The 114,637-nt window shown below is 64.2% G+C and carries 100 protein-coding genes and 3 pseudogenes (1 of these 103 only partly in view); 52 read left to right on the top strand and 51 right to left on the bottom strand.

What is annotated here, in order from left to right:
* Window positions 1–550 carry the 5' portion of a GTP cyclohydrolase I gene (gene folE, locus HH213_RS26915; RefSeq protein ID WP_371875686.1) on the bottom strand. 158 nt of this gene lie to the left of the window's left edge, so 550 of the gene's 708 nt are visible here — the first part of the coding sequence; its start codon is at window positions 548–550; its stop codon lies off the left edge, out of view.
* Between the two features lie 152 nt (window positions 551–702).
* Here folE and HH213_RS26910 point away from each other — a divergent pair, with 152 nt between their 5' ends.
* The 6 genes from HH213_RS26910 to HH213_RS26885 all read left to right on the top strand — a co-directional run bounded on the left by HH213_RS26910 (window position 703) and on the right by HH213_RS26885 (window position 7,183).
* Entirely contained in the window at window positions 703–1,947 is a 1,245-nt protein-coding gene (locus tag HH213_RS26910) for an AMP-binding enzyme (protein WP_169114311.1), read from the top strand.
* Window positions 1,948–2,020: 73 nt separating this feature from the next.
* Entirely contained in the window at window positions 2,021–2,401 is a 381-nt protein-coding gene (locus HH213_RS26905; RefSeq protein ID WP_110850088.1) for a phosphonate transporter, read from the top strand.
* Window positions 2,398–3,705, top strand: a complete 1,308-nt coding sequence (locus HH213_RS26900) for a sensor domain-containing diguanylate cyclase (RefSeq protein WP_169114310.1) — start codon at window positions 2,398–2,400, stop codon at window positions 3,703–3,705. The genes HH213_RS26905 and HH213_RS26900 overlap by 4 nt, the downstream gene beginning before the upstream one ends.
* On the top strand, window positions 3,702–5,468 hold the full coding sequence (locus HH213_RS26895) for a putative bifunctional diguanylate cyclase/phosphodiesterase (protein ID WP_169114309.1): 1,767 nt from the start codon (window positions 3,702–3,704) through the stop codon (window positions 5,466–5,468). The genes HH213_RS26900 and HH213_RS26895 overlap by 4 nt, the downstream gene beginning before the upstream one ends.
* Before the next feature lie 102 nt (window positions 5,469–5,570).
* Window positions 5,571–6,650, top strand: a complete 1,080-nt coding sequence (locus HH213_RS26890; protein ID WP_217363470.1) for a catalase family peroxidase — start codon at window positions 5,571–5,573, stop codon at window positions 6,648–6,650.
* The gene (locus HH213_RS26885) at window positions 6,647–7,183 is read left to right on the top strand and encodes a cytochrome b (RefSeq protein ID WP_110850092.1); all 537 of its coding nucleotides are present in this window, start codon (window positions 6,647–6,649) and stop codon (window positions 7,181–7,183) included. Before HH213_RS26890 ends, HH213_RS26885 begins: the two co-directional genes overlap by 4 nt.
* Window positions 7,184–7,224: 41 nt before the next feature.
* Here the strand turns inward: HH213_RS26885 and HH213_RS26880 are convergent, their stop codons facing one another.
* The 4 genes from HH213_RS26880 to HH213_RS26865 form a co-directional block, all read right to left on the bottom strand.
* Entirely contained in the window at window positions 7,225–7,983 is a 759-nt protein-coding gene (locus HH213_RS26880; protein ID WP_169114308.1) for a class I SAM-dependent methyltransferase, read from the bottom strand.
* 78 nt (window positions 7,984–8,061) lie between these two features.
* On the bottom strand, window positions 8,062–9,402 hold the full coding sequence (locus HH213_RS26875; RefSeq protein WP_169114307.1) for an MFS transporter: 1,341 nt from the start codon (window positions 9,400–9,402) through the stop codon (window positions 8,062–8,064).
* 65 nt (window positions 9,403–9,467) lie between these two features.
* Window positions 9,468–10,259, bottom strand: coding sequence for a substrate-binding domain-containing protein (locus HH213_RS26870; RefSeq protein ID WP_169114306.1), 792 nt, complete (start codon window positions 10,257–10,259; stop codon window positions 9,468–9,470).
* A gap of 17 nt (window positions 10,260–10,276) precedes the next feature.
* Window positions 10,277–11,365, bottom strand: coding sequence for a porin (locus tag HH213_RS26865; protein WP_169114305.1), 1,089 nt, complete (start codon window positions 11,363–11,365; stop codon window positions 10,277–10,279).
* A 108-nt stretch (window positions 11,366–11,473) separates the two neighbouring features.
* On the opposite strand from HH213_RS26865, the gene HH213_RS26860 reads away from it, so the two are divergent.
* Together HH213_RS26860 and HH213_RS26855 are read left to right on the top strand one after the other, a co-directional pair.
* A complete protein-coding gene (locus HH213_RS26860) occupies window positions 11,474–12,394 on the top strand; it encodes a LysR family transcriptional regulator (protein ID WP_169114304.1) in 921 nt (306 codons plus the stop codon).
* A gap of 117 nt (window positions 12,395–12,511) precedes the next feature.
* Window positions 12,512–12,763, top strand: coding sequence for a hypothetical protein (locus tag HH213_RS26855; RefSeq protein WP_110850098.1), 252 nt, complete (start codon window positions 12,512–12,514; stop codon window positions 12,761–12,763).
* Window positions 12,764–12,809: 46 nt separating this feature from the next.
* Here HH213_RS26855 and HH213_RS26850 read toward each other — a convergent pair whose 3' ends face one another.
* The 3 genes from HH213_RS26850 to HH213_RS26840 are packed head-to-tail and all read right to left on the bottom strand — an operon-like array spanning window position 12,810 to window position 15,967.
* A complete protein-coding gene (locus HH213_RS26850) occupies window positions 12,810–14,174 on the bottom strand; it encodes a Dyp-type peroxidase (protein ID WP_110850099.1) in 1,365 nt (454 codons plus the stop codon).
* A complete protein-coding gene (locus HH213_RS26845; RefSeq protein WP_110850100.1) occupies window positions 14,174–14,872 on the bottom strand; it encodes a hypothetical protein in 699 nt (232 codons plus the stop codon). Before HH213_RS26845 ends, HH213_RS26850 begins: the two co-directional genes overlap by 1 nt.
* A gap of 9 nt (window positions 14,873–14,881) precedes the next feature.
* Window positions 14,882–15,967, bottom strand: a complete 1,086-nt coding sequence (locus tag HH213_RS26840; RefSeq protein ID WP_174864438.1) for a catalase family protein — start codon at window positions 15,965–15,967, stop codon at window positions 14,882–14,884.
* A 155-nt stretch (window positions 15,968–16,122) separates the two neighbouring features.
* Here HH213_RS26840 and HH213_RS26835 point away from each other — a divergent pair, with 155 nt between their 5' ends.
* Window positions 16,123–16,296, top strand: coding sequence for a hypothetical protein (locus tag HH213_RS26835; protein ID WP_169114303.1), 174 nt, complete (start codon window positions 16,123–16,125; stop codon window positions 16,294–16,296).
* The gene (locus tag HH213_RS26830; protein WP_169114302.1) at window positions 16,293–17,252 is read left to right on the top strand and encodes an alpha/beta hydrolase; all 960 of its coding nucleotides are present in this window, start codon (window positions 16,293–16,295) and stop codon (window positions 17,250–17,252) included. Before HH213_RS26835 ends, HH213_RS26830 begins: the two co-directional genes overlap by 4 nt.
* On the opposite strand, the gene HH213_RS26825 is transcribed toward HH213_RS26830, so the two are convergent.
* The 4 genes from HH213_RS26825 to HH213_RS26810 all read right to left on the bottom strand — a co-directional run bounded on the left by HH213_RS26825 (window position 17,238) and on the right by HH213_RS26810 (window position 20,219).
* Window positions 17,238–17,957, bottom strand: a complete 720-nt coding sequence (locus tag HH213_RS26825; RefSeq protein ID WP_169114301.1) for a hypothetical protein — start codon at window positions 17,955–17,957, stop codon at window positions 17,238–17,240. The genes HH213_RS26830 and HH213_RS26825 overlap by 15 nt on opposite strands.
* 16 nt (window positions 17,958–17,973) lie before the next feature.
* A complete protein-coding gene (locus HH213_RS26820) occupies window positions 17,974–18,180 on the bottom strand; it encodes a DUF2783 domain-containing protein (protein WP_110850104.1) in 207 nt (68 codons plus the stop codon).
* Window positions 18,177–19,151, bottom strand: a complete 975-nt coding sequence (locus tag HH213_RS26815; protein WP_169114300.1) for an SLAC1 anion channel family protein — start codon at window positions 19,149–19,151, stop codon at window positions 18,177–18,179. The genes HH213_RS26820 and HH213_RS26815 overlap by 4 nt, the downstream gene beginning before the upstream one ends.
* A 99-nt stretch (window positions 19,152–19,250) precedes the next feature.
* On the bottom strand, window positions 19,251–20,219 hold the full coding sequence (locus tag HH213_RS26810) for a GlxA family transcriptional regulator (RefSeq protein WP_169114299.1): 969 nt from the start codon (window positions 20,217–20,219) through the stop codon (window positions 19,251–19,253).
* Window positions 20,220–20,517: 298 nt separating this feature from the next.
* Here HH213_RS26810 and proV point away from each other — a divergent pair, with 298 nt between their 5' ends.
* The 5 genes and pseudogenes from proV (at window position 20,518) to HH213_RS26785 (ending at window position 26,149) form a co-directional block, all read left to right on the top strand.
* Window positions 20,518–21,753: a glycine betaine/L-proline ABC transporter ATP-binding protein ProV gene (gene proV / locus HH213_RS26805; protein ID WP_169114298.1), complete on the top strand. Its 1,236-nt coding sequence runs from the start codon at window positions 20,518–20,520 to the stop codon at window positions 21,751–21,753.
* Window positions 21,750–22,790 (top strand): annotated as a pseudogene (proW, locus tag HH213_RS26800) (glycine betaine/L-proline ABC transporter permease ProW); the annotation flags it as partial. The gene proV and the pseudogene proW, both read left to right, overlap by 4 nt.
* A gap of 36 nt (window positions 22,791–22,826) precedes the next feature.
* Entirely contained in the window at window positions 22,827–23,804 is a 978-nt protein-coding gene (gene proX / locus HH213_RS26795) for a glycine betaine/L-proline ABC transporter substrate-binding protein ProX (RefSeq protein ID WP_169115442.1), read from the top strand.
* A 94-nt stretch (window positions 23,805–23,898) separates the two neighbouring features.
* Window positions 23,899–25,404, top strand: a complete 1,506-nt coding sequence (locus HH213_RS26790) for a DASS family sodium-coupled anion symporter (RefSeq protein ID WP_110850108.1) — start codon at window positions 23,899–23,901, stop codon at window positions 25,402–25,404.
* Window positions 25,405–25,408: 4 nt separating this feature from the next.
* A complete protein-coding gene (locus tag HH213_RS26785; RefSeq protein WP_110850109.1) occupies window positions 25,409–26,149 on the top strand; it encodes a CPBP family intramembrane glutamic endopeptidase in 741 nt (246 codons plus the stop codon).
* Here HH213_RS26785 and HH213_RS26780 read toward each other — a convergent pair.
* Complete coding sequence (locus HH213_RS26780) at window positions 26,114–27,703, bottom strand: aspartate:alanine exchanger family transporter (RefSeq protein WP_169114297.1); 1,590 nt, start codon at window positions 27,701–27,703, stop codon at window positions 26,114–26,116. The genes HH213_RS26785 and HH213_RS26780 overlap by 36 nt on opposite strands.
* Window positions 27,704–27,768: 65 nt before the next feature.
* Between HH213_RS26780 and HH213_RS26775 the strand changes: the two genes are divergently transcribed.
* Entirely contained in the window at window positions 27,769–28,764 is a 996-nt protein-coding gene (locus HH213_RS26775; RefSeq protein ID WP_169114296.1) for a 2-hydroxyacid dehydrogenase, read from the top strand.
* Window positions 28,765–28,866: 102 nt separating this feature from the next.
* Here HH213_RS26775 and HH213_RS26770 read toward each other — a convergent pair.
* Window positions 28,867–29,373 (bottom strand): annotated as a pseudogene (locus HH213_RS26770) (TonB-dependent receptor plug domain-containing protein); the annotation flags it as partial.
* A gap of 130 nt (window positions 29,374–29,503) precedes the next feature.
* Here HH213_RS26770 and HH213_RS26765 point away from each other — a divergent pair.
* Window positions 29,504–32,419, top strand: coding sequence for a sensor histidine kinase (locus HH213_RS26765; protein ID WP_169114295.1), 2,916 nt, complete (start codon window positions 29,504–29,506; stop codon window positions 32,417–32,419).
* A gap of 95 nt (window positions 32,420–32,514) precedes the next feature.
* Here HH213_RS26765 and HH213_RS26760 read toward each other — a convergent pair whose 3' ends face one another.
* Entirely contained in the window at window positions 32,515–34,137 is a 1,623-nt protein-coding gene (locus HH213_RS26760) for a hypothetical protein (RefSeq protein ID WP_169114294.1), read from the bottom strand.
* A gap of 91 nt (window positions 34,138–34,228) precedes the next feature.
* On the opposite strand from HH213_RS26760, the gene HH213_RS26755 reads away from it, so the two are divergent.
* The 3 genes from HH213_RS26755 (at window position 34,229) to HH213_RS26745 (ending at window position 37,889) form a co-directional block, all read left to right on the top strand.
* Window positions 34,229–34,891, top strand: coding sequence for a response regulator transcription factor (locus HH213_RS26755; RefSeq protein WP_169114293.1), 663 nt, complete (start codon window positions 34,229–34,231; stop codon window positions 34,889–34,891).
* On the top strand, window positions 34,888–36,171 hold the full coding sequence (locus HH213_RS26750; RefSeq protein ID WP_169114292.1) for an ATP-binding protein: 1,284 nt from the start codon (window positions 34,888–34,890) through the stop codon (window positions 36,169–36,171). The genes HH213_RS26755 and HH213_RS26750 overlap by 4 nt, the downstream gene beginning before the upstream one ends.
* Before the next feature lie 89 nt (window positions 36,172–36,260).
* The gene (locus tag HH213_RS26745; RefSeq protein ID WP_169114291.1) at window positions 36,261–37,889 is read left to right on the top strand and encodes a glycosyltransferase family 39 protein; all 1,629 of its coding nucleotides are present in this window, start codon (window positions 36,261–36,263) and stop codon (window positions 37,887–37,889) included.
* Here HH213_RS26745 and HH213_RS26740 read toward each other — a convergent pair.
* Window positions 37,886–38,566, bottom strand: coding sequence for a Fe2+-dependent dioxygenase (locus HH213_RS26740; protein WP_169114290.1), 681 nt, complete (start codon window positions 38,564–38,566; stop codon window positions 37,886–37,888). The genes HH213_RS26745 and HH213_RS26740 overlap by 4 nt on opposite strands.
* Before the next feature lie 109 nt (window positions 38,567–38,675).
* Here HH213_RS26740 and HH213_RS26735 point away from each other — a divergent pair, with 109 nt between their 5' ends.
* Window positions 38,676–39,716, top strand: coding sequence for a bifunctional UDP-4-keto-pentose/UDP-xylose synthase (locus HH213_RS26735; protein ID WP_169114289.1), 1,041 nt, complete (start codon window positions 38,676–38,678; stop codon window positions 39,714–39,716).
* 181 nt (window positions 39,717–39,897) lie between these two features.
* A complete protein-coding gene (locus tag HH213_RS26730; protein WP_169114288.1) occupies window positions 39,898–42,753 on the top strand; it encodes a sensor histidine kinase in 2,856 nt (951 codons plus the stop codon).
* Between the two features lie 62 nt (window positions 42,754–42,815).
* On the opposite strand, the gene HH213_RS26725 is transcribed toward HH213_RS26730, so the two are convergent.
* Window positions 42,816–43,388 carry an FxDxF family PEP-CTERM protein gene (locus tag HH213_RS26725; RefSeq protein ID WP_169114287.1) on the bottom strand — a complete coding sequence of 191 codons (573 nt, stop codon included), beginning with the start codon at window positions 43,386–43,388 and terminating at the stop codon, window positions 42,816–42,818.
* A gap of 288 nt (window positions 43,389–43,676) precedes the next feature.
* Between HH213_RS26725 and HH213_RS26720 the strand changes: the two genes are divergently transcribed.
* Both HH213_RS26720 and HH213_RS26715 read left to right on the top strand, forming a co-directional pair.
* Window positions 43,677–46,268 carry a bifunctional aconitate hydratase 2/2-methylisocitrate dehydratase gene (locus HH213_RS26720; protein WP_169114286.1) on the top strand — a complete coding sequence of 864 codons (2,592 nt, stop codon included), beginning with the start codon at window positions 43,677–43,679 and terminating at the stop codon, window positions 46,266–46,268.
* A gap of 135 nt (window positions 46,269–46,403) precedes the next feature.
* Entirely contained in the window at window positions 46,404–47,207 is an 804-nt protein-coding gene (locus HH213_RS26715) for a MipA/OmpV family protein (protein ID WP_229263494.1), read from the top strand.
* A gap of 3 nt (window positions 47,208–47,210) precedes the next feature.
* Here the strand turns inward: HH213_RS26715 and HH213_RS26710 are convergent, their stop codons facing one another.
* The gene (locus tag HH213_RS26710; RefSeq protein ID WP_169114285.1) at window positions 47,211–49,160 is read right to left on the bottom strand and encodes a TonB-dependent receptor plug domain-containing protein; all 1,950 of its coding nucleotides are present in this window, start codon (window positions 49,158–49,160) and stop codon (window positions 47,211–47,213) included.
* Between the two features lie 129 nt (window positions 49,161–49,289).
* Here HH213_RS26710 and HH213_RS26705 point away from each other — a divergent pair, with 129 nt between their 5' ends.
* Both HH213_RS26705 and HH213_RS26700 read left to right on the top strand, forming a co-directional pair.
* Window positions 49,290–50,537: a ligand-binding sensor domain-containing protein gene (locus tag HH213_RS26705; protein ID WP_169114284.1), complete on the top strand. Its 1,248-nt coding sequence runs from the start codon at window positions 49,290–49,292 to the stop codon at window positions 50,535–50,537.
* Window positions 50,495–52,285 (top strand): sensor histidine kinase, encoded by a 1,791-nt coding sequence (locus tag HH213_RS26700; protein WP_169114283.1) that lies wholly within the window; start codon window positions 50,495–50,497, stop codon window positions 52,283–52,285. Before HH213_RS26705 ends, HH213_RS26700 begins: the two co-directional genes overlap by 43 nt.
* Here the strand turns inward: HH213_RS26700 and HH213_RS26695 are convergent.
* Window positions 52,254–53,240 carry an AraC family transcriptional regulator gene (locus tag HH213_RS26695; RefSeq protein ID WP_169114282.1) on the bottom strand — a complete coding sequence of 329 codons (987 nt, stop codon included), beginning with the start codon at window positions 53,238–53,240 and terminating at the stop codon, window positions 52,254–52,256. The genes HH213_RS26700 and HH213_RS26695 overlap by 32 nt on opposite strands.
* A 112-nt stretch (window positions 53,241–53,352) precedes the next feature.
* Between HH213_RS26695 and HH213_RS26690 the strand changes: the two genes are divergently transcribed.
* Together HH213_RS26690 and HH213_RS26685 are read left to right on the top strand one after the other, a co-directional pair.
* Window positions 53,353–54,762, top strand: coding sequence for an amidase (locus HH213_RS26690; protein ID WP_169114281.1), 1,410 nt, complete (start codon window positions 53,353–53,355; stop codon window positions 54,760–54,762).
* 79 nt (window positions 54,763–54,841) lie between these two features.
* On the top strand, window positions 54,842–55,471 hold the full coding sequence (locus HH213_RS26685; protein ID WP_169114280.1) for a M17 family peptidase N-terminal domain-containing protein: 630 nt from the start codon (window positions 54,842–54,844) through the stop codon (window positions 55,469–55,471).
* Window positions 55,472–55,474: 3 nt separating this feature from the next.
* On the opposite strand, the gene HH213_RS26680 is transcribed toward HH213_RS26685, so the two are convergent.
* Window positions 55,475–56,773 (bottom strand): MFS family transporter, encoded by a 1,299-nt coding sequence (locus HH213_RS26680; protein ID WP_169114279.1) that lies wholly within the window; start codon window positions 56,771–56,773, stop codon window positions 55,475–55,477.
* A 154-nt stretch (window positions 56,774–56,927) separates the two neighbouring features.
* Here HH213_RS26680 and HH213_RS26675 point away from each other — a divergent pair, with 154 nt between their 5' ends.
* Entirely contained in the window at window positions 56,928–57,362 is a 435-nt protein-coding gene (locus HH213_RS26675; protein WP_217363469.1) for a DUF2177 family protein, read from the top strand.
* Here HH213_RS26675 and HH213_RS26670 read toward each other — a convergent pair.
* Genes HH213_RS26670 through HH213_RS26635 form a run of 8 tightly spaced genes read right to left on the bottom strand, consistent with a single transcriptional unit; the run spans window position 57,359 to window position 64,151 of the window.
* Window positions 57,359–57,781, bottom strand: a complete 423-nt coding sequence (locus HH213_RS26670) for a nuclear transport factor 2 family protein (RefSeq protein ID WP_169115436.1) — start codon at window positions 57,779–57,781, stop codon at window positions 57,359–57,361. The two genes, HH213_RS26675 and HH213_RS26670, sit on opposite strands and share 4 nt — an antisense overlap.
* Window positions 57,781–58,557 (bottom strand): SDR family NAD(P)-dependent oxidoreductase, encoded by a 777-nt coding sequence (locus HH213_RS26665; RefSeq protein ID WP_169114278.1) that lies wholly within the window; start codon window positions 58,555–58,557, stop codon window positions 57,781–57,783. Before HH213_RS26665 ends, HH213_RS26670 begins: the two co-directional genes overlap by 1 nt.
* Window positions 58,545–59,090 (bottom strand): DUF3833 domain-containing protein, encoded by a 546-nt coding sequence (locus tag HH213_RS26660; RefSeq protein WP_110848053.1) that lies wholly within the window; start codon window positions 59,088–59,090, stop codon window positions 58,545–58,547. The genes HH213_RS26665 and HH213_RS26660 overlap by 13 nt, the downstream gene beginning before the upstream one ends.
* Window positions 59,087–60,307: an MFS transporter gene (locus HH213_RS26655; RefSeq protein WP_169114277.1), complete on the bottom strand. Its 1,221-nt coding sequence runs from the start codon at window positions 60,305–60,307 to the stop codon at window positions 59,087–59,089. Before HH213_RS26655 ends, HH213_RS26660 begins: the two co-directional genes overlap by 4 nt.
* Entirely contained in the window at window positions 60,304–60,936 is a 633-nt protein-coding gene (locus HH213_RS26650; protein ID WP_229263180.1) for a chalcone isomerase family protein, read from the bottom strand. The genes HH213_RS26655 and HH213_RS26650 overlap by 4 nt, the downstream gene beginning before the upstream one ends.
* Window positions 60,905–62,110, bottom strand: coding sequence for an SAM-dependent methyltransferase (locus HH213_RS26645; RefSeq protein ID WP_169114276.1), 1,206 nt, complete (start codon window positions 62,108–62,110; stop codon window positions 60,905–60,907). The genes HH213_RS26650 and HH213_RS26645 overlap by 32 nt, the downstream gene beginning before the upstream one ends.
* Window positions 62,107–62,871: a DUF1365 domain-containing protein gene (locus HH213_RS26640; RefSeq protein ID WP_169114275.1), complete on the bottom strand. Its 765-nt coding sequence runs from the start codon at window positions 62,869–62,871 to the stop codon at window positions 62,107–62,109. The genes HH213_RS26645 and HH213_RS26640 overlap by 4 nt, the downstream gene beginning before the upstream one ends.
* Entirely contained in the window at window positions 62,868–64,151 is a 1,284-nt protein-coding gene (locus HH213_RS26635; RefSeq protein WP_169114274.1) for an NAD(P)/FAD-dependent oxidoreductase, read from the bottom strand. The genes HH213_RS26640 and HH213_RS26635 overlap by 4 nt, the downstream gene beginning before the upstream one ends.
* Window positions 64,152–64,248: 97 nt before the next feature.
* Between HH213_RS26635 and HH213_RS26630 the strand changes: the two genes are divergently transcribed.
* Window positions 64,249–64,851: a TetR/AcrR family transcriptional regulator gene (locus HH213_RS26630; RefSeq protein WP_169114273.1), complete on the top strand. Its 603-nt coding sequence runs from the start codon at window positions 64,249–64,251 to the stop codon at window positions 64,849–64,851.
* Window positions 64,852–64,935: 84 nt separating this feature from the next.
* Here HH213_RS26630 and HH213_RS26625 read toward each other — a convergent pair whose 3' ends face one another.
* Genes HH213_RS26625 through HH213_RS26605 form a run of 5 tightly spaced genes read right to left on the bottom strand, consistent with a single transcriptional unit; the run spans window position 64,936 to window position 69,441 of the window.
* Window positions 64,936–66,099 (bottom strand): ABC transporter substrate-binding protein, encoded by a 1,164-nt coding sequence (locus tag HH213_RS26625; RefSeq protein WP_169114272.1) that lies wholly within the window; start codon window positions 66,097–66,099, stop codon window positions 64,936–64,938.
* Window positions 66,100–66,134: 35 nt separating this feature from the next.
* Complete coding sequence (locus HH213_RS26620) at window positions 66,135–66,842, bottom strand: ABC transporter ATP-binding protein (RefSeq protein WP_110848046.1); 708 nt, start codon at window positions 66,840–66,842, stop codon at window positions 66,135–66,137.
* Window positions 66,829–67,593: an ABC transporter ATP-binding protein gene (locus HH213_RS26615; protein ID WP_169114271.1), complete on the bottom strand. Its 765-nt coding sequence runs from the start codon at window positions 67,591–67,593 to the stop codon at window positions 66,829–66,831. The genes HH213_RS26620 and HH213_RS26615 overlap by 14 nt, the downstream gene beginning before the upstream one ends.
* Window positions 67,586–68,578: a branched-chain amino acid ABC transporter permease gene (locus tag HH213_RS26610; RefSeq protein ID WP_169114270.1), complete on the bottom strand. Its 993-nt coding sequence runs from the start codon at window positions 68,576–68,578 to the stop codon at window positions 67,586–67,588. The genes HH213_RS26615 and HH213_RS26610 overlap by 8 nt, the downstream gene beginning before the upstream one ends.
* A complete protein-coding gene (locus HH213_RS26605; RefSeq protein ID WP_169114269.1) occupies window positions 68,578–69,441 on the bottom strand; it encodes a branched-chain amino acid ABC transporter permease in 864 nt (287 codons plus the stop codon). The genes HH213_RS26610 and HH213_RS26605 overlap by 1 nt, the downstream gene beginning before the upstream one ends.
* A 121-nt stretch (window positions 69,442–69,562) precedes the next feature.
* On the opposite strand from HH213_RS26605, the gene HH213_RS26600 reads away from it, so the two are divergent.
* Both HH213_RS26600 and HH213_RS26595 read left to right on the top strand, forming a co-directional pair.
* Window positions 69,563–70,321, top strand: coding sequence for an IclR family transcriptional regulator (locus tag HH213_RS26600; protein WP_229263179.1), 759 nt, complete (start codon window positions 69,563–69,565; stop codon window positions 70,319–70,321).
* 59 nt (window positions 70,322–70,380) lie between these two features.
* Window positions 70,381–71,478 (top strand): calcium:cation antiporter, encoded by a 1,098-nt coding sequence (locus tag HH213_RS26595; protein ID WP_169114268.1) that lies wholly within the window; start codon window positions 70,381–70,383, stop codon window positions 71,476–71,478.
* Here the strand turns inward: HH213_RS26595 and HH213_RS26590 are convergent.
* A pseudogene (locus HH213_RS26590) lies at window positions 71,479–71,846 on the bottom strand (cupin domain-containing protein). It lies immediately after the preceding gene.
* A gap of 73 nt (window positions 71,847–71,919) precedes the next feature.
* On the opposite strand from HH213_RS26590, the gene HH213_RS26585 reads away from it, so the two are divergent.
* The 3 genes from HH213_RS26585 (at window position 71,920) to HH213_RS26575 (ending at window position 77,326) form a co-directional block, all read left to right on the top strand.
* Window positions 71,920–72,114: a DUF1653 domain-containing protein gene (locus HH213_RS26585; protein ID WP_110848039.1), complete on the top strand. Its 195-nt coding sequence runs from the start codon at window positions 71,920–71,922 to the stop codon at window positions 72,112–72,114.
* Window positions 72,115–72,246: 132 nt separating this feature from the next.
* Window positions 72,247–76,374, top strand: a complete 4,128-nt coding sequence (locus HH213_RS26580) for an ATP-binding protein (protein WP_169114267.1) — start codon at window positions 72,247–72,249, stop codon at window positions 76,372–76,374.
* Between the two features lie 70 nt (window positions 76,375–76,444).
* Window positions 76,445–77,326, top strand: coding sequence for a substrate-binding domain-containing protein (locus tag HH213_RS26575; protein ID WP_169114266.1), 882 nt, complete (start codon window positions 76,445–76,447; stop codon window positions 77,324–77,326).
* A 10-nt stretch (window positions 77,327–77,336) separates the two neighbouring features.
* Here the strand turns inward: HH213_RS26575 and HH213_RS26570 are convergent, their stop codons facing one another.
* Window positions 77,337–78,017 carry a Fe2+-dependent dioxygenase gene (locus HH213_RS26570; RefSeq protein ID WP_169114265.1) on the bottom strand — a complete coding sequence of 227 codons (681 nt, stop codon included), beginning with the start codon at window positions 78,015–78,017 and terminating at the stop codon, window positions 77,337–77,339.
* Complete coding sequence (locus HH213_RS26565; RefSeq protein WP_169114264.1) at window positions 78,014–80,236, bottom strand: putative bifunctional diguanylate cyclase/phosphodiesterase; 2,223 nt, start codon at window positions 80,234–80,236, stop codon at window positions 78,014–78,016. The genes HH213_RS26570 and HH213_RS26565 overlap by 4 nt, the downstream gene beginning before the upstream one ends.
* Window positions 80,237–80,562: 326 nt before the next feature.
* Between HH213_RS26565 and HH213_RS26560 the strand changes: the two genes are divergently transcribed.
* From HH213_RS26560 to HH213_RS26545, 4 genes are read left to right on the top strand one after another with little or no spacing between them, the layout of a single operon-like run.
* The gene (locus tag HH213_RS26560; RefSeq protein WP_229263178.1) at window positions 80,563–81,690 is read left to right on the top strand and encodes a sialidase family protein; all 1,128 of its coding nucleotides are present in this window, start codon (window positions 80,563–80,565) and stop codon (window positions 81,688–81,690) included.
* Complete coding sequence (locus HH213_RS26555) at window positions 81,687–82,385, top strand: hypothetical protein (protein ID WP_110848033.1); 699 nt, start codon at window positions 81,687–81,689, stop codon at window positions 82,383–82,385. The genes HH213_RS26560 and HH213_RS26555 overlap by 4 nt, the downstream gene beginning before the upstream one ends.
* A gap of 29 nt (window positions 82,386–82,414) precedes the next feature.
* Window positions 82,415–83,248 (top strand): hypothetical protein, encoded by an 834-nt coding sequence (locus HH213_RS26550; RefSeq protein ID WP_110848032.1) that lies wholly within the window; start codon window positions 82,415–82,417, stop codon window positions 83,246–83,248.
* On the top strand, window positions 83,245–85,233 hold the full coding sequence (locus tag HH213_RS26545; RefSeq protein WP_229263177.1) for an LTA synthase family protein: 1,989 nt from the start codon (window positions 83,245–83,247) through the stop codon (window positions 85,231–85,233). Before HH213_RS26550 ends, HH213_RS26545 begins: the two co-directional genes overlap by 4 nt.
* Before the next feature lie 91 nt (window positions 85,234–85,324).
* Here HH213_RS26545 and HH213_RS26540 read toward each other — a convergent pair whose 3' ends face one another.
* Window positions 85,325–88,003 carry a bifunctional acetate--CoA ligase family protein/GNAT family N-acetyltransferase gene (locus tag HH213_RS26540; protein ID WP_169114262.1) on the bottom strand — a complete coding sequence of 893 codons (2,679 nt, stop codon included), beginning with the start codon at window positions 88,001–88,003 and terminating at the stop codon, window positions 85,325–85,327.
* Window positions 88,004–88,119: 116 nt separating this feature from the next.
* Between HH213_RS26540 and HH213_RS26535 the strand changes: the two genes are divergently transcribed.
* Window positions 88,120–88,545: a bacteriohemerythrin gene (locus tag HH213_RS26535; protein WP_229263176.1), complete on the top strand. Its 426-nt coding sequence runs from the start codon at window positions 88,120–88,122 to the stop codon at window positions 88,543–88,545.
* A 46-nt stretch (window positions 88,546–88,591) separates the two neighbouring features.
* Here HH213_RS26535 and HH213_RS26530 read toward each other — a convergent pair whose 3' ends face one another.
* From HH213_RS26530 to HH213_RS26495, 8 genes are all read right to left on the bottom strand, one after another.
* Complete coding sequence (locus tag HH213_RS26530; protein WP_169114261.1) at window positions 88,592–89,332, bottom strand: Crp/Fnr family transcriptional regulator; 741 nt, start codon at window positions 89,330–89,332, stop codon at window positions 88,592–88,594.
* On the bottom strand, window positions 89,329–90,033 hold the full coding sequence (locus HH213_RS26525; RefSeq protein WP_169114260.1) for a Crp/Fnr family transcriptional regulator: 705 nt from the start codon (window positions 90,031–90,033) through the stop codon (window positions 89,329–89,331). The genes HH213_RS26530 and HH213_RS26525 overlap by 4 nt, the downstream gene beginning before the upstream one ends.
* Window positions 90,034–90,046: 13 nt before the next feature.
* Complete coding sequence (locus HH213_RS26520; RefSeq protein ID WP_169114259.1) at window positions 90,047–90,892, bottom strand: universal stress protein; 846 nt, start codon at window positions 90,890–90,892, stop codon at window positions 90,047–90,049.
* 112 nt (window positions 90,893–91,004) lie between these two features.
* Window positions 91,005–92,321 carry an Nramp family divalent metal transporter gene (locus HH213_RS26515; protein ID WP_169114258.1) on the bottom strand — a complete coding sequence of 439 codons (1,317 nt, stop codon included), beginning with the start codon at window positions 92,319–92,321 and terminating at the stop codon, window positions 91,005–91,007.
* A gap of 132 nt (window positions 92,322–92,453) precedes the next feature.
* Window positions 92,454–93,167 carry a glycosyltransferase family 2 protein gene (locus tag HH213_RS26510; RefSeq protein ID WP_169114257.1) on the bottom strand — a complete coding sequence of 238 codons (714 nt, stop codon included), beginning with the start codon at window positions 93,165–93,167 and terminating at the stop codon, window positions 92,454–92,456.
* Window positions 93,164–93,766: an SAM-dependent methyltransferase gene (locus tag HH213_RS26505; RefSeq protein ID WP_110848024.1), complete on the bottom strand. Its 603-nt coding sequence runs from the start codon at window positions 93,764–93,766 to the stop codon at window positions 93,164–93,166. Before HH213_RS26505 ends, HH213_RS26510 begins: the two co-directional genes overlap by 4 nt.
* Entirely contained in the window at window positions 93,763–94,647 is an 885-nt protein-coding gene (locus tag HH213_RS26500) for a PIG-L deacetylase family protein (RefSeq protein ID WP_229263175.1), read from the bottom strand. The genes HH213_RS26505 and HH213_RS26500 overlap by 4 nt, the downstream gene beginning before the upstream one ends.
* On the bottom strand, window positions 94,635–95,663 hold the full coding sequence (locus HH213_RS26495; protein ID WP_217363468.1) for an acyl-CoA dehydrogenase family protein: 1,029 nt from the start codon (window positions 95,661–95,663) through the stop codon (window positions 94,635–94,637). Before HH213_RS26495 ends, HH213_RS26500 begins: the two co-directional genes overlap by 13 nt.
* A 191-nt stretch (window positions 95,664–95,854) precedes the next feature.
* Here HH213_RS26495 and HH213_RS26490 point away from each other — a divergent pair, with 191 nt between their 5' ends.
* Genes HH213_RS26490 through HH213_RS26475 form a run of 4 tightly spaced genes read left to right on the top strand, consistent with a single transcriptional unit; the run spans window position 95,855 to window position 99,867 of the window.
* Window positions 95,855–96,070, top strand: a complete 216-nt coding sequence (locus HH213_RS26490) for a hypothetical protein (RefSeq protein ID WP_308494515.1) — start codon at window positions 95,855–95,857, stop codon at window positions 96,068–96,070.
* A complete protein-coding gene (locus HH213_RS26485) occupies window positions 96,067–96,585 on the top strand; it encodes a (2Fe-2S)-binding protein (RefSeq protein ID WP_169114256.1) in 519 nt (172 codons plus the stop codon). Before HH213_RS26490 ends, HH213_RS26485 begins: the two co-directional genes overlap by 4 nt.
* Window positions 96,582–97,604, top strand: coding sequence for an FAD binding domain-containing protein (locus tag HH213_RS26480; protein WP_169114255.1), 1,023 nt, complete (start codon window positions 96,582–96,584; stop codon window positions 97,602–97,604). The genes HH213_RS26485 and HH213_RS26480 overlap by 4 nt, the downstream gene beginning before the upstream one ends.
* A complete protein-coding gene (locus HH213_RS26475) occupies window positions 97,567–99,867 on the top strand; it encodes a xanthine dehydrogenase family protein molybdopterin-binding subunit (protein ID WP_169114254.1) in 2,301 nt (766 codons plus the stop codon). Before HH213_RS26480 ends, HH213_RS26475 begins: the two co-directional genes overlap by 38 nt.
* A gap of 25 nt (window positions 99,868–99,892) precedes the next feature.
* On the opposite strand, the gene HH213_RS26470 is transcribed toward HH213_RS26475, so the two are convergent.
* Entirely contained in the window at window positions 99,893–100,789 is an 897-nt protein-coding gene (locus HH213_RS26470) for a LysR substrate-binding domain-containing protein (RefSeq protein ID WP_169114253.1), read from the bottom strand.
* A gap of 87 nt (window positions 100,790–100,876) precedes the next feature.
* Between HH213_RS26470 and HH213_RS26465 the strand changes: the two genes are divergently transcribed.
* Window positions 100,877–101,938: a tartrate dehydrogenase gene (locus HH213_RS26465; protein ID WP_169114252.1), complete on the top strand. Its 1,062-nt coding sequence runs from the start codon at window positions 100,877–100,879 to the stop codon at window positions 101,936–101,938.
* On the opposite strand, the gene HH213_RS26460 is transcribed toward HH213_RS26465, so the two are convergent.
* Both HH213_RS26460 and HH213_RS26455 read right to left on the bottom strand, forming a co-directional pair.
* On the bottom strand, window positions 101,931–103,229 hold the full coding sequence (locus tag HH213_RS26460; RefSeq protein WP_169114251.1) for a cation:proton antiporter: 1,299 nt from the start codon (window positions 103,227–103,229) through the stop codon (window positions 101,931–101,933). The genes HH213_RS26465 and HH213_RS26460 overlap by 8 nt on opposite strands.
* 27 nt (window positions 103,230–103,256) lie before the next feature.
* Complete coding sequence (locus HH213_RS26455; protein WP_169114250.1) at window positions 103,257–103,817, bottom strand: flavin reductase family protein; 561 nt, start codon at window positions 103,815–103,817, stop codon at window positions 103,257–103,259.
* Window positions 103,818–103,893: 76 nt separating this feature from the next.
* Here HH213_RS26455 and HH213_RS26450 point away from each other — a divergent pair, with 76 nt between their 5' ends.
* The 3 genes from HH213_RS26450 to HH213_RS26440 all read left to right on the top strand — a co-directional run bounded on the left by HH213_RS26450 (window position 103,894) and on the right by HH213_RS26440 (window position 106,593).
* Complete coding sequence (locus HH213_RS26450) at window positions 103,894–104,340, top strand: nuclear transport factor 2 family protein (protein ID WP_169114249.1); 447 nt, start codon at window positions 103,894–103,896, stop codon at window positions 104,338–104,340.
* Complete coding sequence (locus HH213_RS26445) at window positions 104,340–105,026, top strand: pentapeptide repeat-containing protein (protein WP_110848013.1); 687 nt, start codon at window positions 104,340–104,342, stop codon at window positions 105,024–105,026. The genes HH213_RS26450 and HH213_RS26445 overlap by 1 nt, the downstream gene beginning before the upstream one ends.
* 97 nt (window positions 105,027–105,123) lie before the next feature.
* Window positions 105,124–106,593, top strand: coding sequence for a pectate lyase family protein (locus tag HH213_RS26440; protein ID WP_169114248.1), 1,470 nt, complete (start codon window positions 105,124–105,126; stop codon window positions 106,591–106,593).
* Here HH213_RS26440 and HH213_RS26435 read toward each other — a convergent pair.
* The 3 genes from HH213_RS26435 to HH213_RS26425 form a co-directional block, all read right to left on the bottom strand.
* Window positions 106,580–107,101, bottom strand: coding sequence for a thioesterase family protein (locus HH213_RS26435; protein ID WP_217363467.1), 522 nt, complete (start codon window positions 107,099–107,101; stop codon window positions 106,580–106,582). The genes HH213_RS26440 and HH213_RS26435 overlap by 14 nt on opposite strands.
* 644 nt (window positions 107,102–107,745) lie before the next feature.
* Window positions 107,746–109,134 (bottom strand): branched-chain amino acid transporter BcaP, encoded by a 1,389-nt coding sequence (gene bcaP / locus HH213_RS26430; protein ID WP_110848009.1) that lies wholly within the window; start codon window positions 109,132–109,134, stop codon window positions 107,746–107,748.
* A 144-nt stretch (window positions 109,135–109,278) separates the two neighbouring features.
* On the bottom strand, window positions 109,279–110,376 hold the full coding sequence (locus HH213_RS26425; protein WP_169114246.1) for a sugar diacid recognition domain-containing protein: 1,098 nt from the start codon (window positions 110,374–110,376) through the stop codon (window positions 109,279–109,281).
* A gap of 129 nt (window positions 110,377–110,505) precedes the next feature.
* Between HH213_RS26425 and HH213_RS26420 the strand changes: the two genes are divergently transcribed.
* From HH213_RS26420 to HH213_RS26405, 4 genes are all read left to right on the top strand, one after another.
* Window positions 110,506–111,831, top strand: coding sequence for an MFS transporter (locus HH213_RS26420; RefSeq protein WP_110848007.1), 1,326 nt, complete (start codon window positions 110,506–110,508; stop codon window positions 111,829–111,831).
* Window positions 111,832–111,840: 9 nt separating this feature from the next.
* Entirely contained in the window at window positions 111,841–112,992 is a 1,152-nt protein-coding gene (locus HH213_RS26415; protein WP_169114245.1) for a glycerate kinase, read from the top strand.
* 103 nt (window positions 112,993–113,095) lie between these two features.
* Window positions 113,096–113,608 carry a sigma-70 family RNA polymerase sigma factor gene (locus HH213_RS26410; protein ID WP_169114244.1) on the top strand — a complete coding sequence of 171 codons (513 nt, stop codon included), beginning with the start codon at window positions 113,096–113,098 and terminating at the stop codon, window positions 113,606–113,608.
* Window positions 113,605–114,543 (top strand): FecR domain-containing protein, encoded by a 939-nt coding sequence (locus tag HH213_RS26405; protein ID WP_169114243.1) that lies wholly within the window; start codon window positions 113,605–113,607, stop codon window positions 114,541–114,543. Before HH213_RS26410 ends, HH213_RS26405 begins: the two co-directional genes overlap by 4 nt.
* Window positions 114,544–114,637 lie beyond the last annotated feature (94 nt).

The following is a 114,637-nucleotide window of genomic DNA, read 5'->3' as shown; positions in this document are numbered from 1 at the left end:
GCTGGACCTTTTCCTGCAGCAGCTCGGCCAGCTGGACCACGGCTTCTTCCTGGATCTGCGGCCGGCTCATGATCCAGCCGGCCAGCCGCGCGTACTTGGAAAGGCCGATCAGGTTGGAATGCTGGTTGGGCATGACGCCGATCCAGATCTTGCCCATGACCGGGCACAGGTGATGGGAGCAGGCGCTGCGCACGGTGATCGGGCCGATGATCATCAGCTCGTTCAGGTGGGCGACGTTGGGGAACTCGGTGACCGGCGGCGGCGGCGTGTAACGGCCGCCAAACACTTCCTGCAGGTACATCTTGGCCACGCGGCGCGCGGTATCCTGCGAATTGTGGTCGCTGACGGTATCGATCACCAGGCTGTCGAGCACGCCGCGCATGCGCTCGCTGACCTCGTCCAGCAGCTGCGCCATCTCGCCCGGCTCCAGGTGCGCGGCAATGTTGTCGTTGGCGTGAAAACGCACACCGCGCTGCATCAGCCGTTCGCGGATGCGCGCCGAAACGGGCGTGTGGTCGGCGCGATAAGGCGCTGGTTGCTGTTCCATCATGGTAGGTGTTCCTGTACGTAGAGCAGGGGTGTTCGAAAGGGTGACATTGCACGGCATTTCTACCGCTGTGTTAATATTACTACCGCAAAGAAATAAAAGCTACCGAGTAGTATCTGTTAATTACCAATGAGTATAATTTCGCGGCAGGCACCATGGATCATGTTGAAATAGCCGGACCTGGGGCGGCGCCCGCCTGGTGGCGCCAGCGCGCGTTGCTGCAGCGCTTCGTCGCCGATTTGATGTACACCGAGTTGTGTTTGATGCGTCACGGTAGCGCCGGCATGCCGGCGCTACCGTGGCCGGATGCGGTGCAGCTCGATGCCGAGCTCGGCGTCGACTCGCTTGAGCGCTATGCGCTGGCCAGCGCGCTGGCGGCGGCCTTGCATCTGCCGCCGGACGCCGACCTGCACCGGTTGTTGGGCGCGGTCACGCTGGGTGAATGGTGTGACGCGCTGGGCGCGGCAATCGGCAGCGGCAGCGGCTTGATCAGTTTTCGTAGTTCCGGCAGCAGCGGGGTGCCGACGCGCAACGAACACCGGCTCGACCTGTTGTGGCAGGAAGTGTGCTTTTTCGCCGCCCAGTTGCCGCAGGCGCGGCGCCTGTGGTTTGCGGTACCAGCGCACCACATCTACGGCTTCCTGTTCACGGTGCTGCTGCCGCTGGCGTACCGGCAGGCGCCGGCGCTGCTCGATATGCGGCGCACGCTGCCGGCGGCGCTGCAACAAGCCACGGACGGCGACGTGATCGTCGCCTATCCTGAGGTGTGGGCGGCGCTGGCGGCGGCCGTGCCGAACTGGCGCCCCGGTGTCAGCGGTGTGAGCTCGACCGCGCCCTGTCCGCCGGCGCTGGCGCGGCAACTGGCCGATGGCGGCCTGCGCCTGATCGAAGTCTACGGCAGCAGCGAGACCGCCGGGGTCGGCTGGCGCAGCGCGGCAGGCGCGCCGTATGCGCTGCTGCCATACTGGCAGCATGCGGACGGCAGCGACACCTTGCAACGCGCGGCCGGCGACGGTGAATGGCTGGAGGCGACCTGTCAGGATCGGATCGACTGGCAAGATGCGCGTCTTTTTGTGCCGGCCGGGCGACGCGACCACGCGGTGCAGGTGGCCGGCGTGAATGTCTACCCAGCCCAGGTGGCGGCGCTGCTGGCGCGCCATCCGGACGTGCAGGCGGCACAGGTGCGGCTGATGCGGCCCGATGAAGGCGCGCGGCTCAAGGCGTTTGTGGTGCCGCGCGAACCCGGCGCGAGCGCGACGCTGGCCGGGCAGCTGACCAACTGGGTGCGCGAACGGCTGGCGCCGCCGGCGCGGCCGGTGGCCTTCACCTTCGGCGTCGCGCTGCCGGTGGGACAGCAAGGCAAGCCGGCGGACTGGATCATCGATGCGCCCGCGCCCTGACGGCGGCGGCATCGGGTTAACCAAGTACACGCCGTCGCCCGATCGGGGCGCGGCAACACGCAAAGGAAACAGCATGCAGCAACTTGAATTTGACCAGCCCGGCATGGCCGCGCTGCTGGCAGCGCTGGATGACAGCACACTGGACAGTCTCGGCTTTGGCGTCATCGGCTTTGACGCGGACGGGAAGGTGCAGCGCTATAACCGCTTCGAATCGCAGGCTGCCGGCCTGGGCGTCGAGCGGGTGCTGCAGCAGGATTTATTCTTGGTGGTGGCGCCGTGCATGAACAATTTCCTGGTGGCGCAACGCTTCATCGAGGCGCGCGACGCCGGCGTGGCGCTGGACGAGACGATCCCGTATGTGCTGACGCTGCGCATGCGGCCGACCAAGGTGCGCCTGCGCCTGCTGTCGGCGCCGCAGGACGCGCTGGCGTATGTGCTGGTGCAGCGCTTATGAATCACCTGACCGACGTGGCGGACGCCCAGGAATACGAGGCGCTGCTGCAGTTTCTCTACATGGCGCCGGTGGGGCTGGTGCAACTGGCGGCCGATGGCACGATCCTGATGCTCAATCCCTTGTCGGCGCAATTGTTGCTGCCGCTGTGCCCGGACGGCGCGCTGACCAACCTGTTTGACGCGCTGGCGCCGGTGGCGCCCGACCTGCGCCTGCTGTGCCAGGACTTTGCGCCACCGCATGGGCAGATCTGCGACGCCACCCGGCTGTACCTGCGCGCCGACGCGGCCGGCAACGGGCCGCAGGTGCTGTCGCTGAATATGCTAAAGCTGGACCCGGCGCGCCTGATGGCGGTGCTCAGCGATATTACCCAGCAGGACCTGCGCGAGCGCCAGTTGCGCAAAACCGACGCGTGGCTGAACGCCATCATGACCAATATTACCGACTATGCGCTGGTCGGGCTCGATAGCCGCGGTTGCATCGACACCTGGAACGACAGCATCGGCCGGGTCACCGGCTTCTCGGCGGCGGCGGTCAAGGGGCAGCCGTATGCGCTGTTCTATCCGGACGGCGCCACCACCCCGGCACAGCAGCTGGAGCGCCTGCGGGACGCCGACCAGAACGGCTGGACGCTGGACGAGGGCTGGCGCCGGCGCGCCGATGGCAGCCAGTTCTGGGGCAGTTCGCTGATTTCGCCGTTGCCCGGCCGGATCGGCGAGGGCGGCGTCGAGGAGGCCGCCTATTGCATGATTATTCGCGACATTTCCGACAAGCGCGACATCAGCGAAAACCTGCGCCAGGCCACCTATTGCGACCATCTGACCGGGCTGGCCAACCGCCGCGCCTTCTTCGAGGCGGCGGAGCTGGAACTGGCGCGCCGCCAGCAGTCGCGCCGGCCGCTGGCGCTGCTGATGGTCGATGCCGATCATTTCAAGCGTATCAATGACGCCCACGGCCACCCGGCCGGCGACGCCGTGCTGCGCCAGCTGGCCGCCACCATGCTGCGCATCTGTCGCGAGGTCGACGTGGTGGCGCGCATCGGCGGCGAGGAGTTCGCGCTGCTGCTGCCGGGCGTCGATCATGACGCCGCGCTGGCGGTGGCGGAACGGCTGCGGGCCGAAGTGGCGCAGCCGCCGGCGGCGGAGCAGCAGGCCATCCCTTATACGGTGAGCATCGGCGTGGCGGCGATGGACGACAGTGTGGCCGGCATCGACGCGCTGATCAAGCAGGCCGATCAGGCGCTGTATGCGGCCAAGCGGCACGGCCGCAACCAGGTGGTCGGCTGGCGGGATATGGAGAGGCCATGAACAGCGATGCCGAAGCGGCGTATGAGGCGCTGATCCAGTTTCTGTACCGGGCGCCGGTGGCGCTGATCCAGCTGCAGCAGGAGGGCGCCATCGAGATGATGAATCCGATGGCCTCGCAGCTGCTGATGCCGCTGGCGCCGCACGGCGACCTGACCAATCTGTTCAGCGTGCTGGGACCGTATGCCGATGATTTGCAGCGGCTGTGTGCCGGCTTTGCCGCCAGCCATGGCGTGATCTGCGAAGGGCGGCGCTTCAACATCCCGGCGCCGCAGCCGCGCGCCGGTGCGCCGACGGTGCTGTCGCTCGGGCTGCTCAAGGTTGATGACGGGCGGCTGATGGCGGTACTGGCCGACGTCACGCAGGAAGTGGCGCGCGAGCAGCGGCAGCTGGCCAGCCGCCTGGCCAGCGCGGCCCGCGTTGACGGCCTGACCCAGTTGCCGAACCGTGCCGGCGCGCTGGCGCTGCTGCAACGGATCGGACAGCGGCCGCGCCACGCGGCGGATGATGCCGGCGCACTGTTATTCATCAATCTGGATCGCTTCAGGCACATCAACGACAGCTATGGCAACGAGGCCGGCGACCAGATGATGGTGCTGGTGGCCGAACGGCTGCGCAGCACGCTGCGCGCCAGCGGCCGGTCGCCGGGCGACGACACCGTGGGCGAGGTGGCGGCGCGGGTCGGCGGCGACGAGTTTGTCGTGCTGCTCGACCGGCTGGCGGCGCCCGCCGTGGCCGAACGCATCGCCGCGCGCCTGCTGGACCGGCTGAGCAAACCGTACCAGCTTGGCGGTCACGAGCTGGCGTGCAGTTTTAGCATGGGCATCGTGCTGGTGGACGCCGGCATGGGAGACGCCGACGCCGACGATTTGCTGCGCGACGCGGCGATCGCCATGACGGTGGCCAAGTCCGACGGCGGCGACCGCTACGTGGTGTTTCACCAGGCCATGCGCGACCAGGCGATCCAGCGCGGCGGGCTGGCGGCGGATCTGCGCAATGCCGTCGAGCGCGGTGAATTGTTCACCGTATATCAGCCGGTGGTCGGCTTGCAGGCGGACGGCCAGATCGACCGTGCGGCCGGGGTGGAGGCGCTGGTACGCTGGCGCCACCCGCTGCGCGGGCTGGTGGGACCGGTGGAATTCATCGGCGTGGCCGAGGAGTGCGGCTTGATCAGCGCGATTGGCGAGCAGGTGCTGGCGGTCGCCTGCGCCGACTTCGTCGGCTGGCAGCGACAGCTGGGTGCGCGGGCGCCGCGCCTGCTGGCCGTCAATTTGTCGCGTGCGCAGCTGGCGCAGCCGGGCTTGTGCGACCGGGTCAGCGCCATCCTGGCCGCGACCGGGATGTCGGCCGAGCGCCTGCAGCTGGAAATCACCGAAACGCTGGCGGCCCAGGGCAAGGATATCCAGCAGCAGTTGTTGGGCCTGAAGGCGCTGGGCATCAAATTGGCGCTCGATGATTTCGGCACCGGCTACTCGTCCCTGTCGAGTCTGCATCTGCTGCCGGTCGATACGGTCAAGATCGACCGCTCGTTCGTCAGCGCGGCCGATACCAGCCGCCATCACGAGGTGCTGATCGAAGCCACCGTCAAGGTGGCGCGCAGCCTGGGCATGAGCACGGTGGCGGAAGGCATCGAGACGGTGGCGCAGGCGGCGGTGGTGTGCCGTCAGGGCTGCGACAAGGGACAGGGCTATCTGTACAGCCGTCCGCTGGAGTCGGCGGCGCTGCTGGCATGGCTGACGGCGCCCGAGCCGGTGCGTACGCCGTAGACGCCGCCCTGCAATAAGACCGGTGTCCGGGACGCCACGCTGGCCGCTCGCCATGCGACAATCCTTGTTGCTAGCCATCTAACCATTGAAAGCCAGACTGACATGCCTACCCCCACTTCGCGCGGCTCGATGCTGCTGCTCCTGCCGATCGCCGTGATCCTGGCCCTGATCGCCGCGCTGTTCGCGTGGGTCGGCGGCTGGATCGGTCACCGCGGCCTGACGCCGCAACAGATGATGGACCTGGCCCAGGCATCGGGCAAACAACAACCGGGTTTCCGGCGCGCGCACAGCAAGGGTATCTGCTTTGCCGGCACCTTCGCGCCGACGGCGGAGGCGGCCAAGCTGTCGACGGCGCGCGCGTTCTCGCAGCGGTCGATCCCGGTCATCGGCCGTTTTTCCGCCTCGTCCAATAACCCGTACGCGCCCGATGGCGCGTCGCCGGTGCGCGGCATGGCGGTACAGATCAAAACAGATGACGGCCAGGAGTGGCGCATTGCGATGAACAGTTTCCCGTTCTTCGCCGCCTCGACGCCGCAGGGGTTCCAGCAAATGAACGAGGCGGGCGTGCCCGATCCCGCCACCGGCAAGCCCGACCCGAACAAGATGAAAGCCTTGCTGGTCGCGCATCCCGAGATCGCCGCCTTCATGGCGTGGGCGAAGACCGCGCCAAAGTCGGATAGTCTGGGCAGCACCCGCTTCAACGGCGTGAATGCGTTTCGCCTGACCGACGCGCACGGCGTCGAGCGCATGGTGCGCTGGTCGATGCGGCCGCGCACGCCGGTGGTGGCGATGACGCCCGAGCAGCTGAAAACGGCCGACGTCAATTTCCTCGCCGCCGACCTGGACAAGCGCCTGGCGGCCGGCCCGCTGGTGTGGGACATGGTGGTGCAAATCGCCGCGCCGGGTGACCCGATTACCGATCCATCCAAAGCCTGGCCGGAGAACCGGCAGGAAGCCACCATTGCCACACTGACCGTGGTACATGCCGAACCACAGGCCAACGGCCCATGCCGCGACCTGAATTTCGACCCGTTGATCCTACCGACCGGCATTGCCGCCAGCGACGATCCGGTGCTGCATGCGCGTTCGGCGGCGTACTCGGTGTCGTTCAACCGCCGTGAACGTGAAATCAGCCAAGGCAAGACCGCCCAACCCAACGTCCAGAACGGGAGCGCCCGATGAACCGCCCACACCACTTCAATCTGCTGGCGCGCGTGCTGCACTGGGCCATGGCGATCGCGATTCTGAGCATGCTGTTTGTCGGCGCCGGCATGGTCGTGTCGCTGCAATACCGTGACCAGTTGCTGGCCCTGCATCGCCCGCTGGGAATTGCCATCTTGCTGCTGGCCATCGTGCGGCTGGTGAATCGGCTGACGCGCCCGATCCCGGCGCTGCCGGCCGACCTGCCAGCCATCCAGAAGTTCGCCGCGCACGCGTCGCACTGGCTGTTGTACGGGTTGATGCTGGCCATGCCGCTGATCGGCTGGGCCATGCTGTCGGCCGGGGGCTATCCGATACCGATGGTCGGCGGCGTGCATCTGCCGGCCATCCTGCCGCACAGTCCGGTGATCTACGGCTGGCTGCGTCCGCTGCACGGCGTGCTGGCCTATGTACTGTTCTTCACCATTCTGGGCCACTTCGGCGCGGCGCTGTTCCATGCGTGGGTGCGGCGCGACGAGGTCTTTGGGCAGATGGCCAAGGGCGAGCCGAAATAGCCGCCCGGGCACATTCAGAAGCCAATGGCGAGGCGGGCCGGTTATAGACGGCCGATGCGCATATTGATGGGCCAGCAAATCATGCGTTCCAGCCGGAGATCGCCCCACGCCGCCCCGATGTCGTCCGCGAAGGCGGTCAGCAGTTCGGCGCGGCCGGCCTCGCGCGCACTGCGCACCGCCGACCACGTGGCCAGATAGCCGAGGAACTGCGGCAAGGACCAGGTGCAGCGGATCTGCATGGCCGGCGCCGCCAACTCGTCAAACGGAAAGTCGATCGTCGCGTAGCCGCTGTCCACCAGTTGGCGCTGCGGCGGCCAGTACGGGCCGATCTGGTCACGGTAAAAGGCCTGGAAGCGCGCGTCCAGTGCGCTGTCGAGCGTGAGCACGCCGTAGCTGACCAGCGCCAGTACGGCGCCGGGGCTGCCGATGCGGCGGGCCTCGCGGTAAAAGGCCGGCAGGTCGAACCAGTGGGCAGCCTGGGCGGCGGTGATGAGGCTGGCGGCGGCGTCGGCCACCGGGATCTGCTCCGCCGGTGCGCGACGATAGTCGATGCGCTCATCCGGCGCCACATTGGCCAGCTGGTCGGCGCTCGGATCGATGCCGACCACCTGCGCGAAATGCTGGGCCAGCAAGCCGGTGAGCTGGCCGTTGCCGCAGCCGACATCGACGGCGAGCCGGCGCTCCGGCGCCTGTGACGCCATGAACGCGGCCAGTTCCGGCGGATACTCGGGCCGGAAGCGGGCGTAGGCCGCGCCACCCTGGTCGAACCAGTTGCGTGCTGGTGCAGTCGATGTCGGCATGCGCATGTCTCCGTTTCCGTAGTGGCCTCCATCATACACGGCAGGGCGCTGCCGCGTCGTACCGGCTGGCCGCCTGGCTTAGCCCGGGACCGCCGTCCGCTCCTTGACGATGCCGCGATAGACCAGGAAGGTGGCGCTCAGGCTGATCACCGCCGCGCCCGCCATCCAGTAGCCGGGCGCCGCCTTGTCACCGGTGGCCTCGATCAGCCAGGTCGACAGCAGCGGCGTCATGCCGCCGAACAGCGCGGTCGCCAGACTGTAGGCCAGCGAAAAGCCGGTCGTGCGGATTTGCACCGGAATGATTTCTGTCAGGGCGACGATGGTCGCGCCGTTGTAGGCGCCATACAGGAACGACAGCCACAGCTCGACCATGACCATGTTGCCGAAGCTCGGATGCGCGATCAGCCACGACAGCGCCGGGTAGGCGGTCAGCGCCGTCAGCGCGGCGCACGCCGCCATGATCGGCCAGCGCCCGATGCGGTCCGACACGGCGCCCATGACCGGCAGCCAGAAGAAGTTGGATACGCCCACGCACAGGGTCACCAGCAGGCTTTCCTTGGTGCTGAGCTTGAGCACGCTTTTGCCGAAGGTCGGCGTGTACACGGTGATCAGGTAGAACGCCACCGTGGTCAGCACAATCAGCATGGCGCCGGCGGTCACCAGCGGCCAGTTGGCGGCGATGGTGCGCATCATCTGGCGGAAGGTCGGATGGGATTTTTGCGCCAGGTAAGCTTCCGTTTCCTGCAGCGATTTACGGATGTAGAACACCACCGGAATGATCGAGCAGCCGATAAAGAATGGAATCCGCCAGCCCCAGTCGGCAATGATCTCCCTGGGCAGGTTCTGGTTCAGTAGGTAACCCAGCGCGGCGGCGCAGATGACCGCCAGTTGCTGGCTGGCCGACTGCCAGCTGACATAAAATCCCTTGTTGCCGGGCGTGGCCATTTCGGACAGGTAGACTGACACGCCGCCCAGCTCGACCCCGGCCGAAAAGCCCTGCAGCAGGCGGCCGATCAGCACCAACAGCGGCGCCAGCAGGCCGATGGTGGCGTAGCCCGGCACGAACGCGATCAGCGCCGTGCCGCTGGCCATGATGGCCAGCGTCAGCACCAGGCCCTTGCGGCGGCCGATGCGGTCGATATAGCTGCCCAGCAGGATCGCTCCCAGCGGACGCATGAAGAAGCCGGCGCCGAAGGTTGCGAACGTCATCATCAGGGCCGCGTATTCGCTGGTGCTGGGGAAGAACGCGGCGGCGATGTAGGTTGCATAAAAGCCGAACAGGAAGAAATCGTACATTTCGATGAAGTTTCCGCTCGTCACGCGGATGACGGCGGACAGCCGGGAGTGGCTGCGCGCCGGCGCTGGCGCAGAGGCTGCAGGCGTCGGGCGCGCTGCCGTGGCAGGGGAGTGAAGGGACATGATGACCTCTAAAAGTGCGTGCCGGCGTGGCATGCCGGCGTGGCATGCCGGCGTGGTGAAATGGTTCAAGGTGCCGATGCGGCAGGCGCCAGGCCGGTCGCTTCGATCACGGGCGCATTGGCCGGTGCGGCGAGGAAGCCCAGCAGGGCACGGCCGGCTTCCTGGTTGGGGCTGGCGCGCACCAGGGCGCCGGAAAACTCGGTTGTCAGCTGCACTTCCTGCGGCAGCAGGCCGACGATGTCGATGCCTTGCACCGGTTTCAGCTCGCTGCGTTGCTGGCATCCGAAATCGGCTTCGCCGTGGGCGATGATCACGCCGACCGGGGTGGCCGGAATCTGCGCGGCGCGGCCTGCCATCTGCTGGCGGATGCCAAGCTTGTCCAGCAGCTGGCCGCGGATGTATTCGCCGCTGGCGCTGTCGGAGTAGGCCACGCGCCCGGCCTGCAGGAAGGCGCGGCGCAGGCCGTCGATGGTGCTGATATCGGGATGGACGGCGCCGTGCCGGACCGCGCAGGCGATCGGCGAGTACGCCAGCACGACCTTGCTGCCCGGCTCCAGCGCGCCAGCGGCCATCAGCTTGTCAAGGGCGTCGCCGACCATGATGACGACATCGATCGGTTCGCCGCGCGCCAGCCGCGCCGGAATCGCGTTTCTGGTCGCACCCATCGACGGTCCCCATTCGGCGACCAGGTGTTCGCCGCTGCTGGCCTGGTAACGGCCGGACAGGTCTTTGTAGGCTTGGGCGAAGCCGCCCGAGCTGACCACGCGCAGGTCGGCCGCTGGGGCCGCGCCGCCGGCCAGCGCGCAGGCCGCGAGCAGCGCCGCCAGGGCGGCGCGCTTTAATTGAAATGGTCGCATGGTGTCTCCTTGTGTCGTTAGAATTTGTGGACCAGTCCCAGCGTCAGGCCGGTGCCATGGCGCGCGTTGGCCAGCGACGCTGTCTGTCCCGCCGCGTCGCCGCGCCAGCTGGTGCGGTCGGCTTCGAGGTAGGCGGTGGTGCGCGGCGACAGCGTCTTTTCGAGGAACAGGAAGGCGCGGTCGAAGCCGTCGTCGCGCAAGCCGGTGGCGGTGCGCCGCGCGCTGTAGTAGGCGGCGGTCAGCAGCCAGCCGGGCGCCAGCGTACGGCTGAGACCGGCCGACAGCACGCGCTGGTGCACGCTTTTATTCTGGCCGGTATCGGCCTGGTTGCTGCCGATATTGGCTTTCAGCTGCCAGTCGTCGAACCTTAGCGCGGCCCCGAGCGACCAGGCGTCGAGCGGCAGGCCGTCGCGGCTGCGGAACTGCATCGACGCGCCCGACACCGCCCAGGCGGGGCGCTGGTATGCCAGCGCGACGCCGTGGCTGGACAGGTCGCCCGCATCGCCGGCCACTTCGCCGGCCGAATACGCCGCGCGCGCTTGCCAGTCACCGACCCTGGCGGTGTACTTGATGGTGTTGTCGAGGCGGTAAAAGTTGTCGGCATAGCCGCTGGGGCCGTACTGCGTGCCGAACGCGTGCGTGCCGAAGCTGGTGTTGCTCAGGCCAACGATGTTGATATTTGGATTGAAGCTGGCGAAGCGCTTGCCGAGCGGATCGACCGGGAACAGGGCGTCCGAGATCAGATTCGGCTGGCGTCCCAGTGCCAGCGTGCCATACGGCGACGCGAGGCCGATCCAGGCGTGGCGGTCGAACAGGCGGTCACTCTTGGCCTGCGCGCCGGTGTCCGCGCTGAGGCCGCCTTCAAAGCGGTAGATCGCTTTCCAGCCATCGCCAAGCGACTCCTGGCCGCGCAAGCCCCACAGGCTGGTGTTGTCGACGCCGCTGCTGACGGACGGCGTATAGCCCCCAGCCGGGGTGTTGCCCGCGCTGAGGCCGCTCAGCGAACGGATGCCGAGATCGATGTCGCCGTACAGGGCAAGGTTGGACTGCGCGAGGCAGGGGGCGCTGGCGATAAGCAACGCTGGCAGGACAGAAGGGTGGCGCACGGTGTCTCCAAAGAGGGGCCTTCTTGGCGAGGCTGATTTTGTTGTGTCGCCATGATCCGCCAGGACGAGTGATTTGATAATCGCAATTACTTCGCGTATTCTTGCGTTATGCGCATTAATTACGATATTCTCGATTTACAGGCGTTCGTCGCGGTGGCCGAACGCGCCAGTTTCCGCCAGGCCGCTGCGGACGTATTCCTGTCGCAGTCGGCACTGAGCCGGCGCATCGACAAGCTTGAGGAAAGCCTGGGCGTCAAGCTGTTCGAGCGCACCACCCGGCGCGTGCAGCTGACCAACGTCGGCGAGACTTTTCTGGTCAACGTCCGCACTGCGCTGGCGGGACTGGAAGACGCCGTGCTGGGGATCGCCGAACTGGCGGCGCACCGTACCGGGACGGTCACGCTGGCCTGCGTTCCGTCGGCGGTCTGGCATTTCCTGCCGGAGATTCTGAAGGAATTCAGCGCCCGCTATCCGCGCATCCGCGTGCGCATTCACGACGAGAGCGCCCAGGATGTGCTGAACCTGGTCCTGAACGGCGAGGCGGATTTCGGCATCAACTTCGCCGGCGCGGAAAATCCCGAGATCCACTTTGAGCCGATTCACGTCGAGAGCTACGTGCTGGCGATGCGGCGCGACCATCCGCTGGCGCAACGCGCGCAATTGAGCTGGAAAGAGACGGTGGACCTGCGCTACATTTCGGTGGCCAAGTCCAGCGGCAATCGCAGCGTCATCGACGCCGCGCTGGCGGGCATCGAGAAGCATCCCATCATCTTCTGCGAGGTCAACCATGTCTCGGGCGTGCTGGCCCTGGTCGAATCCGGGATTGGAGTGGCGGCGGTGCCGGGCCTGTCGGTGCTGCCGGGGCGACAGGATGGCTTGGTGGGCGTGCCGCTGGTTGACCCCGAAATCAAGCGCACGCTGGGCCTGATCACCAAGCGCGATCACAGCATGGCGCCAGCCGCGCGCACGCTGTTCGGCATGCTGACGGCCGCCCTGCCTGAATGTAGGGCGGGATCGCCGTCGCTGTAGCCGCGCCTGACCACCAAACGAAACAAGTGCTACAAATTGTGAAAGATGGTCGCCTCATGCCCAAGGCCCGTTAGGATGGCGGCACATGCTCGGATTCACTGAGTTTCGGAGATAGCCATGCTTCAATACTTGGTCCAGATAGACGCCCCCGATGGCGCAAGCCACAGCTTCACACTATCCAGAGAAGATATTGGGATACTGCGCAACGCTCCGGTCGGGCGCGCGGTCAGTCTCGAAAACTACATCGGCTACCTGACCGCCGATCGGCAACTGGCGTTGTCGCGGCGGCCTTCCCACGTCGAGACTGCGATCGTCAGCCATGCCGAGTTATGCAGAAAGCTTGACGAGTCCGGCAATCTGGCCGAGTAGGCCAGTGCGGCAACGGACTCGCCGCTGCCGGACTGTGCTCAGTGCTTCAATGCGCTTCGGCGATCCATTTCAAAGCGCTCAACGACGGCATGAACAGGTATTCGCCGCCGCGCAGCTGGTTGAAGGTGGTGATGCCATCGACACGCCGGCGCACTGGCGTTTCCGGGATGGTGAAGCTGCCCGGCGTCTCGTGCAGTCCCACCATCGGATCGCGTTCGGTGGCCAGGTCGATGAAGTTGCCGCGGTTGATCCATTCCTGCTGGAAGAATTCGATAGTGTCGTAGGCGCGCGCGCTGATGAAGATGAAGAAGATGCCGCGCTCGCCGTGGTCGTCGCTGGCGGTCAGCTCGGGCCGCCATTTCGGGCCGAAGGTCGATGAGCGGCGGATGATGCGGTGGATGTTGACGTCGGTCAGGATGGTCAGCTGGCTGTCGCGCGGATTCAGGCGGCGCATGTGCGCTGCGTGTGGGCACATCAGGCCGCGCGGATCTTTGGAAAAATCGAAATCGTTGTTGCGCTTTGGATCGGCGCCGAGTGCCGGGTCGTCCTGCTCAGGCGCCAGCGTCAACGGCGCGCCGCTGCGCCAGCGGCCGACCAGCTTGGCCGCCAGCAGGTCTTGCGCTTTTTCATCTTGCGCCTGACTGCGCACAAAGTCATTGAAGGCGCCCGCCTGGCTTTCATATTTGCGCAGCACCACGAACGAACCGTTGCGGCCCAGCTCGGGCGGCTCCGGCATTGCGACCGGCGCGCCGGTTTCGCTGTTTTCGCCCAGGATGAATTCGCCGGCGGCAATCGACCGCTCTTGGCCGGGCAGCGGCGCGACGCCGCTGCCGGCGATGGCCGGTTGCGAGATCGAGTCGCGGAAGCCGAACGGATTCTTGGCTTCTTCGTCGGCGCCAAACGCATGCTTACCCACCAGCGTGACGCCATGCGAACGATCCAGTTCGCCCATCGCTTTTTCGATTGCGATGTCCAGCGCCGCTTCGTCGCGGGCATAGATGGTGAGCGCGATATGGCACGTGCCCGGCTGGAATGCGTCGTCCCAATGTTCCGGGGCATTGCTGCCAACATCGCGCAATTGTTCGGCGCGTGCCGCCATGCCTTGCTGGAACGGCAGCGGGAAGCTGCTCAGCGAAGACTCGGGCACGCCGAGCGCCTTCAGGCCCTGAAAGCTCAGCGCCATGCCCATCCAGGCGTCGCGGTCGTCGGTCCAGCCGGCGGCCGACGGAATGTGCTCGGCCATGCGGCGGATCAGGTCACGGCCGCCGGCGGCGTCGTCGATGTGCAGCATCGCGTGGATGCCGACATAGGGTTCGGGCCGCGCGCGCAGGATCAGCGCCTGGATATCGTCCAGCGCCAGCGTCACGTGTTCGCGCACGAAGCGCGCTTTGAGATCGGTGAGGAAAGTCATCAGTAGTCCACTCCCTGCGGTTGCGCCAGCGCGGCGCTGAGCGTCTCAAGCGCCTTGCGCGTCGCTTCGTCCTGCGGCGGGTTTGCCGACATCTGGTCGAGGAAGGCCGTCAATGCCTTGTCCATGCGCTGGAAGCGGCGCGTATCCACCACCGTCACCTGCGGATTGGCGACGAACCAGCCGGCGGCGTCGATCTGGTGGCCGGCGATGAAGTCTTTCACGGCCGGGCTGTCGATGCCGGGCCAGCCTTCAATGTTGGCGAACAGCAGATCCATCAGCTCTGGAATTTTAGTGGCGAAGTCGTTGATGTAGCTGTCCCAGTCGCCGTCGTAGGTGGTGGCGAACAGGATACGCGTATCGTCATCGAAGAACACAAAGCGCATGTCGTGCAGCGTGGAGACGCGCTGCGCGCCGTCCATATTGCCGTTGGTCAGATCGAAGATGCGGCGCAGGCGTTCGGCGCCGCCCGGCTTGAGCGGCGCGATCGCTGTCAGTTCCGACACATTGCCGGACTGCTTGCCGACACGGCCGGCGGAATTGGCCGTGCCTTTCAGGTCGGGATTATGCTTGCGCACCAGCGCCTCCAGTGCGATCTTGGCGAGGTGCGGGGCGTCGTGGGCGACAGCGTCGATTTTGCGGCGGATCGCTTCCAGGCTGGTTTCGTCGGCCAGGCGCGGGTCGGGATTGTGGTCGGTCATGGTGGTCCTTTAGTCGGGAATGTCGGAAGATTGGGATGGCTCGACGCGCGGCTGCGCGTTCATGCTGTGGCGGAAGGCGGTCGAGCGTTCGTAGGCGGCGCGGCGGATGCGCATGATGCCGCCCAGCGGCTGGTGCGCCGTAACGCCGTTCCACGGATTGAACGACAGCACGTCGTCGCCGTAGACCTGGCGCGCCGGATGCGCAGTCGATTGCGGCGCGAAGCGCAAGGTGGCCAGCGGGCGGTGCGGCGAAAGCTCTTCCGGCCAGGCGATGGCGGCGTCTTCCACCGGCATGCGCGCCAGGTCCGTGCACAGTTGCGCGCTCAGCGTGTATTCGGCGCCGTGCTGGGCAAAGTGGTCGCTGATCACGTCCCGCAGGGTGGCGTAGCCGACGTCGTCCACCGGCTGGCCGGTCAGGCGGCGTACGGCGTCCGAAGCAGGTTGCAGCGCCAGCTTGGCGATATAGTCGCCGAAACGGATGGCCGCTTGTGTGTGGTAGGTCTCGCCCAGCGGATGATGGTTGTCGCGGGCCAGGCCGTCCAGCGTCGCGCCGGGCGTGCCACCCAGGCTTTCGAGCACCTGTTTGGCGCCGTGCGCCGTGCCCGCTACCAGCCGTTGGAAGGTGTCCGGCGCGTGGGAATTGGCTTCCAGCAGCGTCAGCATGCGCTTGTATTTGGGGATGGTGCCGAAGGCCAGCGCGGGGAAATTGACCATCAGGAAATCCTGATTGTTGCCGCCGATTTCAGGTGCCAGGCGCTCGCCGTCAACGCCGATAATCTTCAGCGCAAAACCGCGCGCCGCCGGGATTTTGTCGGAGTGAATATCGCTTGGCGCGGAGGACAGGCGGGCCACCACCTGGTAGGTGCCGGGGCGGGCGAAGACGCCCTGGCGCAGTTCCGCCGGCAGGTCGTCGTGGATTGTCAGTTCGCCCTTGAGCAGGCCGTTCGACTTGGCATGCGCGTCGCGAATGGCGTGGCGGTGGCGTTCGAAGGCGCAGCGCGATTGCGTCGCCATTTGTTCAACGATTTCGGTGATCAGGGCGCTTTCTTCGGCGTCAATCACTTCGATGTCCGGGGTGTAGGGCAGGGGAGTCAAAATATTCCTTTGAAGACAAATAAAAGAACGATGGTGCTTTTTTGTTTTAATAAATTACCATTCTTTTGTTTTTGCCAGCGGACGATTGCCGTGTTCGTGTGCGGTCGCACAATGTCTGTAGGGCATTTATGCGATAGTTCGCCATGGATATTAAAATGACACCCCGTTCGGATGCGCAACAGGCGTCCGTTGTTCGGCAGGGCCTTGAGTGGTCCCGGACCTATGGCCAGCGTAGCGCCGCCGCTTTTCTGTTGTTCCGCAAGGTGCCACGCGCCGTGGTCGAGCGAATTCTGGCCGATGCGTGTCGCAAGGAAGACCTGACGCCATGACCTTGGCGTGGGACAGCGAAACACTGGAAGATGCGCGCAGCTTCAACCGCAAACTGCATTGGGCGCCGCGCTTCAAAATCAACAACCGTGTGATTCCGATGTTAATCCAGTCGCTGCTGCGGCTGTCGCAGTTTGGCGCTGATGGCAAACTTGCGCGAGAAGGTATTAGTGTAACGCGTTACGCAGCGCATACGGACGGATTGCGCGTACCCGTACGCATTTTGCGCGGCGCATCGCCGGCGCGCGGCGTGCTGCTAGATTTTCACGGTGGCGGCTGGGCCATCGGCAATGCGGCAATGAACGATCAGCTCAACGCCGGCCTGATCAACGCTTGCCAAGTCGCGGTGGTATCGGTGGATTACCGGCTCGCGCCGGCTGCGCCGCTGGTCGCCATCATGGACGACTGTCTGACTGCGGCACGCTGGCTGCTGGACGGCGGACTTCCCGAATTCGACGGCTTGCCGGTCTACATCCTCGGCGAGTCCGCAGGCGGCCATCTGGCGGCGGCGACGCTGTTGCGGCTCAAGCGCTGGCCTGATTTGCTGCGCCGCATCGACGGCGCAATTCTGTACTACGGCGTCTACGATTTGGCGGGTACGCCCAGCGTGCGCCAGGCCGGTGCCGACACGCTGGTGCTGCACGGCCCCAGCATGCTCGATTCGCTGCGTCTGCTCACGCCCGGTCTGACCGATGAACAGCGTCGGAAAGCGCCGCTATCGCCGCTGTATGGCGACTTGTCTGGTATGCCGCCGGTGCTGATGTTCGCCGGCGAGCGCGATCCTTTGCGCGACGACACCACGCTGATGGCCGAACGCTGGCGCGCCGTGGCTGTGGTGGAATGTCATCTGCTGCCGGAAGCGCCGCACGGCTTTATCCGCTTCCCAACCCGCATGGCCGCGCAAGTGCGGCAACGGGTGTACGAGTGGATACGCGAACGGCGCTTACTTCCCCAGTAGCCGTAGCGATTCTTCCCAGTTGCCTTGCCAGGCATACAGGAATTCGTGCGTTTTGAAGGCGCGTTTCAGCGGCCCGATGGGCGTGCGATACACATCATGCAGGCCGAGCGCCAGCGTGACGGGATTCCAGACCGCGTTGCGCTTGGATTTCTTGGCGCTGGCTTTCACCCGCGCGCCATCATCGCCGAAGATGCCGATCGCGTCATCCAGCGAGCGGTCCAGGTCCAGCCGCACCATGGCCGCAAACGCCAGCAGCACCTCTTGCTTGCTGATGCCGGCCTGCGATTCTTGCGACTCCGGCGGCTTGGGCGGTGGCGCCAACGCCGCTTGCGCATCCTGCTTCAGCTTGGTGGCCAGCCGTTCAAGATCCCGTTTCTGGAAACGCAATTGGTCGAGCGGGCGGCGGAAGCCCGGTTCAGGCAATCGCGCCGGCAGCTTGTAGGCGTCCTTGGTGAAGGTGATCAGCACGTCTTCGCTGCCGGCTGCCAGCCGCGCAATGTCGTCCTGGAAGAAGATCGGCGCGGCGTAACCGCCGTTGGCGTCGCCGAACAGCTCGGGATAGGCGGCATCGTAATCCAGCCATACTACCGGCGTCAGTTCGTGCTCAAGCAGGCGGGCCAAGGTCCATGGTTCGCCGGTTTGATGCGCCAGCCAGGCGCAGGCTTCTTCCGTGTTGGCCCTGAAAGGTAAGTCGATATTATTCATGGCCGGTATGATACACCTAGCTGCTGGCCTCGACGGTCACGCGGGCCAGGGCGAAGGCTTGCCGCAGCACCGCCAGGTCGCCGATGTGATTCGCCAACAGCAGCACCATTTGCGCGTCCAGCATCTTGCTTTGCGCTTCGGTCAGGTCGTGGTGCGACTCGGTGAGCATGTCGTAGAAGTCGTCGTAATCATCCAGATTCTGCTTCAGGTTGAGGGCGTTCATGGGCGCACCTCCGCCATGGAGCACAGCGAGCGGATCGCCAGCGCGACGATGACCAGCGACAGCAGTATCAGCAACGTTACCGCCAGCACTTCCAGTCCCAGCCCGCCGACAGCGCCGGCATAGTTCAGTGCCGAGCTGCTCAGGGCCGCCATGGGAAAGCCGATCGCCCACCATGACAGAGAAAACGGCGGCGGCTTGCGCACCAGCCGCCAGCCTATGATCACAAACAGGAACAGGCCAAAGTAAAACAGCAGCGCGGCAAAACGGTCCACCGTCTGCATCAGGTTGACGTAAGCAATGAAGCCGACCGCGAACGGCGCCATCAGGATCATCTTCGACGGCCGCATGGCGTCGGCCATCGGCGCCTGATGCACCAGGCGCGAGAAGATCAGCACGAAGAACACCAAGGCGCTGACGCCGCCGATGGCCGCCGCCAGCAAGTTGATTTCGCGTGCCCAGGGACCGGGCAGGTTGCCGCCGGTGACCACGATATCGAGACTGCCCACGCCGGCAATCAGCCAGGCCGGCGCCACGCTGGCCGGAGCGGCGTTGCCGTTCAACAGGCGGCCGATCATGACCGCGCTCAGCGCCAGCGTGACAGCGACGCCCAGGCTCCACATCAGCCACTGCGCGGCGCTGCTGTAACTGGCGACCACGCTGGACAGCAGCAAGATGCTGATGCCGATGGTGCCAAAGAAGCTGCCAATTACCGGGTGATCGAATTCCTGCCGCACGGCCGCCGTGTGCCGTATCAGTTTATGCAGATAGCCAATCGCCAGCACGGCAAACAGCAGCAGGGCGACGATGCCGATGCTGTCGGAGATGGCGATGCCAACGCCGTAGCGCTTGCTGGCCAGACGCCACGCCAGCGCCAGCCCGGCCACGCTCATGACCGAACCGAACAGGTTGACCGGCAGGTTGCGCGTGGACGGCAGCGTCGCCGTGGTAAAAGTTTCGTGGGCAGATTCCATGATGGTCCCCGTGATTGAGTGGATGCGGGAATTCTGCCCCAGCAAACGGGCGAGTGGGACAGGCTGTCCCCAAACGCGTGCTGGCTGTCCCAAAAGACGTCAAGCGTCCGTCGCAGCGGAGCGGAAGCGCTCGCGATAGGCCTTGGGCGTGATATCCAGCTGGCGCGAAAAGATCAGCCGCATCTTCTCGGCGGTATTAAAGCCGCAGCGGAAGGCGACGGTCTTCAGCGGCACGTCGGTCTCCTCGAGCAGCTTGCGGGCGAAGTCGATCCGCACCTGGTCGACAAATACCGACGGTGTAACGTGGGCGTGCCTGGCGAACGCGCGCGAGAAGGTGCGGCGGCTGACGCCGACCGCATCGGCGATCTCTTCGATGCCGAGCGGCTCGGCGATGTGGTCGGTGACGTATTTCAGCACCCGCGCTACCAGCGAGTCCTGGTCCGGGCCGACCGCCAGGTAGGGGCTGTACTGCGATTGGCCGCCGTCGCGCCGGATGTACACGATCAGCCGCTTTGCTACCTTGAGCGCCAGTTCTTGACCCCAATCCTCGGCCACCAGCGCAAGACACAAATCGATACCGGCGCTGACGCCGCCGCAGGTGAACAGATTGCCGTCGCGGACGAAAATCTTGTCGGGCCTAACGATGGAGGAGGGGAACTGCGCCACCAGCCGTTCGGCGTGATCCCAATGCGTGGTGATTTCGCGGCCGTCCAGCAGGCGCGCGCGACCCAGCAAGAACACGCCGTTGCAGATGGCGCCGAAGCGCTTGGCGCGGCGCGCATGCAGGTTGAGCCAGTCGGCCAACGGCGCCGACGGGCGGTAGTCCTGATAGCGCGGCCCGCCGGCCACCAGCAACAGGTCGCTGTCCGCGTGAAAATTCAGGTAGTCGCAATGCACTTTAAAATCCATGCCGCTGGAGCTGGTCACGCCGTCCGGCCGCTCGCCGACCAGCGTGGTTTGGTAGTGATCCTTTTTTGGCAAAAAGCGGTTTGCTTCGGCAAATACATCCAGCGGCGCCGCCACATCCAGCGCTTGCACCCCGTCCAGCATGACCAGCGTAACCTTCATTGAAATCTCATCTTATGTGCGCAGGCGAACATTATCTAAGCATTTCGATCCGGAAAGTCAATGGACTTCCGTAAGGGTTTCACGTATAATTGATGCGTTTTTACAACACTCATGGGCCCAAGCGCCCTCCCCAGCGTGGCTGAAAGTCCTGAGCCCCAGCTTCTTTTGGCACGCATTTGACATTCCGGCATACCGGCTCCGCTCCGGTCACCCTTGTCCTTTATCCCGCTGATTCCCATCGCAGGCTTACGGCCAGCGAGGTTTCATTCCATTCGCCAAAACGAAGGAGAACCACATCGTGGCTAAACAAATCATTATTGACCAGGTCTTTAAAGTATTCGGCGACCAGCCGGAACAGGCACTGGCGCTGGTCCGCAAAGGCGCCAGCAAACAAGACATTCTGGCCCAGACAGAATGCACCATCGGCGTGTTCGACGCCACCTTTACCATTGAAGCCGGCGAGATCTTCGTCATCATGGGCCTGTCCGGTTCGGGCAAGTCGACCCTGGTGCGCATGCTCAACCGTCTGATCGAGCCGACCGCCGGCCGCATCCTGATCGACGGCAACGACATCAACACGCTGCCGGACGCGCAGCTGCGCGCCTTGCGCCGCAAGGACATCAGCATGGTGTTCCAGTCGTTCGCGCTGCTGCCGCAAATTACCGTGCTCGACAACACCGCCTTCGGCATGGAGCTGGCCGGCATGCCGAAAGCCGAGCGCCACGCGCTGGCGCGGCAGGCGCTGGAGCAGGTTGGCCTGGCCGGCTATGCCGGCAGCTATCCCGATGAATTATCTGGCGGCATGCAGCAACGCGTGGGCCTGGCGCGCGCGCTGGCGTGCGATCCATCGATTCTGCTGATGGATGAGGCTTTCTCCGCGCTGGACCCGATCATGCGCACCGAGATGCAATCGGAACTGCTGCGCCTGCAACAGATCAAACGCCGCACCATCGTCTTCATTTCGCACGACCTTGATGAAGCAATGCGCATCGGCGACCGTGTCGCCATCATGAAGGACGGTCACGTGGTGCAAGTGGGCACGCCGGAAGAAATCCTGCGCAAGCCGGCCAACGATTACGTGCGCAGCTTTGTGCGTGGAGTCGATGCCGCCGCTGTCTTCAAGGCCAGCGACATTGCCCGCAAGAGCCAGATCGTGGTGTCGGAGTCGCCAACGCGCGGTGCGCGGGCGGCCTTGTCGATGCTGGAAGAGCAGGACCGCAGCTACGCCTATGTGGTCGATCCCAAGCGTAAATTCCTCGGCCTGGTGTCGGCCGATTCGCTGCGCGATGCGCTCGATGGCCATACCGGTCCGCTGGGCCTGGCCCATGCGTATCTGCCGGAAGTGCAGTCGATCAATGCCAACGATCCCGTCGCCGGCCTGTTCGGCCAGGTGGCGCAGTTGCCTTACGCCGTTCCGGTGGTGGCCGATGATGGCAGCTTCCACGGCGCCATCAGCAGGACCACCTTGCTGAAATTCCTCGACCGCGATACGCCCGCCATTGCCGAGCCACAAACACAGAAAGGACTCGCATGAATTCAAGCACCGTTAACGCTGTAGAACCTGTTGTGGAACACGCCGCTCAGGTCAACCCATGGCTACCGACCCCACCGGCTGACACTGCCTGGCTCGACGCCGCCAAACCGGCCGTCGCCCCCGAGCACGCCGGCGGCTTGCACCTGACACAAATTTTTGACGGCGCGCTGCCGCTGGAATCCTGGATCAATCAAGGCCTGGGCTGGGTCGTGGCGCATTGCCGTCCCTTCTTCCAGACCGTGCGGGCACCGATCGACGCGACGCTGAACGGCGTCGGCGCCTTGCTGCTGGCGGCGCCGTCGCTGGTGGTGATCGCCATTATCGGCTTGCTGGCCTGGCAGTTCACCAGCCGCGCGCTGGCGGTCGGTACTGTGCTGGCGCTGCTGGTGGTGTCCATGCTGGGCGTGTGGCCGGAAGCCATGATCACCTTGTCGCTGGTGCTGACCTCGCTAGCGTTCTGTTTGCTGATCGGCCTGCCGCTAGGGATCTTTCTGGCCAGCAGCGACCGCGCGCAGAATATCCTGCGGCCGCTCTTGGACGCCATGCAGACCACGCCGGCCTTTGTGTACCTGGTGCCGGTGGTCATGTTGTTTGGCATCGGCAATGCGCCGGGCGTGATCGTGACCATCATCTTTGCGCTGGCGCCGCTGGTGCGTCTGACCAGTCTTGGCATACGCCAGGTGCGTCCCGACCTGATCGAAGCGGCGCGCGCCTACGGTGCGTCGCCGTGGCAGCTGCTGACCCACGTGCAGTTTCCGTTGGCGATGCCGTCGATTATGGCCGGCATCAACCAGTCGCTGATGCTGTCGCTGTCGATGGTGGTGATCGCTTCCATGATCGCGGTAGGCGGCCTGGGCCAGATGGTGTTGCGCGGTATCGGCCGGCTGGACATGGGCCTGGCCACCGTCGGCGGACTGGGCATCGTGCTGCTGGCCATTACGCTCGACCGGCTGACGCAAGCAATGGGGCAACCGCGCCGCGGCGTGCGTCACTGGTATCAGACCGGCCCGGCCGGCCTGATCCTGCGCCTGGTGCGCAACGGCCCGGTACGTGGCCAGTTCCAATGGCTGTCGATGCTGGCGCTGTGCGTGCTGGTGCTGACCACCAGCCTGGCCATGGCGCAAACGCCGGACGACAGCCTGCCTGGCAAGGGCATCAAGGTGCAAGCGCTGCAAAGCGCGATCGCCGAAGAAACCTTCCAGACCATGCTGGTCGACCGCGCGCTGGAAAAACTGGGCTACGAGCCACAGGCGATCAAGGAAGTCGACTATCCGGCCGCGCATATCGCCATCGCCAATGGCGACGCCACCTTCCTTGCGGTGCACTGGGACCCTTTGCATCAGGACTATTACAACAACGCCGGCGGCGACGCCAAGCTGTTGCGCACCGGTCAGTATGCCGGTCCGGCCGCGCAAGGCTATATGATAGACAAAGCCACGGCCGACAAGTACAACATCACCAATATCGAGCAGTTGCGCGATCCGGGCCTGGCCAAGCTGTTCGACCACGACGGCGACGGCAAGGCCGACCTGACCGGCTGCAATCCCGGCTGGGGCTGCGAGGCGATGATCGAAAACCATCTGGACGCCTACCAGTTGCGCGCCACGGTCAAGCACGTGCAGGGCAGCTACGCCGCGCTGATGGCCGACACCATCGGCCGCCACCAGCGTGGCGAACCGATCCTGTACTACACGTGGACGCCATACTGGGTAAGCGGGGTGCTGGTGCCGGGCAAGGACGTGGTCTGGCTGCAAGCGCCGTTCTCGTCCAATCCGCAGCACACCAGCACGCGGATGGATGACGGCAGCGACTATGGTTTCGCCGTCAACACCACGCGCATCGTTGTCAACCGCGCATGGGCCGAGCAGAATCCGGCGGCCATCAAGCTGTTTGAAGTGATGCGACTGCCGATTGCCGACATCAATGCGCAAAACCAGCGCATGCGCGACGGCGAAAACTCGCAGGCCGATATCGCCCGCCATACCGATGGCTGGATCAAATTCCACCAGCAGCTATTCGATAGCTGGATCGGGCAGGCGCTGCAGCGCTAAAATCAAGCGCCTGGATCAAGTAGCGGCGTAACTATTGCCTATTAAACATTTCACTCCTGTATGATTTGATCATCTTGTGAGTGAAAGGTTGTCCATGCTGTCCAAGCTGTCCGCCATGTTCCGCTACTTCAATAGCGCTGTGCCGTTTCGTCTGGTGCCGGCGCTGATTGCCACCGCCGTCCTGTTTGTGCTGCTGGCGCTGCCTTGTCCCGCCGGCCTCGATCCCAAGGCCTGGGCGCTGGTGGCGATTTTCCTCACCACGATTGTGGCCATCATCCTCAAGGTCATGCCGATTGGCGTGATGGCGCTGATGGCGATCGTTATCGTCGCGCTGTCGCAAGTCACCTCCAACTCATCCAAGGGCGCAATTACCGATGCGCTGAGCAGCTTCGCCAGCCCGCTGATCTGGCTGATCGTGGTCGCCGTGTTGATCTCGCGCGGCCTCAAGAAAACCGGGCTCGGCAGCCGCATCGGCCTGATCTTCATCGCCATGCTGGGCAAGCGCACCATCGGCATCGGTTACGGCCTGACGGTGTGCGAACTGGTGCTCGCGCCGTTCACGCCGAGTAATACCGCGCGCGGCGGCGGCATCGTCCACCCGATCATGAAATCGATCGCCAATGCCTTCGATTCCGATCCCGCCAAGGGGACGGAAGGCAAGGTCGGCACCTATCTGGCGCTGGTCAATTACCACGCCAATCCGATTACCTCCGCCATGTTCCTCACCGCCACCGCGCCGAATCCGCTGGTGGTGGACTTCGTCGCCAAGGCCAGCAACCAGAGCTTTCACCTGAGCTGGACCACCTGGGCCCTGTGCATGCTGCTGCCGGGGCTGGTCTGCCTGCTGCTGATGCCGCTGGTGATTTATCTGCTGTCGCCGCCGCAACTGAAAGCGACGCCGGACGCGGTGCAATACGCGCGCGGCGAACTCGATCGCATGGGGCCGCTGGCGCCGAAAGAGAAAGTCATGCTCGGCACCTTCGGCCTGCTGTTGGTGCTGTGGGCCAATGTGCCGGCCATGATCTTCGGCCCGGCGTGGACGCTGGACCCGACCGTGGTCGCCTTCCTTGGACTGTTTGTGCTGATTATCACTGGCACGCTGGACTGGGACGATGTGCTGTCCGAGAAAAGCGCCTGGGATACGCTGATCTGGTTCGGTGCGCTGGTCATGCTGGCCGAGCAGTTGAACAAGCTGGGCGTGATCGGCTGGGCCGCGCTGGCGATGAAGGATGCCATCGTCGCCAGCGGCATGGGCTGGTTCCCGGTCGCTACCGTGCTGCTGCTCGCCTTCGTCTTCTCGCACTACCTGTTTGCCAGCACCACCGCCCACATCAGCGCCATGCTGTTCGCCTTCCTGTCAGTCGGCGCGCAGCTGCTGCCGCCGCAATACCTGGTGCCGTTCCTGCTGCTGATGACGGCCGGCTCGGCCATCATGATGACGCTGACGCATTACGCCACCGGCACCTCGCCGATTATCTTCGGCAGCGGCTACGTCACCATGGGTAACTGGTGGCGCGTCGGCTTTGTCATGTGCGTGCTGGAATTGCTGGTGTTTGCCGTGGTCGGCGGTGCCTGGTGGAAACTGCTGGGTTACTGGTAAACCGATGAAAAAAATCCATATCACCTTGCCGCTGGCGCTGATCGTGCTGGCGGTCTGGCTGGGCTTGACGCTAGGCTTGGTTCGGCTGCAAGCCGGCGGCATCGGCCTGTCCTGGCTGCTAGCGGCGCTGTTTGCCTTGCTGGTTTCGCTGGCCGGCAATGAACGGCGCACTAGCGGCCTGCATGCGCCGTCTCCGTCACGTTCGTGGTGGCTGGTTTCGCCGCCATTGCTGTATTCGATGCTGATGCTGCTGGTGGCGTGGGCCGGCGGCTGGCCGGCGCCCAAGGCCTTGCTACTGGTGGCCGGCAATGCGGCGCTGGTGGCGCTGTCGGAAGAATTGATGTTCCGCGCCATCCTGCTGCAAGGCTTGCTTGACCGTTATGCCATCTGGCCTGCTGTGCTGCTGTCGTCGGCGCTGTTCGGCGTGGTGCATACGGCCAATGGCCTGGCGACGGGCGACCTGGGCGGCGCGTTGTGGCAGGCCACGGCGGCCTTCCTGCAAGGGATCGTATATGCGGCGATACGCCTGCGCACCCGTTCAGTGTGGCCGATGATGGTGGTGCACGGCGTGTGGGATTTTGCGCTGGTGTCGTCGATACAGGGCGCCACGGCAGGCGACGAGGCGTCGATATTGCCCTACGCGGCGCTGCTGGCCGTGCTGCCGCTGTGCCTGTACGGCGTGTACCTGCTGCGCGGCAGCCAGCGCGCGCTACTTCGCCAGGATGCCTACCAGTTGAACCAGTAAAATCTTCAGCACCGTCATCGACGGGAAGATCATGGCGTAGCCGACGTCCGGCCGGTCGGTGGGGGCGATGCGGTTGGCGAACGCCAGGATGGCTGGATTGCCGGTGGCGCCGGCCACAATCCCGGCCACGCTGTCGAACGGCAGGCGGAATACCGCCAGCGCCACCAGCATGGTGACGATCACCATCACCGAAACGATGGCGCTGCCCAGCAGCAGATACAGCATGCCGCTTTCCGCAAAGGTGGCGGCAAAAGTGGCGCCGGACGAAATGCCGACCACCGCCAGAAACAAGGTCAGGCCGAAGTTGCGCAATACCAGATTGGCCGAGATCGGCATCGCCCACTGGAACATGCCGGTGCGGCGTTGGCGGCCCAGCAGTAGCGCCACCAGCAACAGGCCGGCGAATCCCAGCGACAAATGGCCCAGCAGCGGCAGCGGCCAGTGGATGGCGCCAAATGCAAGCCCCAGCGTGACGCCGACGCCAATGCTGAGGTAGCTGATTTCGCCAGTGCCGCGCACCGAATCGCCAAACAGCTTGCGCAGCGCCGGGAAGCTGGCGCGCGGCGCAAGCACGCCGATGCGGTCGCCGAACTCCAGCGTGCGCTGCGGCGTCAGCTGCAGGTCGGCGTCGGCGCGCCGCAGGTGCAGGATGCGTGCCTGCAATTCCTTGGGAATGTGTAATTGTCCCAGTTGTAGTCCGGCGACGGCGGGGCTGGAAATGAAGAAGCGTTCGTAGTCGAGATCCTTGCGGTCATGCACCATGCGGCCGGGATGCGCCGGGCCGAAGCGCGTCGCCACATCATGCAGCAGCGCGCTGTCGTTGCCGGCCACCAGCAGCACGTCGTCGCGCTCCAGGCACATGCTGTCTTCCGCCACCAGGTTGTGATGGCCGCGCCGGATGGCGACGATGGAAATCCCGGGCGGCAAGCTGCGCGCCGCGGCGGCCAGCGTCATGCCGATCACGTAAAACTCGGTGACTTCGATTTCCTCCACGTGCAAGGCGGCCGGCGTGACGGTGGACAGGCGCGGCTTGCGCCACGCGTTGTACAGACCCAGCAGCAGGATCGGCACCGCCACGCCGATTGGGTAGGCCATCGAATAGCCAGTGGCCGGCGCCGTGCCGAACACCGCTAGCGCCGCTTGCAGCGCGGCCGTGCTGGTGCCGGCGCCGGCGAAAGCGCCGAGCGCATGCGGCAGATCGATGCCGGGCAGCCAGTGCGCCGCCGCCAGCGTCAGCCCCAGCGCCGCGCCGACCGCGATCAGCGCCGCCAGGTTGGCTTTCATGCCTTCGGCCGTGGTCAGGCCGCGAAAGAACTGCGCACCGTAGGCGATGCCGACCCCGTACAGGAACAGCAGCAGCCCCAGGTTGCCAATCAGGCCGGGCAGCATCAGTTTGGGCGACGCCGCGCCGACCGCCAGGCCGACAAACAGCACCGCGCCCGATCCCAGCGACAAGCCTTTGACGCTCACCGCACCCAGCAAGTAACCGATGGCGATGGTGAGGAAGAGGGCCAGCAGTGGCTGGCTGGCGAGGAATGCGCTGATTTCAGTCATGTGGCCAATGCTTTCGTCTACAATATTATTAAGATTTTAATTGAATATTGGGAAAGGCCGGGAAAATGAAAACAGCAGTGTTCAGTGCACGCCGATATGACAAGACCATGCTGGCGCGGGCCAACGTCGCCGCCGCTCATGAATTGCGTTTCCTGGAAGACCGCCTGACCGCCGCCAGCGCGCCGCTGGCCGCCGGCTGCGAGGCTGTCTGCGTGTTCGTCAACGACAACGTCGACGCCGATGTTCTGGCGATTCTGTCGCAGCTAGGTGTGCGGCTGGTGGCGACGCGCTCCACCGGCTACAACCAGATCGACGCCGCCGCCGCCGAACGTCTCGGCATTGCCGTGGTGCGGGTGACCGACTACTCGCCTTACTCGGTGGCCGAGTTTGCCGTCGGCCTGCTGCTGGCGGTCAACCGCAAGATCGCCCGCGCCAGCTGGCGCACGCGTGAAGGCAACTTCGACCTCGACGGCCTGATGGGTTTCGACCTGCATGGCAAGACCGTGGGCGTGATCGGCACCGGCAAGATCGGCACCATCTTTGCGCGCATCCTGAGCGGCTTCGGCTGCACTTTGTTGGGTCATGACCGTTATCCGTCGGCGGCGTTCGAGGCGCTGGGTGGCCGCTACGTGTCGGTGGATGAGCTGCTGGCCGGCAGCGACGTGGTCTCGCTGCATTGCCCGCTGACCGAAGAGACGCGCCATATCGTCAACGCCGCATCGCTGGCGCGCGCCAAGCGCGGCAGCATCCTGGTCAACACCAGCCGGGGCGGGCTGGTCGATACCGAGGCTGCCACCGAGGCGCTGAAGACTGGCCAGTTGGGCGGGCTGGCGATCGACGTCTACGAACAGGAAGCCAATCTGTTCTTCCAAGACCTGTCGTCGACCATTATTTGCGACGACGTGATCCAGCGGCTGGTGTCGTTCCCGAATGTGATCGTGACCGGCCACCAGGCGTTTTTCACGGAAGAGGCGATTGGCCAGATTATGCAGACCACCATCGACAGCATCAGCGCGTTCGAGCGCGGCGAGGAGCTGGTCAACCGCATTCCCAAGTCGTAACGGCTACAGGTCGACCTTCATGGTCAGCTTGACAGTGCGCGGCGCATCGGCGGCCAGACGGCGGCCGGCCGCTGCCCAGTACTACTTGTCGCCCAGATTCTCGACGTGATATCGAAATCCCAGGTCGGCCTTCAGCAGCAGGCGGTTGTTGACGTGCCAGTCCAGCGCCGCCGAGGCGAGCTGGCGGTTGCCGTTGCCGACGTGGTCGAGGAAGGTGCCGAGCGCGCCGCCGGCGGCGTTGCTGCGCACGCCGAATTTGTTCTGCTCGCCGAAGCGGCGGCCGACGTCGACGTTGGCGACCGCCGTGCCCTGGTCATCCAGCGTCAGGCCGGCGCTGGTGACCGGCGTATGGCCGGCGCGCTTGGTGACGAAGTTGACCACGCCGGCCGGCGAGGTGAAGCCGTAGTACAGCGCCGAGGCGCCTTTCAGCGCTTCGGCACGTTCCTTGTTCTCCATCGGCACCGAGCCGTTCAGGCGGTAATTGATGCGGTTTTGCACGGCGATGCCGCGAATCACCAGCTGGTCCCAGGTGTCGCCGCCGTTTTGCTGGCGGGTGACGCCGGCAGTGTTGCGTACCGCGTCGTACAGGCCGCCGGCCGCCTGCAGCTCATTCCCAAGTGTGGTTGCTACGTAGAGCACTATGAAAATTTCTCAATCTTTGCTATCGTCGCAACAATATCTTCAAGCAAGCATCGGACCGGACGGTCTGGTCTGCCCTTTACACTGCGCCTGGAATTTAATGATCTGCAACTATGTAGGCCGCTCCCTGGCGGCCATCTGCATGGCGGTGAGCCTGCATGCGCTAGCCGCCGACAACGACACCGAGCTGCTGGACTATAGCCGCACTCAGTGGACCGGCGCCGAAGGCGCGCCGTCCGGCATCGGCAGCATGGCGCAAACCCGCGACGGCTGGCTGTGGCTAGGTACGGCGGATGGCTTGTACCGGTTTGACGGCGTACGCTTCGAGCGCTATCAATTGCCGCCGCAGCAAGGCCTGAACCGCGACCGCATCAACCTGGTGCGTGCCGCGCCTAATGGCGATCTGTATATCACCTACCACGCGGAAGGCATGTCGGTGCTGCATCCCGACGGCAGGGTGGAGACGGTCAATGCGCCGCTACCGATCCGCAACAGCGTCGGCGAGATCGCCATCGACAGCGATGGCAGCATGTGGGTCGTGGCCGGGAATATCCAGCATTTTAAAGACGGCAAGTGGCAGGTGGTCGACGACGGCGAGGAATGGCGGACTTCGCGTGGCATCAGCATGCTGCTCGACACGCAGGGCGGGCTCTGGGCCGGCAGTGATCACGCCGCCTGGCGGCTGGACCGCAAGACTGGCCGCTTTGCCAAGATGACTGACGGCGGCGGCCAATTGCTGATCGCGCCCGACGGCGCCGTGTGGCAGGTGCGTGGCGCCGACGACGTGCGGCTGCTGTCGGCGCCGACCGGCTCGCGTCCCGACCCTTACCCGTACAGCGAGAGCACCTTCGGCGGCATGTTCGATCGCGAAGGCACGCTGTGGCTGCTGAATTGCCCGGCCCTGGCGTGTCGGGTGCGACCTCATGGCAATGGCAAAGTCGAACGCGTCGGTGATGTGCATCGCCTGTCGGGCCGGGAAACGCAAACCATTCTGGAGGACCGCGAAGGTAATATCTGGATCGCCACCGAAAACGGCATTGACCGGTTTCGCCGCAATCGCCTGCGGCAAAGCGGCTTGCCGGGCGCCGGCGTCAAATTCAGTCTCGCCACGGATGGCCGCGGCAAGATATGGGCGGCCGATATCGTCAGCGGCAGCCTGTGGCGGCTCGGTGTCGGGGCCGCGCCGCAGCTGGCCCAGCCGGCGCCGGTCACGCTGGTGGCCAATGGCCGCAAGGGCGCCGTGCTGGTTGGCGGCAAGCGCAGCATCGAAGTGTGGCGCGCCGACGGCAAGCAAGTGATTCCGCTGCCGCCGGGCGCCGACGGCCGGCCGCGCGATTACCACATGCTGGGCATCCTGGACGACGGCAAAGTGCTGTGGACCGCGACGCTGGAAACCGGCCTGATCGGCTGGCGCGACGGGCAGTGGCTGCCAGCCTCGGCGTTCAACCTGCCGGCCAAGATTTTCCAGTCCGGCCCGGCGGGAGAGGGCCAACTGTGGCTGGCCACCGGTGACGGTACGCTGGTGTTCTACGACAACGACAAGCTGGCCACCTATGACATCCACGCGCTTGGCATGGCCGCCAGCGTGTTCCTCAGCGGCGAGCCATTGCTGAGCGGCACCGGCGGCTCCGGCATCTTCAAGAACGGCAAGCTGACCATGCTGACCGCCGCCAACCCGGATGTGCTGCGCAATGTCTCCGGCCTGGCCAAGACCGCCGACGGCGATCGCTGGCTCAATGGCTCGGCCGGGCTTCTGCACGTTCGCGCCGCCGACTGGCAGCGCGTCCTTGACGATCCGACGCAGCCGGTACGCTACGAATTGCTGGGCGCGCTGGATGGCTATGCGGGCCGGGCGGTCATCGAAACCCGCTGGCCGAGTCTGATGAGCCCCGACGGCCGCCATTTATGGCTGCTGGGAACCGGCGGCGTCATGCAGGTCGATACCGCGCTGTTGCGGCCCAACTATGCCGTGCCTTTGCCGGTGCTGGTGGCGGTGGCGGCGGACGACAAAATCTACCCGGCGTCGCGCGCCGTGCTGCTGCCGGCCGGCAGTGAACGTTTTCGGATCGACTACACGGCGCCGCTGTTGCGCGCGCCGGAAGCAGCCCGCTTCGAGTATTGGCTCGAGGGGGTGGACCCGCACTGGCAACAGGCCGGCGCACGCCGTTCGGCGTTCTACACCAACGTCGGGGCGGGCGAGTATGTATTCCATCTGCGCGTCCTCAACGAAGACGGCGTCGCCAGCACGCAGGACGTCGCCATGCGGGTGGTGGTGGCGCCGACGCTGACCCAAAGCCTGTGGTTCCGCATCGCCTGCGGCGTGGCGCTAGCCGGCCTGCTGTACTTGCTGTATCGGTCCCGCGTGCGCTATCTGACCCGACAGCTGGCGGCGCGTCTGGAAGCCAGGACCGCCGAGCGCGAGCGCATCGCCGTCGAGCTGCACGACACGGTGCTGCAGTCGATGCACGGCGTGATCCTATCGGCCGAGAACGCCGCTGACCAGATGACCGGCCAGCCGGAAGCGCGCGACCGCATGGTCAAGGTGATCCAGAACGCCAACGACGCCATCATGGAAGGACGCGACCGGGTCCAAAGCCTGCGCCATGGCAGCGAGGACGAGCTGGTTGACATGTTCGACAAGCTGGTCGAGCGCGAAGCGGCGGCCGTGCCGATACGGGTCGAGCAAACAGGCGTCTCGCGCGCGCTGCACCTGGTCGTCAAGGACGAGCTGTTCGTGATCGGCCGCGAAGCGTTGCGCAACGCGGTGCGGCATGCGCGGGCGAACAGCATCGCCGTGCGGATCACTTACAGCGGCAAGGAACTGCTGCTGGAAATCGGCGATGACGGCGTCGGCATCCCGGCCGAGGTGCTGGCCGCCGGTGGCCGGCCAGGCCACATGGGACTGGCCGCGATGCGCCGCCGCGCCGCGCAAATCGGTGCCAAATACAGCTTGGAATCGCTGCCGGGCCAAACCCTGCTGCGGATCGCGGTGCCGGCCCGCCTGGCCTACCTCTGATCGGGTTAGGTTCCCAGCCGCCATCCTCGCCGGCGGCGGCGTCGGGGCCGGGCGCCTTCTATGGAGGTGCGCCGTCGCGACCAGCCGCAACCCGCTTAGCGACCGGTCTGAAGCGCGGCGCTGGCCGCAAGTAGCGAGCTGCGACGGGGCTCATCCGCCCGGTCGGCGATGGTCAGCAATTGCTGGAAGTACATCCGCGCCGTCGGCAAGTCGCCGGCCCGCGCTGCCGCCTGCGCCGCGCCGTACACCGACCAGTAGCGGTTGGGATGCTTGACCAGCGTAGCCTTGAACTGTGCAAGCGCCTGTTGCGCACGCGCCAGGTCAAGCAACAGTTCACCCAGCATCTCGCGCGCCGGCACGAACGGCCCCGGTGTGATCGACGCCAGTTCCGTGACGTCCTCCATTTCAGCCGCCCGGGTCAGGGCGCTGAGGGCCGTTGCGTTGTCGCCGTTGGTGCGGGCCTGCTGCGCGGCCACTTCCAGTCGTTGAATCTCGACCTGGTCGGACCAGTAGCCGTCTTTGGCGCCGCGCAGGCGTTCGCGGATATCGGCCAGGCCGGCGATTGATGCTTCGGCGATGGCAGTATTGCCGAGGTGGGCGGCGCCCAGGCCACGGGTAAAAATCGTGATCGCGTCTGCATAGGGAAATGGCGTCGTGCGTGGCGTCAGGGCCAATGCACCCGCCCAGTCATGGCGCTCCAGGCAATAGCGCGCCGGGATGGCGGCATTGGCGAAAAAGGCCGCTGACGCCGGCGCCGCGCCGCTGGCATTGGCCGGGTCGAAATGCTTGAAAGTATCGGCAGACGCCAGCACCAGCTTTCTGGCGGCTTCGTCCTGCGCGGTTTGCAGATAGGCATAGACCATGTAATCGCTGGCGTGGAGCTCGTCCGCCGGCTGACCGGCTTTGCGGGCCGCCGCCGCCGATCCCTGATTGGTCGCAATCGACGCCTTCCAGTCGCCCGTGCGCGTGAAGGTATGCGACGGCATATGCAGCGCGTGCGGCGTGGCTGGCGCGATCTCGCCATAACGGCGCGCGGCTTCCGCAGCGCGCGCGGCCAGTTCCGGCTCGTCATAGGCATGGATGATGTAGTGCGCCAGCCCCGGGTGGTCGGGATATTGCACGAACAGCGCTTCCAGCATTGCGCCGGCCTTGAGCTGTTTAGCGTAGCGCTTGTCCGCCGGATCGGCAGCGGCCGCCAGCGCCAGCGCGTGGAAGATGCGGGCCTCTACGTCGTCCGGGTAATCGGCGCTGAGCTTGTCCATTGCGGCTTCATACGCGTTCAGGCGCGCCGTCTGGCTGATACGCCCGCTGTCGACATAGAGATGGGCGACCGCCTCCAGGTAGGCCCGCTCGCGCGCCGTGGCCGGCGCTTTGGCCCGTCCTGACTCGACGGCCTGTAGGCCCTGCTTCAACTGGGCAGGCGATTTGAAGTTGGCGAATGGATTGCTCCAGCTGCTCAGGGCAATGCCCCAATAAGCGATGGTGCAATCAGGCTCCTTGGCGAGGATGACGCGAAAGCCGTCAATCGCCGGGCCAAACTGGAACGAGTGCATGAGCGCCACCGCGCGATTGAATTCCGGTTGCATCGGAGGAAGACATGATGTTTCGAAGCGTACCGTCCCAAGCGACGCTGGTGCTTCATGGTGCTCATGCTGCGCCATGGCACAGCGCGCAATCAGTATCAGGAACATACCTGCAAGGGCGGCTAAGCGGCGCATAAAGATTTCCTGGTCGGTGGGACACCTCGGCAGTGTAAACTGATTGGCGACGCCGCCGGTTGTACACTGTCGGTTTTTTGGAGGGAATCCGGTGCGGCTGCTGTTGGTGGAAGACGATCCGATGATCGGCGAGAGTATCAAGGATGGTCTGCTGGGCGAGAGCTACGCGGTGGACTGGGTGCGCGACGGCCAGGCGGCCGACGTCGCGCTGGCCACCATTCCCTACGACTTGCTGCTGCTGGACCTGGGCCTGCCGCGCAAGCAGGGAATGGACGTGCTGACCACCTTGCGCGCGCGCGGCGACGGCCTGCCGGTGCTGATCATCACCGCGCGCGACAGCACGCCGGCGCGGGTCGAAGGCCTGGATGGCGGCGCCGACGACTACCTGGTCAAGCCCTTTGACCTGGACGAACTGCTGGCCCGTATCCGCGCCCTGCTGCGGCGCCGCGTCGCCCGCACCCGTTCGCTGGTGGTGCACGGCGCGCTGACGCTGGACCTGGCCAGCCACGAGGCGCAGTTTGACGGCGCGCCGGTGAAACTGTCGGCGCGCGAATTCGCGCTGCTGCGGGTGTTGCTGGACGATCCGGGCAGCGTGATCTGCAAAGCCCAGCTGGAAGACAAACTGTACGGCTGGAATACCGAAGTCGAGAGCAATACGGTCGACGTCTACGTGCACCGGCTGCGCAAGAAATTCGGCGCCGACTTCATCAAGAACGTACGCGGCGTCGGCTACAAGGTCAAGCCCGCGCCATGAAAACCATCCGTCAACAACTGTTAATCGGCCTGCTGTGCACGACGCTGTCGTGCGTGCTGGGCGCCGGCACCGCTTTGTACCGCTCCCTGCTGGCGGAAACTAATGAACTGGCTGACTTACAACTTCGGCAACTGGCGGTTGCTTTGCCGGGCGGCGCGCCGGAGGGCAGTCACGATCCGGAGGAAGCGTTCGTTCTGCAAGTCTGGAACAGCAGTGGCGCGGTGGACATGACCAATGCCGGCGGGCTGGCGCCGCTGCCCCGCTACGATGTGCAGGGCTACCGGGATGTGGTCTGGAACGACGCCGCATGGCGATTGTACGGGCAAGAACTTGGCGGACGCTATGTTCAGGTGGCGCAGCCGCAAGCGGCGCGCGACCATCTGGCCCGGCACATGGCCTGGCGTGCCGGTCGGCCGCTGCTGGCGATCGCCGTGATTTTCGCGCTGCTGGTGCTGGCCGTGGTGGGGCGGGCGCTGCGTCCTCTGTACCGGCTGGCGGAGGCGGTAGGCGACCAGTCGGCCACCGCCTTGCGGCCGATCGACGCAGCAGGCATGGCGCCGGATTTGCGGCCGGTGGTGGTGGCGTTGAACGGTCTGATGAGCAAATTCGAGGAGGCGATGGCGGCGCAACGGACGTTTGTCGCCGACGCCGCCCACGAACTGCGCTCGCCGCTGACCGCCCTCAAATTGCAGCTGCAACTGGCCGAACGGGCCGGCACCGCCGCCGAGCGGGCGCTGGCGCTGGCCAAGCTGCATGAACGGCTGGATCGCGCCAGTCATCTGGTGCAGCAACTACTTAGCCTGGCCCGGCACGAGTCAGAGCAGGGCGAAGCGCAGTTGCAGCCGGTGGATGTGGGCGCGCTGCTGGCCAGCGTGGTGGCCGACCATTCGGCGCTGGCCGACAGCCGCGATATCGACCTCGGCGTCGAAGAGTCCGCGCCGCTGGTGCTGCAAGCCGAGCGCGAAGGCTTGCGGGTGCTGCTGAATAACCTGGTCGATAACGCGCTGCGCTACACGCAACGGGGCGGCCGGGTCGACCTGCTGACCGGGGTGGAGCAGGGCAAGCCGTTCCTGCGCGTGCGCGACAACGGCCCCGGCGTCGCGCCCGAACATCGCGCCCGCCTGTTCGACCGCTTCTTCCGTCCGGACGGCAATGAGGTCTGGGGCTGCGGGCTGGGCCTGTCGATTGTGCGCAACATCGCCAACCACCACCAGGCCGATATTCGCCTCGACGACGGCGAACACGGCAAAGGGCTGAGCGTCACTGTGATTTTTCCCTGACAAAGGCGACGCGTTGACGCATGCTTTTAACACACTGTTATCAGTGGTTGCATTAAACTGCGTTCACATTTTCGTCTTTCGTCTCCTCCATGCCTGCTTTTTTACGTTCCAAAACAGCGCAGTATCTGCTGGCTGCCGTCTTTATCGTGTTTTCACTGCTGGTGCTGAACCTGCGCACGCTGATCCCGCCGGATGAGGGTCGCTATGCCGAAATGGCGCGCGAGATGCTGCTGAGCGGCGACTGGGTCACCACGCGCCTCAACGGCATCAAGTATTTTGAAAAGCCGCCGCTCCACACCTGGATGAGCGCCGTGTCGTTCGCCCTGTTCGGCATCGGCGACTGGCAGGCGCGCTTGTGGAATGGCGTCTGCGGTATTTTCGGCGTGCTGATGGTGGCCTATACCGGACGGCGCGTGTTTGGCGGCCGCGCCGGCCTGTATGCCGCGCTGGTACTGGGTTCGATGCTGTTTTGGGCGGCGGCTTCGCAATTCAATTCGCTGGATTTGCCGGTGGCCGCCACCATGGCGCTGGCCTTGTGCGCGCTGCTGATCGCGCAGCAGGATGACGCCGATATGGCGAAGCGGCGCCGCTGGATGCTGGTGTGCTGGGCCGCCATGGCGCTGTCGCTGCTGGCCAAGGGGCTGATCGGCATCGTGCTGCCGGGCGGCGTGCTGTTTATTTACGCGCTGGTGAGCGGCGACCGTGGCATCTGGCGCCGCCTGCATCCGGTGACCGGGTTACTGGTGTTCCTGCTGCTGGCGCTGCCGTGGTTCCTGCTGGTAGCGGCGCGCAATCCCGAGCAGCCTCAGTTCTTCTTTATTCACGAGCATTGGGACCGGTTTTTCCTGAAGACGCATCATCGCGATGGTCCGTGGTACTACTTCCTGCTGCTGTTACTGCCGGCCACCATGCCCTGGCTGGCGACCTTGCCTGCCAGTCTGGCCGCAGCGCGCAAGCGCGTGGAGGGACGCTTGCAGCCGGCGCGTTTGCTGCTGGTGTGGACGATCTTCATCCTGGTGTTCTTCAGCTACTCCAGCTCCAAGCTGCCGGGTTATATGCTGCCGGTGTTCCCGGCGATGGCGCTGCTGGCCGGTGTTTATCTGGACCGGGCCTCGCGCAATGCCGCCTTGAGTGCACCGGCCTTGCTGGTGATCGTTGGCGTTACCGGCGTGGTATGCATGCGATTCTTCCCGATCATTAATCTGCCGCTGCTGGGCGGCGCCTTTGGCGCGGCAATCCTTTGCGGCGTGGCGGCCTCTATCGCGGAATGGCGCGGGCAGCGCACCGCAATGGTGGTGCTGGCAGCGCTGGGCGGCTGGATGCTGACGCAGCTGAGCATGACCGCCTACGAAACCCACGGACGCCAGCAGGCCGGCCGCGACGCCGCGCTGGCGATCCGCGCCGAGCTGAAATACGACACGCCTGTCTACTCGGTCGGCACTTACGAGCAGTCGATGACGTTCTATATGGGCCACACGGTGATTCCGGTAGCCTACAGCGGCGAGCTGGATTTTGGCTTGCAGCAGGAGTCCTGGCGCGGCGTGGCGTCGATGGATGAGTTCTACGCGCGCTGGCTGTTGAGCGCCGGGCGCGGCGTGCCGCAATATGCGATTGTGCGCGAGGATCTATACGGCGTGCTGCGGCTGCGCGGCCTGCCGATGATCGAGCGTGCGCGTGGCAATGGCATCGTGGTGGTTACGTCGCCGCTCAAATATTAGACTTCGCTCCACTGGCGCAGCAGGTTGTGATAGTGGCCGGTCAGGCCGACCATTTCATCGCAGTCGCCCAGTCGCGCGCGCAGTGACTGGATGTTACGGTCCAGTTCCAGCAGCAATGCGCGGCGGCCATCGTCGCGCACCATGCTCTGGGTCCAGAAGAACGAGCAGACGCGCGCGCCACGCGTGACCGGTTCAACGCGGTGCACGCTGGTGGACGGATACAAAATCAGATCGCCCGCCGGCAGCTTGACTTCATGCACGCCGTAAGCGTCTTCAACGATCAGTTCACCGCCATCGTATTCTTCCGGATCGCACAGGAACAAGGTGCTGGAGACGTCGGTGCGCAGCCATTGGCCAGTGGCCGGGATGCGGCGCATGGCGCCATCAATGTGATTGCCGTAATGTTCGCCGCCGGCGTAGCTGTTGAACAGCGGCGGGCAGGTCAGCAGCGGCAGCGCGGCCGAGAAGAACAGTGGATTGGCGGCCAGCGCATCCAGCACGATTTGACCCAGTTCTTTCGCCACCGGCGAGGTTTCCGGCAACTGGCGGTTCTGCTTGACCTTGGCGCCTTGCGTGCCGACGGTGGCGCGGCCGTCCACCCAATCGGCTTCGTCGAGGCGACGGCGGATGTGGGCAACCTGGTCGCGGGACAAAACTTCTGGGATATGCAGCATCATGGTGAATCGGCCCCGTTTGAACTGAAGCGCTTAGCATAACCTTTAATGCGCTGTTAATGAAGTATCAGGCACAATCGCCGGCTCTCAAGATCAACCAGATGGTGCAGCTGTGAAAAAAATACTTATCCTGGGCGTGAATGGTTTTATTGGCCATCACCTGTCGAAGCGCATTCTGGAAACCACCGACTGGCACGTGTACGGCATGGACATGAATACCGACCGCATCACGGATTTGCTGTCGCACGAGCGCATGCACTTCTTTGAAGGTGACATCACCATCAACAAGGAATGGGTCGAGTACCACGTCAAGAAGTGCGACGTGATCCTGCCGCTGGTGGCGATTGCAACCCCTTCGACCTACGTAAAAGCGCCGCTGCGCGTGTTCGAGCTGGACTTTGAAGCCAACCTGCCGATCGTGCGTTCCGCCGCCAGGTACGGCAAGCACCTGGTGTTCCCGTCGACCTCGGAAGTGTATGGCATGTGCCACGACGAAGAGTTCGACCCTGAGAACTCGGAACTGATCTGCGGCCCGATCAACAAGCCGCGCTGGATCTACTCCAACGCCAAGCAGCTGATGGACCGCGTGATCTGGGGCTACGGCATGGAAGGCCTGAACTTCACCCTGTTCCGTCCGTTCAACTGGATCGGCGCCGGCCTGGATTCGATCCACACGCCGAAAGAAGGTTCGTCGCGCGTGGTGACCCAGTTCTTCGGCCACATCGTGCGCGGCGAGAACATCTCGCTGGTGGACGGCGGTGCGCAGAAACGCGCCTTCACCGACATCGACGACGGCATCGACGCGCTGATGAAAATCATCGAGAACAAGCACGGCGCCGCCTCCGGCAAGATCTACAACATCGGCAACCCGGTCAACAATTTCTCGATCCGCGAACTGGCCGGCATGATGCTGGAACTGGCGCCGCAATACCCTGAGTACGCCGAAGGCGCGGCCAAGGTCCAGATAGTCGAAACCACCTCGGGCGCCTACTACGGCGCCGGCTACCAGGACGTGCAGAACCGCGTGCCGAAAATCACCAATACCTGCGAAGAGCTGGGCTGGAAACCGACCACCACCATGGCTGACGCGCTGAAGAAAATCTTCGACGCCTACCGTGGCCAGGTGGCCGCCGCGCAAGCGTTGATGGAGTGACGCCAACGATCCGCTAGGGCGCCATCGTTCTCTGCAAGTAGCTGTCGCCGATACGGTCATCCTCAGGTATCCTTCCACCATTTTGTTACTGCAAGGATATCGAATGGTCTGTCGCTGGATATTGCTGCTTGCAGCGTGGCTTTGCTGGGCCTCTGCGGCAGCCGCTCCGGCGGAAGGCGGTTTGACTTTCCAGCGGCGCAGCTGGACGCAGGCGGAAGGCGCGCCGACTGCAGTCTGGAAAATTGCACAAAGCGACGATGGCCTGCTTTGGTTTGCCACGGGGAATGGCCTGTATCGCTATGACGGCGAGCGCTTCCAGCGAGTGGACACGGTATATGGCCACCGCCTGCGCTCCAACAATATCGTCGAGGTCGAAGCGGTCGACGGCGGCATCGCGGTGGGCTACCAATTCGGCGGCATGTCCATTCTGACCGCCCGCGCCGCCAGGGACTACGGCGATGCCGACGGTCTGCCGCCCGGTACCGTGCGCGTCATCACCAAGGCGCCGGACGGCCTGCTGTACGTCGGCACGCAGCGGGCGATGGCGGTGTTTGACGGCAAGTCATGGCGCCGCTTGCCGGGAAAATCGCTGCCCGAAGGCGTTATCAATTCCGTGGTCATCGACCGCGACCAGACCTTGTGGGTGACGGTCGACTGGAATGTCTACAGCCGCGCGCGCGGCGATACCGATTTTACGCTGGCGTTTGCGGTGCCCTACGGCGCCGTTCCCAACCTGATGCTGGGCAAGCTCTCGGCTGAAATCGGCCTCAAATCAGCGCTGGCGGAAGCCGGCAAGCCGCCGGTATTCTTGACGATTCCCGCAAAAAAAGAAAGATCGCACGGACTGTGGGAAGGGCCGTACGCCACGCTCTGGGCCTGGGTCGGCGACGACGCGGGCTTGTGCCTGCTGCGCGAAGACAAGGACGGCAAGCTGGCGGTGGCGCAGTCGTTCGAGGCCGGCGGCAGCCTGGGGCGTCTGGTGACGCGGACTTTTGTCGACCGCGAAAACAACTTCTGGGTGGCGACCGCGAACGGCATCGAGCGCTATCGGGCCCAGCGCATCCACGAGGCCGGCGTGCCGCGTGACTGGATGTTCTACTACGCGCAACGCGGACTGGACGATGATATCTATGTCGCCGGCGACGGCGAAAAACACCTGCTGCGCCTGACCGGCGACGGCTACCAGAACGGCGCCGAACTGCCTGGCGTGATGGCGATGTGGCGGGAGAACGCCGGCAGCGTCTGGACCGGATCGGCATCCGGCATTACCCACATGACGCGCGACGGCGTGAAAACCTGGCCTTTGCCTGAAGGTACGCCGCCGGGACGCCAGGTGCAAACCCTGACCGTGGACAAGGCCGGCACCGTATGGATTTCGGTGTTACGCCAGGGGCTGTACCGGCTGGCCGGTGAACAGTGGCTGCACGTGAGCACCGAGGTGGTCGGCGGCGACCCTACGCCGGTATTCCTGTATACCGGGCCGTCGGGGCGGACCTGGATCGGCTTGGTTGGCGGCCGTCTGGCGGAGATAGTCGACAACACCGTGCGGCCGGTATCGGACGGCAAGGACGTCAATGTCGGCAATGTGTTCAGCATGCTGGAAGTGGACGGTCACTTGCTGGCGGCGGGGGAGGCGGGCGTGGCCTGGCTGGACGGCGCCCAGCTGCGGCCGCTGCGGGCGGCGCGCGACAACCCCTTGCTCGGCATCTCCGGCATGGTGGCGGACCGCGCGGGCGATCTGTGGCTGCATGGGTTGGACGGCATTTTCCACGTCGAAAAGCGCGAGCTGTCGGCTTACTGGACGGACCGCAGCCATCGGGTGAACTGGGAACTATTCAATTTTGAAGACGGCATCCATGGACATCCGGCGCAACTGCGGCCGTTGCCCACGCTGGCACTGGCCGGCGACGGGCGGGTGGTGTATGCCACCTTGTCGCAGGTGGGCTGGATCGATCCGGCCAGTATCCGCCGCAACCGGACGGCGCCGTCGGTGCTGATCGACACGGTTCGCGCCGGCGAGGTGTCATACGGCCCGGGCAGCGCGCTCAGCCTGGCGCCCGGCACCAGCGCGGTCGATATCCGCTTCGTCGCCACCGCGCTGTCGGTGCCGGAGCGCGTGGCGTTCCGCTATCAGCTCGGCGGCGTCGACCAGGGCTGGCAGGTGCCGCATGGCGACCGCTCGGCGCGCTACACCAACCTGGGGCCGGGCCGCTACACATTCCGGGTCATCGCCGCCAATGAAGACGGGGTGTGGAACCTGGAGGGCGCCAGCGTGACCTTCACCATCCAGCCGCAGGTGTGGGAGACGGTGTGGTTCCGGCTGCTGGTCGCCGCCGCCGGGCTGCTGTGCCTGGTTCTGGCTTACCGTTGGCGCATCGCCGCCGTCTCCGCGCGCGAAGCCGATAAGGTGGCCACGCGCTTGGGCGAGCGGCAGCGCATCGCCCGCACCCTGCACGACAACCTGCTGCAGGGCATGCACACCATGATCCTGCGCTGCGATACCGTCCTGATGCGGTTGCAGCCCGGCAGCCAGGAGCAGCGCACGCTTGACGCCGTGTTGCAGCAGGCCGAAAAACTGGTCGAAGAGACCCGCGATGAAGTGATGGCGCTGCGCGCGCCGCAGTTCGCCGGCAGCATGCTGGCCGGCCTGAAAGATGCTGTCGAAGCGCTGGAGCCGTCGCTGATTGGGCGGCTGTCGGTGACCATCAGCGGCGGCATGGACAAGCTCAAGGGCAATGTGGCGCGCGAAATTTTCCAGGTGGTGCACGAAGCGGCCGCCAATGCCGCGCGCCACGCGCAGGCCTCGCACATTGCCATTGTGCTGGATCTGTCGCGCGACGACGTGACTGGCGTCGTCAGCGACGATGGCATCGGCATGAGCGCGGACCTGGCCCGGAATGGCCGGCCCGGCCATTGGGGCATCACCGGCATGCGCGAACGCATCGCCAACCTCGGCGGCGAACTGACGGTGGAAACGCAGGAGGGCGGCGGCACCGCCATCCGCTTCACCATCGTCGCCGCTGCTGCTTATGTTTAGTATTCAGACGAAAAAAAACGCCGTGGGGCGTAGCCACGGCGTTGTTTTCGAAGCAGGCAGATTTACGCTGCTTTGGCTTTCTTGCGACGTGCTACCACGCCCATCAGGCCCAGGCCCAGGCCCATCATGGCGTAGGTCTCTGGTTCCGGTACCGGCGCCAGCGAGATGGTCAGGTCGGAACCGTAGGAGCCACCACCGTTGCCCATGACTTTGCCGCCTACCTCGACGTAGTAGCTACCTGCGCTCAGGCCGCTGGCGCTCAGTTCCCAGTTGTCGGTGATGCCGTTGGTGGTGTTGGTGCCGGCGTAGGTGTGCAGGATCGAGGTGGTCAGCGGGTCGTACTGGACGATGCTGAAGCTGGTGATCAGCAGATCCTTGATGGTGCCCGATTTCAGGAAGCTGGACGTCACCGAGGCCGCCGAATCGTAGGCGCCGGTCAGCGTGAACATGTATTTATCGGTGAACACGCTATTGAAGTCGGCGCTGTTGAAGTTGTTACCGAAGTGGGCGTTGTAGCCGCCTTCCATATCGGACACCAACGGCACGTTGACGGTTTTTTGCGCGGCGAAGGCCGACGACGTCATCAGGGTGGCACCAGCAATCATCGAAGCGATCAGCACATTTTTGATTTTCATTTTTTAATTCCGTAGAGAGGTTAACGATTTAGTATCGATTGTTTCCGGACGACCTGATCCGGTGACAACCAGCATAAATTGATGACCATTCATCAACTGTGAGGTAACTAACGCAACTCGAAACATGGGAACAAATACAACAAAAATTGCGCAGTGTCAGAAGAGTTGCTCCAAAACATCAAGTGTCTCATGTTATATGTCTTATATAAGACTTGTTGGTGTACAATAGCAGTCGGAACGGGCCGTTGATCGATGCCTGCCCTGCAATCAACCTGACGAGAAACTCTTATGCTAGCTGCCTACCGCCAGCACGTTGCCGAACGTGCCTCCCTTGGTATTCCTCCGCTGCCGCTGTCGGCAGCCCAGACCAGCGACCTGGTCGAACTCCTGATCGCGCCGCCTGCCGGCGAAGAAGCGTTCCTGGTCGACCTGATCACCAACCGCGTGCCGGCTGGCGTCGATGATGCCGCCAAGGTCAAATCGGCCTTCCTGACTGCCGTTGCCAAGGGCACGGAAAGCTCGCCGCTGATTTCGCGCGAACTGGCGACTAAACTGCTGGGCACCATGCTGGGTGGTTTCAACATCAAGCCGATGATCGACCTGCTGGGCGACGACGTGGTCGGCGACGTGGCCGCTGAAGGCCTGAAGAAAACCCTGCTGATGTTCGACTACTTCCATGACGTCAAGGAACTGGCCGACCAGGGCAACGCACGCGCCAAGGGCGTGCTGCAGTCGTGGGCCGACGCCGAGTGGTTCACCTCGCGTCCGGAAGTCCCGCAAAGCCTGACCCTGACCGTGTTCAAGGTCACCGGCGAAACCAACACCGACGATCTGTCGCCGGCGCCGGACGCCACCACCCGTCCTGACATCCCGATGCACGCGCTGGCGATGCTGAAGAATCCGCGTCCGGGCATCAATCCGGAAGAGCCCGGCAAGATCGGTCCGCTCAAACAGCTGGAAGCCCTGAAAGCCAAGGGCCACCTGGTGGCCTACGTCGGCGACGTGGTCGGCACCGGTTCCTCGCGTAAATCCGCCACCAACTCGGTGCTGTGGTTCACCGGCGAAGACATTCCATTCATCCCGAACAAGCGTTTCGGCGGCGTGTGCCTGGGCACCAAGATCGCCCCGATCTTCTACAACACGATGGAAGACGCCGGCGCGTTGCCAATCGAGCTGGACGTGACGCAAATGGAAATGGGCGACGTTATCGAACTGCGTCCATACGACGGCAAGGCGCTGAAAAACGGTGAAGTCATCGCCGAGTTCAAGGTCAAGTCCGACGTGCTGTTTGACGAAGTGCGCGCCGGCGGCCGCATTCCGCTGATCATCGGCCGTGGCCTGACCACCAAAGCCCGCGAATCGCTGGGCCTGCCGGCATCGACGCTGTTCCGCCTGCCGCAAAACCCGGTCGATACCGGCAAGGGTTACTCGCTGGCGCAGAAAATGGTCGGCCGCGCATGCGGTCTGCCGGAAGGCACCGGCATCCGTCCGGGCACCTACTGCGAACCGAAGATGACCACCGTGGGCTCGCAAGACACCACCGGCCCGATGACCCGCGACGAGCTGAAAGACCTGGCTTGCCTGGGCTTCTCGGCCGACCTGGTGATGCAATCGTTCTGCCATACCGCTGCCTATCCAAAAGTGGTGGACGTCAAGATGCACCGCGAACTGCCAACCTTCATCGAAAACCGTGGCGGCGTGGCGCTGCGTCCGGGCGATGGCGTGATCCACTCGTGGCTGAACCGCCTGCTGATGCCGGACACCGTCGGCACCGGCGGCGACTCGCACACCCGTTTCCCGATCGGTATTTCGTTCCCGGCCGGCTCCGGTCTGGTGGCGTTTGCCGCCGCCACCGGTGTAATGCCGCTGGACATGCCGGAATCGGTGCTGGTGCGCTTCAAAGGCAAGATGCAGCCGGGCGTGACCCTGCGTGACCTGGTCAACGCGATTCCGCTGTACGCCATCCGCGCCGGCATGCTGACCGTCGACAAGAAGGGCAAGAAGAACATCTTCTCCGGCCGTATCCTGGAAATCGAAGGCCTGCCGGACCTGAAGGTTGAGCAAGCGTTTGAACTGTCCGACGCCTCGGCCGAGCGCTCCGCCGCCGGTTGCACGGTGCATCTGGACAAAGCGCCGATCATCGAATACATGACCTCGAACATCACGCTGATGAAGTGGATGATCGCCAACGGTTACCTGGACAAGCGCACGCTGGAACGCCGCATCAAGGCCATGGAAGCATGGCTGGCCGACCCGCAACTGCTGGCGCCGGATGCGGACGCGGAATATGCGGCCGTCATCGAGATCGACCTGGCCGACATCCACGAGCCTATCGTGGCCTGCCCGAACGATCCGGACGATGTGAAGACCCTGGCCGAGGTGGCTGGCGCCAAGATCGACGACGTGTTCGTGGGTTCGTGCATGACCAACATCGGTCACTTCCGCGCCGCCTCGAAAGTCCTGGAAGGCAAAACGGATATTCCGGTGCGCCTGTGGATCGCGCCGCCGACCAAGATGGACGCGCAACAGCTGACCGCCGAAGGCCATTACGGCACGCTGGGCCGCACCGGTGCGCGCATGGAAATGCCGGGCTGCTCGCTGTGCATGGGTAACCAGGCACAGATCCGCAAGGGCGCTACCGTGATGTCGACCTCGACCCGTAACTTCCCGAATCGTCTGGGCATCGAAACCAATGTGTATCTGGGTTCGGCTGAACTGGCGGCGGTGTGCTCGGCGTTGGGCCGCATTCCAACCAAGGAAGAGTACATGGCGCAGATCGGCGTGATCGACCAGAACGCCGACGATATCTACCGTTACATGAACTTCGACAAGATCGAAGAGTTCCGCAGCGTGGCAGACGCCGTGCAAGTGCCAGTGTAAGACTGATACGCTGAACTGACCCCAATAAGCTGGCAACGGCTTATTGGGGTTTTTTTTATGGCGTTCGGCACGGTGATAGAATTTCTCGAAACGATATGGGGGGGGCGACGAATGGCGCGAGGCGTGGGCGGGGTGATGGTAATGTTGGCGCTGGCCGGGCCGGCCGCAGCGCAGCAGGCGGCGCCGGATTTACCGTTGTGGGAGCTGGGCGTGTTCGGCGGCGCGGCGTTGACGCCGGCGTATCCCGGAGCGGAGGACCGCTCCACGCGGGCACTGGTGCTGCCGTTGTTGATCTATCGCGGCAAGGTGCTGCGCGCCGACCGCGCCGGCATCAACGCGCGGCTGATTAACACCGAGCGGGTCGAGTTCGACCTGGGATTTGCGCTGTCGCTGCCGGCGCGTTCCGACGATGTGGCGGCCCGCGCCGGCATGCCGGACTTGAACTCGCTGCTGGAATTCGGCCCGCGCGTCAAAGTGCTGCTGGCCGAGCCGACCGCGCGCAGCCGCCTGCGGCTGGAGGTGCCGCTGCGCGCGCCTGTCGAACTGGGCAACGGATTCCATCGCCAGGGCCTGGTGCTGGAGCCGCGCCTGGTGCTGGAAACCGGCGGCGAAGATGGCAAATGGCAAGCCGACGCCAACCTCGGGGCGGTCATCGGCAACGCCCGCCTGAATCAGTATTTCTACGAAGTGGCGCCGCAATACGCCACCGCCACGCGACCGGCCTATCGGGCCGAGGGCGGATTGATGATGACGCGGCTGGGTCTCAGCCTGTCACGCCGGCTGTCGCCGGACTGGCGGGTGTTCGGCTTCGGCCGCTACGAGAATTACACCCACGCGGCCAACCGTGAGAGTCCCTTGTTCCGCCGTAACAGCGGCATGTCGATCGGCATCGGCTTTGCGTGGACCGGCTACCGTTCGCCGGCGCGCGCCTGGGAGTAGGCGCTACCAGTCGCGTCGCACGCGCAGCATGGCGAACGGCTGGGTACGGGTGATGTTGTGTTCGACGAAATCGACGCCGCCGGCCAAGCGGTCGGCGGCGTAATGCATGCGGTCGTAGGTGATGGTGCGGCCGGCCAGGTTGTTCAGCTCCAGCGTTACCATCAGATTGCGCAGCGGCTTGTAGTTGACGAAGGCGCGGGCCCAGCCGGAACCGCTGCTGGTGTCGCGCTCCGCCACCTGCCAGCTGTCGTTGCTCCAGCCGTTATCGACCGAAATCCCCCAGTTGGTGCGCTGCTGCGGCAAGTCCTGCGAGAATTCGACGCGCCACGACAGCGGCGTTTCGCCTGATAGCCGCCGCGTCGCCTGCGTCAGCGGATCGGTGATCGAAGACGAGCGCCAGGTGGTCGACAGTTTCAGCAGCCCTTGCGGCAGCGCCAGGTTATCGGTCGGCAGGTTCAACAGGCCGGTGACGCTGTCGGCGCTGGCGTCGCCGATATTGCCGGCGACATCGTAGGTACTGGCGGCGACGCGTACCGGCATGCGGTCGACCGCGTCGCTGATGTGCGATTGCGTATAGCTCAGCATGGCGGTGCCGCGATCCCAGAACTTGTACTCGATTGCGCCTTCGCACAGCCAGGTCTTGGCCGGCACCAGGTCGGGGTAGTCGTCGCGAATGGCTTTATTGGCGGGGTCGAAGTAGGCCGCCGCATCGCCAAAGTTCAGCTGGTTGACTTCGCGCTCCACGCGCAGCCGCAGTTGCAGCGACGGCATCGGCGACAACGACAAGCGCAAGCGCGGCTTGGGATAAAGGTGCGAGCGGGCCTCGGGCTGATCGGTGCCCACGGTCAGGCTGGAATGCGCGACTTTTAAACCGGCTTCGGCGCTGAGCGAGCTGTCGACCTGCCAGGCCGATGACAACTGGCCCTCGACCCGCGATTCCTGCACCCAGGCATTGGCCTGATAGCTGGCGCTGGTTTCGTTGGTATTGACCGCGTGCTCCAGGCCGCCCCGGACCACGATGCCGTCCGCCGCCTGCCAGCTCAGTTGTCCACCCACCACCTGCTCGGTGGCGGAGGTGTTGGTGTAGCCGTGCGACGTGTCGCTGCCGGTGATGGTCACCGACTCGGCGCTGGTTTCCGAGGTGCGGTACAGCGCCTTCAGGTCCAGGCTGGTTCCGTGGGGCAGGTCGCGGCTATAAGCCAGACCCTGTTCGCGCGTGTGGCCAGCGTTGTCGTTACTGGTCAGCGAGTGGCTGGCAGCGTCGAAGCTGGCTTGTGACTGGTAGGTCCAAGGCGTCAGTGCGCCGTTCCACGTCAGCTGGCCGTCCAAGAGGTCCTGGCCGTAGCCAAGTTTGATCGCCGTATTCTCGGCCATGCCGGCGCCCGCCACCCGCACCTGCGCGGCCGGTGTCGGGCCGGTAAAGACGGTGGTGCGGGTGCCGAGTCCTTGGGCCATGTCCGGAGAGCGGATGCGGGACAGCAGAGCGGTGATGTTCTGGTCGCCCCGTTTCAGACTGTAGTTGCCTTCGAGCGAAGGCGTCAGGCTGCCATCCGGCTGGATCGAGGTAGAGGCGGTGGTGCTCATGGATACCAGATCCATCTGCTTGAGCAGCAGGTTGGCCACGGTCGGATAGCCGAGCATGTCGATGCCGTTGGCGCCGCCGTTGATGACCTCGATGCGCTCCACTGCTGCGGTCGGGATGCGGCCCAGCACATCGCCCAGCGCGTCGTTCTTGGCGGCCGGGCGCTTGCCGTTGATCAGCACGTTGCCGGCGACACCGCGCCCGGCGTTGCCGCCGTCGAAGGTGAAGCCCGGCAGACGATTCACCATGTCCATTGCGGTCGAGGCCTGGAACTGCCTGAAATAATCCGGCGCGTAAGACTGCGCGGCCACCTCGGCGGTGAGCGCACAGGCGAGTAGAACAGCGTGGCGGAGGTAGGTCGGCGGCGTCATCCAAACATTGTGCAATGAACACCAGTCGAGCGCAATAGCTGAGATCGATTCATACTCAAATAGCAAGCTTTCTGTCCGTTATTGAGTGTGGTAAATTCACATTCTTCCTCGATACTCTCCGCTCCGACCATGCCCCTGCCAGCCACCCTTGGTCGTTCGATTGTTTTTTCGCTGCTGTGCTTGTTCGGCACGGCGGTCTGGGCTGCGGACGTGCCAACGCCGATTGTCATGCACCACACGAGCTGGACCGCCCGCGAGGGCGCGCCGCAGATGGTGATCACCATGACCCAAACCCGCGACGGCTGGCTGTGGCTGGGCGGTAGCAACGGCCTGTTTCGCTTCGACGGCGTGCGGTTTGAAGCGTACGATCGCCCGCTGCCTTCGGCCGGCATCGCCATCCTTAACGCATTTGATGACGGTTCGCTGTGGATCGGCTATCGCTATGGCGGCGTTAGCGTGCTGTCGCATGGCCAACTGCGCAACTACGGCGAACGGGACGGGCTGCCCGCCAACGCAGCGGTGTGGGGACTGGAGCACGATAGCCAGGGCCGCATGTGGGCCGCGACCAATCGCGGCTTGTACCATCTGGACGGTGAGCGCTGGCTCGCCGCCGGCGCGGATTTCGCGTTGCCCATGGTCGGATTCAAGACGCTGATGCTGGACCGGCAGCGTAACTTATGGGCGCAGGGGAATAACGGCGTCTTTGAATTAAGGGCCAACGAACGCCGCTTCATCAAGGCGGGGCCGGAAAACGGCACCGGCGTGCTGTTCCAGTTCCCGGACGAGAGCGTGTGGAGCTGGGATGCCTTGCACAGCGTGGCGCGGCGGCTGACACAACCGGCCAGCGGCGCGCCGGCCCAACCGCTCGCACTGGCCGACGATCTCGCCAGCTTGCTGGTCGATCGCCAAGGCGGCTTGTGGGCCGGGCGCGTGGCCGAGCTGGAATATCACACGGCAAACGGCATACAGCGCAGCGGGCGCGAGCAGGGACTCAGCGGCCAATGGGTGGCGGCGCTTTTTGAGGACGCAGAAGGCAGTATCTGGGCGTCCACCTCTACCGGCATCGACCGCTTCCGCCATCAGCGCATCTCGCCGGTGCATTTTGCCCAAGAGGCTGTCGGCGCGCCGTTGCAGGCCGACGCGGATGGCGGCGTGTGGGTGGGCAAAGTGCACTTTGTCCGCCAGCCGGACGGTTCGTTTGTCCAGCAGCCGTTGCGGTTAACGCCGGTAACGATGGGGAGGAGGGGCCGAGCGCGCTGTACCGCGATCCCGCCGGCATCCAGTGGTTCGGCGGCAACGGTCGCATCTGGCGGCAACGCGGGCAGCAACTGCGCGTGTTTCAAGGTCCGCCGAACATGGACCTGGGATGGGCCCTGAGTCTGTCGTCCGATGACAGCGGCGCGCTGTGGGCCGTCTGGCCGCGCGGGCTGCTACGCCTGGATGCAAATGAGCACTGGCAGGACATGACCGCCGATACCGGTATGAAGAACGAAACGCCGCGGGTCTCGGCGAGTTCGCCGCAGCAAGGTCTGTGGTTGGGCTACGCGGGTAGCCGGGTATTGCAGTTGCAGCGTGGACGCTGGCGCCGTTACGGCCTGTCCGAAGGCTTGGATGTTGGCATGGTCGAGGCCCTGCATGTCAAGGATAACCACGTCTGGGTCGGCGGAGAGAAGGGCACGGCGCTGCGCCAGGCCGACCGTTTCATACCGCTGGTCGGGCTGGCTGGCCGCGCCTTCGACGGCGTTTCCGGTATCGTGGAACTGGATAACGGCGACCTCTGGATCGACAGCGGGGGCGGCCTGATCAGGATTGCCGCGAGCGAAATCGGCAAGCTGGCGGCGCGTAGCGGCTATCGTGTGCGCTACGAGGTACTGGACATTCTGGATGGCTTGTCAGGGAATTCGCCGCTGCGCTACCCGTCGCCGTCGATGATACAGACCACTGACGCCCAGTTATGGCTGTCGACCAACTCCGGCATCTTCCGGCTCGATGCCATGGCGCGGCAAACACCACGGCCGCCGGCGACGACGCTGATCCGCTCGCTGGGACCACCCGGCCAATTGATCCCTGCACAGCCCGGCATGCGCCTGGCGCAGGGCACCACGGCGCTGCAGATCGACTACACTGCGCTGGCCCTGGCGATGCCGGAACGGGTAGCGTTTCGTTACCGGCTGGACGGCGTCGATACCCAGTGGCAGCAGGTCGGCACGCGAAGGACGGCGTACTACAATAATCTCGGTCCGGGCGATTACCGCTTCCGCGTGGAGGCCAGTGATTACGCTGGCGAATGGGCCGAGCAGCCGACCACGCTCGATTTCCAGATCGCGCCGACCATCCCTCAGAGCTGGTGGTTCAGGACGCTGTGCGCCCTGGCGCTGCTGGCGGCTTGCTGGCTGCTGTATCAAAGGCGCATGCGCAATTTTGCCGCCCAGGCGGTGGCGCGGCTGGAGGAGCGTACCCAGGAACGCGAGCGCATCGCCCGCGAATTGCACGACACCTTATTACAATCGGTGCAGGCGATGATTCTGCATGTGCACGCGGCCACGCTGAAACTGCCCGCGCCCGATCCCGCACGCATCCAGATTGAGCAGGCTTTGCAGCAAGCCGACGACGTCATGGTGGAAGGACGCGAGCGTGTGCGCGATCTGCGCGACAACGAGCCTCAGCAGCAAAACCTGGTGGAAGCGATACGGGCTGCCGACAACCGCCTCAGCGCACCGGGCGTGGCGTCGTTGCAGGTGGCGGTTGACGGCGAGGTGCGCCAGCTGCATCCGGCCATCTACCCTGAAGTGTTGTCGATTGTGTGTGAAGCCGTCGCCAACGCTTACCGTCACGCCAACGCCAGCCGCATCGATGTCCGGATAGTCTATCGCGCCGCCGAACTGCGGATCATCATCAGTGACGATGGCGCCGGCATTCCGGCCGACATTATCGCGGCCGGCGGACGCAGCAATCACTGGGGCATCTGTGGCATGCGCGAGCGTGCAGCACGGATCAAGGCCAAGCTGGCACTGCGCAGCGATGTCGGCGCGGGAACGGAGTGGCGCCTGACCTTGCCAGGCGTACTGGCGTATCAGCCTGCGTCACCCCGGTTCAGGTTTTGGCGTCGCCCGCCTGCCGCATGACCGGCTGCATTTTGCGCCAGGCGCCCGGCGTCATGCCGGCCCAGTTTTTGAAGGCGGCCTGGAACGGGCTTTGTTCCGAATAACCAAGCAGGAACGCCACCTCGCTGACACGGATCGTGGGATCGGCCAGGTAATCCTTGGCGCGCTGGAACAGCGCGTCGTGCAGCAGCTTGCGGAAGCTGCTGCCTTCGTTGGTCAGCAACTGCTGGAGCTTGCGCGGCGACATTTGCAATTCTTCCGCCACCGTCTCCACGCTGAGTTTGCCGCTGGCCAGGGTGGCCGCGATGCGTTGACGCACACTGCAGACGATGCTGCTGTCGTCCGCTTGCAGCAACTGTTCTTCCGCTTTTTGCAGCAAGATCTGATTGGTTGCCGCATCGCCGAACAGCACCGCTTGCTGCAGGAGTGTGCGCTCAAAGACCAGGCTGGTCACCGGTTGCGAGAACCTGGCCGGTTGGCCGAAAATCTCCTGGTAGACCTCGGCGTTGGGCGGACGCGAGAAAGTAAAGTGCGCTTCAAACGTCTGCTGCGGCCGGCCAGTCAGGTGGCGCGCGACCGCGGCCCACGAGGCCAATGCCAGTTGCATGAAGACCGGCGAAACCGGGCCCAGGTAGGGCAGCCATTGCAGTTCGGCCCGATCGCCTTCTACCTGTAGTCCGGTTGCATTGACTTCTTGTATCAAGCGCTCGTAACGCTGCATCACCGTAATGGCCTGCGCCAGATTGACGCAGCTCATGGCGGCAAAGCCGAGCATGCTGTAATCGCTGGGCTGGATGGCGGCGCCGACGCGCAATGGCAGCGCGGGGTCGCCGGTGATTTCGATGGCCTCTTCGTACAGCGCCAGCCAGGCTTCGGCCGACATGGTCTGCGCCGGAGCGGGCATCGCCTGCGCGTGGCCGAGGCGGCGCAAATAATTCAATAACGGCAGTACGATCGCTAGCTTGACTTGCCCCATGATCTGACTGGCTCCGGATGTGCGCGAATTCTCAATTTTGGGAGGAATTCCCTCAAGACCTCATGGGTCTCAGCTGAGCATAATAGCTCGGGTCCACAAAATTAAGAAGTCCATGCACAACTTTAAGCGTAACCTGCTGGAGCCGGATGCGGTCGGCCTGCTGGCCGATCTGCGGCGCGGTGTTTTGACGTCGGTTCAGCTGGTGGAATCGCATCTGGCGCGCATCGAGCGCACGCAGCCGCAAATGAATGGCGCCACGCACATTTTCCGCGAGGCCGCGCTGGCCAGGGCGCAGCAGCTGGATCGCGGCGGTGATACAGCGCTGCCGTTGTTTGGTTTGCCGTTCAGCATCAAGGAGACGTTCGGACTCGCTGGCCAGCAGGTGACAGCTGGTTCGCTGCGGATGCAACCGGAAGTACATCAGCAAGACGCCGACATCGTGCAGCGCCTGAAGGCCGCCGGCGCCATCGTCATTGCACGTAGCAATGTGCCGGAGTTTGCCATGACGGCCGAATCCACTAATTTGCGTTACGGCCGCACCAGTAATCCTTTGGATCTGACGCGGGCGGCAGGCGGCTCCAGCGGCGGCGAGGGCGCATTGGTCGGTGCGGGCGGTTCGGTGTTTGGCGTCGGCTCCGATATTCTCGGCTCGATCCGCATTCCGGCGGCGTTCTGCGGCGTGGTCGGCTTCAAGCCGCATTCGGCGGCGGTCAGTCAGCGCGGCACCTGGCCTACGGTCACCGGCAACACCAAAAGCTGGCTGGCACTGGGACCGCTGACCCGCAGCGTGCGTGATGCAGAGCTGGTGTACAACGTGATCGCCGACCAGCCCGCGCCGGCGGGTGCGGATGCCGGCTGCCGCCTGATCGTGCCACGCAACTTGCCGCTGAAGATGCGCTTGCCCTGTATCGCCCAGGCGCTGGAAGCCGCCACGAACGCGCTGCTGCGGCAGGGCTATCAGAAGGATGCTCAGGACTTTGCCGAAACGCGCCAGCTCTACCTGAACATTCCCAAACTCATCCTCGACGACTTTTACGGCGACTGGATACGGCTGCTGTCCACGCCGGAATACGGCCGCTTTTCGCCGTTCAAGGAATTGCTGGCGCAACTGATCGGCAAGCCGACCATCGATTCCGGTCTGTTGCGCTGGACGCTGATCGCGCCGTTGCTCAAGCCGCGCAGCGCCGACAAGGCCGCGGAGATCGCGGCCCAATTCGCCGCTGCGCGCACGCGCTTCCACGCCATGCTGGGCGACGATGGCATCCTGGTGCTGCCGACGCTGGGCCTGCTCGCACCCAAGCATGGCGAGATGAACCGGCTCTCGCTGAAGCCCGGCGTCAACGGCCTGTTCACCGCCCACACGCTGGGCAACTACCTGGACCTGCCCGCCATGGCGATCCCGGCGTGGAAGTTCCGCGACCGGCTGACCGGCCAGCCGCCAAGCATCTCCGTGATGTGCGCGCCGGGTGCGGAGTCCCGTTTGTTTGCGGCGGCCAAGCGGATCGAAGCGGCACTCAACTAGGGCCATGCCTTTTGGCAGGGCCGTCATCGCGCGCGCAGGCGGTAAGATCGCAGCTTTAATCATCACCGAGGACGCGATCATGACCGATACCCAATCAACTCCAGCACGCCTGCCGATCGGTTCCGCCGACGGCGTGGCCTTCGATGTCGTCGCCTGGGGCCCGGCCCATGCCGATGTGGACTTCAGCGTGGCCTGCATGTTCGAGCATGAAGTGGAAGGCGCCGCCATCGCCGGCGGCTTGCTGGAACTGGACGAGGCGCTGGGCAAGCAACTGACGCGCTTGCGTACCGACGGCTTTTTCGGCGGCCAGCCGATGGAAACCTTGCTGATCACGCAGCCGCCAACCGGCGTCACGGCGCGCGCGGTGCTGGTAATCGGCCTCGGCGATCCGTCCACGCTGGACGGCGAACGGCTGCGGCAAGCCACTCGCGTGGCCATGCGCGAAGCGATCCGCTACGGCGCGCGCAGCATGGCTTTCGCACCGAGCGTGCTGGACGCTGGTCATACCAATAATGCAGGATTGAATATGCAGGAAGTGATGCTGGACGGGATGCTCGGCGCCTTGCGCACCGAGTTGGCGCTGGCGGCGGCCGGCCTGACGGCGCGGCCTGCGCTCCAGCAATGCACGTTTGACGTCGGCGCGCCGCGCCTGGCTGGCGCGGCGGAGTCCTTCGCTGCCGCGTTTGAAGGACTGTTTGAAGCTGACTAGTGCTTAGTGATCCGTGTGCAGGTACGACGGCGTTTTCGGCAGTCGCATGCTGAACAGGAAGGCCACCACCATCATGATGGTCACGTAGGTGAAGAAGCCGGTTTCATGGCCGGCGTTTTTGAACGACAGCGCGACGAATTCGGCCGAGCCGCCGAAGATGGCGTTGGCGATCGCGTACGAGAAACCGACGCCCAGCGCGCGCACTTCCGGCGGGAACATCTCGGCCTTCACCAGGCCACCGATCGAGGTGTACAGGCTGACGATGGCCAGCGCCACGGTAATCAGCGCAAACGCCACATACGGGCTGCTGTTGCCGTGCAACATGGCCAGGATCGGATAGGTGCCCAGCGCGCCGAGGCCGCCGAACAGCATCATCGAATGGCGGCGGCCGATGCGGTCGGCCAGCATGCCGAACAGCGGCTGCATGCACATATACAGGAACAGCGCGCCGGTCATGACCACGCTGGCGGTCTTGGGCGCCATGCCGGAAGTGTTGACCAGGTACTTCTGCATATACGTGGTGAAGGTGTAGAAGATCAGCGAACCGCCGGCCGTGTAGCCGATCACCGTGATGAAGGCGGCGCGGTGGTTCTTGAAGATACCGGCCAGCGTGCCGGCTTCCTTGTGGTTCATGTCCTCGGCCTTGATGGTCTCATGCAGCGTGCGGCGCAGCACCAGCGAGATCAGCGCGGCAATCGCGCCAACCACGAACGGAATGCGCCAGCCCCAGGCCTTCAGGTCGGCGTCCGTAAGGAACTGTTCCATGATCACCACCGTCAGCACCGCCAGCAACTGGCCGCCGATCAGCGTAACGTACTGGAACGACGAGAAGAAACCGCGCTGGCCGCGCAGCGCCACTTCGCTCATATAGGTGGCGGTGGTGCCGTACTCGCCGCCGACCGACAGGCCCTGGAACATGCGGATTAACAGCAGCAGGATCGGCGCGGCGACCCCGATGGTGGCGTAGGTCGGCAGGACGGCAATCGCCAATGAGCCGCCGCACATCATCAGTACGGAAATCACCATCGACTTCTTGCGGCCGACGCGGTCGGCGATGCGGCCGAACAGCCAGCCGCCGATGGGGCGCATCAGAAAGCCGACGGCAAACACGGCGGCGGATTTCAGGAATTCCGCAGTGGGGTTCCCGCTGGGGAAGAACTGGCTGGCAAAGTAAATCGAGGCGAAGGAATAGACGTAGAAGTCAAACCATTCCACCAGGTTGCCGGAGGAGGCGCTGATGATGGCAAACACGCGTTTGCGTTTTTCTTCAGCAGTGTAGTGAGGTTGTTCGGTGACGGTCATTGTTGTTTTCTCTTAGCTGAACTTGCGGCCGATTGTAAAGCATCTCGCTGAAAGCTGCAGGAAGGCAAAGGTATGAAATGTGATGTGGCGGACGGAAGGGCGACATTGATATCGGCTAGTATTGGCTTAACTTATCTTCCACTGAGGATCTATCATGTCGGCATCCGCGCAAGTTCAGGCACTGAGTGTGCAGCAATGGTTGTTTGCTTATGGCGGCGCCTTGCTGGTGCTGCTGGTGCTGGACGCGTTGTGGATCGGCCTGTACATGGCGTCCGCCTACAAGGAGGCGCTGGGCGATTTGATGTTGCCGCAGCCGCGCATCGCTGCGGCAGCGGTGTTTTATCTGGTGTACGCGATCGGCGTGGTGTTCCTGGCCGTGGCGCCCGGCTTGCGCGCGCTCAGCTGGCAGACGGCGGCGCTGCACGGTCTGGTGCTGGGCTTGATTGCCTACGGCACCTACGACCTGACCAATTATTCGATCCTCAAGGCATGGCCGTTGGGCTTGTCGCTGGCAGATATCGCCTGGGGCGGCTTTCTGACTGCGGCCGCGGCAACGGCCGGCTGGTTCGTGGCCGACCGCTGGGCTTAATCCACTTTAACGGCGAAGCGCCGCCGCAGCCAGCGGATCGGCGCGCCTACCAGTGGCAGCTTCTGTAGCAGTTCTTCGGCGGCGTCCCAATAATCCCGGTGCAGCGTGACCAAGCCGTTGGCATTGAAGTGAAAATGCGTGCCGCCGGCGATCTCATACGTATGCCCGCGCAGTGTGCAGACAAACGTCCACGTCACAAACGCCCGTTCCGATTGTACGATGCGTTCGCCGATAACGAAGTGCGGGTTGTCGGTGTGCTCTAACATATGGCGCAGGATGGCTTCAATCGCAGCGACGCCGCGCACGTCGTTGAACGGATCGCGGAAGTGGGCGTCGACGGCGTAAAACTCCACCGTCCGGTGCAGGTTATGCGGCGTTAGCGCCGCGTACCAGGTGAGCAGCGGCTCCAGTTGGTCGATCATGGTCGCACCAGTCGTGATACCAAAGGAAACCTCAGGCGGTAAGGTAGCCAGCGCACCAGTTTCATTGCCAAGGTGAAGCGGCGCGGGAAGTGGATTTCGAACCGTCCGGCCATGATGCCGTGGCGGATTGCGCGTGCTGCTTCGGTCGGGGTTTGCAGCGCTGGCATGGTGAACTCGTTCTTGGCCGTCAGCGGCGTCTGCACGAAGCCGGGATTGATCAGGTAGACGTTGAGTCCGCGTGGACGCAAGTCGACGTACAGCAATTCGGCCAAGTTGATCAGGGCGGCTTTGGTGGGGCCGTACACGCTGGCGTTGGGCAGGCCAAAGTAGCCTGCCACGCTGGCGACGATGGCGATGCTGCCGTTGCCGCGCGCCAGCATCGCCGGCAACACGGTGGCCAGGCCGGTGTAGACGCTGCCCAGATTGGTTGCCAGCGTCTGCCCGGCGCGCTCGGGGTCGACTTCCCAGCTGCGCTCTGGGCGGTAGTCGGCTGCGCAGAAGATGATCAGGTCGACGCCGCCGAATGTGTCGCAGATGTGCGCGTGGCGCTGGCTCCAGGCGTCGCGGTCCAGAATGTCGAATTGTTCCACCAGCGCTTGTGGATGCGTGCCGGCGACGGCTTGCAAGCGGTCTGCGCGCCTTGCCGACAGCGCGACGCGGGCGCCGGCTTGCAGCGCTTCGGTGGCCAGCGCCGCGCCAATGCCGCTAGAGGCGCCGATGATCCATACGCGCAGGCCAGTCCAGTCGCGGATAGGAGCGTTCAAGGGTTGCATGCGCGCCTCCGGAACATCAGTGTCACCTGGCCGAACTCGATGCCGAACTTGCGCATGCTGGCGCGGTTGACCATGGTGCAGCGGTCGATCAGGAACATCCAGTCGTCGAATTGCATTTCGTAGGTTGTGCCATCCACTGGCAGCAGTAGCGTGTATTGCCAGCGCAGCGCGTTGCCCGCCGCCGTGCCTTGTGCTTCACCCTTGACGTCGCCGGCTGTACCGCGCCAATGTTGCTCGCCGTTTTTGTCGTCGTCGCGCACCAGCCGCCAGACACGCTGCTGCGTGGTGCCGTCGTCGTAGCGGAAGTGTTCGTCCAGCGTCAGGGTGTCTTGGTGCCGGCTGCCGGTTATTTCGACGTGGAAGCGTTTAGTCACCTCGCCATCGCGCTTCTGGAACATGCCCCAGGCGTCGGTGATGCCTTCAAAGTAATCGGCAGGGTCCAGCACCGGTGTCGCCGCCCGGTATTGCTGGACGTCGGGACCAGCGCAGCCGGCCAGCAGGATTGCCAGCAAGGTTGGAATCCAGTGTTTCATGTCGTACTCCCGTTGGTGACTGGTACGGAGGCGCTGTAGCGGCCCAATGTGGCCATCGCCAGCAGCTTGAACAGGCAGGGCAGCACGCTGTAGGCCATCACCAGGCTGGTGCCGCCGCCATGACCGGGGGTGTAGTCCAGCCAAGCCAGCAGTGGCAGCGTGAGACCGGCGATGGCCAGCGCCAGTTTGCCGAGCAGGGTGAATAGGCCGAAGCCCGCACCGAGCCGTTCTCCGAGCGCTTGGCCCAGCATTACCGGCGGCAGCGCAAGGTCGGCGCCCAGCGCGGCGCCGGCGGCGATGCACACTGCCGCGTAGGGAATCAGGTCTCCTTTGCCGAGCAAGGCCGCGCCGCAGAAGCCGGCTACTGATAACAGCATACCCAGCCGCCAGCAGCGGAGTGGTCCCCACTTGTGGGCGAGTGCGGTCCAGGCCGGTAGGCCGCAGGCGGCAGCGCCGAAGTAGCAGGCCAGGAAGATGCCGGACAGTTGTGGCGCGCCGAGTTGGTCGGCGATGTAGAACAGGGCCAGTGTCGCGGGAATCGCGACCGACAGCGCATTCAGGAAGTACGGCAGCAGTAGAGCGCGCAGTGGGCGATTGCTGGCCAGTGCGCGCCAGGTGTCACGCCACCCGGTCGAGGCATGACGCTGTTGCGCGGCGGGCGCATGGCGCAGCAGGGCGAACATGGCTGCAGCCATCAGCACGGCGAAGGCCAGGCTGTAGGTGGCAAGACGCGGACGGATCTGTGTCGGATCGCCGGCCAGAATGGCGGCTGGGACGAGGCTGGCGGTCAGCATGCCGGCCAGTCCCAAGCCTTCGCGCCATGCCACTGCGCCGATGGTGCCGCTTAGCTGTGCGCCCCAGGCGAGGTAGGCGATGTTGACCAGGCTGTGTGCGCCATAGGCTATCACCAGCATGAGCGCCAGCCATGCGCCGGTCGGCACGCTGGCAGGTGGCAGCCACAGTGCGGCGAACGCCAGCACCAGGATGCCGGCGCCGAGCGTCATCCAGCGGCGGCGTTGGGTTGGTGCACGGTCGAGCAGGTGGCCGAGCAATGGGTCTTGCAGCATATCGATCAGGTGTGCGGCGAATAGTACGATGCCCAGCGGCGCCAGTGCCATGCCGAGGTGAGTGGCGTAGTACGCTGGCAGTTGCACAAACAGCGGCAAGGCGGCCATTGCCAGCGGTGCGCCTAGCAGGCCGTAGGCGGCGTTGCTCATGGCGTGGTTCCGATCAGGCGCTGGCGCAGTTTGTTGTCGCGGCTGTCTGGATTGAGCCAGATGTCGAAGAAGGCGCGGGCCAGGGCTTCGTCGTCGAGGTCGGCCAGCAGGCGCTGACGGTCGTATAGCTGCATGCCATGGCCTGGCTGGTAGACGCCGATCAGCTGATCGCCTTCGCTGACGTCGACAAACGCCGATGTCAGCAACGCTTCCCAACGGGCCAAGGTGGCGGCGGGCAACGGTGCGCGGCTGAGGCGGCGGATTTCATCCATGCTGGTGGAAACCAGCCGCTGCCGGCTGATATGCCGGTAGTAGCTGAGCTGGAGCGCGAAGGGCTGGGCAGCGTCGAATGGCTTGCTGGCCGACCACAAAGTGGCGCGGTAGATACGCAGGCCGAACCACGTCATGTCGCCGCCGCCGAGTGGCTGCGCTTGCGGCAGCGTGGCGCGCCACGGCGCGGAGTCCGAAGCGGCCCCGTTCGCAGCTGCGCCGATGGCTGAAGCTACTCCGCTCGCGCAGGCGTTAACGGTCACGGCCGCGGCGGTCAAGCTGATCGCCATGTAGGCCAGCAGCGCTGCGCACAGCCGCCGCTGGCGGTCAGGCTTTGTGCAGGTGGAATTGAACAACATCGGTCCGGCCCTCGTCGAATGCAGCTTCGCAGTATGCGAAATACAGGTCCCAGATGCGCATGAAATGGGTGTCCAGGCCGAGTGCGCTCGATTGCGCGGCGGTGGCGTGATAGGCCGTGCGCCAGCGGCGCAGCGTTTCGGCGTAATCGCGGCCGAACGCGAAGTGTTCCGTGCAGCACAGGCCAGCGTCGGCGGCGTGCTGCTCAAAACGCTCCACGCTCGGCAGCATGCCGCCGGGGAAGATGTACTCCTGGATAAAGTCAGCCGTGCTGCGATAGCGTTCGAAGTGCCGCTCGTCTATCGTGATCGACTGCACCAGCGCCTGGCCGCCGGGTTTCAGGCGCGCCGCCAGCGTGTCGAAATATTCCGACCAGTAGCGCTCACCCACCGCTTCAAACATCTCAATCGACACCACTGCGTCATAAGTACCGTCGATGTCGCGGTAATCGCGCAGTTCCAGTTGCGCCAGCTTGCCCAGACCGGCAGCGTCGATACGACCGCGCGCGATCGCCAGCTGCGACGGCGAGATCGTTACGCCATGTACCTGGATGCCCTGACGCGCCGCCTGTTCGGCAAAGCCACCCCAGCCGCAGCCCACTTCCAGTACCCGGTCGCCGGCGCGCAGGCCCAGCGTGTCGATGATGCGCTGGTATTTGCGGTGCTGCGCCTGCGCCAGCGGCTGGGTGTAATCGCCGTCAAAGATCGCGGCCGAATAAGTCCAGCTCGGGTCCAGCCACAAGCGATAAAAATCGTTGCCGATATCGTAGTGGCTATGAATATTGCGTCGGCTGCCGCTGCGGGTATTCGGCCGCAGCCAATGGCGCAGGCGATACCAGCAACGCGCCAGAACGCCGCCAAACAGCGCCGGCTCCAGCGCCGCCTCATTGAGCAATGCCAGCCGCAGCAGCGCGACCAGATCCGGACTGCTGATCCAGCCGGCGGCCCAGGCCTCGGCCAGGCCAATGTCGCCGGCGCGCAGGATGCGGCCGCACGCGCGCCAGTCGTGTACTTCCAGCGTTGCGCCGGGGCCGGCGTGGGCGTTGCCAAATACCATGCGCGTATGGTCAGGCGTGATCAGTTCCAGATGGCCGAGGCGGATGCGGCCCAGCAGATTCAGGAACACCCGCGCGGCGGCGGGAGCGGCCTGCGTGGTGGTCGACAGCGTTTGACTCATGGGAGCGGCTCCTCGTGGACGGTGATATGGGGAATGGATCGCGGCGGCTTGCCGAAGAAGGGCACGCCCTTCAGCCACAGCCGCAGCGCTTGCCAGTGAATGCGGAACACGATGCCCAGTCCCAGCAGCGGGTAGCGCAACAGGGCGGCCGCTGCGGCGACGCTAGCCATAGGCTGCGCCTGGCCGGACAGCGTGGTGCGGATCAGCAGACCTTGTTCGTCGTGGTAATCGATGGCGGTGTGCGCACGCTCGGCATTCAGGCGGAAGCGAAAACGGTAGCTACCCCGCGTTTCGCAGAATGGCGAGACGTGCATCTGCTTCTGGCAGGCGCCGTGGGCGTTGCCGTCCAGTTGCAGCAGGTAGCGATGGGTTTCGCCAAAGGTGTTGTTGACCTCGGCCAGCACCGCACACAGTCGGCCGCTGGCATCATGGCAGTGCCAGAAACTCACTGGATTGAATACGCAGCCAAAGACGCGCGGAAAAGTTTGCAGCCAGATTTCGCCATCGGCCTTGATGCCGTGCGTGTCCAGCAGCGTGCGCATCCACTGTTGCAGATCGCTGCCGTCGCGCGGACCGTAGTCGCGGGTGCGGATCGACAGCGGCCTGCGGCGGTTGACGCCGAACCAGGCCGACTGGCACTCCTCCAGCCGCGCCAGGTTCACCCGTACATAAAACACCGGGTAGACAAAGCGGTGAAAGACCGGCCGCAGGCGCGCATGCATCACACGGGCGTGGACCAGTTGGGCGGCTGGCGACTTCATGGCAGCGACATCCAGGCCGGTGCGGCATCGAAGGCGGCGGCGATGCGCAGCGCGGACTTCAAGCCGTCTTCATGGAAACCGTAGCCGGTCCACGCGCCGGCATACCACAGGCCGCTTGTGCCCTGAATGCGCGCCAGCGCCTGCTGGGCGTCGATGGCCGGCTGGTCCATGATCGGATGATCGTATTCAAATCGCGCCAGCACGGTATCGGCCGCCGGCGGCGTCGGTGGATTGAGCGTCACAACCACCGGCGTGCGGAACGGCAGGCTTTGTAGCTGGTTCAGCCAGTAGCTGACGCACACCGGACGGCTGCCATCGGCCTGCTGCGTCGACAGATAATTCCATGCCGACCAGACTTTGCGCCGCTGCGGCATCAGGCGCGCATCGGTATGCAGCCAGGCGGTGTTGGGCTGATAGCGCACCGCGCCTAGAATAGCGCGCTCACCGGCGCTGGCGTCGGACAGCATGGCCAGCGTGGCCGGCGCATGGGTGGCCAGTACCACCGCGTCAAAGATGTCCGTTTGCGCGGCGGTCTCGACCAGCACCTTGCCGTCGACGCGGCGCAGCGACCGCACCGGCGTATTCAACCGGTAATCGGCCAGCGTGGTGGCAATCGCGTGCACGTAGTTGCGCGAGCCGCCGCGCACGGTGCGCCATTGCGGCCGGTCGTTGACCTGCAACAGCGCGTGATTCAGGCAAAAACGCAGGAAAGTCGCGGCAGGGAACGCCAGAATGTCGCTTGGCGAACTGGACCAGATGGCAGCCGCCATCGGCAGCAGATAGCCGTCGCGGAACAGGCGACCATAGCCCTGGCGCGTCAGCAGTTCGCCCAGCGTGGCGCCATCCGCCGAACTGCGCAGCAGGAATTCCTCGGCATGACCATTGAAATGCAGGATATCGCGCAGCATGCCGAGGAAAGCCGGCGAGAGCGCGTTGCGGCGCTGGGCAAACACCGTATCGAGATTGGTGCCGGCCCATTCCAGCGCGCCGTCGTCCATGGAAACGCCAAACGACATATCGCTGGCGATGCTTTCCACGCCCAGCTCATCCAGCAGGGCAATCAGGTTCGGATAGGTTTTCTCGTTATAGACCAGGAAACCGGTATCCACGGCGCAATGCTGGCCTTCGACCAGGATATCCACCGTATTGGCGTGGCCGCCCAGATAGCTGCCGGCTTCAAACAGCACCACGTCGTGGCGGCGCTGCAGGAAGTAGGCGGCGGCCAGGCCGGAAATGCCGGCGCCGACAATGGCGATGCGTTGCTTGCGTTGCGTTTGCATGGTTGTTTTAAGCGGATGAACGCCTGTTTGTCTACCGGTATGCTAATATTACTACTAATAAATCAGAAACGCTACTGATTAGTAGCGAAACGTACCAATGAGTATTCTCTCCAAATTCAGCTTCAAAGACCAGGCGTTTAAACTGCGCGAGAGCGCCATCCTGGACGCGACCACCTCGGTACTGGGCACCAAGGGCTATGACCTGATGACTATGGACGATGTGGCCGGCGCGGTTGGCATCTCCAAACCGAGCCTGTATAAGCACTTCAAATCCAAGGAAGAATTGGTGGGCGAGGCGATGATCCGCCTGCTGGATGGCGCCATCGATCAGATGGCGGCGATGGATGCGGCGCTGACGCCGGTGCAGAAACTGTCGGCCCTGCTGGAGTGGGCGCTGCGGGTGCGGCTGGCCGGCGGCTTGCCATTCCTGCCATCGACCAGTGCGCATGTGCGCGATATGTTGATGCGCAACGTGAAGTATATGCTGCGCGTGGTCAAGTTGAACCGCCAGTTGGAAGCGCTGGTCAAGCAGGCGCAAAAGGACGGCGACCTGAACGCCGCCTTGCCGAGTGACGTGATCCTGTTCAGCTATTACGCCCGCACCTGCGATCCCGCCGTGGAATTCCTGAGCAAATTCAGCAAGATGAGCGACGACGCCATCGTGCAGCACATGCTGACGGTGGCGTTCAAGGGCCTCTGACGTCATTCCCGCGCATGCGGGAATCCATGCGCCGCGTGCAAGGCCTGCGCCTCAAGGGTTAAGGGTTGCCCGCAATGCCCGGAATTACTGGCCGGCTGCGTTCGAGCGCAGCAGCTGGCCTTTCAGCTTGCCGTTTTCTACCGACGCCACAATGGCGTTGACGATGGCGCCGCCCTTGGCGTCCAGTCCTTCCACGCTGGCCGGATTGTATTGGCCCGGCAGTTTGCGGAAGGCTTGATCCATCTGCGCGCGGATGGCGGTGGCGTCGCTGACGGTGCCGGCCAGCTTCATCGCCGCAATGGTGGCGTGTACTGCCGTATAGTTCAGCGCCACTTCGCTGCTGGGATCCTTGCCTTCGTTCAGCTTGCGATAGCGCGTGGTGAAGGCGACCGCATCGGGCCGGTCGTCGCCGCTCATCGGCATCACGCCGACCGCGCCTTCCAGCGTGCTGTAGCCGCCGGTGATCTTGGCCATCTCGTCCAGCTTGGCCTGGTCGAGCACGATGAATGCTCCCTTGAAGCCCAGCTCGCGCGCCTGCTTGGCCACCAGCGCGGTCGGTTCCGACGCACCGCCGATGAACAACACGTCCGGCTTGGCCTGGATCACGCGGCTGACGCCGCTGTAGAAGTCGGCCGCCTTGTTGTACGACATCGGATTGTCCGCTACCACCTTGCCGCCGGCCGCCTCCCATGCCGGCTTGAAGGCGGCCGACCAGGCTTTGGCGTAGTCATGATCGGCCTGGGCCAGCCCCACGTTCTTGCCGTATTTGCTCATGGCCGCCTTGATGAAGGGCGAAATATAGGTGGTGAAGTCGGGCGGAATGCGCACCGTCAGCTTGTTGCCGCGCTCAGTCGCAGCGGGCAGGCTGGTGTAGGCCAGCAGCAGCACTTTCAACTTTTCATTGGACGCCTGCGCTGCAAACACGCCGCCCGAGTGCGGTACCAGCACGGCGGCGGTCTGATGCTGCTGCACCAGGCGTTGCAGGTTAATGCCGGTCTCGCTAGGGTTGTATTTGTCATCCAGCGCGACGATCTCGACCTTGTAGCGCTTGCCGCCGATCTCGACCGGCGCAGCGTTGATTTCGGCGGCCGCCATCTGCATGCCGTTCAGCACGCTCTTGCCATACAGCGCCGCGCCGCCGCTCAGCGGGCCGGAATAGCCGATTTTGATGATGTCCTGCGCATGCGCGCCGCTGACGGCCAGGCTCAGCACGAGCGCTACTGCTTTGAAGCGGGGGAAATGGTACATGGTACGTCTCCTTCATTATAAGTATGACCACAATGCTAGGCGCCAATATAGGCCTTGCGCACTTGCTCGTTGCCGAGCAATTCTTCACGACTTCCTTCCAGGACGATCCGCCCTTGCTCGATGACGTAGGCGCGGCTGGCGATATTCAGCGCCGCATAGGCGTTCTGTTCCGCCAGCAGCACGGTCGTGCCGGCTTTATTGATGCGGGCGATGATCTCGAACATCTGCCTGACCACCAGCGGCGCCAGCCCCAGCGAAGGTTCATCCAGCAGCAGCGCCTTGGGCCGGCCCATCAGCGCGCGGCCGATGGCCACCATCTGCTGCTGGCCGCCGGACAGCGATCCGGCCGGGCAATCCTTCTTTTCATGCAGGATGGGGAACAGCGCGAACACGTCGTCGAGCAGGCGCTGGCTGCCCTTGCTGTCGCGCCGGTGGACGTAGCCGCCGAGCGTCAGGTTCTTCAGCACCGACATGCCGGGGAACAGTTTGCGTCCTTCCGGGCAGTGCACCAGTCCATCCTCGACAATCTGCGACGGCTTGCGGCCGACCAGTTCGCGTCCACCGAAGCGGATGCTGCCGCCGCTGGCGCGCCGCAAGCCGCTCATGGCGTGGAAGATGGAGCTCTTGCCGGCACCGTTGGCGCCCAGCAGCACCACCAGTTCGCCTTCGTCGGCGTGAATGTCGACGCCGTGCAGCGCCTGGAAGCTGCCGTAGGATAGCGATACCTTGTCAAGCGTGAGCATGGTCGCTCCCCAGGTAGGCTTCGATGACGACCGGATTGGCGCGCACTTCGGCCGGTGTGCCTTCGGCGATCTTTTCGCCGTAGTTCAGCACCAGGATCTTGTCGGCCAGATTCATGATCATGTCCATCTTGTGTTCGATCAGGCAGATGGTCAGGCCGCTGCGCTTCATTTTGCGGATCAAGTCGGCCAGACCCACGGTTTCCTCGGGATTGACGCCACCGGCCGGCTCATCCAGCAACAGCAGCGTGGGATCGGTGGCCAGCGCCAGCGCGAAGGCGACGCGTTTGCGTTCTTCCTGCGAAATGTCGCCGGCCAGGCGCGCCTCGATATGCGCCAGGCCGACGAAGTCCAGCGCGTCGCGGGCCTTGCGGCGGCAGGCGGCTTCCTCGTCGCGCAGGCGACGCGTGCCGAACACGACGTCAAGCAGGTTGGAGCGGGTGCGTATGCGATGGCCGACGATCAGGTTGTCCAGCACGCTGGCATTGTCGAACAGCGTGGTGGACTGGAAGGTGCGGCCGACGCCGATGCGCGCCATCTGGTCGGCGCGCAGGCCGGTGACGTCGCGGCCATCGATGACGATGCGGCCTTCGCTGAGCGGCATCACGCCACTGATCAGGTTGAAGAAAGTGGTCTTGCCTGCGCCGTTCGGCCCGATGATGGCGTTGATGGTGCCGCGCTCGAAGCCGACGCTGATGCCGTTGACGGCGCTTAGCCCGCCGAAGCGTTTGGTCACGGAGGTCAGTTCAAGCACGGCGCACTCCTTTGCCGGCGGGCAGGCGCACCGGCGGCACGCTCACCTGTTGCGCCGCCTTGCGCTTGCGACGCGCCATCCAGGTGCCGACAATGCCATGCGGCAGGAAGATCACCAGCGCCACCAGCAGCGGGCCGAACACGACGAAGCGATAGTCTTGCAGGAACTGCAACTGCTGCGTCAGCCACGGCATGCTGACCGCACCGAGCAGCGGCCCGGCCATGGTGCCGATGCCGCCGATCAGCATGTACATCGTCATGTCGAAGGTATGCTCGACGCTGGCCAGCTCCGGGCCGAGGAAGCGCACATAGCCGGCATACAGCCCGCCCGCCAGTCCCGCAAAGAACACCGACAGCATGAAGGCCAGCAGCTTGTTGCGCATCAGGTTGATGCCGAGCGCCTGCGCCAGATCGTCGCCATTGCGGATCGCCACAAAGGTGCGGCCCAGCAGCGAGTTGACGATGCGATGCATGATCCACATGCTCAACGCCAGGAATAGCAGCACCAGATAGTATTGCGTGCGCGGCTCGGAGAAGTCGAGGCCGAACGCGGACTCCGGCGCCGGAATGCCGACGATGCCGCCGGTGCCGTGCGTCAGGCTGTCCCATTTCTCGATCAGCAGGAACATGATGTAGCCGACGCACATGGTAAAGATCGAGAAGAAATGGGTCTTCAGGCGCAACGATACCAGGCCGACGAAGAAACCGATGCCGGCCGCCACCACGCCGGACAATGCGAACGCGATCCAGAACGGCACCTGGTAATCCACGGTCAGGATGCCGACCGTGTAGGCGCCGACCGCCATAAATCCGCTGTGCGCCAGGTTGAACTGGCCGGTGTAGCCGGTGATCAGGTTCAGGCCGACGGTGGCAATCGCATAGATATAGGCGGTCGACATCACAGTCAGGTGATAGTCATTGCCGGCCATGAAAGGGAAGGCCAGACCCAGCGCAAGCAGCGCGCTCCAGCCAATCTTGGCATTCATCAGTACGCTCCTTTGCGGAACAGGCCTTCCGGGCGCAGCGACAAAATCGCCACCAGCAGCACAAAGGCGATGATGTCCTTGTAATCGGTGGAGATATAGAACGCGCCGAAGGACTCGGCGAAGCCAATGATCAGCCCGCCGGCAATCGCACCCGGCACGCTACCCATGCCACCCAGCACGATGATCACAAAGGCCTTGGTAATCACCAGATGCCCCATCGAGCTGTAGACCAGGTTGATTGGCGCATACAGTACTGCGGCCATCGCAGCCAGTACGCCGGCGATGGCAAAGGTCATCATCGCCACCCGGTTGGCGTCGATGCCGACCAGCGCCGCGCCGTCACGGTTCTGCGCCATGGCGACGATGGTGGCGCCGGTGATGGTCTTTTTTAGGAAGAGCTGCAACAGCAGCACCAGCACGAACGCCGCCACGATAATCAGCAGCCGCTGCGCCGGTAGCGTGACATCGCCAAACGACAGGATCTGCGAGTAGGGTGTCGCCATGCGATGGAAGTCCGCACCCCACAGCGCCTGCACACCGGACTCGAGAAACAGCAGGATGCCGATCGACGCGATCATGTGATGCAGGTAGGGGGCCTTGCGCAGCGGATGGAACACCAGCCGCTCCGCCAGTACGGACAACAACGCGACGGCGACCGCCGCGCCGGCCATCGCCAGCCAGTAGTTGAAGCCCAGCCGCTCGATCAGGAAGAAGGCGCAATAGGCGCCGGCCATGTAAAACGCGCCATGGGCAAAGTTGGGCACATGCAGGATGCCGTAGACCAGTGTCAGCCCCAGCGCCACCAGGCAATAGACGCCACCCAACGTCAGTCCATTGAGGACCTGCTGCAGGAATAACTCCATCGTATCTCCATCATTATAGTTAGTTTTGCTGTGCGAAACCGTATTGTGTAAAATGGAATAGCACGAGCGTACGGCATTTTTAAAAGCCGGGCAAATGGTTTTTTTACAACAAGGAATGGCGATGCAGGCAGGTCTGGAAGAACGGTATTTCATCACGGCACTGGCGCGCGGACTGGACGTGCTGGCGTGCTTCCGCGTGGCCGATAAGGGGCTGAGCAACCAGCAGATTGCCGAACGCTGCGGCTTGCCCAAGTCGACCATCACGCGCATCACCTACACGCTGACCCGGCTCGGCTATCTGGCGCAGGACGCCAATCACAAATACGTGCTGGGCACGGCCACGCTGCGGCTGGGCAGCACCATGCTGCAAGGGCTGGATATCCGGGAGCTGGCGCGGCCGATGATGCAGGCGCTGGCCGATTCGACCGGCACCACAGTCGCCATCGCCGTGCGCGACCGGCTGTCGATGATTTATGTGGATGTGTGCCGCAGCACGGCGGCGCTGTCGTTGTCGCTACAAGTCGGCGCGCGGCTGCAACTGGCCGCCTCGGCGATCGGGCGGGCTTATCTGGCCAAGGCGTCGGCAGCGGAGCGGCAGGAAATACTCAGCCGCAGTCGGGAGCTGGATGACGTGGTCTACGACAGCATGCAGCAAGGCGTGGCGCGGGCACTGCACGATGAAGCGGAATTCGGCTGCGCCACGTCGTTCGGCGAGTGGCAGCAGGACATCAACGGCATCGCCGTCAGCTTCATGCCGATCTCGGGTGGACAGCGCATGTCGATCAACTGCGGCGGGCCGTCATCCAGCATCTCGCAAGAATATTTGCTGAACGAAGTACGCCCCCGCCTGGTCGCCATTGCCCGGCGGCTGGAATCCTGAAGCGGAAAAGTCTGCCATCTGTGCTAAGGTTGCCGCTGTTACCACAGTGAGCCCCGCACATGAAAATACAAGCCTCCCTCCCTATCTGGACCATCGCTGCACCCGTACTCGGCTGGCTGGCGATTGGCGGAAAGTCGCTGCTCGGCGGGGAGGGCGCGCCTTCGGCGCTGATGCTGGTGGTGCTGGCCGCCTGCTTGTTCGGCGGCGTGCTGGCCGCAGTGTTCCATGCCGAGGTGGTGGCGCACAAGATCGGTGAACCGTTCGGCACGCTGGTGCTGGCGGTGGCGGTGACCTCGATCGAGGTGGCGCTGATCGTCTCGCTGATGGTGGCGGGCGGTGCGGAAACCACCGGACTGGCGCGCGATACCGTGTATGCGGCGGTGATGCTGATCCTGAACGGCATGGTCGGCCTGTGTCTGCTGGCCGGCGGCAACCGGCACGGCGAGCAAAGCTTTACGGCCACCGGCGTGTCGGCCGCGCTGGCGACGCTGGCGGCGATTTCGGTGCTGACCATGGTGCTGCCGAATTACACCATCACCACGCCCGGTCCGTCCTACAACAGCAGCCAGCTGATTTTCATCGCGGTGATTTCGCTGGTTTTGTACGGCACGTTTGTGCTGGTGCAGACGGTGCGGCACCGCGAATATTTCCTGCCGCAGGAAGGGACGGCCGCCGAGGATGAGCATGGCCCGGTGGCCTCGTCGCGCATGGCGTGGGTCAGCGGCGCCTTGCTGCTGGTGTGCCTCGGTTCCGTGGTGTTGCTGGCCAAGTCCCTGTCGCCGTCGCTGGAAGCTGCGGTGCTGAAGATGGGCGCGCCGAAAGCGCTGGTGGGGATCATCATCGCGGCCGTGGTGCTGCTGCCGGAGGGGATTGCCGCGTTCCAGGCCGCACGTGCCAACCGGCTGCAGACCAGCCTGAATCTGGCGCTCGGCTCGGCGTTGGCCAGCATCGGCCTGACGATTCCCTGCGTGGCGATTGTGGCGTTGATGAACGGCTGGACGCTGACGCTGGGCATCGACATCAAATCGACCGTGTTGCTGCTGCTGTCGCTGATCGTTACCTCGCTGTCGCTGACCGGCGGCCGCACCACGATCATGCAGGGCACGATCTTGCTAACGATTTTTGCGGTCTACCTGTTCGTGACCATCGTTCCGTGATCAGGCCGCGCGGTCGATAATCACATAGTGCTTGCGGACCGGCTCGACCACTTCAAACACCCCTTGAACCCGGCGGGGATGACCATGGCGTCGCCGGGCCCGGCTTCGGCGGCGTTGCCATGCTCGTCGATCACGCGGCAACGGCCTTCCAGTACGTAGAAATACTCGTCTTTGTTGTCGGCGAAAGCGATGCGCCAGCTGCCGCGCTCGCAGGCCCAGATACCAGCGTTAACCTCGTTGCTGGCGCTGGTGAAATGATTCCAGGTCGTGCGCTGCGGATTGCCCTCCAGCCGGCGTTCTTCACGCGGATGGTCGTATTCGGGCGTCGGGGACTGAAGGCGGAATTGGGTTATGGTCGTCGTATTCATGGCAGAATTTTAACAGTTCAGCGACACGGCGACGGCGGGTAGAATGCCGTCTTTTATTTCAGGAAGGGACACCATGCGATTCAAGCACTACAAAGGCGGCGAGTACGAATTGGTCTGCGAAGCCACCATGGAGGCCGATCTGACGCCGCTGATCGTCTACCGCGCCGCTAATGGCAGTATCTGGTGCCGTCCACGGGCCGTGTTTTTCGAGGAGATCGAAGTGGACGGCAAACGCGTGCCTCGGTTTGCGCCGATTGTTGAGGCCTGAGCAAAAAGTACGGCGCCGGGCCGAGGTTGTCGCGTAAAATGACCGGTTCCATTGACCGCTTATTTTTCTATGCCATCCTCCGTGCCGCTTAGTACATCGTCCGATATCAACTGGCTTGCGGGCGGCGGCGAGATGGCGGCACTGATTGCCACTATCGACTGGTCGCGCACGCCGCTGGGACCGATCGACGCCTGGCCGCAGAGTTTGCGCACCACGGTCAGCCTGTGCCTGTCCTCGACCTTCCCGATCCTGGTGGCGTGGGGGCCGGAATACATCCAGATCTACAACGACGCCTACCGGCCGATTTGCGGCGGCAAGCATCCGGCGTCGATGGGCGAGCCGTTCAAGGTATGCTGGGCCACCGCCTTGCCGGTGGTCGGCGACAAGTTCGACCGCGCGCAGCAGGGCGAGGGCACCTACATCAAGGACCAGCGCATGTTCCTGGACCGCGACGGCTATCTGGAAGAAGCGTTCATGACCTTCTCGTTCTCGCCGATCCGCGACGAATCGGGCGAAGTCGGCGGCATCTTCCACCCGATTACCGAAACCACTGCGCAGGTGCTGAACGCGCGCCGTTCGCAAAGTCTGCGCGACCTGAGCGCCGCGATCGTCGATGCGCGTACCGTGGAAGATATCGGTCGCGACCTGGCTGGCCAGTACGAACAGCTGTCGCTGGACGTGCCGTTCCTGTTGTTCTACCAGCGCGACGAGGACAGTGGCCAGTTGCACCTGCGCGGCAGCGCCGGCATCACCGCCGGCAGTACGCTGGCGCCGCAACAGACGCCAATGGACGATGAATACTGGCCGTTCAGCCATGTCGCGGCGAGTGGCAAGGCGTTGCAGATCGACGGTCTGGCGGCGCGCTTTGGCGCCACGCCTTGCGGCCCGTATGAAGAAGCGCCGAATTCCGCGCTGGTGTTGCCGGTCAGCCTGCCGGGCCAGCAGGAGGTGTTCGGTTTCCTGGTGGCCGGCGTCAGCGCGCGGCGCGCAGTGGACCAAGACTACCGCAACTTCTACGCCCTGCTGAATGCTGCCTTCAACACCGCCGTCGGCAACGTCACTGCCTATGAACAGGAACAGCGGCGCGCCGAGGAACTGGCGCGCATCGACCGCGCCAAGACCGCATTCTTCTCCAATGTGTCGCATGAATTCCGCACGCCGCTGACGCTGATTCTTGGCCCGCTGGATGACGCGCTGGCCAACGACGGCCTGTCGCCGGAACAGCGCCGCCGCATCGAAACCACGCACCGCAACGCATTGCGCCTGCTTAAGCTGGTCAACTCGCTGCTGGATTTCTCGCGCATCGAGGCCGGCCGCGTGCAGGCCAGCTACCAGCCGGTGGATCTGGCGTGGCTGACGGTGGAACTGGCCGGCGTATTTGAATCGGCCATGATCAAGGGCGGCTTGCGCTACACGCTGGACTTGCCGCCACTGGCGCAGCCGGTCTACGTCGATCGCGATATGTGGGAAAAGATCGTCTTCAACCTGCTGTCGAACGCGTTTAAATTTACGCTGGCCGGCGAAGTGACGCTGACGCTGCGCGAACACGCCGGCATGGTGCGGCTGTCGGTGCGCGACACCGGCGGCGGCATTCCGGCGCACGAACTGCCGCGCACTTTCGAGCGCTTCCACCGCATCGAAGGAGCGCCCGGACGCACCTATGAAGGCAGCGGCATCGGCCTGGCGCTGATCCAGGAACTGGTGCGTCTGCACGGTGGCCAGATCGCGGTGCAGAGCGTGGTGGGCGAGGGTACGCAGTTCGATGTGGATATCCCGTTCGGCCACGCGCATTTGCCGCCCGAACGCGTGGTTGCGGCGGATGCCGATCCGACGCTGACCAGCAGCGGCACGCCGCGCACCGGCGCCGCGTTTGTCGAAGAAGCGCTGCGCTGGCTGCCGGATGCAGACGAGAACAAGCCCGTCACACGCCATGATCATGGCGACGACGAGGTGACCGGGCCGCAGCAGCACCGCCCGCGCATCCTGATCGCCGATGATAACAACGACATGCGCGCCTATCTGAAGTCGCTGCTTGACCCGCACGCCGATGTGACGGTCAGCGCCGACGGCCAGGCGGCGTTCGAGCATCTGTTGCTGCATCCGTGCGACCTGCTGCTGAGCGACGTTATGATGCCAAGGCTGGACGGCTTCGGTCTGATCGCCCGCATTCGCGCCACGGAAGCGGTGCGCCATCTGCCGGTGATCCTGCTGTCCGCCCGCGCCGGCGAGGAAGCCAAGATCGAAGGCTTGCAGGCCGGCGCCGACGATTATCTGGTCAAGCCATTTTCCACCAACGAGCTGCTGGCGCGGGTGCTGCGCCAGGTGACGCTGGGGCGCGAACGCGAGCAGCAGCGCCAGGATGGCATGCTGCGCGAGGCCTACTTCCATGCACTGATCGACGCCTCGCCGGTCATTTTGTGGACCACCGACGCCGCTGGCCAGACCACCTATCTGAGCCAGCGCTGGTACGACTACACTGGCCGCACGCCGGAACAGGATCTGGGTGTCGGTTGGCTGGAGAACGTGCATCCCGACGATATGGAGCACGTTCGTCAAGCCTTTGACGCTGCATGCGCAGCCGGTACGCCATATTCGGCAGACTTGCGGCTGCGCCGTCATGACGGCGTTTATCGCTGGTGCATCGACGCCGGCATGCCGCGCATGGGCGACGATGGCAAGCCGGCCGGCTTTGTCGGCACTGTGATCGATATCCATACGCGCAAGATGTTGCAGGAGCGCTTTGCCCGCGTGGCCGGCGCCGGCGATATCGGCGTGTGGCATGCGGATGCGCCGTTCGACGCGCTGCGCGTCAATCCGCAGATGGCGGCGCACATTGACCTGGCGGGGCAGGAGACGATGTCGATAGAACAGCTGCTGGCCGTGGTGGACACCGAGGATCGCAAGCGCCTCGCGGGCGGCATCACGGGTGCCTTGCGCGACGGTGTGCCGCTTGATGTGGAGTTCCGCGTCTCCGGCGTCGCCGCTACCGATACCGAGACCGATACCGAGACCGATACTGCGGCGCGCTGGCTGCGTGCCGTCGGCTGGTGTGACGTCGACGACCAATGCCAGCCGACGCGCTTCGATGGTATCAGTCTCGATATCACCAACCACAAGCACGCCGAGATGAAGCTGCAACGGCTGGCCGGCGAACTGACCGAGAAGAACCAGCGCCAGAGCGAATTCCTGTACACGCTGGCGCACGAGTTGCGCAATCCGCTGGCGCCGATCCGCGCCGGATTGGAATTGATGGCGGCGCGGCCGGTAGGCGCCGCTGCGGGCGACCTGCAAGGCATGATGCTGCGGCAGGTCGACCACATGGTGCATCTGGTCGATGACCTGCTCGACATCGCGCGGCTGGCGGAGGGCAAGGTCACACTGCGGCATGAGCGTGTGCCACTGGCCGATGTGGTCAGCGATGCGGTAGAAATTAGCACGCCGCTGATCAACAAAGGCGCACACCAGTTGTCGTTGAAGCTGCCCTCGGCGCCGCTGATCATGGAGGTGGACCGCCATCGCATCGCGCAGGTGTTGAGTAATCTGCTGAACAACGCGGCCAAATACACGCCGAACGGCGGCCGCATCGAGCTCGCCGCCCGCGTGGCGGATCGCGAAGTGGTGCTTAGCGTATCGGACAATGGCATCGGCATCGAGCCGCAGTTGCTGTCGTCGGTATTCGATATGTACGCGCAGGTGCCGGCCGGCCAGGCGATGGCGCAGGGTGGCCTGGGCGTGGGACTGAACCTGGTGCGACAGGTGGTGCAGCTGCACCATGGCCGAGTGCGCGCAGAAAGCGCCGGTGTTGGACAGGGTAGCCGCTTTACGGTATGGCTGCCGCTGGCCGAACAGGAGGCGTCTACCGGGCAACCGGTGATGATGGACGCGCCGGCGTCTGCGCCGCAGGCAAGCGGTCTGCGGGTGCTGGTGGTGGACGATAATATCGACGCCGCCGAAACCCTGGCGGCGCTGCTGGAATTCAGCGGCCATCAAGTGCAGGTGGCGCACAGCGGTGCGGCGGCGCTGAGCAGCGCTGCGGTGTACCTGCCGCAGGTGGTATTCCTCGACATCGGGCTGCCCGACATCAGCGGCCACGAGGCGGCGCGCGCGCTGCGCCGCATGGAAGGCATGGCCGGCGCCCGCATCATCGCGCTGACCGGCTGGGGCACGCCGTCCGACAAGGAACGCTCCAGCGCCGCCGGTTTCGACCAGCATCTGACCAAGCCGGTCGATTTTACTCTGTTACTGGCCGCGCTCACTTGACGTTCAGCCCGCCAGGCATCAGGATGGGGAGATGATAAAAACATGGTCTCTCCACCTCACGGTAGCTTGCTTGCTGCTAGGCGCTGCTACCGGCGTGCAGGCTAAAGGCTGCATCGGTTTCATTCCCAGTGGCGGCGGTGGCATCTTCTGGAAGGGCGTCAATAGCGGCGCCATCGAAGCCGGCAAGGCGCTGGGCTACGATATCTATTTTCGCGGCCCGCAGGAAGAAAACCAGGCCGGGATCCAGACCGCCGTGCTGGAGATGGTCAGTCAGCGCGGCTGCAACGCGCTGGTGATTGCGCCAGGTTCCGCGGACATGGCGCTGGCGGTGGAGAAGCTGCAACGCAGCGGCGTCCCGGTGATCTACGTGGACCGCACGCTGGGTGCACCGTCGGCCACCGGCATGGTCGGCACCGACAACTTCAAGGCAGGACAACTGGCCGGCGAAGCCATGGCCAAGCGCCTGAAAGGCAAGGGCGCGGTGCTGCTGTTTCGCATGAAGCAAGGCTGGCAGACCACCGATCAGCGCGAGAGCGGCTTCGCCGAAGCCGCCGCCCGCAAGGGCTTGCAGGTGATCGATGGCGGTTATCTCGGCGCCGTGTATGGCGAAGCGTTCGTCAACGCTTCGTCCGCGTTGGTCAGTCAAAAGGGCAGATTCCAGGGTGTCTTCGCGCCGAACGAAGCCACCAGCATGGGCGTGCTGGCGGCCTTGCGCGCGCAGCGTCTGGCCGGGCACGTGACCTACATCGGCGTCGACGTCACCGACCAGTTGCTGGAAGGCCTGCAAAGCGGCGCGGTGACCGGCCTGGTGGTGCAGGCCGCGCACGCCATCGGCTATCAGGCGGTACAGATGGCGGTACGCGCCGTTGACAAGAAGCTGCCAGCCAACCGCCGCGTGACGGTCGATGCGATCTACCTCACCCAGGAGAATATCGATTCCTACATTCCCTAGCGCGCCGTGCTCAAGCTTCGCTCCACTGTCGTAGCAGGTTGTGGTAGATGCCGGTGAGGCTGACGATTTCGTCGGCGTCGCCGGCGCGGGTGCGCAGGGATTGAATATTGCGGTCGAGGTCGAGGAGCAGATTGCGCCTGGCGTCGTCGCGGATCATGCTCTGGGTCCAGAAAAAGGCGCTGATGCGGGCGCCGCGCGTGACCGGTTCTACCCGGTGGATGCTGGTCGATGGATAGACGATCAGGTCGCCCGCCGGGAGTTTGACTTCATGCGTGCCGTAAGTGTCTTCGACCACCAGCTCGCCGCCATCGTATTCGTCGGGATCGGTGAGGAACAGCGTCGACGACACATCGGTGCGCAGCCACGGCGCGGCGCCCGCGACGCGGCGCATCGCGCCGTCCACATGGTTGCCGTAAGTACCGCCGCCGCTGTATTTGTTGAACATCGGCGGGCAGGTACGCAGCGGCAGTGCGGCGGCGAAGAACAGCGGGTTGGCGGCCAGCGCGTTGAGGATGATCTGGCCCAGTTCACGCGCCAGCGGTCCGTGTTCCTCCAGCTGCATATTCTGCTTGACTTGCGCACCCTGCGCGCCGACGGTGGCGCGGCCGTCGATCCAGTGGGCGTCGTGCAGGCGCTGCCGCATATAGGCCGCCTGGTCGGGCGTCAAGACGCCGGGAATGTGTAACATCATTTGCTTGCTGCTCCTTGAATAAATAAGTGTTCCAACGCCGCCGCCGACATCGGCTCGCTGAAATAGAAGCCTTGCGCCTGGTCGCAGTGCAGTTGGCGCAGGAAGTCGCGCTGCTGTTCGGTTTCCACGCCTTCGGCCACCACCGTCAAGCCCATGCTGTGGGCCAGCGCGATGACGGCGGCAGCAATGGCGCCGTCGTCGTTGCTGGCGGCGCGCTTGGCGGCGATGTCGCGCACGAAGGAGCGGTCGATCTTTAGCGCGTTGATCGGGAAGCGCTTCAGGTAGGACAGGCTGGAATACCCGGTGCCGAAGTCGTCGATGGCCAGTTGCACGCCCATGTCGCTCAGCCGCTGCAAGGTCTCGGCGGCGCTGTCGGGCCGTTCCATCAACACCGATTCGGTGATTTCCAGTTCCAGCCGGTCGGCCGCACAACCGGTGTCGGCCAGCACGCGCGCCACCATCGCGTCCAGGCCCGGCTGGCGGAACTGGCGCGCCGACAGGTTGACCGCAATCCGCAGGTCGGGCAGGCCGGCCTGGCGCCACGCCACCTGTTGCGCGCAGGCGGTGCGCAACACCCATTCGCCGATCGGCACGATCAGGCCGGTTTCTTCGGCGATGGTGATGAAGGCGTCCGGCATCACCAGTTGCTGGCCGGCCGGCTGCCAGCGCAGCAGCGCTTCGGCGCCGAGGATGGCGCCATCGGCCAGGTCGATCTGCGGCTGGTATTTCAGCTGCAACTCGCCGCGCTCGACGGCGTGGCGCAAGCCGCTTTCCAGCGTTAGCCGGTCCAGCGTACGGGCGTTCATTTCTTCTGAATAGAACTGGTAATTGCCACGCCCCATGGCCTTGGCCTGGTACAACGCAGCATCGGCATTCTTCAGCAGCGTCTTGCCGTTGTCGCCGTCGCGCGGATACAGGCTGATGCCGATGCTGCACGCCGGCGCCAGTTCGTGCCCGTGGATTAGCATTGGCTCGAACAGGGCGTTGAGGATTTTCTGCGCCAGCGCGGCGGCGATGTCTTCGGTCGGCAGTTCGGGCAGCAGCACGACGAACTCGTCGCCGCCGAAGCGCGCCACGGTGTCGGCGTCGCGTACCGCCTGCTTGAGGCGGCGGCCGACTTCGATCACGACACGGTCGCCGGCGTCGTGCCCGAGGCTGTCGTTGATGGTCTTGAAGCGGTCCAGGTCGAGGAACAGCATGGCGACCTGGTTGCCGCTGCGGCGCGATTGGGCGATCGCCTGCGACACCCGGTCCAGCAGCAGCGTGCGGTTGGCGAGGCCGGTCAGCGCGTCGTGCCGCGCCAGGTGCATCAGTTCTTCCTCGAACTGCTTGCGCTGCGAGATGTCTTCGATCACCGCCACCAGCGCCGCATCGCCGGCATCCGGCTGCATGGCGGTGACGGTGGCCTTGACCCACACGCGGCGCCCGTCCCTGCACAGGTAACGCTTCTCGCGCGACGAGGTCTCCAGCTCGCCGTGCGCCAGCGCGCGCAATAGCGGCGCGTCGATCTGCCAGTCTTCCGCCGTCACCAGGTCGGCCACGTGCATGCCGCGCAGTTCTTCCTCGGTATAGCCGACGATGTCTTGCAGCTTGCGGTTGACGCGCAGCCAGCGGCCGTCGGCCGACAACTGCGCCAGCCCGACCGCCGCCTGGCCGAAGGCGCCACGGAAGCGCGCCTCGCTGTCGCGCAGCTGCTGGCGGCTGGCCTTGATATAGGTATCGAGCGCCAGGCCCATGTCGAAACTGGCCACCTTCATGAGCGCGCTGTAAGTGGGCAGGAACCGGCCGGGACGGTCGCGCAGCAGGTCTTCCAGCACCGGGCCGAGGTCGCCGAGGTATTTGCGGTAAGCGCCGATATACCATTCCGGCGCCAGGCCAATGCGCTGGTGCGCCAGCCCCACGCGCAGGCGGTGGCGCACGTAGTCGCTGCCGTAGTCGCCAGCGGTCAGCGACTGAAAGTAGGCGGCCTGCACCTGATACAGGCGATCCAGCACCACCGGGTCCTTCAGCAGGCTGCGCAGCACCGGGATGGTGTGCAGGTGGCGGTAGAAGCCGGCGATGACGTCGGGCAGACGGGGTTGCAGCAGCGGATGAATCTCGCGCAGCAGTTGGATATCTTCCGCCGTTACCTCCAGAAACAGCAAGCGCTGCTGGATTTCGGCGTCGGCGGGCATCATGTGGCTGGCGGTACGGTCCAATTCGCTGGGTTTTGCAAGCATGCGGTGCTTCCTGTGGTCGGCCGGCGCGCAGGGGCGTGCCGCGCACGGTAAGCAATGTAAGCCGCATCTTGTCAAAAAGAAATGTCGCAGATCAAGTCTGATCCACTCTCGCAGGATTTCAAAAATGTCGCGCGTTTACATAAACGCTATATTTTCCTGTAGGATACCGTCTTCTTCCATAAGCAGGACGGCCACAAGCCTTGCTGTTGCGGAGGTTGTTATTATTTGGGCAAGGGAATCATACTGACGGCTTCCTTCATGTCCCGATCTCTGGAGACGGAATGGGAGTTTCACGCCCACAAGGGCAACGGCCAGGCAAACTGGCAGTGCTGATATGTTTAACGGTTGTCGCAGTGGTGGCTGTCGCCGAAGGCTGGCGCGGCTCGCGCACGGCACAACAACATGCCCGGACGGCCACCGTGGCCGCCGTGGCGGCGCCGCCGCCGATCACCCTGACAGAAATTTCCCGCGCGATTATTCCGATGCCGCCCGGTGTGCCGTCGGCGCACGCCAGCGCCCTGGCGCAGCTGCCGCATGGCGACCTGATCGCCTTCTGGTGGGCCGGCAGCCGCGAAAGCGGGCCGGACGTCAAGGTGTACGCCTCGCGCTGGCGCAACGGCCAGTGGAGCAATAACTGGATCGTGGCCAGCCGCGATTCGCTCGGCGACGCGCTCGGCCATGGCGTGCGCCGCATCGGCAATCCGGTGGCGTGGACCGCCGCCGACGGCACCGTGCATTTGTATGTGGTGGCCACCGGCATGGGCGGCTGGGCCGCGTCGCGCGTGGTGCAGCTGCAATCGAATGACGAGGGCGCCACCTTCAAGGTGCGGCGCGTGCTGCCGATGTCGCCGGTGTTCAATACCAGCGTGCTGGTGCGCGCGACCCCGGTCGGCCAGGCGGACGGCGGCTGGTGGCTGCCGGTCTATTTTGAAATCGGCCACAAATACCCCATGCTGGTGTCGTTCGACGCCAACGGCGATCCGCAGCGCCTGACCCGCATCGGCGTGCGTACCCGTTCGCTGCAGCCGACCTTGGTGCAGGTATCGCCGACCGAAGTGCGCGCCTGGATGCGCGACGCCAATAAAGAACGCTCGGTGGTGCAGCAGGCCGTCAGCCATGACGGCGGCGAAAGCTGGGACGATCTCGGCCCGACCACGATCCGCAATCGCGGCACCTCGCTGGCGGTGCTGCGCCTGCATAACGGCACGCTGCTGATGCTGGGTAACCAGGGCACCTCGAAGGCGACTGCGCGCAGCACGCTGGCGTTGTCGATGTCGGCCGACGGCCATCACTGGCGGCACGTGACCGACATTGTCAGCGGCCAGCCGCGCGACGAGTTCTCGTATCCGGCCATGTTCCAGGTCGGCGATGAACTGCACATCACCTACACCTACCAGCGGCGCGCCATCGCCCACCATCGCCTGAAAATCGTAGAGGGAAAGGATCCGCTATGAGCTTGCCCGATCTGGCACTGCAAATCATTTATGCCCGCGTGGCCTGGGGACTGATCGCCGCCGCCATGCTGCTGTCGGTGCTGCCGACCCTGCTGCCGCGGATCTTTCCGCAACTGGCGCAGCGCTCCAAGGCCATCGTCGCCATTACCATCGCCATCATGATGGCGCTGCCAGGCGCCGGTTCGCCGGCTTACTGGCTGACGCTGATATTCCAGTATCCGAGCGGGCTGCTGGCCGGCTACAGCCTGGTGGCGCTGTGCGCGCGCTGGACCGAGCGTCCGGTCGACTTTTTGCTGCATCCGGCGTTTGCCCTGGTGCTGACGCTGGTTGGCATCGTGCTGTACCTGGACGCCTTCGGCGTGCTGGCACTGGGGCTGTATTATCGCGGCTTTGATTCCGACGCGGCCGCGCTGCTGGCGATTGCCGCCGCAGTGGCTGGCGCGGCGGCGGTGCTGATGCGCTGGGCCGTCAGCGGCGGCGCGGCGCTGTTGGCCGCCGTCTTGCTGTTCTCGTTGCTGCGTCTGCCGACCGGCAATCTGTGGGATGCGCTGCTCGACCCACTGCTGTGGGCCTGGGCGCTGGGCTCGGTGGTGGTGGCTGCGCGCCGTTATTATTACAGCCGCAGCGGGCGTCCGGTCACGGCGCCAGAGCCGGCGGCGGAGCTGGCGCACGCCAGCGGTGTTGAACAACTTTAATATAAACATACTAAAACTGGGAGTGGTACATGGCAGAACAGAAGTGGTATATCCATCCGGTGATCGCGGTCGGCGTCCTGATGAACATCTTCGTGATGGGACTGGCGCTGGCCTTCTCGCACGACCATGACGCCATGTGGCGCCTGCTGGTGGAAGACGGTATCGTCGAGTGGATGCAATTCCTGTGCTTCACCCTGTTGTCCGCCTTGCTGGGTTTCCTGGCCGTGGAACAATGGCAGCGCGAACCGAAAATCAACCTGCAACTGCTGGCGTTCGTATTCCTGTCGGCGCTGGTCGGCCTGGCGGCGCTGGAAGAAATCAGCTGGTTCCAGCGCGTGCTGCACATCATCCCGCCGGATTTCTTCCTTCAGAATAACCGTCAGGGCGAAACCAACCTGCACAACCTGGCGATGGGCAAGAGCAGCCTGCACAAGGCCGTGCTGCTGAAGATTATCGTGATCGTCGGCCTGACCCACACCATTTTCCTGCCGCTGCTGGCGCGCAAGCGTCCCGCGATCCGTACCTTCGTCGAGAAATTCGGCCTGTACCTGCCGCCGGTGTGGCCGTCGGTAATCTACGTCGTGCTGGTCATCCTGTCCAACGTGCTGGTCGATCACCCGCGCAAGGGCGAGCTGGGCGAAGTGTTCGGCGCCGTGCATTACCTGACCACCACCGTGGCCGCGTACTTCTTCGGCGTCGGCTACGGCAAGCAGCCGGTGTTCCTGCCATCGCGCGACAGCCGCAACATCGCCACGCTGTTCTGCATGGTGCTGGTGTTTATGCTGCTGATCGGCTGGATGCTGAGTGCCGGCGCGGGCGCGGGCGCCTACATCGCTTCCCATCCAGGCTTTGGCGCTGAATGATGTTTTATCGTCCTGAGAGCCGGCTGACGCGTTGCGCCGCCTGGCTGGCGCGGCTGACGCTGTGGGCCGGCCCGTTCGCCGGCGTGCTGCAATTGCTGCTGCTGGGCCTGGTGATCTTTTCGTTGTCGCGCGCCGGGCTGATGGCCTGGCAGTGGACGCGGGTCGCCGCCACCGGCATTCCCGGCGAGATGCTGGTGCAGGGCGTGCGTGCCGACCTGATCATGCTCGGCTACCTGATCGTCTTGCCGGTGGTGCTGGCGCCGTTGCTGGCGCATCAGAAGACGTTGCGGGCGTGGAAGACGCTGAATGTCGTCTGGGGCACGCTGGCACTGATCTTCATCATCTTCATGGAACTGTCGACGCCGCAGTTCATCATGCAGTTCGACATCCGTCCGAACCGCCTGTTCATCGAATACCTGTCGTATCCGACCGAAGTGATTGCCACGCTGTGGCATGGCTTCCGCATCGCGCTGGTGCTGGGCATTGTGTTCACGGTGCTGCTGGGTACCGGCATCTACAAGCTGCTGAAAGCCGCCTCGGTGAATATCACGACGTGGCGTCCGCTGCCGCTGTTGCTGGTGTGGCCGTTGCTGGTGCTGCTGGTGGCGTTCCAGATCCGTTCGACGCTGGCGCACCGTCCGGCCAACCCGTCGATGTTCGCGCTGACCGGCGACGCCATGGTCAACTCGCTGATCATCAATTCGCCGTGGTCGGTGATGGATGCGTATGGCGCCATGAGCCACGAAGCCAATTCGTCCGAAATCTACGGCAAGTACCCGCGCGACAAAGTGTTCCCGACAGTGAAGAGTGCGCCATGGCTGCGCGATCTGCAATTTACCTCCGCCGAGCTGCCGACGCTGCACAAGCAGGAAGCGGTGATGCAGCGTGCACGTCCGCTGAACCTGGTGATCGTGCTGGAAGAAAGCCTGGGCGCGACCTTCGTGCAGTCGCTGGGCGGTTTGCCGGTGACGCCGGAGCTGGAAAAGCTGAAGCAGGACGGCTGGTGGTTCGAGCAGCTGTACGCCACCGGCACCCGTTCGGTGCGTGGCATCGAGGCGGTGGTGGCGGGCTATCCGCCGACGCCGGCGCGCAGCGTGGTCAAGCTGTCGCTGTCGCAGCAGAATTTCTATACGCTGGCGGCTGGCCTGGGCAAGCAGGGCTATCACACGGAATTCGTCTACGGCGGCGAAGCGCACTTCGATAATATGCGCGGCTTCTTCACCGGTAACGGCTTCCAGAAAGTGGTGGACCGGCGCGATATGAACCCGGTGTTTGAAGGCAGCTGGGGTGCGTCGGATGAAGACTTGTTCAACAAGTCACTGGAGCGTTTGAAGACGCTGCACGATAGCGGCAAGCCGTTCTTCAGCCTGATTTTCTCGTCGTCCAACCATGAGCCATTCCAGTTCCCGGATGGCCGCATCACCTTGCATGACAAAGAAAAGCAGACGGTGAACAATGCGGTCAAGTACGCCGACTATGCGCTGGGTCGTTTCATCGCCGAGGCGAAGAAGCAGGACTACTGGAAGGACACGGTGTTCCTGATCGTGGCCGACCACGATAACCGCGTGTACGGCGACAGCCTGGTGCCGATCAATAAGTTCCACATTCCCGGCCTGATTCTGGGCGCGGATGTGAAACCGAAGACGATCACCACCATCGCCAGCCAGATCGACCTGGCGCCGACCCTGTTGTCGCTGATGGGCATATCGAGCGAGCATCCGATGATCGGTCGCGATCTGGCGCGTGATAGCGACACGCCGGGCCGGGCGTTGATCCAGTTCGATAATTACTTCGCGTGGCTGGAAGGGTCGTCGGCGACGATTCTGCGTCCGAACCAGGCGCCGTTGCTGGGACATTACGATGCGGCCACCGGCGTGTTGACCACGGGCGGCGTGCCGGATGCCGCGCTGGTCGATAAAGCGATGTCGCACGTGGTGCTGCCATCGATCCTGTATCGCGAACAGCGCTACAAACTGCCGCGCTAGGCGCTGGCCCCGCAGGCGTCAGCCTCGACGCGTGCGCTGCCACTTAGGGGTCTGACCCCGTACGGGGTCGGACCCCACCTGGTGGTGCGGGTCAAAGTTGTTTGGTGCAGAGCTGGAATTCCGGATCGTCCTCATACGGACGAATATGGAATTCCAGGCTGCCCATCAGGCGCAGCATGCCGCGGTTCTTGCGCAGCACCAGGCCGACGATTTCGCTCAGGCCTTTATCGCGCGCCACATCCATAATCTCCAGCATCAAGCGCGTGCCCAAGCCCTGGCCGCTGAACTTGTCGTCTACCAGCAGCGAGAATTCGCAACTGCTGCGATCCGGATTGGCGATGTAGCGCGAGACGCCGATGATTTGCTCGGTCTCGGTAAAGCTGCCATCGTCATCGGCGGTGCGCGTCGTCAGCACCGCCACCAGCGCCATCTCCCGGTCGTAATCAATCAAGGTATAACGCGCCAGCATCTGCGCCGACAACTCGCGCAGCGACGACGCAAAGCGGTTGTAGCGCGACTGGTCGGAAAGGCCCCGCACCAGCGACTGCAGCATCTCCGCGTCGGTCGGCTGCACCGGACGCAACGTGTACTGCCCACCGCCGCGCATCGGCCAGTCGCGCGCGTAGCTGGACGGGTAAGGCATGATGGCCAGCTGGTCGTAACGCTGCGCCGACGGCGGCGCCACGCCTACCGCGACGCGCGCATCCACCGCCAGTACGCCAAACTGGTCGACGATCAGCGGGTTGATATCCAGCTCACGCAACTGCGGCAGTTCGCACACCATTTCCGATACGCGCAGCAGGATGTGTTCGATGGCCTGACGGTCAACACCCGGCGCGCCGCGCCATTCGCCCAAGGTGGCGGCGACGCGCGCGCGGTCGATCAGGCGCTGCGCCAGGAAGGGATTCAGCGGCGGCAGCTCAACCGCGCGGTCGTTCAGCAGTTCGACCATGGTGCCGCCGGCGCCGAAGCCGATCACCGGGCCAAACAGCGGATCGCTGGCGACGCCGATATACAGTTCGCGGCCATCGCGCTTGCCGGCCATGCGCTGCACGGTGACGCCGTTGATGCGCGCCTCCGGCTGCAAACGGCGCACGTTGGCCAGCATGTCGCCGTAGGCAGCGCCCAGCGCGCCGGCGTCGGCCAGGTTCAGCACCACGCCCTGCACATCGGATTTATGCGGGATGTCGGGCGAATCGATTTTCAGCGCCACCGGGTAGCCCAGCTGGGCGGCGATCAATTGCGCCTCGGCCGCGCTGCGGGCCGGCATGGTCGGCGTGATCGGAATGTGGAAGGCCGCCAGCAGCGCCTTCGATTCCATCTCGGTCAGCACGCTGCGGCGCTCGGCCAGCACGCTTTCCACCAGGCGGCGCGCGCCTTCCAGGTCCGGCTTGGCCAGCTGCGACAGCGGCGGCGGCGTTTGCTGCAACAGCTGCTGGTTCTGATAAAACGCGGCGATATTGCCAAAACCGTCGACCGCCGCTTCCGGCGTGCGGAACGTCGCCAGGCCGGCCTGGCCGATCACCTTGCGGCCAGGCGCCACGCGCTCGTCGCCCATCCAGCAAGCCAGCAGTGGTTTGCCCAGACCTTTGGCGGCTGCGGCCACGCTGTGTGCGATGGCGGTCGGGTCGCCATCCAGCTTGGGCGAGTAGATCACCAGCAGGCCGTCGACGTTGGCATCCTGTGCGCAGGCGCGGATGGCGGCGGCGTAGTGTTCCGGGCCGGCTTCTTCTGACAGGTCGAGCAGGTCGGTCAGCGTGGCGTGCACCGGCAGCAGCGGCGCCAGCGCCCTGGCGGATTCCGCGCCCGGACGGCCCAGTTGCAGGCCGAGTTGACCGAGCCAGTCGGCTGCCAGCACGCCGGGACCACCGCCGTTGCTGATCACCGCCAGCCGCGGCCCGACCGGACGATAGCGCGACGCCAGGCATTTGGCGGCCGAGAACAGCTGTACGAATGTGTTGACGCGCACCGCGCCGGTGCGCCGCAGCGCCGCGTCGAAGATCTCGTCGCTGCCGATCAGCATGCCGGAGTGGGTCGCCGCCGCGCGCGAAGCCGCCGCCGCATTGCCGGATTTGATGATGACTACCGGCTTGGTATTGGCCGTGCCGCGCAGCGCCGACAGGAAGCGGCGGGCGTCGGTGATGCCCTCCATGTAGATGACGATGCTTTCGGTGGCCGGATCGGTGGCGAGGAAATCCAGCGTCTGCGCCAGGTCGACCGCCGTATTAGGGCCGAGCGAGACCACTGCCGACAGGCCGACCGAGTTGGTGCCGGCCCAGTCCAGGATGGCCGAGGTCAGCGCGCCGGATTGCGAGATTAGCGCCAGGCTGCCGCTTTGCGCCAGTTTGCCGGCCACGCCGGCGTTGAGTTTCAGGCGCGGACGCTGGAAACCCAGGCTGTTTGGACCGAGCAGAAACAGGCCGTGCTTGCGGGCGATGTCCTGCAGTTCGGCGGCCAGCTCCGGCGGCACGCTGGACGAGACGATCAGCGCCGATTTGCACTGGATGCGGCCAGCCACTTCCAGCGCGAACGCCAGTTCCTCATGCGGCAGCGCGATCATGGCGAGGTCGGCGCGCGATTGCACCAGGTCGGCCAGCGTGCCGGTCATGCTGACGTCGAGGAAGGTCAGGGCGCCGTCGTAGCCGCCATCGCGCAACTGCGCGCACAGGCTGCGGCCGTAGGCGGTCTGGCGTTCCGGCTGGTCTGGCGGACCGGCGAAAACGACGATGGATTTAGGCGCAAATAGCGGGCTGAGATAGTGCAGATCCATGAGCTTATTCTCGACAATGACAGGCAAACCACACTATACGGCAAATCATTGGCGCTTGACCTGCAGCATGGATTTGTGACAAGCAAGTCGGCATAGTGTGATGGTGGATAGGAGGCATGATGGACACGAACGTGTTGACGAATGAGATGGTGCTGGGGATTCCCTTGTTTGACGAGGCGCACGCGGCCTTGGCCGAGCAGATCCAGCTGATTTTGAATGGTCCCGATGAAGAGTTTGACGCGCATCTTGCCGGGTTGGTGGAGTGCCTGGAGGTGGATTTCCGGCTGGAGGAACAGTTGATGGAGGCGATTGACTATCCGGCCACGCGCAGTCATCGCGAGCAGCATGCGCGGGTGCTGGCTACCTTGCATGGCTTGGCGCCGGGCGACATTGTGAATGGCCGCAAGGTGGCGGCCTTGGTATTGCCGTGGTTTCAGGTACACCTGGCGACGGCCGATACGGCGTTGGCGGTGGCGTTGCAGATGGCCGGGCGGGCCCAGGAAGCGTCCGCCGAACCCGCACGGCGGCCTGCTGGGGTCTGACCCCGGATGGGGTCAGACCCCGTACTTCCGGGGTTGCCAGCGCCGCTCAATCCAGCGCCAACGGTGCGCCGGCCGCCACCATTTCCACGTCCCGCAATCCCGGCAGCGTGTACGCGCGCTGGCCCATCGTCAGCCAGCCGCGCCGCCGCAACGCGCTCAAACAGCGGCTGACGGTGGAGGACGTCAAGCCCAGATAATCCGCAATATCCTGGCGCGACATCGGCAACGTCGCGCGTGCGACGCCTTGTGTCTGCTCCAGCCGATGCAGCAGGAATTGCGCCACCCGCTGTATCGCCGACGTGCTGCGCAACATGGCAGCGTGCTGCTGGTGGCGCGCAATCGTCCCGCTCAACAGCTGCCCAAACGCCTCGGCGCTGCGCGGCTGCCTGTCCAGCAACGCGGTCAGCATCGTGTACGGCACGGTGGCGATCTCGCAATCGGTCAGCGCCACCGCGCCGGCATGACGCTGGTGTTCATTCAGTGACTCCAGTCCCACCCACGCCCCCGGCCCCAGAAATTCGATAATATGCTGTCCGCCTTCCCGCCCGTGCTGGTACAGCTTGATGTCGCCCTTGCGGATAATGTACAGGTGCTGGTCCACCGCATCCGAGACGCGGAACAGGTGCTCGCCGCCATGCAGGCGGATGCAGCGCTGTTCCATGCAGGGTTCATTGCGTTCGGCGTCTTCCGGCAGCTCGTCCAGGCACAGCACATTGAGCGGACAGCCACTGCAGCGGCGCAGACTGTCCGCCAGCGCCGGCGTCACCAGGCGAAGTCGATGGCTCATGCGGCGCTTTCCACGCCGGCCGCCGCACGTTGCAGCGCGTCCGGATCGAGCAAGGTCAGGTCGCGCCGCTGCAGCTGCACCAGCCCCTGGCGTCGAAACTGATCCAGCAACCTGCTCACGCACTCGGCGCTGACACCGATGTAGCTGGCAATATCGCAGCGCGACATCGGTAGCCGGAAGCGCAGCGCCGAATAGCCGTTGCTGCGGTGCGCCTGTGACAGCCTCAACATCAGATCGGCCATGCGCTGGCGCGAATGGGTGTGGTGCAGCAGCAGCGTGGCGTGCTGGGCGCGGCGGATTTCCCCGGCCAGTAGCGCGTGCAGTCCCAGTCGCTGCATCGGCTGGCGGCGACCACGAAAAGCCTGGCGATCCCAGTCGATAACGCACACTTCGCTGTCCTCCAGCGCCACCGCCGAGGCGTTATGACCGGCCGCGCCCAGCGTGTTCAGGCCGAGGAATTCCGGCGCCATGGCAAAGCCGGTCACCTGTTCCTCGCCGCCGGCGCGCGTCATCACCATTTTAAAACTCCCGGAACGGATGCTGTAGATTCGGTTGCCCGGCGACTCGCCGGCACGATACAGGCTGTCGTGCCGGCGCACGCGCAGGCGATGGCCGGCGATCTGGTCGGCGTCGGCCGTGCCTTCGCACAGCGGCAGGTGGACACAACGTTCACAATTGCTGCGGTAACTATCAATACGCATTGCCCGACCTCGATTAATGCGCCATCAGCACGGGCAGCGTCATCGATTGCAGCACGCGCCGGGTGACGCCGCCCAGCACGATTTCGCGCCAGCGCTGGTGGCCGTAGGCGCCCATCACCAGCAGGTCGGCGCCGATGTCCGCCGCCAACGACAGCAGGGCGTTGCCGATGTCCAGCCCGGATGGCGCATGCTGCTGGGCCACTTCGACCTTGACGCCATGGCGTGCCAGGTAGAGGGCGATGTCGGCGCCTGGTTGCTCGCCGTGGGCGCCATCGTTGCCGTCGGCATTAAACACCGCCAGCGTCACGCGCTTGCTCTGGCGCAGCAGCGGCAGCGCATCGGTGACGGCGCGGGTAGCGGCGCGGCTGCCATCCCAGGCCACCAGCGCGTGCTGGTCGATGTGGCTGTAGCGGCCGGCATACGGCACCAGCAGCACCGGGCGGCCGCCGTGCAACGCCAGGTGTTCCGGCAGCGTACGCAGCAGGTCGGGGCCGTTCAGGTTGGGATCATTCTGGCTCAGCACCAGCAGGTCGGTATAACGGGCTTGCAGCACCAGGCCGGTTTCGGCGTCGTCGTCGCTGATGCGGCGCTCATAGCTGTTACCGGCGCTGTCGGCGTGGGCGACAAAGCCCGCCAGCGCCTGTTCCGCATTACCGGTGACGGACTGGATGTCTTCCGCCGACAGCAGTACGCCGCCGTAGGCGAACGCGGCGTTACGGTAAATCTCCACCGCCAGGCCGGTGAAGGCGGCGCCGACCAGGTGGGCGTCGTGGCTGAGGGCGACCTGGCTGGCCAGTGCGTAGCGTTGCGCGGCGTGGGGCGACAAGTCGGCGTGAACCAGAATGTTTTTGTAAGACATGATGAGCTCCTTGTGATGACCGTTATCAGGCTATCAAAGCTCATCGACAAATTTTATGATCTGGATCAAATTTCCCCGGATAAATTATTGCGCTGTCCGGTTGACGGGCGGTTTAAAGGCGCGATAGCAGCACGCCATTCAGGCTGACGATCAGCGCCATCATGCCCCACGCCAGCCAGGCGACCGGGCGTGGCGTGGCGAACCGTCCCATGATGTCGGGCGAGCTGGTGTAGCGGATCAGCGGCCACATGGCGAACGGCAGTTGCAAGCTGAGGATCACCTGGCTGAGGATCAGCAGGCTGGTCACGCCCTGGTCGCCGTAGACGATGGTGACGAACAGCGCCGGCACAATCGCCACCGCGCGCGTGATCAACCGACGCGCCCATGGCGGAAGGCGTAGTTGGACAAAACCTTCCATGACGATCTGGCCGGCCAGCGTGGCCGTGACCGAGGAGCTGAGGCCGGCCGCCAGTAGCGCCACGCCGAACAGGATGCTGGCCAGCGCGGCACCGGTCAGTGGTCCAAGCAGTTTGTAGGCTTGTTCCAGGTCCGCCACTTCGGCGTGGCCGCTGGTGTGGAACACCGCTGCCGAGGTAATCAGAATAGCGGCGTTGACCAGGAAGGCCAGGCCCAGCGCCACCACGATGTCGGCCGAGGCGAACGAGATGGCCTTGTGCTTGCCGTCCTCGCTGGTGCTGAAACTGCGCGTCTGCACGGTGGACGAATGCAGGTACAGGTTATGTGGCATGACGGTGGCGCCGATGATGCCGATGGCCAGATACAGCATGCCGGGATCGGTGACGGTTTGCGTGGTGGGGATGAAGCCTGCGGCCACCGCGCGCCATTCCGGCTGCGCGAGTAGCAGGTTGATGGCGAAGCACAGGAAAATCACGCCCAGCAGCGCCATGACAAAGGCTTCCAGATAGCGGAAGCCGCGCTGCTGCAGCCACAGAATGGCCAGCACGTCGAGCGCGGTCAGTATCACGCCGTAAGTCAGCGGTATCCCGAACAGCAGTTTGAGGGCGATGGCGGTGCCGATGACTTCCGCCAGGTCGCAGGCGCAGATGGCGACCTCGCACATCAGCCATTGCGCCACCGCCGAGCGGCGCGACGAGTGCATGCGACACAGCTGCGCCAGATCCGCCTGCGCCACGATGCCAAGCCGCGCCGACAGGATCTGCAACAGCATCGCCATGCAGCTGGACAGGCCGATGATCCATAGCAGGGAATAGCCGTAGGCGGCGCCGCCGGCAAGGTCGGTGGCCCAGTTGCCGGGGTCCATATAGCCGACCGCCACCAGGTAGCCGGGACCGGCGAAGCTGAGGAAGCGGCGCCACCATGGGCCGTGGCCGAGCACCGGCACGCTGCGCTGGCTGTTGGCGCCAGCAGCCGTCGGCTCAAGCGGGGTGGATAAAACGGGTGGCGCCATCGGGACTCCTTTGCGGCCGCCGTCGGCCTGCGGGTCTGCTGCGTTTCGGCGGCATTACTGCTGGGGTTTGCGTGGCGGCGGTGGCTGGCTACGTCCTGAGATGCAATGGTACGATATTTTCTGCGTGCCGCGTCAGATTCCGGCAGCAGCGGCCGCGCGGGCGCTTTCGGCGTAGCGTAGCAGCGTATCGCCAAAGCCGCCGCGCGCCTTGGCGTCGCAGCGCGCGCTGGTGGTCACGCGCGGCGCCGCGCTCCAGGCGAAGCGGGCGCCGGAGCGCTCCAGCGCCGTCACCAGCGCCACGTCCTCGCTACAGGCGAGGGGCTCGAAGCCGCCGGCGCGCAGGTAGGCGTCGGCCGCCACGCCCATATTGGCGCCGTGGATATGGTGGTGGCCGTCGGCGTCGGTATAGCTGTTGTGGAAGTGACGGCGCAGCACTTCCGCATTGTGGCGGTGCGGCGACCAGTCGTCCACCGCCACGGTGCCGCATACCACGTCAACGTTGAGGTGCAGTTGCGCTACCAGCCAGTTGGGCGACACCTGGGTATCGGCGTCGGTGAAGGCCAGCCAGCGCGCACCGTGGCGCAGCATGTGGCGCGCGCCGGCGGCCCGGGTGACGCCGACGTTGCGCGCTTCCACGCACAGGCAGTCGATGACGCAGCTTAGGTCCGATTGGGCGGCGTGACGTTCGACGATGGCGCGCGAGCGGTCGGTGCAGCTGTCCAATGCCACCGTGATGCGGACTGCTTCGCCGTGCAGCGCCGGAGCGGCTGCTGCGGCGCGTGCAGCGTGCAGGCAGGCGTCAAGGTACAGTTCTTCATTGTGGGCGGGGATGACGATGCCGATCATGCCGTAACTCCTTCGTGTTGCGCTACCGAGCGCGGATCGAGCGACCAGACGTCCAGCAGGAAGTCGGCCTCCTCGTGGTGGGCGATGCGATTCAGTTGCGGGACGGCGTCAAATGAGGCGTGGATAGCGTCTGCACTCTGACTGCCGTCGTTGATTGGCCGGCGCCAGTGGCACAGCACCAGTGCACCGCTCAGGGCCAGCGAATTGACGCAGTTCGCACGCAGCTGATCCAATTCGTCGTCGTTGAGGTAGTAGGCCATTTCGCTGATGACAATCAGATCGAAGGCGGCGCCGGCCGGCCATTCTCCCGGCACGCGCTGGCACGCGACCGTAACGCGGCCGGCTGGCAGGCCGGCGACGCGCTTGCGGGTCAGCTCCACGGCTGCGGGCGACAGGTCGCTGGCGGTCACGCAATCGGCGCGACGGGCCAGGGCGGCGGTCAGTTCGCCATTGCCGCAAGCCGGCTCGAAGGCGTGGTGGTAATGCGGCGCCGGCAGGCTGGCCATCAGCAAGGCGCGTTTGCGCTGCTCGTACCAGCGCTGGCGAACCTGCCAGGGATCGTTGTTTTGCTCGTACAGCTGCTGGAAGTGTTCACTCATGTGAAGTAGATCTCGTAGGGATGGAGCAGGCGGGCCAGCACGTGCGGCGGCAGGATCGCCTGCTGCCCGCTGGACGGATCGTCATGTAATTGCGTCTGGAAGCACTGGACGGCTTGTTGCTTGCGGCGCAGGACGTCGTCGCTCAGTTGCAGGCGGCGTGCGCGATGCCACGGCAAACGTGGGTCGCCTGGCGTGGCCCAATGCCAGCTCCATACCGGCATTTCCACCAGCGTCGCGCGGCAGGCGCGGGCCGCCAGCGATGCGGCCAGGCCGCATGCTTCATGGTCGGGATGGCCGTCCTGGCGCCAGGTGACGAACACCGTGTCGTCAGGCCGCAGCAGCTGGCGCAGCAGCGTGTGCAGCTCTTCCAGATGCGCGCGGACCTGTCCATCGGGCAGGCGGGCGCGTAATAGTTGTGGCGCGTTGGCGTTGTCAAGGCCCATCGTTTGCAAGGCGGCGGCGGTTTCCTGGGGACGCAGGCGCGCCAGATCGGTCGGCGACAGCAGGCCGGAGCCGGGATGGCTTGCGGTGCCGTCGGTCACCGCCAGCAGGACGGTGCGCGTGCCTTGGGCATGCAGCAGTTGCAGCAGGCCGCCGCAGGCCAGCACTTCGTCGTCGGGATGCGGCGCGATGATGATGGCGCGTCCCTGCGTCGGCGCGAGTTCGGCTGCGGTGATGGGCGGCAGTTCGGCCAGACCGCGCCATGCTTGCCAGTCGGCGTCCGGCGTACCGCGTCCGGCGATGTGGCGTTCGGTGGTCTGGCGAGGTTGCGGCGCGCGTGGTGTTTGCAGCGCCTGCGGCCGATGCTCCCGCTCGAATTCGTGCGGCGCCCGTGGCGTTTGCGGCGACTGTGGCGCGTAAGGCGCGGTCATAACGCCCATGGCGTGTCCTCCTGTTGGTTGAGAAGGCTGCCGAGGGTGGCGAGATCTCGCTCGGCGTGACTCTGGCGCAGAAACACCGGCAGGTCGGCCGCCAGCCGCGCAAAGCGGGCATCGCGGCACAGCGGGCCCGCACCGAGCGCACGGGTGGCGTGGCGCAGCACTTCTGTCGCTGCCGCTTCTACCGCCAGCCTGGCGCGCATGGCGATGCGGCCTGCATAAGCGCCAGGAGCACGGTCGATGGAAGCAGCGGTGGCGCGCAGCAGCGCTGCGGCTGCGCTAAGGGAGATGTCGGTTTCACCCAGGTGTGCCAACCGATGCGGTTCGGGTTTGGGCTGGACGCGCGCGGCTTCGTGCAGATAGTCGCCCAGCGCCTGTGCCGCGCCATACCAGCAGGCGGCGACGCCGGCGCCGCCGTACCAGAAGCCGGGACGGCTCAGATATTCGCCCGGCGTGCCAACCGGGATCGCCGGCAGGCTGTCAAACAGTACGTCGACACTGGCGGTAGCCGCCATCCCGACCGCCTGCCAGCCTTCATTGGTGATCGTCACGCCGCGTTCGCGCAGCCCCACCGCGACTAACAAGCGTTCGCCATCGACATCCTGACAGCTGACCAGCGCGTGACTGAGCACGGCGGCGCCGGAGCACCACTGCTTGCGGCCGGAGATGACCGCCTGGCCGGCGCCGTCATAGCTTAGCGTGACCACGGCATCGGGCGGCTCGGCGCACCAGACGCCCCAGGATGCGCCGGGGATCGACGGGCCACTCAGCTCGGCCAGGATCGCCAGGGCGTCGGTATGGCTTTCGTACAGCTTGGCCAGTGTCAGATCATGGTGGGCCACCTTGGCCAGGCATTGCCAACGCTGCAGCGTGAGGCCGCTCGCCGGGAACGGCAATTGGTCCTGGCCGGCGGCAATCAGCTGCGCCAACTGCGCGCCTGGTGACTGTTGCGGGTCCAACCGCAGCAGCGCTTCGCCGAGCGTGTGCGCGGATGCATAGGGGAGACGGTCGATTTTCATGCGCTTGTCCTGAAGTTTGAACCATCATGGGCCGCGCTCCGCCTCGCTGTCTGTTAGTGCACGCACTCAGCCAGACGTTGGCCGGTGGCGGTGAGGTGCCGTACATACTGGACGTAGTCGATCGGCGATGCTGGCATGTCATCACTAACAAATAATTGCGCATCCATGAACCTGAGTCTCGATCTGCTGCAATGGCCCGCCATGGCGGTGACCGTGGGGCAGGGCTGCTGGTCGGCTCGCGTGCTCCGGCGCGGCGCAAGGCGGGCTTTATCGCTTTCCTACTGAGTAACGCGCTGTGGGTCGCGTGGGGCTGGCACGACGACGCCTGGGCCTTGATCGCCTTACAGCTTTGCCTGATGGTGACCAATGTACGCGGCATCCTGAAAAACGAAGAAGGAATCCAATGACTACTTATCCCGTACGCCTGCAACTCAACGGCGAATCCCGGCAGTTTGACGTTGAAGCGTGGGTGACCTTGCTCGACCTCCTGCGTGAACGCGCCGGCTTGACCGGTACAAAAAAGGGCTGCGACCATGGCCAATGCGGCGCCTGCACGGTGCTGGTCGGCGGCAAACGTATCAATTCCTGCCTGACGCTGGCCGTCATGCAGGACGGCCGCGAGGTCACTACGGTGGAAGGGCTGGCGGATGGCGCGCAGCTGCACCCGTTGCAGCAGGCCTTCATCGAGCATGACGCTTTCCAATGCGGTTACTGTACGCCCGGCCAGCTGTGTTCCGCCGTCGGCTTGATGAATGAAGGCGAGGCGAAGACAGTGGCCGAGGTGCGCGAGCTAATGAGCGGGAATATCTGCCGATGTGGCGCCTATCCGGGCATTGTGGCGGCGGTTACCGATGTCATGGGGCTGGCGCAGCACGAAGATAATCCCGATCGTCCGTATTTGCCTGGCACGGTGCCGGCATGAATCCCATCGCTTATTTCCGCGCCACCGACGCTAACGAGGCGTTGGCGCATGCTGGTGGCGGCGGGCGCTTTATCGCCGGCGGCACCAATCTGATCGACTTGATGAAGGAATTCGTCATGCGGCCGGCGGCGTTGGTCGACATCAACGGCCTGTCGCTGGGCGATATTGCGCCGACCGCTGACGGCGGCTTGCTGCTCGGCGCTACTGGACGCAACGCCGATACGGCTTATCATCCACTGGTTCGCGAACACTATCCGCTGCTGACGGCGGCGATACTGGCCGGCGCCTCGCCGCAAATCCGCAACATGGCCAGCAACGGCGGCAACCTGCTGCAGCGCACGCGCTGCCATTACTTTTACGATGTGGCGACGCCCTGCAACAAGCGCGCGCCGGGCAGCGGCTGCTCCGCCATTGGCGGGTTGACGCGCCAGCATGCGATCCTCGGCGCCAGTCCGCAGTGCATCGCGGTCCATCCGTCCGATATGTGCGTGGCGCTGGCGGCGTTGGGCGCCATCGTCCATGTGAGTTCGGCGGCGGGACAACGGCAGATTGCCTTTGCCGACTTTCATCGATTGCCCGGTGATCAGCCCGAGCACGACACCACACTGGAGCCGGGCGACCTGATTACCCACATCGAGCTGCCGCCCGCTGCGCAATTTGCGGCGCATTCGGCCTACCTCAAATTCCGAGACCGCGCCTCGTATGCGTTTGCGCTGGTGTCGGTGGCGGTGGCGCTGGACATTGGCGACGACGGTGCGGTGCGTGAAGCGCGCATTGCGCTGGGCGGCGTGGCGCACAAGCCTTGGCGTGTGCCGGCGGCGGAAGCGCTGCTGGCCGGGCAGCAGCCATCGGCGACGCTTTTCGCGTCGGCTGCTGATGCCTTGCTGTCCGGTGCGCAGGGACAGGGTGAAAACGACTTCAAAATCGATATGGCGCGCCGTGCCGTGGTGCGCGCGCTTGAACAGGCCGTGGCCGGAACTTATGACAATACAGGGAGCGAACGTGACAGAGCTGATTGAAGAACTCCGCACACCAACCGCGGATGAGGGCACGGGCGCGGTCACCATCGGCATGCCGGTGTCGCGCGTGGATGGACGTGACAAGGTGACAGGCCAGGCCCGCTACGCGGCCGAGTATCCAGCCGAAGGGTTGCTGTACGGCGTGGTAGTCAGCGGTACGATTCCGCGTGGCCGCATTACGGCCATTCGCGCCGACGCCGCGCTGGCGGTGGCCGGCGTGGTAGAGGTAATTACGCATCTGAACCGGCCTCGCATCCGATCGTTCGACATCTTCTACAAGGACATGACGGCGCCGGGCGGATCGCCATTCCGCCCTCTGTACGACGACAAGATCGCGTACAGCGGCCAGCCGGTGGCGCTGGTGGTGGCCGAGACGTTTGAGGCGGCGCGCTATGCGGCGCGGCTGGTGGAGGTGGACTACGAAGTCGAACCGCACGCCACCTCGCTCGTTGAAGACCGTGAACGCTCCTACAAGCCAAGCCGCATGAAGGCAGGATTCACGCCGCCACCCGATCCGAAGGGCCATGCCGATGAGGTATGGGAAAAGGCCGCCATCAAAGTCGAGGGCGAGTATTACAGCGGTGTGGAGCACCACAATCCGATGGAGCTGTTCGCCAGCACGGTGATCCGCGACGCCGATGGCCACCTGACGATCTACGACAAGACGCAAAGTTCGCAGAACAGCCGCTGGTACGTGTCCCACGTTTTCGGCCTGGCCAAGGACAAGGTCACGGTGCGCAATCCTTACGTGGGCGGCGCGTTTGGTTCCGGCCTGCGTCCGCAATACCAGCTACCGTTGGCGGTGATGGCTGCGCTCAAGCTGGAACGCTCGGTGCGAGTGGTGCTGACGCGCCAGCAGATGTTCACCTTTGGCCATCGGCCGGAGACCTTGCAACGCGTGCGACTTGCTGCCGATTCGGATGGCACGCTGACCTCCATTATTCACGAAGCGGTGGCCGAAACCTCGCGCATGGAGGATTACGTGGAGGTGGTGGTTAACTGGTCCGGCGAACTGTATCAATGCGAGCATGTGCGACTGGGCTACCATCTGGTCGACCTGGATCACGCCAGCCCGATGGACATGCGCGCGCCAGGCGCTGCTCACGGCGTGTATGCGCTGGAAGTGGCGATGGACGAATTGTCCTACGCGCTGAAGATGGATCCGCTGGCGCTGCGGCTAAAGAATTATGCCGACATGGATCCTTCACGCGGCCTGCCATATTCCACCAAGGAGCTGCGCGCCTGCTATCAGCAAGGTGCTGAGCGCTTCGGCTGGGACAAGCGCCCGCTCGAACCGGGCACGATGCGCGAAGGCCGCGAGTTGATCGGCTGGGGTATGGCGACCGGCATGTGGGACGCGATGCAGATGTTCGCGCGCGCCAGCGCCGTGCTGCATGCGGATGGTTCGCTGGTGGTCAGCAGCGCCGCCACCGATATCGGCACCGGCACTTACACGGCGATGAGCATCATCGCTGCTGACGCCATGGGGCTGCCGCTGGAGAAAGTGTGCTTCCAGCTGGGCGATTCGACGCTGCCAGTGGCACCGATCGAAGGCGGCTCCTCGCATGTGGCGACGGTCGGCTCGGCGGTGCAGGGCGTGTGCGAGAAATTGCAGAAGAAGCTATTCAAGCTGGCCAAGAAACTGCCTTCGTCACCGCTGGCCAAGGCGCGCTTTGACGATATCGAGTTTTCCGGCGGCGCGCTGCGCGTATCGTCGCAGCCTGGCGTGGCCGTTCCGATCACCGAAATCCTGGCCGGCAGCGGCGAACAGCGGCTGGAAGAAAAATACCTGATGCTGCCGAATATGCTCAAGCAGATGAAGTATCAGCGTTCGACGCATTCGGCAGTGTTCTGCGAGGTGCGCGTCGATCCGGAATTCGGCATGGTCCGGGTCACGCGGGTGGTCAGTGCCATTGCCGCTGGTCGCATCATCAATGCGAAGACCGCACAAAGCCAGATTATCGGCGGCGTGGTGTGGGGCATTGGCCAGGCGCTGCATGAAGAGACCCATTGCGATCACCGGTTTGGCCGCTTCATGAACCACAATCTGGGCGAGTACCACGTATCGGTCAACGCGGATATCCATGATATCGACGTTATCTTCGTGCAGGAGGACGACCGCATCGTCAGCCGCATCGGCGCCAAAGGTGTGGGTGAGATTGGCCTGGTTGGCGTGGCGGCGGCGGTATCCAACGCCATTTATCACGCCACCGGCAAGCGCGTACGCAGCACGCCGATAACGCCTGATAAATTGATGCGGTAGCATTATGGCGGCTTGGCGTATGGTGTTATCGCCGAGCGAGTTGCTGTTCCATGAACTCGACGCACACGCGCACTTTGGCGGAGCCCGCAAGCCGTTGCGGGTAGACCGCCCACACGTTGGCGCTCTGCGTGTACTGCGGCAGCACCTGCACCAGTTCCCCGCTGGCCAGGTGCGGTTGCGCGTCCCAGTGCGAACGCAGCACGATGCCGGCGCCGGCCACCGCCCACTGCAGCGCGATTTCGCCGTGATTGGATGACAGCGACCCGGTGACTTTCACTTTTTCTTCCGTGCCGCCGCTGTGCAGCGTCCACACGCCAAACGGCAGGTCGCGTTCCTTGATGGCCAGGCAGTTGTGGCCCGCCAGCTCCTGCAGGCTGCGCGGCGTGCCATGTCGCTTCAGGTAGGACGGCGAAGCGCACAGGATGCGGTGATTCGCCATCAGCTTGCGGGCGATGAGATGCGGTGCGATTTCGTCGCCGACGCGAATGTCGAGGTCAAAGCCCTCGGCCACGATATCGACCAGGCGGTCGAACACTTCAAACCGCACTTGCAGCGACGGATGCTCCGCCACCAACCGCGCCACCACCGGCGCCACCACGTTGCGGCCGAAGCCAAAGCTGCTGCTGATGCGCAGCAGGCCACGCGGCACGTCGCGCCGTTCGGCCATTTCGTGCAGCAGGCTGTCGAGGTTTTCCAGGATGGTCATGGCGTGTGCATATACTCGCTCACCGTCTTCGCTGACGATCACGCGGCGCGTGGTGCGGTGGAACAGCTTCACGCCCAGCATCTCCTCCAGGATGCCGATACGCTTGCTGACGTAGGCCGGCGACATGCCCAGTTCCTCGGCCGCCGCCGCAAAGCTGGCCTTGCGCGCCGCCGTCGCAAACACGCGCAAGTCTTCGTTGTCGATACGATTATCCACGATATGTGTTCCATGGCTTTACATTTCAGCTAATTATAAACGACGAAAACCGGTTTATGCTGTGGCTTTCCATGAAGGAGAGCAGACATGAAAGTACATAAAATCGCCGTGCTGGCGGGCGACGGCATCGGCAAGGAAGTGATGCCGGAGGGGATACGCGCGGTGGACGCGGCAGCGAAGCGCTTCAACATCGGCATCGAGTGGACCAGCTTTGAGTGGCCGAGCTGCGATTACTATCTGAAGCACGGCAAGATGATGCCGGACGACTGGAAGGAACAACTGGACGGCTACGACGCGCTGTTCTTCGGCGCGGTCGGCTGGCCGGACACGGTGCCGGACCACGTGTCGCTGTGGGGATCGCTGCTGAAGTTCCGCCGCCAGTTCGACCAGTACATCAATCTGCGACCGGTTCGGCTGCTGCCCGGCGTGCCTTGCCCGCTCGCGAACAAGCAGCCGGGCGATATCGATATGATGATCGTCCGCGAGAATACGGAAGGCGAATATTCCAGTGTCGGCGGCCGCATGTTTGAGGGCACCGACCGCGAGTTCGTGCTGCAGGAAGCCATCTTCACCCGCACCGGCGTAGACCGCGTGCTGAAGTTTGCGTTTGAACTGGCGCAGAAGCGGCCGAAGAAGCACCTGACTTCCGCCACCAAGTCCAACGGCATTTCGATCAGCATGCCGTACTGGGACGAGCGGGTGGACGCGATGGGCACGAGCTTTCCGGAAGTCCGGCATGACAAGTACCACATCGATATCCTGGCTGCGCGCTTCGTGCTGTCGCCGGAGCGCTTTGACGTGGTGGTGGCGTCCAACCTGTTCGGCGATATCCTGTCCGACCTGGGGCCAGCATGCGCGGGCACCATCGGCATTGCGCCATCGGCCAACCTGAATCCGGAGCGCAGCTTCCCGTCGCTGTTTGAGCCGGTGCACGGTTCGGCGCCGGATATCTATGGCCAGAACATCGCCAATCCGATTGCCATGATCTGGTGCGGCGCTATGATGCTGGACTTCCTGGGCTATACCGAGGCGCATGACGCCATGGTGGCGGCTGTGGAGCGCTGTCTGGTCGACGGTCCGCGCACTCCGGATATGGGTGGCACGGCCAGCACCACCGAAGTAGGCGCGGCGATCGCGGCGACTATTTAGCGTCGTCGATCAGCGGCTTGACGCTGAAGCCGTGCACCAGTATCGACAGCATGATGACGCCCAGCGAGATGCCGGTCAGCTGTTTGGCCAGCGCGGCCGGCAAGCCGGCCTGCATCGCAAACACCAGGTAGAAGATAGAGCCGATGCCGCGCACGCCGAACCAGCCGATCATGGCGCGCATCCGTTTGCCGGTGCCGCTGCCCATCAGTCCAACGTAGACGGCGAGCGGCCGCGCCACCACAAACAGGAAGGCGGCCACGCCGATAGTTTCGTAAGGCAGTTCGCGCAGCGAGATCATGCCGCCCAACAGCAGCACCAGCGTCAGTTCGGACAGGCGTTCGAGGTGCTCTTTAAATACCAGCGACTCCGCGCTGACCACCTGCGGCACGTCATTGGTCTTGCTCTCCTGGGCTACCTGTGATTTCGCCAGCTCTGGTTCGCGCAGGCCGTGGCGGTCCTTGGGAGCGCCGGCCAGTTTCAATTCGGTCTGACGCAGTGCAACGGCGGCGAAAAACACCGCCAGGAAGCCGGAGGCCTTGACCAGGCTGGCGGCGCTGAAAACGATGGCGATCAATCCCAGCGCCACCAGGTCGTCCATGATTTCGTGACGCGGCTTGATCACGCGCAGCTGCCAACTGATACGCGCCACCGCAGCGCCGGCCGCGCCGCCGATAAGCAGGGCGCCGGCGGTGGCCCACAACACGTCTACCGACAACCATTGGAGCAGATGCGCGCCGATATCGTCGGCCTCCTTTATGTGCAGCATGCCGAGACCCAACAGTACGAAGGGGAAGGCGCTGCCGTCGTTCATGCCGGCTTCGCAGGTGAGGTTGAAGCGCAGTTCGTCCTTGTCGCCGGCGTGGCGCACTTGCACGTCGGTGGCCAGTACCGGATCGGTGGGCGCAAGGATGCCGCCTAACAGAATGGCGGCGCCCGCCGGCATATGCAGCACATAGTAGGCGAACAGCGCCACCAGGCCGACCGTCAGGGTCATCGACACCCAGGCGAGGCGCAGCGGCGCGTTCCAGCGCGCCAGTGTGAACGGTACCGGCATTTTGACGCCAGCAGAGAACAGGGAAATCAGCAGCGCAATTTGCGCCAGCATTTCCAGCAGCGCGGATTCCTTGGTGGGGTCGAAGCGGAACAGGTTAAGGCAACTGGGGCCGAGCAGCATGCCGACCGCTAGATAGACAATCGCGGAGGTGAACGGCGAACGCGAAATCGTCGTCGCCGCCAGTCCGCGCGCCAGCATCAATGCGCCGATCAGCAGGAACCATCCGTAGGTGCTCATGGCGTCTCCTCGGCCGCGTCGGCGGCGTTAGCGGCGCTGGTTGGGGTAGCGCTCCAGCGTGGCGATCTCGCGCCCGGAGACCATGAATTCACCGTCGCCCCGGTAGTGTAGCGTTTTCGGTAGCCTGGGTGTGGTGGCGACGTGTGCGCGCACTACCTCCCAGACGAACAGCGGATGATTGGGATTGGGATGGGCGTCTGCCAGGCGGCATTCGAAGCTGGCGTAGCATTCGGCGATCAATGGCGCAGCGACTTCTTCGGCCGGTGCGGCGGTCAGGCCAAACAGGGAGAATTTGTCCTGGTCTGCACCGCTGCAATTGCCGATGCCGATGACTTGTTCCAGCAGCTCGGCGGTCGGCAGGTTGATCACGCATTCGCGGCTGTTGACCACCATGTCGTAGCTATGGTTGCTCTCGTCGATATAGCAGCCGAACAGCGCCGGCTGAAAGCCGATCATCATGTGCCAGCCCATGGTCATGATGTTGGTCTTGCCTTGCCACGCGGAGCTGACCAGCACCACCGGCCCAGGCTCCAGCAGGCGGCGGATGTTGGCCACGTCGTACGGCTGCTTGCGGTATTTTTTCTTCATGGCTTGCAGAATAAGAGTATTTCTTCAAGAAGTCTGTGGGGTAGGGCACGGTGGAGCGGTTATACTCTTCGGCACCATGAAAAAACTCCTGCTTTCTGTCGCGGCCTTGCTGCCGCTGGTGGTATCGACATCGGCTTCCGCCGCGCCTTGTCTGCCGGTCGAGGCGCTGATTGCGCGCGATGCGCAATATGAAGAGGCGCTGCGCGTGGGCGACCTGGCATTCCTGCAAGCGCTGTTGGCCGATGATTATGTCTGGGTGCATACCCTCGGCTCAAACGTGGAAACGCGGCCGTCGCTGCTGGCGCGGCTGGCCAAGCCGGTGATCTATAAATCGCGCACCACCAGTGATGTGCATGCGCATGTCCAGGGCGATACGGTCGTGCTGCGCGGCGTGAGCACCACCGAGCAGTGGAATGCGGATGGCCAGACGTCACGTAGCAACCGGTATCAATTTATGCGCACGTATGTGAATGTGGCAGGCCAGTGCAAGCTGCTGTCGGTACAAACTATGAATCTCAAGTGATGGAACAATTGAATACGAACGCCGTCAGCGGCGTGGCGCTGTCGCGCGCCGAACTGGAAGACTATCTGGCGCAAGGCGTGCGCCGTTTCGAGAGCTGCACTTTTGACGATGAAGATCTGTCGCGCCTCGATCTGCAAGGCTGTACATTTGAACGTTGCACCTTCGTTGGCGCCATCCTGTTTGCCTGCAAGCTGGCGCGTTCGCACTGGCTACGCTGCCGTGCCGGCGGTGTGGATCTGGAGTCGGTCGACGCGGTCGATGCGCGCTTTGACGGCTGCGATCTGAATAACGCCAAGTGGCGCCGGGCTAAGCTGGCTTCCGCCGCTTTCCATGGCTGCAAACTGACCGGCGCATCATTTGAAGAAGTGGCGCACCTCGGCATTCATTTTGAAGAGTGCCTGCTGGTGGGCGCCGACATGCGCGGCTTCTCGTTCAAGAAGGCGACTTTGAAGGAGCTGGATTTTTCGGAAGCCTACCTGTCCGGTTGCGACTTCCGCGAGGCGGTGTTCGAGGGCGGCAGTTTGCGGAATGCGGTGCTCAAGCTGGCCAAGTTCCAGGGCGCGGATCTGCGGGCAACGAATATCGAGGGCGTGCGCCTGACCGAGGTGGGCCTGTTCAAGGGCGCGGTTATTTCGCACGCGCAGGCGGCGGCGTTTTTGCGTGAGCTAGATCTGGTTGTTATATGAGTTGCTAAATTTTTCATATGTTGCCCTACAGCAAGCGTGCTAGGATTGAATTTCAATTCTGATATGGTTGTGAATTATTTAAATGGGGATTTAACATATGAAGCAGACTTTGATAGGTGCGGCGGTTGCCGTGCTGTTCGCCGGTAGCGCGCAGGCGGCCGATTGGCCGAGCGGTTTTTCCAAGTGCGTGGATGAAGGCGGTACCTGCAAGGCGGGCAGCACCGCGCGGCAGATTTCGTATGGCATCAAGGATAAGTGGGTGATCCAGACGCTGTCTGGCGACGTGGCCTGCAACGTGGCGACGTTTGGTTCGGACCCGTATCCGGGCAAGGACAAGAAGTGCGCGGTGGGGGCGTTGACGACGACGCCAACTCCGACGCCAACCCCGGCGCCAACGCCAACGCCAACGCCTGCACCGACGCCAACGCCAACGCCAACGCCTGCTCCAACGCCAGTGCCGGCACCGGCCGACGCCACCTACGAATCTGCGCCAGTCGCCGGCTGGGCGAGCCAGAACGGTGGCACTACCGGTGGCGCGGCGGCTGCCGCATCGGCCATCTACAAAGTCAGCACCGCCGCGCAACTGGTCGCTGCCGTCAAGGCCCAGGGCGACAAGCCGAAAATCATCAAACTGTACGGCACCATCGACCCGACCGCGGCCGACAACGGCGGCCCGTACACCAGCACCACCGACCAGGCAGCGCGCCTGCAAATCAAATTGGGCAGCAACACCACGCTGATCGGCATGGGCAACGACACCAAACTGGTCAACGCCAACATCGTCATCAACGGCGTGCAGAACGTCATCGTACGCAACCTGAACATTCAGGCGCCGTGCGACATCGCGCCGGTATGGGACCCGGACGACGGCAGCGCGGGCAACTGGAATTCGGAGTATGACGGCATCACTGTGCTGGCCTCCAAAAACGTCTGGATTGACCACAATGCCTTCACCGACGCGCCGATGACCGACGATAAGCTGCCGCTTGAAAAAGGCCGCATCAAGCAATGCCACGACGGCGCGCTGGACGTGAAGAACGGCTCCGACTACGTCACCATCTCCAACAACCGCTTCGAACTGCATCAGAAAAATAACCTGATCGGTTCGTCGGACTCGCGCACCACCGATGACGGCCACCTGACCGTGACCTTCACCGGCAACCACTTCCTCAATGTCAGCGAACGCGCGCCGCGGGTACGGTTCGGCAAAGTCCACATCTACAACAACTACTTCGAAGGCAGCCGCTCGCACGCCATCTACCCGCACCACTACAGCGTGGGTGTGGGCTATCTGGCCAAGATCATTTCGCAAAACAATGCGTTTGAAGTGGCAGGCGCCAGCACCTGCGCGCACATCGTCACCAATCCCGGCTCGTCGAGCAAAACCGGCGTGTTCACCGACAGCGGGTCGTTGCTGAACAGCGGCGCGCTGGACGCGGCGGGCAAGTGCAGCTACAGCGGCGCGGTGGGTTGGACGGTGCCATATGCCGTCACGCCACTGGCTGCATCGGCGGTGAAGGCGGCGGTGTTGAACAACGCCGGCACCGGCAAGATCAGCGTGAAGTAGTTTCTTCCTCGCGCAACTGAAGACTCATGCCATCGCAGCTCTCCGACCACGCCTTCAGCCATTGCGGCAGGGGCGGGGACTGTTCCGGCATGCCGAGATCGCGCACGATATCGGCCGGGGGCACGGTGCCCTTGGCCGAGCGGAACACTCCGCGCATCACCACCACGCCGGCCACACGGCCGTCCTTGACGAAGCGGTGCTCAAGGAAGCTCCATTTGTCGTCCCAGCCGAGCATGCGGGTGTGCAGTTCGAACGATTCAAATACTTTCAGCTCGCGGCGGAACTTGCCCCAGGCGTCGCCGACGATAGGCACGGCCTTGTGACGCAGCGCCGTGCGGAAGGCGCCGGTCTTCAGCACATAGTCCATGCGGCCGATGTCGGCCAGCGTGAAGTAGCGGCCGTTGGTGACGTGGCGGTTCAAGTCCAGGTCGAGCGGCCACACGCGCAGGTGTATGACGGTGGTGGAAAATGGATCGGCATGCTGACGCCACGGGCGTTTGAGCAGCATCCATATCAGACGAAACCAGAGATTCATGGTGTATAGGAGGATAGAAAATAGCCTCCACTATAGGCGATGCGCTTCCGCGAAAGTAGATTGTTTCTTCAGTCGGAGAATCGCATTATCAGGACTTCTGTCACACCACTTTGCCATCGTGTCATCTGACCAAATCAGTCAGGTGAGGGTTCCTTATCGCCCTAGTTCCAGTCGTCCGCTTTCCAACGTGGCCGGTCGCGGTGTCTGACCCCCTAAAGTCGCATACCAAGCCATATTACCGATTCCGTTGAGCCTGATACGGCTGCGCTTAGCATTCGTCCGAAGATTCCCGGAGTAGGGGTGTGATTTTCTGCCGCATCATGATGCTCTTGCTCCTCGTTCAAGATGCTGGACATTGCAGAGATGGCGGCAGCATCTTCGGCAGCCAGTCGCGATTCCCAGCAGATAACCACTCGCCGCACCTAGCCAGTAGCTCTTACAGCGCTTCAATCCGCGTCGTCGGATCTGCTGTAGCATCTTGGGAGAGCCGTCCGCCTGCGCATTGGCGCTGTGCGGAAGGGTACTCACCAATAGAAGCAGAACAGTGAAAAGGCCTTTCATCGCGAGACCCTGGATGTGAAACTGCCCGCATGGTGCGGGCAGTTTGGGGAAGCGGTTTAGTTCAGCAGCGAGTGCTTGCGGGCGTACCCGAAGTAGATCACCAGTCCGATCACAAGCCAGATGCCGAAGGCGACCCAGGTGACCCAGCTCAGGTAGCACATCAGCGTGACGCAGAAGATCACGGCCAGTGCCGGGATCACCGGCACGCCTGGGCAGCGGAAGGCGCGTTTCAGGTCCGGACGCTTCTTGCGCAGGATGACGACGGCGATCGACACCAGGCTGAAGGCGGCCAGCGTGCCGATGTTGACCAGCTCACTCAGCACGTTCAGCGGCACCACGGCGGCCAGCAGACCGAAGACGATGCCGACGATCCAGGTGGCCAGGAACGGCGTCTGGAAGCGCGGGTGGACCTTCGACAGGCGTTTCGGCAGCAGGCCGTCGCGCGACATGGCGTAGATGATGCGGGTCTGGCCGTAGGCCATCACCAGGATCACGGTGGTCATGCCGAGAATGGCGCCCAGGTCGACGAACCCGGCGAACCAGTTCTCACCAGCCTTTTGCAGCGCCAGCGTGACCGGATGGTCGATGCCGAGGAATTCCTTGTACGGCACGATGCCGGTCATGATGGCCGAGACGATTACGTACAACACGGTGCAGCCGGCCAGCGAGCCGATGATGCCGATCGGCAGATCGCGCTCCGGACGTTTGACTTCCTCCGCCGCCGAGGTCACGGCGTCGAAACCGATGAAGGCGAAGAACACCAGCGCCGAAGCGCCCAGCATGCCGTTGACGCCGTACGGCATGAACGGGTGCCAGTTGGCCGGCGTGACATGGCGCGCGCCGACGAAGATAAACAGCAGCACCACGCTGATCTTGATGACCACCATGACGTTGTTGACGCGCGCCGATTCGCGCACGCCGATGCTCAGCATCGCGGTCAGCACCAGCATGATGCACAGCGCCGGCAGGTTGATCAGCGTATGCACGCCGGGCAGCGCGCCGGGAGCGGCGGTCAGCTCGACCGGCAGGTGCAGGCCGAAACCGGAAATCAGCGACTGGAAGTAGCCGGACCAGCCGACCGACACGGCCGATGTGGCCAAGCCGTATTCCAGCAGCAGGTCCCAGCCGATCATCCAGGCGGCCAGTTCGCCCAGTGTGGCATAGGAGTAGGTGTAGATGGAACCCGCCACCGGCACGGTGGAGGCAAATTCTGCGTAGCACAGCGCGGCGAAACCGCAGGCGATGGCGGCCACCACGAACGACAGCGTCAGCGCCGGGCCGGCGGTCACGGCGCCGGTGCCGGTCAGCACAAAGATACCCGTACCGACGATAGCGCCGATACCCATCAAGATTAGGTCGAATGGACCAAGTACCTTCGCCAACCCACCCGGCTTGCGGGAATTGGCGATCATATCATCCAGATTCTTCGTTCTAAAAAGGCTCAAAATAGCTCCAGTGCTCTTTGTGTTTTATCGTGTGGCCCAAGGCGCGCCTTGTGGGCTGCTTTTTAGGCAAGCGGGAATAATACAGCATGTTTTACGCATTTCCGAGGGTGTTGTTTTATGTGTATAACCGGGCTTCATTCAGTTTCATTGACTGGACAAGAGCACGGAAATGTAGAGCAAAAAACGGTCTTCCAGGCGCCCCAGATCAAGCCCGGTGATCTCGCCGATGCGGCGCAGGCGGTAATCCAGCGTGTTACGGTGGATGTGCAGCGCTTCGGCCGTGGCGGCGGGGTGGCCGTCGTGTGCGAACCAGGTCTCCAGTGTGCGTTGCAGCATATCTTTGTTGCGGCCGAGCTTTTCGATCGGCGCCCGCAGCTGGGCCGCCTGCCAGCCGGTGTCCAGGCCGGACAGCAGTACAGGCAGGGCGTGGTCGTAGTAACTGTACTGGTGGCGACGCGGATGGCGATTGCGGCCGATGCGCGCGGCGCTCTTGGCGCTCTGGTAGGAAATCGCCACGCCGGCGATGCCTTGCAGCGCGATGCCCATGGTCAGCGTGTGCGGCGTCGGACAGATCTCGCGCACGATGGCGCCCAGCGCGTGCAATTGTTTGCCGTGGTCCTGGGATTCGAGAAAATCGAGTATCACCAGTTCGTGCGGGCCTGCCGCTGCGGTCAGTGCGGACGGCACGCGTGCCTGCAGCCGCAGTTGCAGCGCCTGCAGGTCTGCGTCTTGCAGCTCTAATAGATAGACGGCGTGCGGGCGGTCGAAGCTGACGCCGAGTCGATGCGCCCACGCCTCCAGGTCTGCGATGCTGGCATGTTCAGCGTTGATCAGGTTGAGGACGAAGGCTTCGCGGTAGCGTGAATCGCGTTGTAGCTCGCCGGCCAACTGCGCCTGCTCGAGGATCATTTCGGCGGTCAGGCGTACCAGTTCACCGAACTGGCGTACCTGGTCCGGCGCGCCGCTCAGGCCTACTGCACCGCACAATTGTCCCTGAACCGTAAGCGGCAGATTGATCCCCGGCTGCGCGCCGTGCAGGTTTTTGGCGCTGGCGGCGTCGATTTCCACCGTTAGTTTCTTGGCCAGCGCCAGCAGGGCGCCGGCGTGCAGTTCGCCGATGCGGGCCGGATTGCCACTGGCGATAATGCTGCCATTGGCGTCCATCACGTTGACGTTATAGGGAATAATGCGCATGGTGCGGGTAACGATATCCTGCGCCAGCGCCATGCTGATAATGTTCATGACGCTTATTTTAGTGCATTTGCCTAAGAATCGAGGGCGAAGAGCGGCCAGATTCGGGCGTTGGTCCAATGCTTTTTTGTGATCGATTCCAGATAATCCCGGTATCATTAAAATACACTGGAGACCCGCATGAGCACTTCCACCACCTCTGCCCAGGCGTGGCCGGCGACCGCCGTCCTCGATGGCGCGTACAAAAAAGCCAGCTGGCACCTGATTCCGTTCATCTTCGTCTGCTATCTGTTCAATTACCTAGACCGCGTCAACGTCGGCTTTGCCAAGCTGGAAATGCTCGATGCGCTCAAATTGAGCAATACTGTTTACGGATTAGGCGCGGGTATCTTCTTCATCGGCTACGTGCTGAGTGGCGTGCCGAGTAACCTGATCCTGCACAAAATCGGCGCGCGGCGCTGGATTTCGGTGATGATGATCGCCTGGGGCGCGCTGTCCGCCTGCACCATGTTCGTCAATTCGCCAACCTCCTTCTACGTGGTGCGCTTCTTTACCGGCGTGGCGGAAGCGGGCTTCTTCCCCGGTATGGTGCTGTACTTCACCCACTGGTTCCCGACGCAGAAGCGCGGCCAGGTGATGGCGCTGTTCATGTCGGCGATTCCGATTTCGGGCCTGATCGGCGGTCCGCTGTCCGGCTGGATGCTGTCGCATTTCTCGGTTGGCCAAGGCGGCCTGGCCGGCTGGCAGTGGCTGTTCCTGCTGCAAGGCGTACCAACGGTGCTGCTGGGCGCCGGCGTATTCTTCTACCTGAACGACGGCATCGCCTCTGCCAAATGGCTGAGCGCCGAAGAAAAATCCGCCATGCAGGCCGCCCTGGCGGCAGATGAGCAGGAGCGCACGGCGGTCAGCAACGTCGGCCAGTCGTTTGGCGCGGTGCTGAAAAACAGCAGCGTGTGGACGCTGGGCGCGATCTACTTCTGCATCCAGATGGGGGTGTATGCGATTAACTTCTGGCTGCCGTCGATTATCAAGTCGCTGGGCTTCGACAATGCGCAGACGGTGGGCTGGCTGAGCGCCATTCCTTACCTGGCTGCCGCGGTGTTCATGGTGTGGGCTGGCCGTTCGGCCGACAAGCATCGCGAGCGCCGCTTCCACGTCAACCTGCCGATGGTCATGGGCCTGATTGGCCTGCTGCTGGCGGCGAACTTCTCCAGTAATCCGCTGATCGTGATGATCGGCCTGAGCATGGCGACCATGGGCGCCTTGACTGCGCTGGCCTTGTTCTGGTCCTTGCCGGCGGCCTTCCTTGGCAGCGCGGCGGCGGCGGGCGGCCTGGCGCTGATTAATTCGCTGGGCCAGATCGCCGGTTTCGTCAGCCCGTTCCTGGTTGGCTGGATCAAGGACGCGACCAAGAGCACCGACGTGGCGCTGTACATCCTGTCCAGCGTACTGCTGGTCGGTGCCATCCTGGTACTGCGCATTCCTGCAAAACTGGTTAACCGCTAAGAGCTGTATATGAAAATAGTCATCGCACCCGATTCGTTCAAGGAAAGCCTGACAGCGATGGCCGTGGCCAACGAGATCGAGGCCGGCTTCCGCGAGATTTTCCCTGACGCCGACTACGTAAAATTGCCGGTGGCCGATGGCGGCGAAGGCACGGTGCAGGCCATGATCGATGCAAGCGGCGGCAAACGCGTGGCCTTGCAAGTCACCGGTCCATTGGGCGATCCGGTATCGGCGTTCTACGGTCTAATGGGTGATGGCCAGACGGCGGTGATCGAAATGGCCGCCGCCAGCGGCCTGGAACTGGTGCTGCCTTCACAACGCAATCCGCTGCGCACCACCAGCTTTGGCACTGGCCAGTTGATACTCAACGCGCTGAATGCAGGCGCACGCCGCTTCGTGCTGGGCATCGGCGGCAGCGCCACCAATGACGGCGGCGCCGGCATGCTGCAAGCGCTGGGCGGCCGGCTCCTGGACGCTACCGGCGCCGACCTGGCGCATGGCGGCGGCGCGCTGAATATGCTCGACCGCATCGACCTGTCCGGGCTTGATGCGCGCATCAAGGATAGCGTGTTCGACGTGGCCTGCGATGTCAGCAACCCGTTGGTGGGACCGCAAGGCGCTTCCGCCATCTTCGGCCCGCAGAAGGGCGCCACGCCGGAGATGGTGGCGCGGCTGGACGACAATCTGCGCCACTATGCGCAAGTGATTGAGCGCGACCTTGGCCAGCAAGTGGCCGACGTGCCGGGCGCCGGCGCCGGCGGCGGCATCGGCGCGGCCATGCTGGTATTCCTCGGCGGTAGTCTGCGGCCGGGTAGCGAGATCGTCACGGCGGCGGTAGGCCTGGACGCGGCGGTGGCCAATGCGGACCTGGTCATCACCGGCGAAGGCCGCATCGACGGCCAGACCATCCACGGCAAAACGCCGGTTGGTGTTGCGCGCGTGGCACAGCGACACTGCAAGCCGGTGATCGCGATCGCCGGCGGCCTGGCCTCCGGCGCGGCGGCGGTGCACGATCACGGGATCGATGCCGTCTTCGGTTCCGTCAGCCGTCCGGTCACGGTGGAAGAGGCAATGGCCTCTGCGGCGGCCAATGTGCGTAACGCGGCCCGCAACATCGCCGCCACTTTGCGCATCGGCGCGCAGCTGAAGAGCGATAACTAAAATAGAGGCTGCTATATCCATTTGGTGATGCCTTTTATTTTGGAAGAAGCTTATTTGGTTTTGTTCGTTTTATTAAGTGGCCTGCCGTTCTATATTGGCGGCCATGATTACCGTTTCCTTCGCTACCGCCGCGCGCGACCAATTCCTCGGCGGTGAATTCCGCCGCAGTTATGGCTGGCTCACGGCCAGTGTTCACCGCCTGGTCGGCTCGCGCAATGACGCCGAGGACCTGGCCGCATCGGCATTCACCGAACTGGCTGGCATGGAAGACGTCAGCCAGATCCGCCAACCGCGCGCGCTGCTGACCACCATTGCGCGGCGCCTCACTTACGAATTCTGGCGCCGCCGTGACCTGGAACGCGAATACCTGGAACAACTGGCGCAGGCGCCGGAATTTTCCGACGCCTCGCCCGAAGATATTTGCGAAGCCATCGACGAACTGCTGCGCATCGACGCGGCCCTGCAAAGCATTAGCGCCAAAGCGCGCGAAGCCTTTATTCTCAGCCAGTTCGAGGAACTGGGGTACGCAGAAATCGCCACGCGGCTGTGCGTTTCGGTCAGCATGGTGCGCAAGTACATGGCGCAGGCGCTCACCGCCTGCTGTTCGTTGGCATGAAGCTGCCGCCGGCCGAACACCAGGCGGTGATGTGGGAAGTACGTTTGCGCGAAGGCGATGTTGGCGTCTCCGTGCTGGATGAATTCGACCACTGGCGCACGGCGCAAGAAGTTAATGAACAAGCCTGGAACGCCTTGCAGCAGCGGCTATCACGCATGGGCGGTTCGCACGCGCGCGACGCATCGGCCATGGCGCACGCTTTGCGTACGCCGGCGACGGAACGCCGCCGCGTGTTGCGCTCCGCTTTTGCCTTGCTGGTGGTGGGCTGCGGCACGTGGGGCATTCGAGAGGGTTTGCACGGCATGAGCCTTGATGCCGACTGGCGTAGCGCCGTTGGTGAGCGCGGCGAAGGCCAACTGGCTGATGGTACGCCGCTGGCGTTCGACGCCAATAGCCGCATCTACCTTAGTGGCAGCGCTGCAAGTCCGCGCCTGGACCTGAAACAGGGGCAGGTGCTGGTCAAATCCTGGCCGCAGCGCGACGATCTGCTCAGCGTGGCCACCGACCACGGCACGGTCTCCACCGAGGGCGCGACCTTCAATGTCGGCCGCCTGCATCAGCGCAGCATGGTGTCGGTCAGTGCCGGCAGTGCGCTGCTGCGGACGCACGGCGGGCCGCCGGTACTGGTGTCTGCCGGCGAAACCTTCTACTTCGATCACAAGGGCGTGCAGCAGGCGGAAATGTCGTTTGCCGCCGCCAGCGCCTGGACGCGCGGCGTTTGCGTGGCCGACCGCATGCCGCTGGCCGAGCTGCTGGAGATTTTCGGCCGCTATCGCAAAGGTCTGCTGCGCGTCAGCGGCCGCGCGGCGGCGATGCAGATCAGCGGCGTATTCCGGCTGGAAGATGTCGAGCGGGCGCTGATGCAGGTAGTGGATATTCTGCCGGTACGCGTGAAGCGTTATGGCAGCTATCTGACGGTGCTGAGCGCAGCCTGAAAAAAAATTTCAATTTGCGGTGTCACTTTCCAATTCTCGATGCACATGGTTGGTGAAGCGCTTCGATCGAGGCGCCATAACCTTGTGAGGCATG

This window comes from Duganella dendranthematis (assembly GCF_012849375.1).
GTDB classification, from domain to species: Bacteria; Pseudomonadota; Gammaproteobacteria; order Burkholderiales; family Burkholderiaceae_D; genus Rugamonas; species Rugamonas dendranthematis.
This window is presented reverse-complemented; position numbering and strand designations above follow the sequence as displayed.

Coding starts and splice junctions, on each gene's coding strand:
- HH213_RS26480 (WP_169114255.1), top strand. CDS start 96,582: ATGAATCCCATCGCTTATTTCCGCGCCACCGACGCTAACGAGGCGTTG.
- HH213_RS26555 (WP_110848033.1), top strand. CDS start 81,687: ATGAGCTTGCCCGATCTGGCACTGCAAATCATTTATGCCCGCGTGGCC.
- HH213_RS26910 (WP_169114311.1), top strand. CDS start 703: ATGGATCATGTTGAAATAGCCGGACCTGGGGCGGCGCCCGCCTGGTGG.
- HH213_RS26720 (WP_169114286.1), top strand. CDS start 43,677: ATGCTAGCTGCCTACCGCCAGCACGTTGCCGAACGTGCCTCCCTTGGT.
- HH213_RS26810 (WP_169114299.1), bottom strand. CDS start 20,219: ATGAAGGTTACGCTGGTCATGCTGGACGGGGTGCAAGCGCTGGATGTG.
- HH213_RS26440 (WP_169114248.1), top strand. CDS start 105,124: ATGAAGCAGACTTTGATAGGTGCGGCGGTTGCCGTGCTGTTCGCCGGT.
- HH213_RS26890 (WP_217363470.1), top strand. CDS start 5,571: ATGCCTACCCCCACTTCGCGCGGCTCGATGCTGCTGCTCCTGCCGATC.
- HH213_RS26630 (WP_169114273.1), top strand. CDS start 64,249: ATGAGTATTCTCTCCAAATTCAGCTTCAAAGACCAGGCGTTTAAACTG.
- HH213_RS26510 (WP_169114257.1), bottom strand. CDS start 93,167: ATGATCGGCATCGTCATCCCCGCCCACAATGAAGAACTGTACCTTGAC.
- HH213_RS26435 (WP_217363467.1), bottom strand. CDS start 107,101: ATGCTGCTCAAACGCCCGTGGCGTCAGCATGCCGATCCATTTTCCACC.
- HH213_RS26460 (WP_169114251.1), bottom strand. CDS start 103,229: ATGAGCACCTACGGATGGTTCCTGCTGATCGGCGCATTGATGCTGGCG.
- HH213_RS26425 (WP_169114246.1), bottom strand. CDS start 110,376: ATGAACATTATCAGCATGGCGCTGGCGCAGGATATCGTTACCCGCACC.
- HH213_RS26895 (WP_169114309.1), top strand. CDS start 3,702: ATGAACAGCGATGCCGAAGCGGCGTATGAGGCGCTGATCCAGTTTCTG.
- HH213_RS26760 (WP_169114294.1), bottom strand. CDS start 34,137: ATGCGCCGCTTAGCCGCCCTTGCAGGTATGTTCCTGATACTGATTGCG.
- HH213_RS26640 (WP_169114275.1), bottom strand. CDS start 62,871: ATGAAGTCGCCAGCCGCCCAACTGGTCCACGCCCGTGTGATGCATGCG.
- proX (WP_169115442.1), top strand. CDS start 22,827: ATGCTGGCGCTGTGCGTGCTGGTGCTGACCACCAGCCTGGCCATGGCG.
- HH213_RS26660 (WP_110848053.1), bottom strand. CDS start 59,090: ATGAAACACTGGATTCCAACCTTGCTGGCAATCCTGCTGGCCGGCTGC.
- HH213_RS26550 (WP_110848032.1), top strand. CDS start 82,415: ATGGCAGAACAGAAGTGGTATATCCATCCGGTGATCGCGGTCGGCGTC.
- HH213_RS26860 (WP_169114304.1), top strand. CDS start 11,474: ATGCGCATTAATTACGATATTCTCGATTTACAGGCGTTCGTCGCGGTG.
- HH213_RS26595 (WP_169114268.1), top strand. CDS start 70,381: ATGAAAATACAAGCCTCCCTCCCTATCTGGACCATCGCTGCACCCGTA.
- HH213_RS26885 (WP_110850092.1), top strand. CDS start 6,647: ATGAACCGCCCACACCACTTCAATCTGCTGGCGCGCGTGCTGCACTGG.
- HH213_RS26540 (WP_169114262.1), bottom strand. CDS start 88,003: ATGGATCTGCACTATCTCAGCCCGCTATTTGCGCCTAAATCCATCGTC.
- HH213_RS26490 (WP_308494515.1), top strand. CDS start 95,855: ATGGCCCGCCATGGCGGTGACCGTGGGGCAGGGCTGCTGGTCGGCTCG.
- HH213_RS26675 (WP_217363469.1), top strand. CDS start 56,928: ATGTCGGCATCCGCGCAAGTTCAGGCACTGAGTGTGCAGCAATGGTTG.
- HH213_RS26750 (WP_169114292.1), top strand. CDS start 34,888: ATGAAAACCATCCGTCAACAACTGTTAATCGGCCTGCTGTGCACGACG.
- HH213_RS26695 (WP_169114282.1), bottom strand. CDS start 53,240: ATGGGGCAAGTCAAGCTAGCGATCGTACTGCCGTTATTGAATTATTTG.
- HH213_RS26495 (WP_217363468.1), bottom strand. CDS start 95,663: ATGAAAATCGACCGTCTCCCCTATGCATCCGCGCACACGCTCGGCGAA.
- HH213_RS26745 (WP_169114291.1), top strand. CDS start 36,261: ATGCCTGCTTTTTTACGTTCCAAAACAGCGCAGTATCTGCTGGCTGCC.
- HH213_RS26500 (WP_229263175.1), bottom strand. CDS start 94,647: ATGGGCGTTATGACCGCGCCTTACGCGCCACAGTCGCCGCAAACGCCA.
- HH213_RS26420 (WP_110848007.1), top strand. CDS start 110,506: ATGAGCACTTCCACCACCTCTGCCCAGGCGTGGCCGGCGACCGCCGTC.
- HH213_RS26410 (WP_169114244.1), top strand. CDS start 113,096: ATGATTACCGTTTCCTTCGCTACCGCCGCGCGCGACCAATTCCTCGGC.
- HH213_RS26855 (WP_110850098.1), top strand. CDS start 12,512: ATGCTTCAATACTTGGTCCAGATAGACGCCCCCGATGGCGCAAGCCAC.
- HH213_RS26535 (WP_229263176.1), top strand. CDS start 88,120: ATGATGGACACGAACGTGTTGACGAATGAGATGGTGCTGGGGATTCCC.
- HH213_RS26520 (WP_169114259.1), bottom strand. CDS start 90,892: ATGTCTTACAAAAACATTCTGGTTCACGCCGACTTGTCGCCCCACGCC.
- HH213_RS26455 (WP_169114250.1), bottom strand. CDS start 103,817: ATGAAGAAAAAATACCGCAAGCAGCCGTACGACGTGGCCAACATCCGC.
- HH213_RS26680 (WP_169114279.1), bottom strand. CDS start 56,773: ATGACCGTCACCGAACAACCTCACTACACTGCTGAAGAAAAACGCAAA.
- HH213_RS26850 (WP_110850099.1), bottom strand. CDS start 14,174: ATGACTTTCCTCACCGATCTCAAAGCGCGCTTCGTGCGCGAACACGTG.
- HH213_RS26515 (WP_169114258.1), bottom strand. CDS start 92,321: ATGGCGCCACCCGTTTTATCCACCCCGCTTGAGCCGACGGCTGCTGGC.
- HH213_RS26815 (WP_169114300.1), bottom strand. CDS start 19,151: ATGGAATCTGCCCACGAAACTTTTACCACGGCGACGCTGCCGTCCACG.
- HH213_RS26790 (WP_110850108.1), top strand. CDS start 23,899: ATGCTGTCCAAGCTGTCCGCCATGTTCCGCTACTTCAATAGCGCTGTG.
- HH213_RS26835 (WP_169114303.1), top strand. CDS start 16,123: ATGACACCCCGTTCGGATGCGCAACAGGCGTCCGTTGTTCGGCAGGGC.
- HH213_RS26475 (WP_169114254.1), top strand. CDS start 97,567: ATGACAATACAGGGAGCGAACGTGACAGAGCTGATTGAAGAACTCCGC.
- HH213_RS26710 (WP_169114285.1), bottom strand. CDS start 49,160: ATGACGCCGCCGACCTACCTCCGCCACGCTGTTCTACTCGCCTGTGCG.
- HH213_RS26655 (WP_169114277.1), bottom strand. CDS start 60,307: ATGAGCAACGCCGCCTACGGCCTGCTAGGCGCACCGCTGGCAATGGCC.
- HH213_RS26725 (WP_169114287.1), bottom strand. CDS start 43,388: ATGAAAATCAAAAATGTGCTGATCGCTTCGATGATTGCTGGTGCCACC.
- HH213_RS26585 (WP_110848039.1), top strand. CDS start 71,920: ATGCGATTCAAGCACTACAAAGGCGGCGAGTACGAATTGGTCTGCGAA.
- HH213_RS26635 (WP_169114274.1), bottom strand. CDS start 64,151: ATGCAAACGCAACGCAAGCAACGCATCGCCATTGTCGGCGCCGGCATT.
- HH213_RS26880 (WP_169114308.1), bottom strand. CDS start 7,983: ATGCCGACATCGACTGCACCAGCACGCAACTGGTTCGACCAGGGTGGC.
- HH213_RS26875 (WP_169114307.1), bottom strand. CDS start 9,402: ATGTCCCTTCACTCCCCTGCCACGGCAGCGCGCCCGACGCCTGCAGCC.
- HH213_RS26870 (WP_169114306.1), bottom strand. CDS start 10,259: ATGCGACCATTTCAATTAAAGCGCGCCGCCCTGGCGGCGCTGCTCGCG.
- HH213_RS26645 (WP_169114276.1), bottom strand. CDS start 62,110: ATGAGTCAAACGCTGTCGACCACCACGCAGGCCGCTCCCGCCGCCGCG.
- HH213_RS26465 (WP_169114252.1), top strand. CDS start 100,877: ATGAAAGTACATAAAATCGCCGTGCTGGCGGGCGACGGCATCGGCAAG.
- HH213_RS26785 (WP_110850109.1), top strand. CDS start 25,409: ATGAAAAAAATCCATATCACCTTGCCGCTGGCGCTGATCGTGCTGGCG.
- HH213_RS26415 (WP_169114245.1), top strand. CDS start 111,841: ATGAAAATAGTCATCGCACCCGATTCGTTCAAGGAAAGCCTGACAGCG.
- HH213_RS26820 (WP_110850104.1), bottom strand. CDS start 18,180: ATGAACGCCCTCAACCTGAAGCAGAATCTGGATGATTACGACGACTTC.
- HH213_RS26705 (WP_169114284.1), top strand. CDS start 49,290: ATGCCCCTGCCAGCCACCCTTGGTCGTTCGATTGTTTTTTCGCTGCTG.
- HH213_RS26565 (WP_169114264.1), bottom strand. CDS start 80,236: ATGCTTGCAAAACCCAGCGAATTGGACCGTACCGCCAGCCACATGATG.
- HH213_RS26845 (WP_110850100.1), bottom strand. CDS start 14,872: ATGACCGACCACAATCCCGACCCGCGCCTGGCCGACGAAACCAGCCTG.
- HH213_RS26450 (WP_169114249.1), top strand. CDS start 103,894: ATGAAAAAACTCCTGCTTTCTGTCGCGGCCTTGCTGCCGCTGGTGGTA.
- HH213_RS26665 (WP_169114278.1), bottom strand. CDS start 58,557: ATGCAACCCTTGAACGCTCCTATCCGCGACTGGACTGGCCTGCGCGTA.
- HH213_RS26405 (WP_169114243.1), top strand. CDS start 113,605: ATGAAGCTGCCGCCGGCCGAACACCAGGCGGTGATGTGGGAAGTACGT.
- HH213_RS26825 (WP_169114301.1), bottom strand. CDS start 17,957: ATGAATAATATCGACTTACCTTTCAGGGCCAACACGGAAGAAGCCTGC.
- HH213_RS26780 (WP_169114297.1), bottom strand. CDS start 27,703: ATGACTGAAATCAGCGCATTCCTCGCCAGCCAGCCACTGCTGGCCCTC.
- HH213_RS26715 (WP_229263494.1), top strand. CDS start 46,404: ATGGTAATGTTGGCGCTGGCCGGGCCGGCCGCAGCGCAGCAGGCGGCG.
- HH213_RS26685 (WP_169114280.1), top strand. CDS start 54,842: ATGACCGATACCCAATCAACTCCAGCACGCCTGCCGATCGGTTCCGCC.
- HH213_RS26580 (WP_169114267.1), top strand. CDS start 72,247: ATGGCGGCACTGATTGCCACTATCGACTGGTCGCGCACGCCGCTGGGA.
- HH213_RS26570 (WP_169114265.1), bottom strand. CDS start 78,017: ATGATGTTACACATTCCCGGCGTCTTGACGCCCGACCAGGCGGCCTAT.
- HH213_RS26530 (WP_169114261.1), bottom strand. CDS start 89,332: ATGAGCCATCGACTTCGCCTGGTGACGCCGGCGCTGGCGGACAGTCTG.
- HH213_RS26620 (WP_110848046.1), bottom strand. CDS start 66,842: ATGCTCACGCTTGACAAGGTATCGCTATCCTACGGCAGCTTCCAGGCG.
- HH213_RS26625 (WP_169114272.1), bottom strand. CDS start 66,099: ATGTACCATTTCCCCCGCTTCAAAGCAGTAGCGCTCGTGCTGAGCCTG.
- HH213_RS26505 (WP_110848024.1), bottom strand. CDS start 93,766: ATGAGTGAACACTTCCAGCAGCTGTACGAGCAAAACAACGATCCCTGG.
- HH213_RS26600 (WP_229263179.1), top strand. CDS start 69,563: ATGCAGGCAGGTCTGGAAGAACGGTATTTCATCACGGCACTGGCGCGC.
- HH213_RS26545 (WP_229263177.1), top strand. CDS start 83,245: ATGATGTTTTATCGTCCTGAGAGCCGGCTGACGCGTTGCGCCGCCTGG.
- HH213_RS26525 (WP_169114260.1), bottom strand. CDS start 90,033: ATGCGTATTGATAGTTACCGCAGCAATTGTGAACGTTGTGTCCACCTG.
- HH213_RS26605 (WP_169114269.1), bottom strand. CDS start 69,441: ATGGAGTTATTCCTGCAGCAGGTCCTCAATGGACTGACGTTGGGTGGC.
- HH213_RS26445 (WP_110848013.1), top strand. CDS start 104,340: ATGGAACAATTGAATACGAACGCCGTCAGCGGCGTGGCGCTGTCGCGC.
- HH213_RS26765 (WP_169114295.1), top strand. CDS start 29,504: ATGATCTGCAACTATGTAGGCCGCTCCCTGGCGGCCATCTGCATGGCG.
- HH213_RS26740 (WP_169114290.1), bottom strand. CDS start 38,566: ATGATGCTGCATATCCCAGAAGTTTTGTCCCGCGACCAGGTTGCCCAC.
- HH213_RS26690 (WP_169114281.1), top strand. CDS start 53,353: ATGCACAACTTTAAGCGTAACCTGCTGGAGCCGGATGCGGTCGGCCTG.
- HH213_RS26775 (WP_169114296.1), top strand. CDS start 27,769: ATGAAAACAGCAGTGTTCAGTGCACGCCGATATGACAAGACCATGCTG.
- HH213_RS26830 (WP_169114302.1), top strand. CDS start 16,293: ATGACCTTGGCGTGGGACAGCGAAACACTGGAAGATGCGCGCAGCTTC.
- HH213_RS26900 (WP_169114310.1), top strand. CDS start 2,398: ATGAATCACCTGACCGACGTGGCGGACGCCCAGGAATACGAGGCGCTG.
- HH213_RS26610 (WP_169114270.1), bottom strand. CDS start 68,578: ATGAATGCCAAGATTGGCTGGAGCGCGCTGCTTGCGCTGGGTCTGGCC.
- HH213_RS26905 (WP_110850088.1), top strand. CDS start 2,021: ATGCAGCAACTTGAATTTGACCAGCCCGGCATGGCCGCGCTGCTGGCA.
- HH213_RS26485 (WP_169114256.1), top strand. CDS start 96,067: ATGACTACTTATCCCGTACGCCTGCAACTCAACGGCGAATCCCGGCAG.
- HH213_RS26650 (WP_229263180.1), bottom strand. CDS start 60,936: ATGTTGTTCAATTCCACCTGCACAAAGCCTGACCGCCAGCGGCGGCTG.